At 35.3% G+C, this 115,343-nt stretch carries 88 protein-coding genes (2 of these 88 running past the window's edge); 26 read left to right on the forward strand and 62 right to left on the reverse strand.

Features of this window, described 5'->3' with window-relative positions:
- The 3 genes from IPI15_RS00470 to IPI15_RS00480 form a co-directional block, all read right to left on the reverse strand.
- Positions 1-83: the beginning of a HesB/IscA family protein gene (locus IPI15_RS00470; protein WP_287402400.1), read on the reverse strand. It extends 244 nt beyond the left edge of the window; only the first 83 of its 327 coding nucleotides appear in the window; its start codon is at positions 81-83; its stop codon lies beyond the left edge, outside the window.
- Positions 84-225: 142 nt separating this feature from the next.
- Entirely contained in the window at positions 226-645 is a 420-nt protein-coding gene (iscU, locus tag IPI15_RS00475) for a Fe-S cluster assembly scaffold IscU (protein ID WP_287402401.1), read from the reverse strand.
- 67 nt (positions 646-712) lie between these two features.
- Positions 713-1,933 carry an IscS subfamily cysteine desulfurase gene (locus IPI15_RS00480; RefSeq protein WP_287402403.1) on the reverse strand — a complete coding sequence of 407 codons (1,221 nt, stop codon included), beginning with the start codon at positions 1,931-1,933 and terminating at the stop codon, positions 713-715.
- Between the two features lie 115 nt (positions 1,934-2,048).
- Between IPI15_RS00480 and IPI15_RS00485 the strand changes: the two genes are divergently transcribed.
- Positions 2,049-3,017 carry a methylmalonyl-CoA mutase family protein gene (locus IPI15_RS00485; protein WP_287418777.1) on the forward strand — a complete coding sequence of 323 codons (969 nt, stop codon included), beginning with the start codon at positions 2,049-2,051 and terminating at the stop codon, positions 3,015-3,017.
- Positions 3,018-3,376: 359 nt separating this feature from the next.
- Here the strand turns inward: IPI15_RS00485 and IPI15_RS00490 are convergent, their stop codons facing one another.
- Both IPI15_RS00490 and IPI15_RS00495 read right to left on the reverse strand, forming a co-directional pair.
- Entirely contained in the window at positions 3,377-3,658 is a 282-nt protein-coding gene (locus IPI15_RS00490) for a GNAT family N-acetyltransferase (RefSeq protein ID WP_287402407.1), read from the reverse strand.
- Positions 3,659-4,614: 956 nt separating this feature from the next.
- Entirely contained in the window at positions 4,615-7,302 is a 2,688-nt protein-coding gene (locus tag IPI15_RS00495; RefSeq protein WP_287418779.1) for a putative LPS assembly protein LptD, read from the reverse strand.
- A gap of 173 nt (positions 7,303-7,475) precedes the next feature.
- Between IPI15_RS00495 and IPI15_RS00500 the strand changes: the two genes are divergently transcribed.
- On the forward strand, positions 7,476-8,897 hold the full coding sequence (locus IPI15_RS00500) for an N-acetylmuramoyl-L-alanine amidase family protein (protein ID WP_287418781.1): 1,422 nt from the start codon (positions 7,476-7,478) through the stop codon (positions 8,895-8,897).
- 314 nt (positions 8,898-9,211) lie between these two features.
- On the opposite strand, the gene IPI15_RS00505 is transcribed toward IPI15_RS00500, so the two are convergent.
- The 8 genes from IPI15_RS00505 to IPI15_RS00540 form a co-directional block, all read right to left on the reverse strand.
- Positions 9,212-10,135 carry a hypothetical protein gene (locus IPI15_RS00505; RefSeq protein WP_287418782.1) on the reverse strand — a complete coding sequence of 308 codons (924 nt, stop codon included), beginning with the start codon at positions 10,133-10,135 and terminating at the stop codon, positions 9,212-9,214.
- Positions 10,136-10,393: 258 nt separating this feature from the next.
- The gene (locus IPI15_RS00510) at positions 10,394-11,761 is read right to left on the reverse strand and encodes an ATP-binding protein (protein ID WP_287418783.1); all 1,368 of its coding nucleotides are present in this window, start codon (positions 11,759-11,761) and stop codon (positions 10,394-10,396) included.
- Positions 11,762-11,776: 15 nt separating this feature from the next.
- Positions 11,777-12,679, reverse strand: a complete 903-nt coding sequence (locus tag IPI15_RS00515) for an MPN domain-containing protein (protein ID WP_287418784.1) — start codon at positions 12,677-12,679, stop codon at positions 11,777-11,779.
- On the reverse strand, positions 12,663-14,393 hold the full coding sequence (locus IPI15_RS00520; RefSeq protein WP_287402417.1) for a hypothetical protein: 1,731 nt from the start codon (positions 14,391-14,393) through the stop codon (positions 12,663-12,665). Before IPI15_RS00520 ends, IPI15_RS00515 begins: the two co-directional genes overlap by 17 nt.
- A 36-nt stretch (positions 14,394-14,429) precedes the next feature.
- Positions 14,430-15,170, reverse strand: a complete 741-nt coding sequence (locus IPI15_RS00525) for a ubiquitin-conjugating enzyme E2 (protein ID WP_287402419.1) — start codon at positions 15,168-15,170, stop codon at positions 14,430-14,432.
- Between the two features lie 18 nt (positions 15,171-15,188).
- Positions 15,189-15,476 carry an EsaB/YukD family protein gene (locus IPI15_RS00530; RefSeq protein WP_287402421.1) on the reverse strand — a complete coding sequence of 96 codons (288 nt, stop codon included), beginning with the start codon at positions 15,474-15,476 and terminating at the stop codon, positions 15,189-15,191.
- Positions 15,477-15,482: 6 nt separating this feature from the next.
- Positions 15,483-16,682 (reverse strand): HesA/MoeB/ThiF family protein, encoded by a 1,200-nt coding sequence (locus IPI15_RS00535; protein ID WP_287418786.1) that lies wholly within the window; start codon positions 16,680-16,682, stop codon positions 15,483-15,485.
- A gap of 10 nt (positions 16,683-16,692) precedes the next feature.
- Entirely contained in the window at positions 16,693-16,992 is a 300-nt protein-coding gene (locus IPI15_RS00540; RefSeq protein WP_287402425.1) for a PAAR domain-containing protein, read from the reverse strand.
- A 265-nt stretch (positions 16,993-17,257) separates the two neighbouring features.
- On the opposite strand from IPI15_RS00540, the gene IPI15_RS00545 reads away from it, so the two are divergent.
- Both IPI15_RS00545 and IPI15_RS00550 read left to right on the forward strand, forming a co-directional pair.
- Positions 17,258-19,309 carry a hypothetical protein gene (locus tag IPI15_RS00545; RefSeq protein WP_287418787.1) on the forward strand — a complete coding sequence of 684 codons (2,052 nt, stop codon included), beginning with the start codon at positions 17,258-17,260 and terminating at the stop codon, positions 19,307-19,309.
- 117 nt (positions 19,310-19,426) lie between these two features.
- Positions 19,427-23,860, forward strand: a complete 4,434-nt coding sequence (locus IPI15_RS00550) for a T9SS type B sorting domain-containing protein (protein ID WP_287418788.1) — start codon at positions 19,427-19,429, stop codon at positions 23,858-23,860.
- A gap of 425 nt (positions 23,861-24,285) precedes the next feature.
- On the opposite strand, the gene IPI15_RS00555 is transcribed toward IPI15_RS00550, so the two are convergent.
- The 21 genes from IPI15_RS00555 to IPI15_RS00655 all read right to left on the reverse strand — a co-directional run bounded on the left by IPI15_RS00555 (position 24,286) and on the right by IPI15_RS00655 (position 51,542).
- A complete protein-coding gene (locus IPI15_RS00555; RefSeq protein ID WP_287418789.1) occupies positions 24,286-27,777 on the reverse strand; it encodes a contractile injection system tape measure protein in 3,492 nt (1,163 codons plus the stop codon).
- 1 nt (position 27,778) lies between these two features.
- Positions 27,779-30,064 carry a hypothetical protein gene (locus IPI15_RS00560; protein ID WP_287402430.1) on the reverse strand — a complete coding sequence of 762 codons (2,286 nt, stop codon included), beginning with the start codon at positions 30,062-30,064 and terminating at the stop codon, positions 27,779-27,781.
- A gap of 259 nt (positions 30,065-30,323) precedes the next feature.
- On the reverse strand, positions 30,324-30,494 hold the full coding sequence (locus IPI15_RS00565) for a hypothetical protein (RefSeq protein ID WP_287402431.1): 171 nt from the start codon (positions 30,492-30,494) through the stop codon (positions 30,324-30,326).
- A gap of 14 nt (positions 30,495-30,508) precedes the next feature.
- A complete protein-coding gene (locus IPI15_RS00570) occupies positions 30,509-31,414 on the reverse strand; it encodes a hypothetical protein (RefSeq protein ID WP_287402432.1) in 906 nt (301 codons plus the stop codon).
- A gap of 1 nt (position 31,415) precedes the next feature.
- Positions 31,416-35,348, reverse strand: coding sequence for a baseplate J/gp47 family protein (locus tag IPI15_RS00575; RefSeq protein WP_287418790.1), 3,933 nt, complete (start codon positions 35,346-35,348; stop codon positions 31,416-31,418).
- Positions 35,345-35,800, reverse strand: coding sequence for a GPW/gp25 family protein (locus IPI15_RS00580; RefSeq protein WP_287402436.1), 456 nt, complete (start codon positions 35,798-35,800; stop codon positions 35,345-35,347). Before IPI15_RS00580 ends, IPI15_RS00575 begins: the two co-directional genes overlap by 4 nt.
- A gap of 12 nt (positions 35,801-35,812) precedes the next feature.
- Positions 35,813-37,630: a type VI secretion system tip protein VgrG gene (gene vgrG, locus IPI15_RS00585; protein ID WP_287402438.1), complete on the reverse strand. Its 1,818-nt coding sequence runs from the start codon at positions 37,628-37,630 to the stop codon at positions 35,813-35,815.
- A 2-nt stretch (positions 37,631-37,632) separates the two neighbouring features.
- Positions 37,633-38,283, reverse strand: a complete 651-nt coding sequence (locus IPI15_RS00590; protein WP_287418792.1) for a CIS tube protein — start codon at positions 38,281-38,283, stop codon at positions 37,633-37,635.
- A 2-nt stretch (positions 38,284-38,285) separates the two neighbouring features.
- Entirely contained in the window at positions 38,286-38,459 is a 174-nt protein-coding gene (locus IPI15_RS00595; RefSeq protein WP_287402442.1) for a hypothetical protein, read from the reverse strand.
- 12 nt (positions 38,460-38,471) lie between these two features.
- Positions 38,472-38,978, reverse strand: coding sequence for a phage tail protein (locus tag IPI15_RS00600; protein WP_287402443.1), 507 nt, complete (start codon positions 38,976-38,978; stop codon positions 38,472-38,474).
- Between the two features lie 2 nt (positions 38,979-38,980).
- Positions 38,981-39,430, reverse strand: a complete 450-nt coding sequence (locus tag IPI15_RS00605; RefSeq protein ID WP_287402444.1) for a phage tail protein — start codon at positions 39,428-39,430, stop codon at positions 38,981-38,983.
- A 118-nt stretch (positions 39,431-39,548) separates the two neighbouring features.
- Positions 39,549-40,001, reverse strand: coding sequence for a phage tail protein (locus IPI15_RS00610; RefSeq protein WP_287402446.1), 453 nt, complete (start codon positions 39,999-40,001; stop codon positions 39,549-39,551).
- 41 nt (positions 40,002-40,042) lie between these two features.
- Positions 40,043-41,683: a phage tail sheath family protein gene (locus tag IPI15_RS00615; protein WP_287402448.1), complete on the reverse strand. Its 1,641-nt coding sequence runs from the start codon at positions 41,681-41,683 to the stop codon at positions 40,043-40,045.
- 283 nt (positions 41,684-41,966) lie between these two features.
- Positions 41,967-43,064: a hypothetical protein gene (locus IPI15_RS00620; RefSeq protein ID WP_287418794.1), complete on the reverse strand. Its 1,098-nt coding sequence runs from the start codon at positions 43,062-43,064 to the stop codon at positions 41,967-41,969.
- 244 nt (positions 43,065-43,308) lie between these two features.
- Positions 43,309-43,821 (reverse strand): Pvc16 family protein, encoded by a 513-nt coding sequence (locus tag IPI15_RS00625; protein ID WP_287402451.1) that lies wholly within the window; start codon positions 43,819-43,821, stop codon positions 43,309-43,311.
- Complete coding sequence (locus IPI15_RS00630) at positions 43,818-44,123, reverse strand: hypothetical protein (protein WP_287402453.1); 306 nt, start codon at positions 44,121-44,123, stop codon at positions 43,818-43,820. Before IPI15_RS00630 ends, IPI15_RS00625 begins: the two co-directional genes overlap by 4 nt.
- Entirely contained in the window at positions 44,123-45,706 is a 1,584-nt protein-coding gene (locus IPI15_RS00635; protein ID WP_287418795.1) for a hypothetical protein, read from the reverse strand. The genes IPI15_RS00630 and IPI15_RS00635 overlap by 1 nt, the downstream gene beginning before the upstream one ends.
- On the reverse strand, positions 45,706-47,229 hold the full coding sequence (locus tag IPI15_RS00640) for a hypothetical protein (RefSeq protein WP_287402457.1): 1,524 nt from the start codon (positions 47,227-47,229) through the stop codon (positions 45,706-45,708). Before IPI15_RS00640 ends, IPI15_RS00635 begins: the two co-directional genes overlap by 1 nt.
- A 1-nt stretch (position 47,230) precedes the next feature.
- Positions 47,231-49,507, reverse strand: coding sequence for an FHA domain-containing protein (locus tag IPI15_RS00645; protein WP_287402459.1), 2,277 nt, complete (start codon positions 49,505-49,507; stop codon positions 47,231-47,233).
- A gap of 151 nt (positions 49,508-49,658) precedes the next feature.
- Positions 49,659-50,585: an OmpA family protein gene (locus IPI15_RS00650; protein ID WP_287402460.1), complete on the reverse strand. Its 927-nt coding sequence runs from the start codon at positions 50,583-50,585 to the stop codon at positions 49,659-49,661.
- Complete coding sequence (locus IPI15_RS00655) at positions 50,586-51,542, reverse strand: tellurite resistance TerB family protein (RefSeq protein WP_287402462.1); 957 nt, start codon at positions 51,540-51,542, stop codon at positions 50,586-50,588.
- 46 nt (positions 51,543-51,588) lie between these two features.
- Between IPI15_RS00655 and IPI15_RS00660 the strand changes: the two genes are divergently transcribed.
- The 7 genes from IPI15_RS00660 to IPI15_RS00690 all read left to right on the forward strand — a co-directional run bounded on the left by IPI15_RS00660 (position 51,589) and on the right by IPI15_RS00690 (position 63,245).
- Positions 51,589-52,194 (forward strand): hypothetical protein, encoded by a 606-nt coding sequence (locus IPI15_RS00660; RefSeq protein WP_287402463.1) that lies wholly within the window; start codon positions 51,589-51,591, stop codon positions 52,192-52,194.
- Positions 52,195-52,348: 154 nt separating this feature from the next.
- Positions 52,349-53,671, forward strand: a complete 1,323-nt coding sequence (locus IPI15_RS00665) for a DUF7948 domain-containing protein (protein ID WP_287418797.1) — start codon at positions 52,349-52,351, stop codon at positions 53,669-53,671.
- On the forward strand, positions 53,665-57,648 hold the full coding sequence (locus tag IPI15_RS00670) for a T9SS type B sorting domain-containing protein (RefSeq protein WP_287418799.1): 3,984 nt from the start codon (positions 53,665-53,667) through the stop codon (positions 57,646-57,648). Before IPI15_RS00665 ends, IPI15_RS00670 begins: the two co-directional genes overlap by 7 nt.
- A 34-nt stretch (positions 57,649-57,682) precedes the next feature.
- The gene (locus tag IPI15_RS00675) at positions 57,683-58,678 is read left to right on the forward strand and encodes a PorP/SprF family type IX secretion system membrane protein (protein WP_287402466.1); all 996 of its coding nucleotides are present in this window, start codon (positions 57,683-57,685) and stop codon (positions 58,676-58,678) included.
- A 2-nt stretch (positions 58,679-58,680) separates the two neighbouring features.
- The gene (locus tag IPI15_RS00680; protein WP_287402467.1) at positions 58,681-58,905 is read left to right on the forward strand and encodes a hypothetical protein; all 225 of its coding nucleotides are present in this window, start codon (positions 58,681-58,683) and stop codon (positions 58,903-58,905) included.
- An 8-nt stretch (positions 58,906-58,913) separates the two neighbouring features.
- Positions 58,914-60,248 (forward strand): M23 family metallopeptidase, encoded by a 1,335-nt coding sequence (locus IPI15_RS00685; RefSeq protein ID WP_287402468.1) that lies wholly within the window; start codon positions 58,914-58,916, stop codon positions 60,246-60,248.
- A 3-nt stretch (positions 60,249-60,251) separates the two neighbouring features.
- Entirely contained in the window at positions 60,252-63,245 is a 2,994-nt protein-coding gene (locus IPI15_RS00690; RefSeq protein WP_287402469.1) for a hypothetical protein, read from the forward strand.
- Positions 63,246-63,774: 529 nt separating this feature from the next.
- Here IPI15_RS00690 and nth read toward each other — a convergent pair.
- From nth to rimO, 4 genes are read right to left on the reverse strand one after another with little or no spacing between them, the layout of a single operon-like run.
- A complete protein-coding gene (gene nth, locus IPI15_RS00695; RefSeq protein WP_287402470.1) occupies positions 63,775-64,410 on the reverse strand; it encodes an endonuclease III in 636 nt (211 codons plus the stop codon).
- A 10-nt stretch (positions 64,411-64,420) separates the two neighbouring features.
- On the reverse strand, positions 64,421-65,428 hold the full coding sequence (locus IPI15_RS00700; RefSeq protein WP_287402471.1) for an acyl-CoA reductase: 1,008 nt from the start codon (positions 65,426-65,428) through the stop codon (positions 64,421-64,423).
- A 58-nt stretch (positions 65,429-65,486) separates the two neighbouring features.
- Positions 65,487-65,906 (reverse strand): hypothetical protein, encoded by a 420-nt coding sequence (locus IPI15_RS00705; RefSeq protein WP_287402473.1) that lies wholly within the window; start codon positions 65,904-65,906, stop codon positions 65,487-65,489.
- 3 nt (positions 65,907-65,909) lie between these two features.
- Complete coding sequence (gene rimO, locus IPI15_RS00710) at positions 65,910-67,235, reverse strand: 30S ribosomal protein S12 methylthiotransferase RimO (protein ID WP_287418800.1); 1,326 nt, start codon at positions 67,233-67,235, stop codon at positions 65,910-65,912.
- 227 nt (positions 67,236-67,462) lie between these two features.
- Between rimO and IPI15_RS00715 the strand changes: the two genes are divergently transcribed.
- Entirely contained in the window at positions 67,463-68,131 is a 669-nt protein-coding gene (locus tag IPI15_RS00715) for a hypothetical protein (protein WP_287418802.1), read from the forward strand.
- Positions 68,132-68,399: 268 nt separating this feature from the next.
- The gene (locus IPI15_RS00720; protein ID WP_287418804.1) at positions 68,400-69,416 is read left to right on the forward strand and encodes a threonine aldolase family protein; all 1,017 of its coding nucleotides are present in this window, start codon (positions 68,400-68,402) and stop codon (positions 69,414-69,416) included.
- Positions 69,417-69,572: 156 nt separating this feature from the next.
- Here the strand turns inward: IPI15_RS00720 and IPI15_RS00725 are convergent, their stop codons facing one another.
- Both IPI15_RS00725 and IPI15_RS00730 read right to left on the reverse strand, forming a co-directional pair.
- Complete coding sequence (locus IPI15_RS00725) at positions 69,573-70,223, reverse strand: ABC transporter ATP-binding protein (protein ID WP_287418806.1); 651 nt, start codon at positions 70,221-70,223, stop codon at positions 69,573-69,575.
- 98 nt (positions 70,224-70,321) lie between these two features.
- The gene (locus IPI15_RS00730; protein WP_287402483.1) at positions 70,322-70,798 is read right to left on the reverse strand and encodes a hypothetical protein; all 477 of its coding nucleotides are present in this window, start codon (positions 70,796-70,798) and stop codon (positions 70,322-70,324) included.
- A 147-nt stretch (positions 70,799-70,945) separates the two neighbouring features.
- On the opposite strand from IPI15_RS00730, the gene IPI15_RS00735 reads away from it, so the two are divergent.
- The gene (locus IPI15_RS00735; protein ID WP_287402485.1) at positions 70,946-71,566 is read left to right on the forward strand and encodes an outer membrane beta-barrel protein; all 621 of its coding nucleotides are present in this window, start codon (positions 70,946-70,948) and stop codon (positions 71,564-71,566) included.
- Between the two features lie 72 nt (positions 71,567-71,638).
- Here IPI15_RS00735 and IPI15_RS00740 read toward each other — a convergent pair whose 3' ends face one another.
- Positions 71,639-74,605 (reverse strand): M16 family metallopeptidase, encoded by a 2,967-nt coding sequence (locus tag IPI15_RS00740; RefSeq protein WP_287402487.1) that lies wholly within the window; start codon positions 74,603-74,605, stop codon positions 71,639-71,641.
- 852 nt (positions 74,606-75,457) lie between these two features.
- Between IPI15_RS00740 and IPI15_RS00745 the strand changes: the two genes are divergently transcribed.
- Positions 75,458-75,919, forward strand: coding sequence for a hypothetical protein (locus IPI15_RS00745; RefSeq protein ID WP_287402489.1), 462 nt, complete (start codon positions 75,458-75,460; stop codon positions 75,917-75,919).
- 222 nt (positions 75,920-76,141) lie between these two features.
- On the opposite strand, the gene IPI15_RS00750 is transcribed toward IPI15_RS00745, so the two are convergent.
- The 4 genes from IPI15_RS00750 to IPI15_RS00765 all read right to left on the reverse strand — a co-directional run bounded on the left by IPI15_RS00750 (position 76,142) and on the right by IPI15_RS00765 (position 80,349).
- Positions 76,142-76,804 carry an ATP-binding cassette domain-containing protein gene (locus IPI15_RS00750; protein WP_287402491.1) on the reverse strand — a complete coding sequence of 221 codons (663 nt, stop codon included), beginning with the start codon at positions 76,802-76,804 and terminating at the stop codon, positions 76,142-76,144.
- Positions 76,805-77,175: 371 nt separating this feature from the next.
- Entirely contained in the window at positions 77,176-77,319 is a 144-nt protein-coding gene (locus IPI15_RS00755) for a hypothetical protein (protein ID WP_287402493.1), read from the reverse strand.
- Between the two features lie 39 nt (positions 77,320-77,358).
- On the reverse strand, positions 77,359-78,234 hold the full coding sequence (locus IPI15_RS00760) for a DUF72 domain-containing protein (RefSeq protein ID WP_287402494.1): 876 nt from the start codon (positions 78,232-78,234) through the stop codon (positions 77,359-77,361).
- A 3-nt stretch (positions 78,235-78,237) separates the two neighbouring features.
- Positions 78,238-80,349 carry a vWA domain-containing protein gene (locus IPI15_RS00765; protein WP_287418809.1) on the reverse strand — a complete coding sequence of 704 codons (2,112 nt, stop codon included), beginning with the start codon at positions 80,347-80,349 and terminating at the stop codon, positions 78,238-78,240.
- Positions 80,350-80,949: 600 nt separating this feature from the next.
- Between IPI15_RS00765 and IPI15_RS00770 the strand changes: the two genes are divergently transcribed.
- On the forward strand, positions 80,950-82,203 hold the full coding sequence (locus tag IPI15_RS00770) for an MFS transporter (RefSeq protein ID WP_287402498.1): 1,254 nt from the start codon (positions 80,950-80,952) through the stop codon (positions 82,201-82,203).
- Positions 82,204-82,533: 330 nt separating this feature from the next.
- On the opposite strand, the gene IPI15_RS00775 is transcribed toward IPI15_RS00770, so the two are convergent.
- Together IPI15_RS00775 and lepA are read right to left on the reverse strand one after the other, a co-directional pair.
- On the reverse strand, positions 82,534-83,166 hold the full coding sequence (locus tag IPI15_RS00775; protein WP_287418811.1) for a hypothetical protein: 633 nt from the start codon (positions 83,164-83,166) through the stop codon (positions 82,534-82,536).
- Positions 83,167-83,203: 37 nt separating this feature from the next.
- Positions 83,204-85,003 carry a translation elongation factor 4 gene (gene lepA, locus IPI15_RS00780; RefSeq protein WP_287402502.1) on the reverse strand — a complete coding sequence of 600 codons (1,800 nt, stop codon included), beginning with the start codon at positions 85,001-85,003 and terminating at the stop codon, positions 83,204-83,206.
- A gap of 199 nt (positions 85,004-85,202) precedes the next feature.
- On the opposite strand from lepA, the gene IPI15_RS00785 reads away from it, so the two are divergent.
- From IPI15_RS00785 to truA, 4 genes are all read left to right on the forward strand, one after another.
- Positions 85,203-86,708: a trigger factor gene (locus IPI15_RS00785; RefSeq protein ID WP_287418813.1), complete on the forward strand. Its 1,506-nt coding sequence runs from the start codon at positions 85,203-85,205 to the stop codon at positions 86,706-86,708.
- Between the two features lie 160 nt (positions 86,709-86,868).
- Entirely contained in the window at positions 86,869-87,573 is a 705-nt protein-coding gene (locus tag IPI15_RS00790; protein WP_287418814.1) for a ClpP family protease, read from the forward strand.
- A 72-nt stretch (positions 87,574-87,645) separates the two neighbouring features.
- Entirely contained in the window at positions 87,646-88,884 is a 1,239-nt protein-coding gene (clpX, locus tag IPI15_RS00795; RefSeq protein ID WP_287418817.1) for an ATP-dependent Clp protease ATP-binding subunit ClpX, read from the forward strand.
- On the forward strand, positions 88,885-89,616 hold the full coding sequence (gene truA / locus IPI15_RS00800; protein WP_287402509.1) for a tRNA pseudouridine(38-40) synthase TruA: 732 nt from the start codon (positions 88,885-88,887) through the stop codon (positions 89,614-89,616). It begins immediately after the preceding gene.
- Here the strand turns inward: truA and IPI15_RS00805 are convergent.
- The 6 genes from IPI15_RS00805 to IPI15_RS00830 all read right to left on the reverse strand — a co-directional run bounded on the left by IPI15_RS00805 (position 89,613) and on the right by IPI15_RS00830 (position 94,543).
- A complete protein-coding gene (locus tag IPI15_RS00805) occupies positions 89,613-89,882 on the reverse strand; it encodes a hypothetical protein (RefSeq protein WP_287418819.1) in 270 nt (89 codons plus the stop codon). The two genes, truA and IPI15_RS00805, sit on opposite strands and share 4 nt — an antisense overlap.
- A gap of 331 nt (positions 89,883-90,213) precedes the next feature.
- Complete coding sequence (locus tag IPI15_RS00810) at positions 90,214-90,579, reverse strand: hypothetical protein (protein ID WP_287418822.1); 366 nt, start codon at positions 90,577-90,579, stop codon at positions 90,214-90,216.
- Between the two features lie 33 nt (positions 90,580-90,612).
- On the reverse strand, positions 90,613-90,996 hold the full coding sequence (locus IPI15_RS00815) for a hypothetical protein (protein WP_287418824.1): 384 nt from the start codon (positions 90,994-90,996) through the stop codon (positions 90,613-90,615).
- A gap of 87 nt (positions 90,997-91,083) precedes the next feature.
- Positions 91,084-91,644, reverse strand: coding sequence for a hypothetical protein (locus IPI15_RS00820; protein WP_287418825.1), 561 nt, complete (start codon positions 91,642-91,644; stop codon positions 91,084-91,086).
- 88 nt (positions 91,645-91,732) lie between these two features.
- The gene (locus IPI15_RS00825) at positions 91,733-92,011 is read right to left on the reverse strand and encodes a hypothetical protein (RefSeq protein ID WP_287418827.1); all 279 of its coding nucleotides are present in this window, start codon (positions 92,009-92,011) and stop codon (positions 91,733-91,735) included.
- Between the two features lie 180 nt (positions 92,012-92,191).
- Complete coding sequence (locus tag IPI15_RS00830) at positions 92,192-94,543, reverse strand: leucine-rich repeat domain-containing protein (protein ID WP_287418828.1); 2,352 nt, start codon at positions 94,541-94,543, stop codon at positions 92,192-92,194.
- 308 nt (positions 94,544-94,851) lie between these two features.
- On the opposite strand from IPI15_RS00830, the gene IPI15_RS00835 reads away from it, so the two are divergent.
- The 4 genes from IPI15_RS00835 (at position 94,852) to IPI15_RS00850 (ending at position 103,450) form a co-directional block, all read left to right on the forward strand.
- On the forward strand, positions 94,852-95,448 hold the full coding sequence (locus IPI15_RS00835) for a hypothetical protein (RefSeq protein WP_287402538.1): 597 nt from the start codon (positions 94,852-94,854) through the stop codon (positions 95,446-95,448).
- Positions 95,449-95,690: 242 nt separating this feature from the next.
- Positions 95,691-96,956 (forward strand): LVIVD repeat-containing protein, encoded by a 1,266-nt coding sequence (locus IPI15_RS00840; protein ID WP_287402540.1) that lies wholly within the window; start codon positions 95,691-95,693, stop codon positions 96,954-96,956.
- On the forward strand, positions 96,956-97,738 hold the full coding sequence (locus IPI15_RS00845) for a hypothetical protein (protein ID WP_287402542.1): 783 nt from the start codon (positions 96,956-96,958) through the stop codon (positions 97,736-97,738). The genes IPI15_RS00840 and IPI15_RS00845 overlap by 1 nt, the downstream gene beginning before the upstream one ends.
- A gap of 339 nt (positions 97,739-98,077) precedes the next feature.
- The gene (locus IPI15_RS00850) at positions 98,078-103,450 is read left to right on the forward strand and encodes a T9SS type B sorting domain-containing protein (protein WP_287418829.1); all 5,373 of its coding nucleotides are present in this window, start codon (positions 98,078-98,080) and stop codon (positions 103,448-103,450) included.
- Between the two features lie 514 nt (positions 103,451-103,964).
- Here IPI15_RS00850 and rplT read toward each other — a convergent pair.
- The 6 genes from rplT to IPI15_RS00880 all read right to left on the reverse strand — a co-directional run bounded on the left by rplT (position 103,965) and on the right by IPI15_RS00880 (position 108,886).
- The gene (gene rplT / locus IPI15_RS00855; protein ID WP_287402544.1) at positions 103,965-104,309 is read right to left on the reverse strand and encodes a 50S ribosomal protein L20; all 345 of its coding nucleotides are present in this window, start codon (positions 104,307-104,309) and stop codon (positions 103,965-103,967) included.
- A gap of 103 nt (positions 104,310-104,412) precedes the next feature.
- On the reverse strand, positions 104,413-104,610 hold the full coding sequence (gene rpmI / locus IPI15_RS00860) for a 50S ribosomal protein L35 (RefSeq protein WP_287402545.1): 198 nt from the start codon (positions 104,608-104,610) through the stop codon (positions 104,413-104,415).
- 651 nt (positions 104,611-105,261) lie between these two features.
- Positions 105,262-105,852, reverse strand: coding sequence for a translation initiation factor IF-3 (infC, locus tag IPI15_RS00865; RefSeq protein WP_287402547.1), 591 nt, complete (start codon positions 105,850-105,852; stop codon positions 105,262-105,264).
- A 196-nt stretch (positions 105,853-106,048) separates the two neighbouring features.
- On the reverse strand, positions 106,049-107,647 hold the full coding sequence (locus tag IPI15_RS00870; RefSeq protein ID WP_287402549.1) for a T9SS type A sorting domain-containing protein: 1,599 nt from the start codon (positions 107,645-107,647) through the stop codon (positions 106,049-106,051).
- 121 nt (positions 107,648-107,768) lie between these two features.
- On the reverse strand, positions 107,769-108,377 hold the full coding sequence (locus IPI15_RS00875) for a GNAT family N-acetyltransferase (protein ID WP_287418831.1): 609 nt from the start codon (positions 108,375-108,377) through the stop codon (positions 107,769-107,771).
- A gap of 110 nt (positions 108,378-108,487) precedes the next feature.
- Complete coding sequence (locus IPI15_RS00880; RefSeq protein ID WP_287402552.1) at positions 108,488-108,886, reverse strand: nuclear transport factor 2 family protein; 399 nt, start codon at positions 108,884-108,886, stop codon at positions 108,488-108,490.
- A gap of 142 nt (positions 108,887-109,028) precedes the next feature.
- On the opposite strand from IPI15_RS00880, the gene IPI15_RS00885 reads away from it, so the two are divergent.
- Positions 109,029-110,360 (forward strand): serine hydrolase domain-containing protein, encoded by a 1,332-nt coding sequence (locus IPI15_RS00885; RefSeq protein WP_287418832.1) that lies wholly within the window; start codon positions 109,029-109,031, stop codon positions 110,358-110,360.
- Positions 110,361-110,487: 127 nt separating this feature from the next.
- Here the strand turns inward: IPI15_RS00885 and IPI15_RS00890 are convergent, their stop codons facing one another.
- Together IPI15_RS00890 and IPI15_RS00895 are read right to left on the reverse strand one after the other, a co-directional pair.
- Positions 110,488-110,811 carry a type II toxin-antitoxin system PemK/MazF family toxin gene (locus tag IPI15_RS00890; protein ID WP_287402556.1) on the reverse strand — a complete coding sequence of 108 codons (324 nt, stop codon included), beginning with the start codon at positions 110,809-110,811 and terminating at the stop codon, positions 110,488-110,490.
- Positions 110,802-111,047, reverse strand: coding sequence for an AbrB/MazE/SpoVT family DNA-binding domain-containing protein (locus IPI15_RS00895; RefSeq protein ID WP_287402558.1), 246 nt, complete (start codon positions 111,045-111,047; stop codon positions 110,802-110,804). Before IPI15_RS00895 ends, IPI15_RS00890 begins: the two co-directional genes overlap by 10 nt.
- Before the next feature lie 432 nt (positions 111,048-111,479).
- On the opposite strand from IPI15_RS00895, the gene ileS reads away from it, so the two are divergent.
- Entirely contained in the window at positions 111,480-114,821 is a 3,342-nt protein-coding gene (ileS, locus tag IPI15_RS00900) for an isoleucine--tRNA ligase (protein WP_287418833.1), read from the forward strand.
- 304 nt (positions 114,822-115,125) lie between these two features.
- On the opposite strand, the gene IPI15_RS00905 is transcribed toward ileS, so the two are convergent.
- Positions 115,126-115,343: the end of a zinc-dependent metalloprotease gene (locus IPI15_RS00905; RefSeq protein ID WP_287418835.1), read on the reverse strand. 2,734 nt of this gene lie beyond the right edge of the window; 218 of the gene's 2,952 nt are visible here — the last part of the coding sequence; its start codon lies beyond the right edge, outside the window; it ends in the stop codon at positions 115,126-115,128.

The following is a 115,343-nucleotide window of genomic DNA, read 5'->3' on the forward strand; positions in this document are numbered from 1 at the left end:
CGAATAAAATAATCATCAGCCATTGATTGGCTTGTTTTTATCTTATCAATCTGATTTCTGGCAAGGTCTGAGACGAATAACATTGGTTAATTGTGAATTATTAATTATTAATTATTATTCTGGTAATCCAAAATAATAATTGATTCTTCAAAGAATATTAAATGTCAGATAGTTGGATACTAATTGTTACACGAAAAATAACAATTAATAATTAACAACTAATAACTACTTCACCATTTCCTCTACAGTAGCTCCTGTAGTGATACCATTCTTCTTCTTATAATCAAGAATAGCACTTTTAATAGCATCTTCTGCCAAAACAGAACAGTGAATTTTAACCGGTGGTAAAGCCAATTCCTCAACGATGTCCATATTGTCAATACTCATTGCTTCGTCAATTGTTTTTCCTTTGATCCATTCTGTAACAAGCGAAGAAGAAGCGATAGCTGATCCACAACCGAATGTTTTAAACTTGGCATCAGAAATGACACCTGAGATCTCATCAACTTCGATCTGAAGTCTCATAACATCGCCACATTCGGGAGCGCCAACCAGGCCTGTACCTACATTTTTTTTATCTTTATCAAGCGTACCTACGTTTCTAGGATGAGTAAAATGCTCTAACACTTTTTCTGAATATGCCATAATATATGTTTTTTTAAAAGAGTATAGTTAAATTGAAAAAATTGGATAGTTTAGGAATATCTGCGAGTTAATGTTCGCTCCAGACAACACTATTCAGGTCTATACCTTCCTGATACATTTCCCAAATAGGACTTAAATCGCGCATATGTGATACACCTTTAGTAAGGGCTTCTACTGCGTAATCTATTTCTTCGTTTGTAGTAAATCTTCCAAGACTAAATCTTATTGAAGAATGTGCAAGATCATCCCCTAATCCAAGTGCAACCAACACATAAGAAGGCTCTAAAGAAGCCGAAGTACAGGCAGAGCCTGATGATACAGCGATCTCTTGATTAAAAGTCATCATGAGACCTTCTCCTTCTACATGTTTGAATGAAAGGTTAGTGACATGTGGCATTCTGCTGTCCACATTGCCATTGATATATACTTCTTCAAGGTTGGCCATCAATCTTTTTTGAAGGTCATCTCTCATAGCAGAAAGCCTTGCAGCTTCTGCTACCATTTCTTCTTTTGCTATCTTAGCGGCCTTGCCAAAACCAACTATAGCAGGAACATTCAAAGTTCCAGAGCGCATTCCACGCTCATGTCCACCACCATCTTGCTGGGCAGTAACTTTCACACGAGGATTCTTTCTGCATACATATAATGCGCCAACCCCTTTAGGTCCATACATTTTATGCCCGGTAAAAGCCATAAGATGTACACCCATTTCTTTAGGATTGACATCTATCTTTCCTACAGCCTGAGTGGCATCACTCATGAAGAGTATACCATGCTTCTTACAAATATCACCGATGGCTTTCATATCCTGAATGACACCTGTTTCATTGTTTGCCCACATTATACTGACAAGAATAGTTTCTGGCTTTATAGCCGCTTCCAGCGCTTCAAGGTCTACCATTCCATCACCTTTCACATCAAGGTAAGTGACTTGGCCACCCATTTTTTCTATTTTCTTACAGCTGTCCAGGATCGCTTTATGCTCAGTTTTAGCTGTGATAATATGATTGCCTTTAGACTGATACATCTCGAACACCCCTTTCAAACCTAGATTGTCTGATTCAGTCGCGCCTGATGTGAAAATTATTTCTTTAGGATCTACATGTATTAGATCAGCGATCTGCTCTCTAGCATAGTCTACAGCTTCTTCCGCTACCCATCCAAAAGGGTGGTTTCTACTTGCTGCATTACCGGGTTTTTCATAGAAATATGGCAACATAGCTTCTACGACTCTAGGATCGGTGGGTGTTGTGGAGTTATTATCCAGGTAGATTAACTTTCTGTTCATCGTTATTTTAATATAATCCAAATAAAAGTGATGCAAATATAACTACATTTAGAGGAGAATGTTTAATAATTCCTTTCTAAATAGTTCATACATTTACCTTTTTGATAAATAATCTATGGAAAATATTGATTTATTGAAGATCCCAACATATACTAATGAGGATTGGAAGAAAGCTTTTATAAAAGAAGTTGGTGTTGAATCATATGATGCGATGCTATTTGAAATCGATGGCATGAAGTTCTCTCCTTATTATAGTAGTGAGGATATTAAGGAATATATGGGCAGTTTGCCTAAATGCTATAATCAAATTCGGTTAGGTGAGGTTTTTGACTTGAGAAATGGTAAATTACCACTTCAAGAGATTCTATCTTCTTTGAAGCATGGATATGATGCCCCAATATTTTTATGTGATGGGACTTTAAGTTCGGATGAGCTTAGAGAAATTCATATGGATTTTATCCAACCAAGGTTTGAGCTTTATGAAGCTGAGTCAGAGGCAATGATCAATGCTCTTAAAGAACAATACGAAAATGTCACATGGAATATTGTTAGACATTACAATTCTTCAAATGATTCAACTTCCTCTCAAAATTTTATTTTTGAATTTGACACTGCCACTTCAATACTTGAGTTCTTGGCAGCGTTAAAATCTAAGCTTGACCAAATCTCAGCACTTAACCCTTCAGATGTTATAATAAGGATAAAATTGTCTGGTCAATTTGTCGAAGACCTGGTAAAGTCGCGTGCTATCAAAATATTTTGGTTGAATTATCTAAGTGCAAGATCTTTGGAAATTAGGTCCTTCTTGTGTGAAATAACATGGGATCTTACAGGTGATTATCCCAATGAAACACTTTTTCATACCAATAATGTGATTGTAGCAACTATGGCGCAAGCAGATCATATCGTTCTTGATTTGAAAAAGGAAAGTGAGAATAGTGCCCGGATACTAAGGAATTCGGTACATATTGCCTTAATAGAATCAAATTTGGGCAAAGAACAGGACCCTGTGGCCGGTAGTTATTTTATTGAATATGTGGCGAGTGCACTTGCTGAAAAAGCTTGGCAAGGGGAGGGAAAATAAAGGAAGAAAAATGAAAGATGAAAAAATATCTGTAGTTCATTACAGGGGAATAACTGATTGCCGATTGGCATTAGGAAGTTTTTTTAACACAAAGGTCATTTACTTCGAAACAATCAGTTTCTAAGATTTGATAAGGATTGCAAAGAATTAAGAACGATTCGAGAGATAGGATTATCATTCTCTTGCCAAATAAAATTACTACAAAAAGTTGCTTTTGACTTCAATTTATAAGAAAGGTCACGGAGGGATTTTATCTTCGACAAAATTTTTGCACAGATGGAACTCTCCCTAGATTATTGGACTGATAACTGACCACTGACCACTGACCACTGACCACTGACCACTGACACACTGAGCATTCATTTCAAAACATCCCTTATCGCCTCGATCTTTTCAAACATACTTTTGGCAAAGGAACAAACTGGGTTTATCTTTTTATTATTTTCTCTTGCAAATTCAACAGCTGCCATCAACAATTTTTTACCGACTCCTCTTCCTGAAAATGCTTCATTCACTTCCGTATGTTCGATGATGAAAATATCTTCTCCATCCCATTTATAAGTCATTGTGCCAGCTCCTGTGCCTGAATCATAGGCGTCAAATGAACCTTTAACTCCATTGTCATTTCTTTTGACTTCCATTTTATTGAATTTCTTTTATTCGAGAACATTACTTGGAATGATAAGTTTTGGGAGGGTGGTGATGGTTTGGGGGTATGAAGGAGAAGCATACCTTAAATGTAATATTGCAATATTACGATGAACCATACTCTTACAAAGGTTTGGTCAATTATTTGAGTGATTTTTTGGAATATTAATAGATTGGCGATTCACAAATATGTAGTATTAAATGTAATATTGCAATATTACGATGAACCTTACTCTTACAAAGGTTTGGTCAATTATTTGAGTGATTTTTAGGAATATTAATAGATTGGCGATTCACAAATATGTAGTATCAAATGTAATATTGCAATATTACGATGAACCTTACTCTTACAAAGTTTTGGTCAATTATTTGAGTGATTTTTAGGAATATTAATAGATTGGCGATTCACGAATATGTAGTATTAAATGTAATATTGCAATATTACGATGAACCTTACTCTTACAAAGGTTTGAGCAATTATTTGTATGATTTTTTGGAATATTAATAGAGTGGCGATTCACAAATATGTAGTATTAAATGTAATATTGCAATATTACGATGAACCTTACTCTTACAAAGGTTTGGTCAATTATTTGAGTGATTTTTTGGAATATTAATAGATTGGCGATTCACAAATATGTAGTATTAAATGTAATATTGCAATATTACGATGAACCATACTCTGGCAAGGGTTTGGTCAATTATTTGAGTGATTATTTGGAATATTAATAGATTGGCGATTCACAAATATGTAGTATTAAATGTAATATTGCAATATTACGATGAACCTTACTCTTACAAAGGTTTGAGCAATTATTTGAGTGATTTTTAGGAATATTAATAGATTGGCGATTCACAAATATGTAGTATCAAATGTAATATTGCAATATTACGATGAACCATACTCCCACCTTCTTTTCACCCTCATATTAAAAAAATCAATACATATCTAGAAACTGGTAAACACATCAGCACGATTCTTACTATTTGGTATCTTGATGAAGTCGAGCGTCCCCGGTTTGACACCGATAGTAAAGGAATAAGTACCTCTAACTGGTTGCCAGTTGAGACTCATCTGCCAACAGTGAAGGTCCCTGCTGAAACCAAGATCAGGATAGACAATACTTTTATTCTTAAAATCATACCCAAAATAGTTGAAATTGATTCCCCATTTCTCCGTTATTGCTATAGATCCTGAAAATGTAACTGAGTTGGTATTGAATCTAAATTTGTTTTTGCCGATCTCGTCTCGTGCTGCTACATTCAATGTGTGATTGATAGAAAAATTATCCAGTAAATCCCAAAAGGATTGATTGCTCAGATCTATTTTATTATTGTCTTTTCTGGTTGCGGCCTCACTTTCAGACAGATCACCTGCTAAGAATTTTCTGATCTTTTGGACCGTCATGGATGTATTAAGTGTAGCACTAAATATGACAAATCTTGCTATTTTCTTTTGTGAATTCCATAGGAACACATCAATTTTCTGATCTTTACTATTTCTGTCATAAAAGTCGAAACTACCATTCATAGATAAGGTGGACAAGCCTTTAAATAATCGAGTAGTAGCGTTATAGCTTAATGGGCTTAACTTGAGAGAATCCGCGACAAAATTGTAAAAGGTATTTATCCCAAAAGATTCAAAAATTTTAACTTTTCGCGCTACTGTATCTCGCCGACCCATGACCTTAGCTTCCAACGTGTTAGAAATATTAAAATTAAGCCCGAGCTGAGGTCCTGAATTAGGTGGACCTCCATAAATATATTCCTGGTATCTATTGTAAGAATTTCTTGATACATTGGGATTGTTAGAGACCTGGATAGAATCATAATAACTTTGATAATTGGGTGCAAATGCTAAAGCTACTGTTGGTCGTATCTGATGCCTTATGCCACGCAAAAAACCTTTTTTAAATTGCATCAAGCCAAATAATTGTGTATTGATACCGACGGATGCATTAAATGTTCTGTAGGCCCCAAATTTATTTAGGGTGTCTTTACTTGCTCGTCCATTGAATAAGAGCTTATCTTTAATAGTGAATGAATCTTTTTCGACATTAAAAAAAGTAGTGTCATCTACATAGATTTGGGTTGGGTCAAAACTTTGTTTGACTTCATTGAATCCCCACACTTCGCTATAGCTAAAGCTAGGACTAATATTGAAATACTTCATTACTTTATAAGAAGAGGTCACGTTGGCATTTTGACGCATTCCTTGCTTTGAGGACTTCAATGTCTGTGGTGTAAAGAGGATGGAATCCTTTGTCGCAAATCGATTTTTTAACTCTGCCGAATACGTAAAGCTGATCTGATCGTACCATTTTTCTTCTACTCTCTTAGGATTTTTAAAAGGAAAAATGGATTGTGTATTGAAGTTCAAGTTGGGAAGTTCAAGCGTAAAATCCCTTGTTACTAATTGCTGAGAATGGGACATTGCTGCACTGAAACTATAAGGTTTGCCACTAAAGATTCTGCTGTAAGTTATGTTAGAATATAAGTTGTTATTCAATGCGGAATTGGCATCATTATAGTTCAACGATTGAAATTTACTTTTACCGAACTGGATATCAGCATTCCCACTGAACTTATGGTATGGATTGGCTTTAGGGTCCTGATTGTGTTTTAAGGTAAGGCGATAAGCGGTTTCCCTAGTTTTACTATATCTGCGGTCACTGACAGCTTCACCATAATATGTGGAATATTCTAAAGACGCATTTCCATTAAATTTATATCTACGGTTATAATTTGCAGTTATTCCTACACGGTGAGATCCTCTTAAATAAATATCTCCTTGTAGAATAAGGTCCAATCTATCATTAATGGGGAAATAATAGCCGATATTCTTTAACCCATAACCCCACAAAGGAGAAAAATTATAGTCATTCGGGAATAGTATGCCTGTTTGTTTTGTCTTTTTCATTGGGAAAAAACCAAATGGCATGACGAGGGGAGTGGGAACACCACCTATTTTAACATATGCAGGACCAATTACTGCAACTCTGTCAGGAACTATCTTCATCTTAGATGCCAGAATGCCAAAGTGAGCTTCAGGATGATTACACGTCGTTATGAGGGCATCTTGCTGGTATATTACATCATCTGTATTTACACTATCAATTGGTCCGGCAATAACTTTAATTCTGGATCCATTGATGTAAAGGTCTGTCTGCTTCATCCTACCATCGTAGATGATGCCTTTTTTAGTTTTAAAATTAAAGGATAATTTATTGGCAACCACTTGTTCTCCATCGATTAGAATATCAGGCTTACCAATTGGTCTTCCTTTAGCATCTTTACCTACTTCAGCAGTAGCTATATTATTTTTTAGATCAATCTGTATATAGTGAGCCTTGATCTTATATTTTTGATAGAACACATAAGCATCTCCCCATAGTCTAAGTATTTGATTTTTGTTGTCTAGCTCTGTTGAATCCTTAGAACCATATTCCACCACATCATCCAAATCCTGCTTTGCAGCTATCTTAGCAATACCTCTTTGGGCAATAGGAACTGGTAATGAATCAGAGTTTGTTAAATTCCTCTTAAACAACTGAATATTAATACTATCTGTGCGATTTCCAGCATTATTTAAAGACAATGAATCGACCTGCGCAAAAATATTTACACAAAAACACATTAAAAAAAATAATAATATGGTAGATATATTGGTCAATTCAGATAATGGATATATATTTGTGATACATTTTTATAATCTATAATGAGTTGATTACTATTGCTATTTATAATATAAATAATTTTAATATATCGAACTTATTGAAACACAAAACTAAACAAAAAACCATATAGCGTATGACTTCCCTTCGAAATTCAATCAATACTGGATTTGTAATAGTTTCAGTTCTGACATTTTCTTTCATTTTTGCCGATAAGAGCTTTGCTACAGACATTAAAGAATGTAGTCATACCAACAATTGTAAGCATGACCATATAGTAACGAAAGGATTGACAGGATATGAAGTTGGGCGTGTGTTAAATTTTTCTAAAATAATAAACGAGGGGGTCTTAAACTCCATAATGAAGGAAGTACCTCAGAATGGAAGAGAATATAGATTAAGAACTATCGTACTGGATGCGGGCCATGGTGGAAAGGATGGTGGTTGCACCGGGACGGATTCTAAAGAAAAAAATCTGACACTAGAGTATGTGTTGAATTTAGGTGAGATGATCTCTGCCAAATATCCGGATATCAATGTCGTCTATACCAGAAAGAAAGATGAATTTATAGAATTATATGAGCGTGCTAACATAGCGAACAAAAATAAAGCAGATCTATTTATTAGTATTCACTGCAATTGGAATCCTAATACATCTCCATATGGCACGGAAACATACGTTTTAGGGTTGCACAGAGCCAAAGATAACCTTGAAGTTGCTAAACGAGAAAACTCATCCATTTACCTGGAGAATAACTACGAGAAAAACTATGATGGTTTTGATCCGAATTCACCTGAAGGAAATATCCTGTTTTCTATGTGCCAAAATGCGCACCTTGATCAAAGTATTTCATTAGCTGAAAAGATCGAAAAAGAATTTGCTGTCAAGTCTCAAAGAAAATCCAGGGGAGTCAGACAGGCTGGTTTCCTTGTGCTGAGAGCTACTTCCATGCCGGCTATTTTAGTTGAAACAGGTTTCCTCAGCAACAATGGAGAAGAAGATTACATGACTTCCAGTAAAGGCAAAAAGGAAATAGTGCAAAACATATTCCATGGATTTGAAAAATACAAGGCTTCAATTGAATTTTCTGCGGAAAGTCCTTTAGCTACTATAAAAACTGTGAAAAGTAAACCTCAATCTGATGCAAAGGATTTCGAAGATGAGCCTGAGATGGTGGCTCAAATAGTAAAAGACATTGAACCGGTGGATAGACAAAAAGTCCAGGTTAAGGAGCCGACTAAAAAGGTTACGCCAATGAAAGCTGAAGATTTCACAACTGGTAAAAATGGAGTTGAGATTTGCGTTCAATTAATTGTAACAAAGAATATTATTGACATGTCTGCATCTAAATGGTCTGAATTCAAAAATATTATTGCCCGTAATGAAAGTGATTTATTGAAATATCAGGTGATCTGCTCATCGCTGGATGAAGCGGGAGAAGTAAAGACCCAGGCTAGGGAAATAGGATTTCCTGAAGCATTTATTTGTGCTTATCGCAATGGACAAAGAATCAGTCTGGAAGATCTGAATGAGGAAGGGAAGATGGGGAGCAGGTGAGAAGTTCAGAATTGAAAATTGAAAATGGAAAATTGAAAATGACTCGAAGAATGGGCGGTAGTGTGTTTTGGTAGAATTGCTCCTTGTCGTTATTGATCTTTTGATCAAACAGCTTTCTCAATTCGATAGGGGAAAAGGACCTTTCGGGCCTCAAAATGTTTGATAAATATTGGTTCAATAGGAACTCTGCATATCATATTAGACTTTTTGATTACTGATTACTGATTACTGATTACTGATTACTGATTACTGATTACTGATTACTGACTACTAATTACTGATTACTGATTACTGATTACTGACCACTGATGATATTACTTCACAGTTACCGCAAGACTTTGTATGTAAAGCGAAGATTCATTGCTATCATCCAGAACAAATAAGATCATTTTTTTTGGATTTTTGCTGGAATTCTGAAAGGAAGTGATTTTTTTGTTACAATAATATATTTTAGCTATAGTTCCGGAATTGCTAATTCCAAAGGTATTTTTATTAACTGCAGCGTCTACAGGTGTATATTTAATTTTTTTATTTACCGGTAATTTATTTGTGGCTTTCTTAGATTTTACCACGATGTTTATTTCTTCTTTACTTTTTGGTTTATTTAGTTGGATCAAATGAAAATCTTTTAAACTGTCCAATATGCCAGTTTCCAAGGATATATTTGATGTAAAATTATCAAAATCAACTGAGTCGACCAATGCAATTCCTAAATTAATCTCGTTGGCGGCCTCAAAATTTAGTTGAGGTATCATATTTATCTCGATCGCCCAATTATTGGAAAATAATTTCTGATTTAATGGACAATATGCAATATTTGGCTCCAACTTGATCCAGTTTCCTTTTTGATTTTCCAATTGCACCAATTCCACTGTTTGATTAAAATAATTGCTGGTTTCCTCCTGTGATTTTATATCATTTGCTTTGAAACTATAATTGATTTTATCAAAGGGTTTAAAATCATATTTTTCCTGAACTCCTGAAGGACTGGTTCCCGTTGATGACGAACTAGTTGTTTTTGAGGAACTACTTGTTTTCTTGTCAGGTGTCTTCTTGCCACTATTTTTGATTTCTTTCTCAGCATCATTAAGTGTTTTATCGATACTCCGATTTATTCCAGAATCCACCTTTCGCTGAACTTTTTTAGCAGTTTTCTCACCCAGTTTTATGATATCTTGAGAACTACCATTATTGTAAATAAAAGTTATTAGGGTAAGAATAATTATTGATTTTATCATTGTATTTTTTATTTAAGTTAGAAGATAGAAGTTAAAAATTAGAAGTTAGAAGTTAAAATGAGCCTCCGTTAGTTAACTGACCTTATAGTATTTTTTTTACCAAATACTGATAACCAATTATTAGCTATTGGCTTTTAGCTTTTGGCCATTGGCTCTATTCTGTTAAAAATTTTAATTTAGTTTATTACTGATTACTGACTACTGATTAATGACTACTGACTGCACCCATCACCCATCACCCATCACCATCACCCATCATCACAGTGTCTTACCTTCTTTAAATAGTTCTTTTTGAATTCCTAAAATTATATCATCATAGTAAACTACCTGTTCCTTCCTGGCCAAGCTTTGCAAGGCGCAGTATCTTAGCACATTGATTATGGACCCTCCAGCCAATTCATACGACTGAGCTATTTTTCTAAGATTGACTTCCTCATCCAGCTTTAGTGCATGAAACATTATTTTCCATAATTGCAATCTTTGTTCAAGCTTTGGCATAGGAAAATATATCATCGATTGAAACCTTCGGCTAAAAGCTTCATCCATGTTAGTTTTAAGGTTTGTAGCAAGGATTATAACACCAGAATATTCTTCCATTCTTTGCAGTAAGTAGGCGATCTCCTGATTGGCATAGCGATCTTTAGAATCAGAAGTACTAGTTCGTTTTCCAAATAGGGCATCAGCCTCATCAAAGAATAATATCCAATTTTTATTTTCTCCTTGATCGAAGATGCGCGCAAGGTTTTTTTCAGTCTCTCCAATATATTTAGAAACTACCTTTGAAAGGTCAATCCTATACACTGTGAGTCCGGTATACCGTCCTATTAGGCTAGCTGTCAATGTTTTTCCGGTTCCTGGAGGGCCGTAAAATAGTGATCTATAACCAGGTTTTATAAATTTTGCCAAACCAGGATTGTTCATGATCTCCAATTCTAGTTTGATCCAACTTTCTATCTCTGTGACCTGCTGTATTGTTGTTTCTTCAAGAATCAAATCATTCCAGGATAATTTAGTTTCAAGTTTTGATGCCGGAAATTCTGATGAAAAGGCAGGATCATAAACTTTATCTTCTGTTAGTAAGGATAAATATTCTCTGCTTATGACTAATTTTCCACTTAATTGGGGCTCGGCTGAATTATCCTTCTCTAAAGTTATTATTTTATGTTTTTGAAAATAATGATCACCGGCAAAATACTGTATCAGATTAAATCGATGCATCAGATCATTCAATGACAATATAAAAATTGTAGTTTCCCCTGTTGGCAGAAAGCCATTGTGGGTGGTCCCTTTCAAACCACCGAATTCGGTAAAAGACCTGGCATAAGTGCTATTTTTTAAAAAAAAGCAATCTAACAACTGTGGACATACATGAGGTGCCATAGCAATCAGTAGAATGATTCTTTCATCTATATTAAAATTATAATATTTAATGAATTCAGCGTAAGTAGATTCGTCATTTGTGAGATCTATTGCATTGATTTCGGAAGTAGGATCAGTTGCTTGAAAGTAACTATTCATCTGAGAATTTATAAATTTTGAAACCCAGTTGAATTCTCTACTCAATGTTACTGCATTAGAATGACCTTGTGAACTCTGTTTTTTATGTATTAATTCAAAACTTTTCATTTCTTGCACACACTTTTAACTAATTGCATCGATAATAGCCTTCCAAGAATACCAGGCAGGTCTGTTATCTATGCTGTTGTTCATGATTCCGCTTGTCTTCTGGGTGAAAAAACCTGTATCCAGCTGGCTTGATAAACTATCAATCTCCATGGCGATCTGGTATGATTCTCTGAAAAATCCCATTTGAATAGTAAGATCAGGTATAGATAGGAATAATCCATGACCCGGATGTGTATGGAACCACCCAACCACAGAGAGAGCAGGATGAGTATCGGCGGCATCCCCCAACTCTTTTACCAAACTATCTGTACAAAATTCCAAAGTGTATAGATTTGGATTAACACTTTCAATAGCTATAAACTCCTCTAATGTAATTCTGAAACTAGATGGTCTTTCCTCATTAAATCTACCAAGTAATATTCCACCAATTTCCGGAATCATATTCGCTTCAAACTGTATTTGCTCCAGGTTTTCTTTTTTCAAATAGGCATCAAGACGATTGCAGCATTCTACACTCATATATATATCACTTAACACACTGTTCTGCCATAATTCAGACATATCAAAATTTAAAAATGCACTTGAATTGATCAAATTATTAAAAAATTCAACAGATACACCTTTGAGATTTTCAGGGGTAGATTTTTTCTTTATATTAATTTTGGGACGCTGATTTTCCTTGTGAACGTCTGGAATTTCATAATTACTTTTCTTTTTCAATATGGTTATGTTGGACTCAGTTATCGGGTGTGCTACAGACTTTTTGATTTGAGCAATGTTGGACTGAATTTTCTTTTTATTAATTCTTTTGATAATAAAATATATTATGAACAACATGACAATAGAGGCTATAATCAATGTAAGAAAATCAGATATTTTTAATATTTCTAGCATCATGATCTTATTCGTATTCGTCAAAAATCGTCTTCTTGTTACTCCTCCTTATATACAACCTTATAACTCCAATAGTCAAAAACAGGACTCCAACCGCAAGAATTGAAAAGTAAATAGTTCTGTTATTTGAATTTTCAAAAACCAAACCGGAGAGAACTACTGCTTGTCCATTGTCGTTGTTTTTTACAAGTAGATCATACTGTCCTGAAAGGTCACTTAGTGAATCTGTTGAAATTATATATTCATTTTTTGAATTGGTATTAATTTCTTCATATGATCTTTCAATATAGCCGACATCAATATTTTTAAATTCAAGTACATAAGGTGGGATGCCACCTTCTATGATTAATGCTATTAAATCCTTTAATTGCTTCATCGAAGCTCGGATTGTCCTATCTATTTTTATTTTTCTCTCTCGATTATTTGAATCTTTGATGATCAAGTATGCTTCGCTGTTATATATATCAAAATTAGCTACGATCACACCTTTAGCTTTTAGTTGAGTGCTATCTATTGTAATGTCTTGATTGGGATCGAAGACAGTGATGCTTGGCCGGTCATAATTCATTATCTGAATGACCATTCCGGTATCAGTAAGATTGATTAGATAATACAAGTCCGATTTTTTTTCAATCGTATTTGCTATTGTATTTTTTAGGGGGTTGGTTTTATTATTTTTAATAAATTCTGAAAGTTTGTATTTATTTCCCTCTGCTATCAATTTTTTAACTTCATCATATTTTTTATCTTCCTGAAGGATCTTTTTATCTTTTGTTAATTTTGCTGAATACTTGCCATTAGGGAAAGCTTTCAGATAAAGATCTATTTCTGCTAATGAATTTCTTTTCAATGCTTTATTGTATAATATTTCTTCTTGTTTTCGCTCTAATACTCTTAATTTTTCTTTGAATTCGCTGTCCGGAAACTTCTCATTATACTTTCTCAATTCGTCTAAGTCATCTTTGTTTAGTTTGGTCCAAGCTACAAAAGCAGGATTGTTCTTGTTTGAATCATAGATTACTTGTTGGGCTTTTAGGTCATTTTGAAGTTCATTTAGTCTTTTGCTCTTTGGAAATAATTCCTGAAATTTGTTGACTGAATTTCTATAATTAACAATATTGTTTTTATTGGAAATTGCTATTTTATAGTAGAACAGTTCTTTTTGAACCAGGATTTTTTGAGCTTCAACAACAAGAGGAGATCCTGAATTCTGAACTATAAATTTCTGAAGTGTTTTAACTCCCATTTTCTGTAAATCAGTATTATTTTCTGCTTTTGCTGTTTCTGGTATATTGATTTGTGGGTCGAACCTAATCATTCCTGCCATCGCCTCTTTTTTATGTATTCCTCCCGGAAAGTTGGAAACATAATTTCTTAAGCTAAGACTGTCATTTTTATCTGTTTTTGACCATGCTTTTTGGTCAAGAAGATTTAATCTCTGTCTAGCTATTCGCGCTTTTTTTTGATTTGGGTATTTTGTGATTGCATCCCTGATTATTTGTGGGTCATTGGTGGTCAGAGCTTTTTCATAAATCGCATCAGCATATATATTTTTAAGCTCGTCTCTGTATGTTATTGCTAATCTTTTACGTTCGCTATTAGGATATTGTTTAATATATGAATTCAGTAAGATTATCTTTTTTTCATTGCTCCCTGAGAAAGTTTCTATTTGCATCCACGACTTATCTTCCTGAGACATTTGTCCATAGGCTGGTTTCGAATAGCAAATAAATGCCATTAGGAATATTATTATACAGGGAAGCGATTTCAAAGATTATTTCTTTTTGAATTTTATTTTTTTGTCATTCTCCTGGCTATCTTCATCGTTCTCTTCAGAAGATTTCTCAAGGTTTTTGGAGAAGGACATTTTGAATTTTTTATCATGTGCTGTATTTTCTGAATCTTGTACTATTTCGGCAGGTTTTTCTTCTTTCAATTCAGCGGCAACATGTCTGGATAGATCTACATCATCGGAGTATATTTCCTTCCATTTGTTCACGATATTATTAGGCTCAGCGTATTCTTTTATCCATTTGGCCACAAGGCTATCTTCAGGAAATGGTGGTGTGTTTTCTGCATGATAGTTTTTAAATTGAAGGATTTCGGCTATCCTGAATACTAACTGTGTCAGATCATAACCCTTTCCATATTCTTTGGTATTACCACATATTCGACCCTTGAACTTCCCCTCCCATTTGATATTGGGGTGCCATATTTCTGTTTTCATGTAAATTCTTGGTGATTCCATGGGGTATTTTAATGGAAGGTGGAGCTCTACAATATGATGATCTCCATATTTCGGTGATTGGTCATCATTGATGCCTGTGATGCTTTTTAGATAAAAATGAATATAATAGGTGTCAGGAATTTTCAATGGGCCCCTTACGTCAGTTACCTCAATTTTTATCAGGTCTGACTCTATTTCTTGCAATAGCAAATGTTCTTTTGCCAATCTTCTATACAGGAAATTCTTTTCAAATATTGGGTCTTTGAAATTATACGAAACGTTTGACATGTCGTCTTGATTTAATAATTAGTGAATACCGGCCACCAACTTAGGTGTTACATAAATGATTGTTCCATCTTGAATACCTGAATCTAAAAGAGTTTTATCCTCATTTATCTTCACATTATTCATTTTTGAAATCAATTCATAAATATAGGGATTGCCCTCAGGGTCATTTTTTGGAGTCAATCCATTCGAAATTAATTCTGAAATTATTTCTTTGCCAGTAGTGGTGACGTCAAGTTCTACGTCAACTTCTTCTCCTTTTGGTAGGATCCTGATTATAATATTTATTTCATTCGATTTTTTTGCCATGACGGTTTAATTATTTAATAATGTATATTTAGATAGATCTTTGCTTAATTCAATGTGTAAAATATCATCTTTTGTTTCAATATCGACTATGGCTAGAGGTGGGATGCCAATCTGATGAAGGGTATAATTATCTAAATTTGAATCATTTTCAATTGATGCTACACTCTTCGTAATCATAAAATCTTCACTGATTTGTGTCCTGAACTTATTCAAAAATTCATCATTGAGCCCAGCTTTGGTGATCACTACATCGTAACTTTTTTCAGTACTTTTCGAAGTTAATTCTAGCACTAATTCTGTGTCAAGAAGTAATTTGAATGACTGTCGAACTTGATCGCTAACTTCTTTAAAAAAGTCCTTAAGCGTCATATCATTGCTTAATTTGTTGTTTTCAAGTATTGGATCCAAGAGCATATGACTCTCACATTCTTCATTCCTATCTCCCCCTTCTACCCACATAGCGATGTTATTCATTCCTTCGTAATAGAATTTCCTGTGATATTCAATCTGTTTTGTATTGCCATGAATTATTTTAATAGCTTCCTGAACTTGCATAGCGCCGATGATGGAGGAGGAGATAGGTGTTGTGGGGATCTTTCCGAACTTAATATTTCTGCTTGCTACATCCGGGCATCCTAGTCTAAATCTAATATTTTTCCATTCTGTTTCACTGAGATTACATTCATAACAGTTCTTATTCAATTGATTAACTGTCATTGTTCCTGCAAGATTTTCAATTGCCCCATCTATCCATGGTTTGTTAACTTTTGAGCAGAATCTATTTAGATAGAGCCTTGCGATCCGGTTATCAAGACACCCTATAATAACATCACATCTTCTAATCAATCCCAGGCCTAATTGGTATGTAATATCTGCATTTATAGCTATTACTTTGATGTTGGGGTTTATCTCCATCATCCTATCAGCAGCGATTTGAGCTTTACTTTTATGTTTATTTGCGTCGTCAGCCCTGAATAGTATTGATCTGTTGAGATTTGACATTTCAATCGTATCAAAATCGACAATTATGACTTTGCCGACATTCATTAGTGTTAGATTCTTCAGTACCTCATTGCCTAAAGCACCTGCGCCTACGACCAGCACCACACCATTTTTAACTGAATCCGCATCCCACCAGGACATTAACTGAAAGGTTGAATCCCATGCTTCACCTGATTGTATAGAAAGTTTTTTGTTTTTTGCCACGCTTTATATTTTAACCCATTGAGGATGGTGAGGCAGTAATTATAAAACCTCCATGAGCAGTCATGTCGCCAAATCTGGCAGCTGGCCGCCCTCTGATTAAGCTCTTGAAGGAACCTGTAGCTATGGTATTAATTGATAAATTACAATAACACATATCCCCAACGCATGCTGCAGGTAAGCCATTGATAGTAGCCATGAAGGCGCCAGGACCTATGATTGGACCTCCTACATGAGGAACCAATCCTACAAAAGGGACCGGAGTAAAGAGCGGGCAAATAGTCATATCACTGACTCTGGCATTTGGCGGCATATAATTTATTATGATTGTTGTTTGTACAATTTATCTTAGAAATTAGTGTTCTAATCATTTATTATGTTACCCGTCGAAAAGAATAAGCTAAGCATTTGATTCATAAGTTCTAAATTTTTCAGAAGGGCATATCTATATTTAATTTCTCAATTTTGCGATTTAGGTTACTTCGATGTTTTCAAAAGGTAACATTTAACGAGCTAAGGACACAAAAAGATGATATATATTTGACCTCAATTATGGGGACTAATTCCTATGTGATAAAATGACCTTTTTAAAAAAGAAATTTGCAGAGGCGGAAGAATTACTTTTAAAAGTACGTGAAAAACAATTTGTTTTTTTCGTAGCTCCTCACTCCGATGATGCTCGGGAATTCATTGAATATTTTTATTCAGGATTACTTCAGACAAAAAAATGGCACATCAGCGATAACAATAAATGGAAAGTCATTGAATTTGATTTAAAAGATGATGTTTACATTGAGACCATTGAAAAGATCCTAGAAAAAAATAATTTTACTGATATGAGAGTCAGTCTGGATTTTGAATCGACAATGATTCAAAATCTAAGGCAACAAAAGACTTCTCTAAACAAACTGTATAGGTCGTTTCAATATGCTTTTAAATTTAATTATCTTTTTTGTATTTTTTTGGAGGAATTAAATGAAGATATTTTTTACGAAAAGATACGTGACATAAGTTTGATATTCGAGACCGCTGTCAGGCGCAAAGTGGAGCCATTATATTGTATTCTATCTCTTAGTGATGCACAGTTTCAATTACTTCAGAAAAAACCTGAATTGGTTTCCATTGCTTACTTTGATGATTCTGTTTTTCAACTTCCAGTTTTAAATTTTGAGGATATTGGCGCTTCACTCAATGAATATCCGCTGTTTAGAAATAGTAAGGAAGATGTCAAAAATGACTTAATTGAGGATATTGCTCATTCAGGCAATATTTTACTCCAATTAAAGAATGCCATTAGGAAAATAAGTGTGGGAATTATGCCTGTTCGTGAAGTCGTTCACAAACCACTTCAAATAAAAAAGGAAGCGGCACTTAAAATTAACTTAAAAGACAAAGACGAGGATCCTATTCTTGAGAAAAACAACGAGTCAACCATTATACAAAAGAGTATTATTGCCCTTAAACTGGATAAATTATTCGAAGGTATAGGTACAAGATTCCAAAGAGATAACTTCAAAAAAATATTATTATACGCTTTTCATATTTCTGAAGACAAAAGTTTATATCACAATGACTTAAATGGCACGGAATTGACTGCCGCATTGAGGATCAGTGAAAAGGATATATTGAATGCAATTCATCCTTTTATTCAAAATAAATACATTTCCTATGATCCTGATGCCCAAAGTGAAATCAGATATTTAAATCCCGATGCTTTTTATCAATGGCCTTTTTTGGTGGAATTGATTACTCAGAATCAAATTCTAACTCTTTTGTTTGATAAGATTACAGAATTGATTTTAATGTCCTCATTAGAAAATACCAGTGCAAATTTAGCATCAGAAGAATGGTCATTAATTGATTCTGGAGATTTGGATTTTTATTTGGGATTTAATATTAATAATTATCCCGGGCTTACCGAAAATATTAAGTTACTGTTGGAATTGAAACCTCCTATTGTTGAGAATAGTGAGGAAGAAAAAATGCAAATCCCCAAAATTAAGTTTGGTGCTGATAATAAAAAAATATCGTTTAATTTAGAAAATGTTGATAAGAAAAATTTAATTGATTCATTAAAGAATGAAGATATTCCATCCGAAATAAATCAACCTTCAGACTCATTACTAAACGATGAGAATATTAATCATCCGGAAGATAATTTGTACGATGATTCTTCATCAGTTGATGTAATTTTAAAAGATGAACTCCTTATTTCTGAGCAATTGGATGTAATCGAGCATGAAGAAATTACTGATGTAGATCTTGTAGAACTAGAGGATATCTCAGAGGAAATTGACATTCATAATTTGGAAGTAAATAGTGAAACTGACGCAATTGCGTTCAATTTTGCCACAAGAGATGAACCTATTTTAGTCGAATCGACAGATGAAATAAGTAGCCTTGGAGAAAATGATACATACCTTGAAGACTCAGATCAAATGAGTTCTTTAGAAAACATCAAAGAGAATTCTAAACGTGTTGAAGCACAAAATGCGGATAAAGAAACCTCATCAGTAGATCCTGCTCCTGCCGGATCTTTTAAAATTAAACCAATGGCTATAAGGCCACAGGATGAAACAAATAACGAACCTCCACCTCGCACTAAACTTACGTTTAAAAAGAAAGAATAACCTAAAAATTACTCCCTGATTATTATATATAGGATATAATATTTTATTTGGATGAATGTTTTTGTGGAACTTTTAAATAATATAGGACACAGACATTAATCTATAATGTTGTCGAATATGAAATATTGTTGTTCTTTTTTTTCTGTTCTTCTATTTCTTATTATCGGGTATTCAACAGCCGCCCAAACCTTTACGGTGACAGAAGCTTTTGACTATGATGATGGCTCTGCGCCATATTGCCTTCGGGAAGCTATTAGGCTGGTTAATGAATCTCCATCAAATACTCAAAAAATCATCAATTTCGCACTAACTGATGACGGTCTGCCTACAGATAATATGATATTTCAATATGACTTGCCACACATTCTTAATAATAATGTAACCATTAATGGATATAACTCAACAACTGATTCGAAGATTAGACTTTTGGGAAATAAAGAAATAAGTGACAAATGTATTTCATTTGGGCCTGACAATTCAATGCCAAACTCCAACTTGAATAACTCAATAAATAATGTCATTTTTGATAAATTTTTAATTCCTTTAAGGTTTCAAGGTTCAACAAACTTTCTTGCAACGGAATGTGAGTTTTATTGTACATCAATGTTTCTTAGTGGTGGCAATACTATGATTGAATGCAGACAATCCAATACTGGTCAATTAGATAATAATCTTATACTACCTCAGTATTTTGGAAGTAAACCAGATAATGTAACCAATACCAAAGGTATAGCACTTTATAATGATTGTTCGCTAATTCAAATTAATAATAATCAGATACATCAATGCGATCAGGGAATCGAACTGTTCAGCGCAAGTTCAATTAATATAACTTCCAATATAACGCGGTTTATAAATGGACAAATATCAAGATTTGGTAATCTATATTTTTGTATAGTTGGAAATTCTATGAATATTTCGTTTGGAGGTGCAGGCAACGAAAATCTTATTTACGGCCTTAGTGAAACTCAATACTATGATGTGGGAATAAGCTGTGATAATGTGAGTAATATTCTTGTTTATGAGAATTCTTTCGACTGTTTGACTGTCCCGATTCAGAATAGTGATGCATCTATGACGATTGATTACGTATATAGCAATGCTGCTGGTGGTTCAGGCGTGCCTGGCGAGGTCGTCTATATATACCAATCAGGTACTTTTAGTTCTGACTTTAATAATCCCAGATGTAATATTTGTACTAATGGATATTTATTTATCGGAACAGCTGAAGTTAACGATAAGGGCTACTGGTGTCTCAATTATCCCACAAGTTTAACGCTTATTCCTGATGACTATATTACCGGCTATTCAATAATGCCCCCTATTGGTAATAATCAAGGCAACACTTCGGATTTTGTTACTGGTTGCCATAATGCCAATGATCAATGCCCAACTCTTGATATTTCTATAAATAATACATTAGAAAGCTGTATCCAAATGTGTTATGATGCAACAGTGCTTCAAAACGGAGTTCCTGTTAGTAATTCAGAGAATATTAGTTATCAATGGTTTCTTCCTGGTTCTGGTGAAGAATATACCCCTGAAGTCTGTGTATTAAATGAAGGAACATTGACCCTAAGAGTTACCTATAAATGTTGCAGTTACCAATTGGATGAGATAGTGGAATTCCCAAATATCAACTTAACTGTTACACCTGTTAATGCGGATTGTAATAATAATTTTGGAAGTGCAAGTGTCTCCGTCAGTTCCGGCCAATCTCCTTTTGTATTCACTATTAATACGATTCCTCCACAAACATCAGGATCCATATTTCAGAATAATTATAACTTTACCAATATACCTGTAGGAGATTATATTGCAACTGTTCAAGATGCAAACAATTGCAGTACGACAATGAGTTTTACTATTGAAGGTAGTTCAAGTTTAATGCTGGCGCTCTTTAAAACCGATGCCACCTGTAACCAAAATAATGGAAGTGCTTCAGCAGTCGTAACGGGTGGTGCCCCTCCCATCACCTTTTTATGGGAAACAGGAGCCTCTACAGAAACAATTACAAATTTACAACCAGGCACATATAGCATTACAGTCACAGATATTAATCAATGCATAGCGATTGATTCTATCACGATCAATGCATCTGATGGGCCTGCAATCATCATAACAAAAATGGATGCCACTTGCGGAAATAGTGACGGAAGTGCCTCGGTTCAGATCACTGGTGGCATGTCTCCCTACGATATATTATGGTCAAACGGCGAGATTACCTCTACCATCAATGGTCTGGCGCAAGGAATTTATTCTGTTACTGTAACTGACAATAATAATTGTGTGGTCACAGGTGATGTCACCATTAATTCCGAGAATGGACCGACATTGAACATAACAAAAACTGATGCTAGCTGTGATCTGACTAATGGTACAGCAACCATAACTATTGATGGTGGTGCAACTCCTTACATTATTGATTGGTCCAATGGAGAAAATACTTTAAGTATTCAAGGATTAATTCCGGGTCTATATTCAGTTACGGTCACTGATGCTGCCGGGTGTCAGGCTAGTGAAATGATCACTATAAATTCAGTTCCAGGACCTAATGTTACAATTGATGTCACAGATGCAAATTGTGGTCAAAATGATGGAAGTGCAACAGCGGTGGTCTCTTCAGGTTTACCACCTTTCACATATCTTTGGAGTAATGGCTCACTAGATTCATCAATCACAGGTGTTATAGCAGGACAATATACTGTGACTGTAACTGATGCAAATGATTGCATTGATATTGAAACAGCGACGATCAATTCTGCCGGAGGCCCTTTGGTTGAAATTACAAAAACCGACGCAAACTGCGGACAAAGTAATGGAAGTGCAATATCTAATGTGACATTAGGAGCCATTCCATATAAATATCTCTGGAGTAATGGCTCTATGGATTCATCAATTTCAAGTGTTATAGCCGGCGAATACACAGTGACCGTCACCGATGCAAATGGTTGTGTTGTAATTGCAACAACAACGATCAATTCTACAGGAGGTCCATCGGTTGAAATAACTATAATAAATGCTATTTGTGGACAAAGCAATGGCAGTGCTGCAGCTATCGTGACTTTAGGAGCGGAACCTTACAAGTTTATTTGGAGCAATGGATCTATTGATTCGGCCATTAGCGGACTCATGGCCGGCCAATATACCTTAACTGTTACCGATGCAAATAATTGTATTGAAATTGCAACAGCAACGATCAATTCTATAGGAGGTCCTTCAGTAGAAATAACTAAAAATGATGCAATTTGCGGTTCAGCTTCGGGTACGGCCTCTGCATCAATTTCAGGAGGATTAGATCCATATGTTATCCTTTGGAGTAATGGAGCTACCACTGCAGAAATAAGTAACCTTTTACCAGGTAATTATCAAATTACTGTGACTGATTTTCAAGGATGTATTACAATAAAATCAGTAGAAATAATTTCCATTGGTAACACACTTACTGCCCAATCAATTGTAACATCTACCAGTTGCGGAATTGATAATGGCACTGTGCTTCTAACAATTTCGGGAGGTGTATCTCCCTTCCAATTCACTATCAATGGACCATCAGGACCACTTCAGAATAATGAGGTCAATTCGTCATCATTATTTGAAACTTTGACATCAGGGTCTTATTCTTACTTAATATTGGACGGAAATGGCTGTTCTACATCAGGAACATTTATATTAGGGAATAGTCAATCAGTTGATTTTGTGATAAGTCAACAAGGGTTTCAGTGCGCGCAAAAGTCTGGAACATTAACCATTTCAGCGCAGTCTGGAACAGCGCCTTTCAGTTTTACGATTAACAATATAGGTCAAAATAATACGGGAATTTTTACCGGTCTTATTCCGGGACAATACAATATAAGGATGACTGATGCTCAAGGTTGCTCGAAAGATAGTGCTTTCACGACGAATGCTGCATCGAATATAGTGGCGGTAGATGATACAATAAAATTTGATTTTTATTCCAATCCGGTTATCATTGATGTAGTATCAAATGATCAATTAAATGGAGAAACAAGTGTTATTTTGAATTCCGTTAGTCAGGACGTTTTTAATGGTGCAGGATTATTTATTGGTACGTTGCTTAAGAGCAATAATGAAAATTCTATGGAATTCTATTTCCATGGAGACTACGATCCAATTACGAAAAAATATACTTTAAATTATCCATTGGAATCGGAAAGGATGGATTATGTCATCTGCTTGGCATCCTGTCCGGAAGCTTGTGATACGGGTACTATCTTGATGATCAATGATGCAACATGCATAGATAATAATGGAGATTATGTAAATACCTTTACACCAAATGGAGATGGACAAAATGATGTCTTAATATTGCCACAATTTCCAAAATGCAAGATCGGGCACTCTGACTTCAAAGTATTTAACAGATGGGGAGCACCAGTCCTTAGCAAGGCAAATTATGATAATAATTGGGATGGGAAAAACGACAATGGTGAGGAATTACCTGGCGGAACTTATTATTATGTGCTGAATCTGAAAACCACGGATGGCAAGTCATTTGTTATCAAGAATTTTGTGGAATTGATTAGATGATGTTTGGGTTCGATGTTTGATGTTTGGGGTTTGATGGATGATTTCAAATGACAGATTTTACCAAAAGGTTTAGAAATGATGGGTGGATTGCTCACTTAATTTGGTATTCCAATTAGGTTTCTCGATTGTCTTGAATACGGATTTAGTTTCCTCGCATGAATTAAAGTAATAAACTTAAGTTTCGGATGTTAAGAAATAAAGGTAGATGGCTGATGTTAGATGTTAAATGGAGGTTAGTCAATTGATCCATATTTTTTCTTTAAAAGGTTCAATAGAAAAAATATCCATGTGATTGATGGAAAGCTATCTAAAATCTACCCCGCCTTGCTTGGCGGACAAGCTTCCAACATCTAACATTTTATTAAAATTTAAAAAAAATCTTCAAAAAGAAAAATTATACTACCGAAACTTAAGTAATAAATACATCACTCCCACTCCGTAAACAAAAATTCCTTCATCCAAGGCAGCTTCATCGTACCAATAGTCCAAGGGATTCGTGATAATAATAGATCATAAGGTTTTTTGGCGACGACAAGTTTATATGCGCCATCAAAACTCAATGAGCCATCTCTGATCAGGAAGTTGTACCGCAGACCGTCAGGACTCGTGCTCTTCAGTGCAGACCACTGCTGGCAAATATTTTCCAAAAGAGAGTCGCAAGTATCTCTTTCTTTCTTTGTTAACTTAATGGAGAAATCATAAATGAAATTCTTGGGAACATTACACAAGACATTATTGAGCGAAAGATGATATTCTTTGACATCAAGTGTCCCATAACTCAAATAATTCAATATAAAGACCGCTCTATTCAAGCAATAATTATCCTTGAATTCTTTCTTTTCATTTAAAAGGTCTAGTCGTTGAAACAACATGGAAATAAAAGGGCCGCAAATCACCAAACCTGCATTGCTTACCAAAAATGTTTCGTGCTCTTTGGCTTCTCCCATAGGTATATTCGTAGGGCTATATTCACTGCGGCTTTCGGTCGGATCAACACGCTTTTCATCAACTGTCAAAGATTGAATGAATAATTCAAAAATTGAGAAGGCCGACTGATAATAAATAGTTTCATTGCCCTCAAAATGTGATGGAACTCGTTCTTTTTGAAAATATATCTTCAGAATTGAAGCAAGTATGGATCTAATCGGAATGTTTTTCTGCTTACTCAACTGAATAATGATTTGCTTCAAATTGTTATCAAAAGAAGACTTCGAGTTATAATAGGGTGATATTTTAAATAATTCTGATATGCCAATTGAATTCAATAACTCGTCAGATTGGGCTGTATTGATTGATTTGCCATGAATTATTATTAAATCATTGAATTTATCCCGGAGTTTTTGAAAAAGCAGTTCATCATAATGCTGTTCATCCTTGATTCTCTTACCAATACTCAACTCAATTACTTTGTTAAATTCAATTTGTTTGTGATAAATTTCCTGTAGTTCACTTAGTTTTTCCTGTATTGTCAATTCAGAATTATCCGAAGATGTGTTATTTTTTAAAAATAGAATTTCATCCAGTAGAATTATGTGAGCCTCACTCAATAGAGTATGCCATTCGCTTTTCAACTTATATTCGTTGATCTTCTTGCCGGGGATTACTTCATTTAATTTTACCAGATGTTCCGGTAAACTAAACTCTTTGACATATTGAATTGCCCGGTCGAATTCATTGAATGATTGCTTATAAATTTTAGAAAGTAATTTTATAATTTTACCAATAGTTTCAGGATTGACCCCGGATTTTACCCTTATATCATTTATTTCATTTACTGCATCGAGAAAATTCCTGTAAACTACCTGAATAGAGGCATCCAGTAATTGAGTCCTGTCCAAATATTTTTCTGGTGCCTCATCTATTGATTTTGACGCACTTCCTACTTGAGGTTGCGCCGTTTTAATAGACAATGTTTCTTGTACATCTTTTGAATATGTTCCCTCGAATTCAGATTTAAATAATCTGAAAATAAAATAGGCCCATTCATATTTTTGGTTGGCGTCTTTTGTCTGAAGCGCTCTAAAATAGAAAGTTCTTATGTCTTCGGGCAAATTGTAGTGATCTATCTGCCCCAGACTCAGGTATGTTTTTTTAAGGCTTTCAAAACTTAATTTTTCTGATTCTATTGAGATATTCTTCTTGTATTCCGGGATGAAATATTTTATAAAAAATTCAAGATCCACCTTCAAATTCAAACCTAAAGTTTGATTCTGTCGCGTGAATAAAAGTTGAGGATCTTCTAATGTTTTTTGTGCTACATCACTTATATTTACACTTTGTTCTTCTAACAATGCCCATACAAGATCAATTTCATCTTTTTCACTAAATAGATCCTTTAGATCCTTCCGAATATTTTTTTCGCTTTCCTTTTCTTTTTGGGCTGATTTAATAATAAAAAGTGCAAATAATTGTTTGACCGTTACACTCGTTTTAATTGTAAGTTGAGCAATCATTAAAAATTCGGTGATTTCACTTTTGTAGCTATTAAACCCCTTATTTATTAAACTTAATATATGTGGGCTTACAAGTTCAATCTTTTGAAGTAATCCTTTAAACTTTACGAATAAATGCTGAAAAATATCCAATTTATGGCTGGTCTCTTCATCCAGAACATTCAGTAAGGCAAATCTTGTTTCAAAATCAAAATGACTATTCAAAGATTTAATTAATTGGGGAATAAATGATATCTCACTAAATATAGATACTATTTCAGATCTGATATCGCGTTTATTTCTAACTAAAAGTAATTTTAATGCTTCTTTAAAAAGGTTTTGTACTTCGGGTTCAGTGGAAATCCAATAAGGATATGACCCTTGTACAATAATATATTTAAAAGTATTGATTAGATAATTGATGTAATCTTCAGTGAACTCAGCTGAGTCTTCTTGGTCTGATATATCGGAAATTACTTCAAAGTAACGGAGCTTGTCTAATACCTCTTTACTTTTAATAGAATCTTTGTTGCTACTTTTTTCAGAAATTAACAAATCAGCGGCGGTAGACAAATAGTTTTGTATGTTGGAAATCATTTTTATAAAAGGATTGCTTTCATTTGAATCAACGAGCAACTTAAATTCAGACATTGCAATCATGCCAATTTCGCTTGACAATTCTTTTTTTAGGTGGTAGGATTTTATAATTTCTTCCAACTTATATAGTTCATTGTTTACATTGTACGATTTGTTTTCGTGGATGAAAATTAATGAATTGAAAAGTATTATTTTCTCAGCAAATGCGCTTTTTATTGGAAACAATTGAAACATGGTACTTTCAAATCGCTCAAAAGTATCCAGACTCAGTCCAATTTTTTTCGCATAAAATTTTATTAGTAATCTAATTTGTCTTAAAGAAAAAAAGTTTATTATTCTATAAAGGATGCTTTTATCTATTTTTATATGAAATGATAATTGATCGACTAAATAGAACTGTTCCTTTTCAATTATATTTATTATTTGTTGCTGTAAGTCTTCATGGCTTAAATCTGATAGAGATGTGATAGCGCCTGTTTTAAAGAATTGCAATAAGTTTTCAATAAAGTAAGTCGAAACGGCTAATTCTCTATAAGATACCCCTTGTTCATTAATATTCGCATTTGAATCCGAGTTATTATCGTAGTTGATATCAGAAACTACTTTCGACTCCTGGTTGAATTCATGTTTGATCAAATTACTTTCAATTTGCTGCAGAATTTGCTGCTTTAGGGTGTTTCTGGGTTGATCTGCGCTTTCGAGTAATATATTCAGCGTCATCTGATCATAGATAGTCACATAATCGCTGTTGCTATGGGCATCAAAAAGTTTTTCTAAATCAATTTCCATCTCCCCGTCCAAGAGAGCTGTCAACGCATTATTTATTTCATAACCATCATTCAGATCGTCAACCTGTATCGTTGCATCTATCTTTCTGATATGGTGCATGTTAGATGGTTTGTAAAGAATTTAAGAAATCTATTAATTTCTTTTTTGATGATTCTGTAGATGTTTTATTTTCTGATGTTTTGAGTTCTCTATTTAATTTTTCAAATTTTTGCATTTCTCCAAAATTCAAAAAGTGGATTTTGAATTTTATATGAATAGGGGTGTGTGCTTGAACCAGGTTTTTAAAATTGTTATGAAATGAAGATTGTTGAAATCGGTAAGGCCAGTCAGGAAGGATGATGGTGCAGATATTGCTAAAAGGATCCATGGAGGATAATCCCTCTTTGTCGGGTCTCAACAAAATATTTTCAATTAAGTGAAAGTATTCACTATATTGATTTATTTTCATACCATTTTCTTTTATCTCCTCCATTACCTTCTCACATTCAGAATAACGATTTGAATCTGTGATTTTTATTTTCTTTACTTCTCCCCAATAAAAATATAGACAGTATTTTCCTTTTTCATTCTCGATACCATAATTGTTTTCATTTATGATATTTGAAAATAATAGTTTTAATTCGTCATTATCTTTTACTTCAAATTTTAATGTATGTTTAGTTTTTGTATTTATTCCAAGAGTAAACATAGTCGTGTCGCGCTCTTCTAAGTTTTCAATACCCAAGAGTATCAGCATTTTAATATGAAATGCTGAAAGTGTTGAACTTAGATTATTGTCTGATATCGAACTCTTGGTTCTTTGCATACTTAATGTCGCATAATTTTGCAGGTATTTGCTTTTAAGCCTGATTTCCTTGAGATGCCTTATTAGTGGGTCATTTGATTGTTCAATTATATCTCCAGAGTATATATTTTGTGGAAACTCTTCTCCAAATCGCGCGCAAAGGTGATTTATAAACTCATTTCTACGTTTATATTTATTGTCGAAATTATCACTAATTGCTTGTATTGAATTTCCAAATTCCATTATTCCTTCTTTCGATACTTTATCAAACTCAGGTATGTATTCAGGATATTTTGTAAAGTAAGTAGATTCATCTGTCCTTATTAATGAAAATAACTTATCGACATTAGACAATTGAGCCAGATAATTCTGCATGATTTGTTCAAAGAAAGAAAGGTAAGCCTTTAATTGTAGGCTACTTGTCTTGAACTTGGCTGATTTTGATACGAGGCCATAAGAAGATATGCCGTAGATCTTAGGAAATTGATTTTGAATACTATAAAGATAATTTATATCGCCCAAAGCTATATTGGACGATAGGTCAGGAGTGAGATAATCTTCAAGACTTTTTTTACTAAATATTTTTCTGGTCTTGTAAGTTGATCTATAAATGTATTCTTGAGTTTCCTTATTGATTCGCAATAAATTATTTTCTTTATACAAGCTGAATTTGGAACCATTATAATCGAATGATGGAAAATATTTATTCCCTATTTTAATATGGTCTGATTCAATAGGCTTTCCATCTACTAATATTTCAATGGATTCAATCTTATCGATATACTTTGAAGAAGCAATTGTATATAGTAATTTAGATTTATATAAATTGGTAATATTTTCTATACCGGAATCTTCAATGGAAGCATCTTTGATCCTTCCATTGTCCAGAAGTGGTCCTGAAAGAATGTCTTCTATTCTACCTCCTTTTTGAATATCTGAAAGATAACTTTCGAACTCTACTGGTCGTTCTATTTCTAAATATAATATCTGTCTAAGTTCAGCTTGAATTTCTTCAGGAAGCATATTCCCTTTAACCCTAGCTGATAAATTGATACTAATATTAACGGCATCCATTACAATTACCGATGAAAGATCCTCTCCCATATTTTTTATTGAGAGGTAATACTTACTAATGTTTTGAACTAAATTTTTTTTATCAATGTCAGATTTTGGCTTGACTAAGATATTAATCAATCCTTTATAGCGAGCTCCGTCTTCTGCAAATGGTACCGGCTCCACCCAAACATTATCCACGTAATTTATAAATTTATCCAGGATGGATTTTCTATAATCTGAAATTGTCACAGGCAGGGTGGGAAATACATCAAGTGCGCTGTAAAGTGCATATTCTTCGGGGTTAAAATTTAATTTTTGTGAATTAAAAATAATTCTAAATATATCCAGTTCAGATTTTAATCCCAATTCTGTTATTGCAAGACAAAGTAATTCAAGTGCAGTGATACCCGGATCATGGATGTTATAATCTGTCCATATATGACTTGAATATTTTTGACATTCATCGATATAATCCCGCACTAATGCATCATAATCCGTTGAATCGGAGTATTTAGGAAATTTTTTTATTGTGAATGTTTTTTGCAATTTTATTTTGTTTGTCGTTTGTTATTTGAAGTTTTTTTTAACTATTACCCATTACCCATTACCCATCATTTATTTATTATTTTCCATCATAATGTCACCCTTTCATGTTTTTGATTAATACGATAGATAAATTTCATTTGCAGTGCTTTCCCCCGTTTACTCATCACGCGATTACTGATTACTAATTACCCATTACCCATTACCTGATCACCCATTGCCCATTGTTCATTATTCATTATTCATCATTCATCATTCATTACTAGTTGTCCACACTTGATTTAGGATCTCGCATTGTTTTGTGTTCCTGAAAGACAATTTGTTCATTTATATTACCAATAAGATCAAAAACATCTTTGAAAGGTTTTTCAAACAGGACATCCAGAATAAGTTTTATCTCGTCCGGGGTAAGTTTTAGTTGGTATTCTTTCATCACTATGATTTAAATTATTTTGGTTTGATACTGATGGTTCTTTTAGGTACAGTTGTTGTCGTTAATGGAGTATTTACTTCCACTTCTTTATTTTCTGGACTAGCAGCCTTGCCGTATGTAGTGCTGTATATATTAGAAACATTCAAGTCAATTCCAGTTTCATACTGCTTGTCCCAAATCTTCGCAAGGCGATAATAAACGTAGGGGGTTTCTAAACCCGGCATCCCTTGCCTGGTCCTTGATTTCATTTCCAACTTGTATTTTAAATCTTGGTCTGTGCTGCTCGCCTCATCTTTCGTCCATCTGAATAATATTTTATTTAGCCATCTTCCCCAGAGCCAACTGCTTGCTGCATCTACAGAACGCACTTTGTTTTTATTACCTTTTTTTTCAGACATCAATAAGATGCCATAAGTTAATGCATATCTTTCTTCTGTTCCGTTTATGATGTGCGCTAATGCTTCAAACCCAATGGTTCCACTGAGGTTGTTCAATAGTGTATGCCATTCCCCATCTGCGGGTACTTTTCCAACGGCAAAGCTTCCAACTCGTCCGGTTGAGCTCACCAAGCCGTCTACGTCGAGCTGGAATGATGGATCTACTTTGCCAATTCCTACACATCCATTGTCGACGATACTAAGCAAGGTTTTATCATTGGCAGCAATATTAAGTGAATTGTGTTTTTGTTCAGTTTGCCCAAGACTAATATCCCACAAAGAGGATTTGTTTTTAATTTTTTCGTAGAAACTAATCAGTTTTTTATTTCCTCCTTTTGACTCTAATTTTAAGCCATTTATATCGTCAATATCAATTCCATCACTTAGGATATTGATTGTCGATTGCACAAAGTCCTGAAGATCAGGATCATTGAATCTTTGAATTAAATTCTCCCTATATAATTGTTGTGCCGTTCGTTCCATATTATAATTCTAATGTAAATGGGTTAAAGGGTTTATTGTCAACTTTTTTATTATCGGTTCTAGGAGCATCTGATCTTTTTAATTGAATTATTTTTGTCTTTTTTAGGATGTTGTATTCATTTTTAAATCGCACGGGAGCCTGCACTTTTACAGGTTCTTCTTCATATTCGTCTTCAATGATACTAATGATGTGGTCCTGATCAGGTATGAATGTAGCCCAAGGTTTGGTAGGCTTTAGAATGTGCATAAAGTCATGACTATCAGCGCTATCAATCATATGATACTGATATCCATCCTCGATAATCTGAATGATAGAAAAACGCGTAATAAAAGTGACAAAATCTAGTGACTTTAAAAAATCTTTTAAAGCATCTACATGAATCTCTTTATTAAATTCCAAAGCATTAGATTGGTCAATAAACCAAGGACAAATAAAATTGGCGATTTCTTTTTTCAATTTAGCAATGTCATAACCTTCATTTCCTCTGTCTGCAAACTTTATATCGCATTGAATGCGTAAATATTCAAATTCAGGATTCCTCACTTTTATGGAGACAAATGGTGACATCTTATCGCCAAGGTATTTTTTAATTTGTTCCAATTTTCTAAAGTTGGCAATTGTGATGTGTTCTTTCAGGTATTTCAGTTTCCTGGGGACAATTACAATAATTACCTTATTAGAATTAAATTCATCCATTTCTGAACGGTAATTGATCTCGTAGGATTTTTTTTCTTCCTCCAGGTCGAGATATTCATATACCCTTTCTCCGGTTTCGCCTAAACCAGAAATACATTTTACTTGCTCGATATCATCATATTTATTTAAGATGATCCTTTCAACATCCCATGCTGTCCATCCACGATTCTTGTGTCGAATCCTTTCGCTTACCCGGGTATAGAATTCAATAAATGTTTCTTCAGCTTTTCCTCCAAAACTTTCAAACGGTTGATTCACTTTAGTAACTCCTTGAATTTTATTATCCAGAGAAATAATGGAGTGTGGCGGAAATGCTTCATTTAGTACTGAAGGGTCAGACTGATCTATCCACTTTGTGAGTGTAGCATTTGGAAATATAGCTATCGTATGATTCAATAATTGAATGTCACCGGAAGCACAGATCCTTATCCAAAACTTGCCTCCTTCCATGACATGGGATAGATGAGAGATATCTGCAGGAATCTTGATCTGTATCACTCCTGTCCGAGTGAAAGTATCTGTCTCGTCCCGGAGAATATATTCGCCCGGCAACTGTCGCCATACATTATTGTAAGTTAAGTATTGCCATTTTATTACGGGAAGTGTATACTGATCTTTATCTTGATAATATACAGGAGTCATCTGAAATAATAGGGAAACGATCTCTGTTTTTTTGCATTTTTCAAGACCTAAAATTAAATAGCCATCTTCTTCATATTGTGGGAGTAAAAACGGCAACTGATCCTGATATTTCAAATTTGGATAAATTTTTTCATAACCAAAAGGATGAATGTGATTTACCTCCTGAAACGTTTCATTCTCTTGAGTTAAATCAATAGTATCTTTGGCGGTATATTTTACAAATATATTGCTGATCAATGGCACCTCAGGCATGGAAGGAAAATAAATATCCGGTTCATTTTCATTCTCATCAGTCACGAGTGCTTTATTGATAAGCCGTGCATTTTTCAGCATGTGTTTCGACAGAATTTCCTGATATCTTTTTTGACCAAATCCATCCTCCGGCGTTTCGAGGATAATTTTTAAATAGCCTGAATTCGTCTTGGAATTAAATTCATTTTGATATTCAAGGTAATCATTTGTTTTATATCCCAAATTCTTCAAATCTTCATGATTCAAATGATAATGTGTATATAAATATTCATCTTTCAATTTATCACTTCCTATACGCTCAATAGTTTGAAAAAGCGGCCTTATGAATGGCTCTAATTTGAATTCACCATCTGATAAATTACCAATCCGAACATTAAAATCATCATATTTGATATTGTAATCTTCGTATTTTTGATTAAATAGACCGGGGGTCTTTGGTAAGTCGAACCATTCAATTTCAATATCAAGTTCTGCGATATTCTTCTTAAATATTTCCTGGCTTCCTAACAAAAAATATGAATTTTTACCTGGAGTTGGTCCGAAAGGAAAGAACGGTTGGGCACTATCTATTAGCCCAAACTCATTATAAATAGATAGATTTCGAATATTTTCCACCTTGGCGTCAATGACAACGTCTTGAAGGATAAGCTTTTGTAGAAATGAATATAAATATGGCTCTCTGTCATTATTTAGTAAAATGACCATTGTCGGCTGAACAGTTGATACAAATTTCCCATAATGTAAGCGTTCATCATATGGAATGATAGCAGGAGCGGTAGGGTCTAATGAAAAAGAGAAGCAAAGATGTCCGGGATTCCATTCCTCTTCATGATCCTGGAATATCTTTATCGTCTGAGGATCCACTTTATACCAGCCTTTAAGACTGCTTAAGTAAATAGTAATATTCCGTTTTTTTCCTTTAGAGCTGAATATTTTGAAGAAAATATCCATCATACTGCTCTTTACCTTTTCTTTTGAGGATATGTCTTTAAATAATTTCACCAAATCTCTTGTGGACTTTTCTGTAAAATTAAGCCTGACTGAGACATTTCGTTTTCCTTCATTAAGAAATAGAACAGGGGAAGATATCGAGAAACCAAGATTGGCATCGATCATATTTCTAAGGTTTGGCTCTTTATCCATTTGATCTTCACCGAAAGTCGGCCAGGAAGCTAATTTATCCGGGTTAAAAGGAGCTCCCATCCCGTCTTGAGAATTAGCCACAGGAGCCATAAATGACTCGGTAATTAACGCATATTTATTGGTAATTGTCTCTCTGTAACCTTTATCAAAATACAGAGATTTTACATCAGAGATACAGCAATGACCGACATTTACCGGATATAAAGTTTCAAATCTATGTGGTATGCCGTCTTTGTCTAATGATGCCAGTAAAACTGTTTTTTCTTCAATCAGCTTATTATCCACATATGGTGAGATTTCAAAATTGACATAAGCATATGGAGCAACATGTTTTTGACGCTCCTGTTTCAGAAAATCCACATAATAGATATGCAGAAATTTTTCTGGAATTTTATTAATAGAGTTTTGTAGTTTTTTATATTGGTCTAAGAACCCATATAATAATCCTATATGCGGCTGGTGATCATTTTTTTCCTCAAGCGATCTGCGAAGAAAAGGCATTAAGTTTTCTTTTACTGAAATAGTTGTTTCAGTAAGTTTATTGTAAAGGATTCTCAATCTAATGTAAATTGAATCTAATTCAGAAGGAATTTCTGACGAATCTATCTTTATATTTTTATTACTTTCAAGGATTTTATGCGCTGCTTCAAATTCTATTTTGAGTTTCTCGGTGAATGGAACAGTACCTCTAAGTATTGTGACGAATTCCTGAATATATCCTGTTACAGCTTGTTCATAGTATGCTTCCACATCATAATATGAATATTTTTCTAAATCTCCATTTTTGTATTGAATTTTCAATAATTTATTCCTGAGTTCCTCAAAATCTGACAATTGAAAGTAGATGATATTGATCATAATTTTAAGATGATCAAATTTTTTCGCCAGATCAGTAGTTGAATTAAAATTTTTTATAGATTCATTGAAATTAAATTGAGCCGTTGAAAGATCTTTAGAAATAAAGCTCGAAATAACTGCTGAAATATTGGCATTGAAAAATGGTTGCCAATCTGCATCAGAATTTCCTTCTTTATCATGAAATCTAAGTAGTCTTGAATATTCCTGAAGGATTGCTATTAATTCTTCTTTTTTCCTATCATCAATGGCAATGTCCAAAGGATTGGTTTTATTAATCAATCTCGTACTTTGCGTAGTACCTATGAATTTGGTATCACCATATGTATTGTCCCTCTCTATCATATGGTATCTTCAGGTAAGCTTGTACCTTCATTTTTATAAAATGGGAATACAATATTGTGTCGTGTATTGGTTGCTCTGACTCTATAAATGATTTCTATTCTAACTAAACCTTCAATATAGTTAGTGATATCTGTATTTACTTCAAGAACATCGACCCTTGGTTCAAATTCGTCTATGGCAGCGGTGACCATATCTCTGACATTGTATTCTAGGCTTGTGCTAATTGGCTCAAATAACATGTTAAACAGGTCACATCCGTAGCGAAGTTGTGTAACTCTTTCTCCAGGGCTAACAGCGAATAGTATCTGCAAACTTTCAGAAATATCTTTAAAATCAGAAACCATTTCAGTACTTCCATCAGCAATACTGAAGAGAGGCGGAAATGCCCATCCTGTGCCAAGAAAAGATAGTTTTTCACTATTGTTTTTAATTGTTATATTTTCTAGCGCCATTTTATTATGAATTTAGCCAATAACTACGGCCATACCTGTTAGTGTCGCAACCATCTGTCCAGATACCGTAGCTGTGGGTGCAGACATAACTGCTGAAATATTACCGGTGACATTTGTAATAGAACCTTTGACATTGGTAGGTCCTATGGAGCTAATATCGACGTTTGTGGTGCCTGATATTGATACTCCCAACTTGCCAGAGATATCTATTTTGCCATTAGAATCGATACTGATACCAGAAGCTCCCATCTCCATTTTATTTCCAAATGGATCTTCCATGGTTATTTTCTGTCCGGAATCGTCCATGCAGAAAGTTCTTCCTCCAGGTGTTTCTAATGTAATGGATTTGTCAGATTCATCATATGTAAGTTTTAATTTCGATCTGGAGACAAAACCCTTAATGTTATTGCTGTCTTTATGTCCATATGGTGATTCATGACTGGCGCTATAAACTGAACCAAGAATGATAGGATATCTTGAGTCAGCATTTAAAAAGCCGACAATTACTTCATCGTCTATCTCCGGAACATAGTAAGTGCCATGACTATTCGAAGCATGCATGGTCGAAAGCCTTGCCCAAACGCCATCTGACGATTCAGTTACTACAGGAATGTCCAATTTGATACGAAATGAACCTTCAGGATCATTTTCCAACTGCTTTACCTTCCCGATATAGAGCCCTTCCATAGCAGGTAACTGGCCGGTGGTGGAAGGATTGATGATGTCGTGCCTGGAATCAATGTACCAGTCTTTTTCCCAGCCAAGAAAGATCTCTGCAATCCAACTTCCACTTTGAATTACATGATTGACCTCCCGGATATATGCTTTTCCATCGAACCATCTTCCAAGACCTTTTAATTCAACAATCGTGTTTGGTTTGAATTTTTCTGTTCCGTTGCAGGTCATTGAGCCAGTGGTTCTAGACATTTTTGCTCTTTGAAATTGAGCTGTCGCCCATTCCTCCAAATCCGTTTCAGGTAAGTTTCCGGTACTTTGCAATAGAAATTCTTTTTTATTGAATTTATCTGCAAGTAATGAATGTTCTATCAGCCCTGAATTGCCTTGTAGATTTACATTTACGTTTCTGTTTGTAGCTTCTTTGAGCTGCTGTTCATCTGGATTCCATGAAATTGTTTTTACTTTTTTTAATTGAAATCCACCATCTATTTCAAGTTCTGATTTCATTATATCAGTGCCATAAGTAAGTAGATGAATTGGAGCTGAATCAAAATCAGGTTTTTTAATTTTAATTTTGTCGTCTTCTGTTAAAAGTATAAGTCCATTAATTTCAAGTCTTGATATAATAAAATCCCAGTCGCAACAACCGTATTGAATAACTTGTGGATGTTTGATCTTGGTAGTTTCGACATCTTTATCAATCCCATATTCACCAATAATTTCAGAAAAAATTTCATTATCTTTTTTATCAGTAAAGTATTTGTTATGCCTGCCCACGGTTAAATAATGTGCTTTATTGACACAATAACAAGTTACTTCAGAATGTCCGCCAGGCTTTATTGAAACTCCAACTTTGAGCACAACACCTTCAAAGATCTTTGCCATATTTTTTTGGTGGTATCCTGCATTTATAATGATTGCCTTTCCGGGAGTTACTACATCTTTATTTTGGAGTTCAAAATCCACCATACTAGGGTCTCCATCCAAAAAAGCAAATTCTGCAGTAGTAATTTTATTGATCTTTCTGTGAACATTAATAGACTGAACTATATACTGATCTCTAAGAATCTCACCGTCAACAATGACCTCAAATGATAATAGATCGACCTCTCTTATTAAAGGCGACTTTGGAGTTACTAATTGGCCGGCCATAATTATATTCTTTCTAAAGGTGGAAATAGCAATTGAGTACCTGCAGATATTTTTCTGAAATTAATTATTTCATTAAATTTAGCTATCTGGACTGCTTGGTTTGGGTTGGAATAAATTTCTTCACAATAAGTAAATATATTGTCACTCTCTTTGAAATACCTTAAATGTGTCATATCGGGTGATGACATCTTGCGGCTTTCTGCATCTGCGGGTAAGACGAATTCATCAAAGGTGAGTGTGACTTTTGCTCGCAGCGCCGTGCCATCAGTTTTAAATAAAACATAATCGATATTACAACTCTTAAGGTGGCATTTGAAATTAATCGATCCGTATTTAATTTTAAGGTAATGTGGTTTATGAATTGAATCTACATAATTATAAATTGCCTCTCCAAGCTTCTTTATTTCATCCTTAATAACTACTTGTTTCCCGGTAACACCGGTAGCATCTATTACAAAAACGAAGTTAAGTTTACTATCATCATAACCTTCAAACTTTGTAACCCTTTTATTTGTATTAGGGTTATCTATTTTGAATTTTAATCCATATGAGATAGTGATTTTTTCAGGTACTAGATCTATGCTGTAACCGAGTGCTCCGTCACCACTCATTCTTGCGTCGGTATAGGTCCGTATTTCAAGTGCTGTGGCCATAATTATCTGCTACTATTAATTTTTTCTTTTTTGATTATTGTAGTCATAAAATCCTGCTTAATAATTTCATCATGGTTTCGCAATAATTTCGCCACCAGATTTTCAATTTCCCGAAGGGTAACACTTTTATCTGTCACCTGTATATTTACTTTTAATTCTTTAATTTCAATTGGCATAAAATTTTAGTTTTAGAAATTCATTTTAGCAGATTGATATGCAAATTCAATTGTTTCTATTGCAACTGTATTTTCTTTAGCACTATAATTGGAAATAAGCCACTTGACAGGATATGCACCAACTATATCCCAGCTCATTAATTTTTCACCTTGAGGGTCTTCAAGAATTACGTTTATATTTTTAAGGACAATTGGTGTATCAAAATTACCATCTTTGTGCAGTATATCATTAAGCCAAGTTGTATAAAACTCGTTGTTTTGACTTACAGCTCCTGCAACTATTTTCGTATTAAAAGCTCTTTTCAATACTAAATTACCGTGTTTTACTCTTAATGGCAGTTTGTAAACATTGTTATTTCTACCGCCAACAATTACGTCTTCGGTAGTAAGTTCCGCTTGTAAGCCACTGGCTTCTGTAAACGTAAGATTTGGAAATCCATCTATTGTAACAGAATAATGAAAGGACCGTGGAATGAAATTAACCTTATTGAATGAAGTCTGATTATTATACGATGCCATATTTATGTTGTTAATATTTCTTCATAAGAGAATTCCATAGTCTCAATTGCAATTGCATTTTCTGTAGATTTCAAATCCGTTCCAGTAAATTTAATAGGGCAAGCTTGTTTTATATTCCAATCCATGACAAGGGCGCCACTTTCAGAAAGTAGTTCTACTAGAATGTCAAATTTATTTGTCTCGTCAGTAAATGTATTTAAGTATACAGGATCGAATAACGTTCTCAGTGCTTTATCACCATCGAAAATTCCTTTTTTTAAAATAAGGTTACTTGTTTTTAGCAAGCCTGTTAATTTCATTGTATGAATTTCTTTGCCTCCTACACGATATTCAATGATGGGTGATTCAGCTTGTAACCCTGTAGCTTCTTGAAAGCTAAATACTTCACCAGCGATAGTCACCCGGAATTGATATTTTGCAACCGGCCATTTTCGTTCTTCAGTTTTTGCCATAATTCAGATGCTAGATGCTAGCCACTAGATGCTAGACAATATATACGAAAGGATAAATTAGTAATTAAATTAGAAAAAATAGCCCTGAATAATTTTCAAAATTCAGGGCCGATCTAGTTTAAAGTTCAGTTTTGATCTCTTCGTAAGCAAATTCGATCGTCTCTATAGAGACTTCATTTGCTGTTGATTTAAGGTCCGTTCCGCTGAATTTGACAGGGAAAGCTCTGGATATGTTCCAAGTCATTACAGTGGAGGCTGTTTCATCCAATAACTCTACAATGATGTCAATTCTGTCATCCTGAGTATAGTAGGTTTTATCGTAGATCTTATTGAAGATATCCAGCAATCTGCTGTCTGTTTCAAATACTCCTTTTTTAAGTACTAGATTACTTGTCTTGACGAGACCTGCTTGCTTTATCACATGAAAAGCTTCACTGTCTCCATTCCTGTATTCTATTGGTGTCGTCTCAGCTTGTAAGCCAGATGCTTCCTGAAAGCTTATCTGCTCACCGTCTATCGTTACACGAAAATGATATTTTGCAACCGGCCATTGGTTTTCGAAATCTGCCATTGTTTATTTATTTTAATTTTTTTACTAAATAATTGATTGAATTAAACACCCATTGGTTCAGTGACGAAACCACCTGTTTCCTGTAGTTTTTGCTCGAATGTAATTTCTATAAATTCCGCAGGTCTGCTTACTGCAACTCTTACCAAAACTCTGAGTAACCCTTCCAAGATATCTTGAGGTGTCATCGTAATGCCGAGTCCTACATGAACTTCGAAAGCATCACCTGTGGTGTTGCCGACCAAGGCACCACTTCTCCAAGCCAGCGTAAGGAAGTTTTCTATAGAGGTTCTGATTTTAACCCAAGTCTGAGCTGTGTTAGGGTCAAATACATAATTTTCAACTGCACTTTTGATTGATTGCTCTAGCATGATCATAGTGCGCCGTACGTTGATATATCTCCAGTCCTGACTGTTTCCATCTAGTGTTCTGGCTCCCCATACCAATATGCCTTTTCCGATAAATGTACGGATGGCATTGATTGCTTTTCCATTGATTGGAAGGTTCAAGTCTTCTTGGTTTTCTGCAGTTATAGGAATTGTAGGAGAAGTAACGCCATACATTGAAATGTTAGCCGGAGCCTTATGAACACCTGTGGTGTTGTCTACTAATGTGTAGATTCCTGCCATAGCTGCTGCTGCTGGAAGTATGTTTATCGCTTCTTTAATAGAATTGAGAATTGTTTTGTAGAGTGGACTGATTGTTCTCAGCGTGTTATCCAATACAAGTGTATCCGCAGAGTTATCTTTAAGTTTGTCGATTTCGAATTTAGCGGCTTCGAACAATCTGATAGAGCGCTCATCATAGTTCTTAAGGTTTCTACTGGCAGGAGTTGTTACTTTTTTTACTTTGTCGTCCGGCTTGGCTTTTTCGTCCGGAGCGCCTTCCGGTGCTTCTGCAACATCCTCAAATGCTGTCGCTATTTGTAGATAATTTTGTTCAGCTTCAGCAGTTAATATTTTAATTAATTCTGGAGTATTGCTGACGTTTTTATAAGATATTTCGGAACTTGTAACTATAGTTGTATTTAACCATGGGTAGTAAGCTGCGCCAAAATTTAAAAAGTTATTTCCAACGCCTTCTCTGAAAGTAGTAATAACATCCACTTTGTCAAATGACCTCTTTTGATCACCGTCGTATACATCGAAAATACCGAAACGTGATTTCATCGTGTACCCACAATGCTTTAATACATCCTGATAAAATGACATACATTCCGCTTTAGGAAGTAAAGTCGCATCTGGAGAGCATATCAACGTTGGTTCTTGCTCTGTTAAAAGTGTATTAAGCCCACTGTTATTTTCATTATCATTCAGATCACGATAGTTGACGCCCCCTGTATAATCACCTACAGAAACGATGTAGCAGGTACCGCCACCGTTCGCATAGAATAATCTCATACTGTTGTACAATAGGTATTGTGTTGGTTTGTCTACCCGGAGATCAAATTCCAGATTCCCTTTTGCTTTGAGGTTAAATTGAATTCGGGGTGCTCCACCAAAGAATGTCACAAATTCTGACATGGAAGAAACCCTTGTCGGCATGTTTCGGAGTGAAGAATTGCCGTTCAATGCTTTTTCTGTATAACCAATAAATGCAGGAACAGCCGTTGGCACGGCAACTACTGAATTGGTAAAGGCGTTTCTCTCCTTGATATAAACACCCGGCGTTGCATATTGCATCATAAGTTAAAAGGTTTATAGTTTATTATAATTAAGTTTTATTTATACTAGAATGGTATAATTTCTAATTTCTGACTTCTAATTTGTAATTAATATTATTTTTTACGAAACATCCATCTAACATTTATCTTTGTCCACCCCCTTGGCCCCCTCCAAAGGGGGACATATTTTCTGTTGGAGAAAATGTACTTCGTAGGTTTATTCTAATTTCTGACTTCTAATTTCTAATTTCTGATTTCTAACTTCAAATTTCTGACCACTGACCACTGACCACTGACTACTAATTTCATATATACACATACATCAAAGAATATGTCATTCCTGACTTTCTGTCAATGCGCTGTACATTTTTGAATGTAGGAATCGGCATTCTTATAGAAGACTGATTCCATTTTTTTGCATTATTTATTTTCATTTTCAAAATCTCATGATTGAAAGTATTTATCCTTAATGGCTTTAATTCTTTAAATGTCGCATGTATACATTTTACCCCATTGACCAATTCAGTTCTCACTAAAGGCAACAATTGAATTTTTTCTCCATTCATATCGAAGGAGACTTCATTGATATCGTAAATATTTTTTTCTTCTGATCTTGAGATTAAAATATATTGCCAATGTGTAGTTTTAGTATCAAAAGATATCTGCATGTTTTGAGTCTCGAATTTCTTTCCATCCCAAATTGTCTTTGATTTACCTGGTGGATTAAAAAATATTTCCACTGCGATATTTAATTGTTTTTTGTTAGTGACATAAAAACGATTAAACTCTTTGCCATTTATTTTAATTATACATGCTCCCTGATTGCTTTTCGTAAAATCACAATTAAGAAATGTTGTTTTATTGTCAACATTTTGTAATTCAAATTTTACATGCTCTAATCTTTGTAACATGGCATCAAAAAAGGTTACCTCCTCAGTACTTATTTTTTCAGAAACTTTAAAAGAGCATAAAGGAGTCATCAATTCTAGTGTTTCTAAAGCCTCTGGATCAATGTATTCTTTGTCGTTCAAAGAAGTAAAGCTGTCATCGATTGGGAACTGCTTGATATTGTTGATATAGCTGATTTTCAATCTATTAGCCAGGTATTCTGTGTTGCTTACCAATAAAAAATCTTTATTGTTGATTAGCCCTTCCAGATTTATTTTATTCGTGGGGTTTTTTAAAGTCAAAGCCATCGATTCTGACTGAAGGTCATTCATAAATATGGCATAAGTATCATTGTGTTTTCTGAATACACAATTAATTCGTTTAAGAAAGTCAACAGTTACTTCACCAGGTTCAAAATCTATAAGATCCACCACCTTCACGTTGGGCGCTCTATGTCTAAGCTTCAATGCAATCCATCTGGACCATTTACTTAAATATGAATTTGGTGCTATCATTTATTAAGTTTGGAGTTTGTTGTTTGGAGTTTGTTTGAATTTATTTTTTTATGAAAATTAATAGATTAAAATGGTTTCTGGTTATGATGACACACCCCGCCTGTCGGCACCCCCACCTATTCACGTGGGCAAGCCTCTGTTAGAGGGGAAGCACAGATTATTCGGTACTTATCATTTATCATTTATCATTTATCATTTATCATTTATCATTCATCATTTATCATTTACAATTCATCATTTATAATTAAATAGTAATTCCTGTAATTGGTGGTATTTCTTCTCTTATTCTGCCTTCATCCATATTTAATGTCCTGAATTTAAATAATACATGAGGTACAATTTTGGCTCCCAGGCATGTCCACAAGTTGCTTAATTCTCTGAAGTCTATGTGAAATAACTCCGCTTTAATGGTATTATCGTCAATCATAAATTGTGGATTTCCCTGAAAAAAACCGATAACACCTGAAAGGAATTTCAAGGACTCGGCATAATCAGTAAAATAAGAACTGAAAAGCATATATAAATTAATATGCAAAGGCATATCAGTACGAATCATTCCTCCTCCAAAATTCAGATTAGATCCGTCTCTTTCAATATTAAGTAAGGTGACCACAATTTTATTGTCCTCTCTTATGGCAATACTTCCGTCCTGATTGATTAGGTTCGAAATGATGACGACATCTTCGTAAGAACCAAATTTGGATTCGAGATAATCTTTAAGTTCACCTGCTATAATTGGAATTACTTCATGGATCATTTATTTGTTTTTGTTGTTTTTGAAGCTGCTATAAGTACTTCTTTTCTGTTACATAAAATGTTATTGATCAGATTGGCAATTGTTCGGGTAAACAATACTCCAAGAAAAACTGCACCAAATCCTACAAGAAAAACTACCCATTCTTTGTTATTCACCCTTGGAAAGACCATTAAATAAAAGAAAATTGAAAATAGCAGAGCAGTGCCCACAGCTATAAATAATTTCCTCAAAGTAATCCCGGGTAGAAGGAATATAATTACCGGGATAATTACCTTATTGTATAACTTCTTAAAAAGTCCCATTATTTTCTAAATAAACTGATTAACTTGGATAAATAAACTCTTGCAAGGATCATAATTATTAATATTCCCAGAATACCTAGCCCTACATAAACTCCGACTGTATTTCTTGGTATTATATTTAAGCAAAATAAAAAGCCAAATGTCGCAATCAACCATCCCCCAAGTGTATGAAGTAAATATTTCTTATATTTCGCAAGGATGTTCCGTGCTTGCCAAAATTTAATTACGGAATATGGAAATCCAAATGACAGAAACCCAAGAAGCGTCCCGAAGAAATACCAAATCAATTTATCAGGGATCCTTCCAAAGACATCTGCTATAGCTTTCCAATATTTAGTACCTTTTTCGATATTATTGTACCCAATGCCATGTAAACTAATTCCTAAAATGCCGAGAGACTTCAGCCGGTCGTACTTGAAAAGCCTTATGTGTTCATCATCATAGTGAAATTCGTTCCCATTTTTGAACTTAAATTTGGTCATACTGGAATCAGTCTCATTCGCAGATTCTTTGACAAATGATCTATCGGCCATTTTATTCATATTGTCGTAGGAAACGATTGGATTCATGCGATCAAAAACCAATTTATCAATAGTTGAATCCCTTTTTAGATTGAGGCCTAGGTAGGCAAATTCTACTATCAATTTTGAAAGTGGAATTCCAAGTTTTTGTAAAGAATCTACATCAAACTTTAAAAAATTATAATTTCCCTTTACGAACCACTGCAATTGTTCGTCATTGATTTCTTCGAGGTCACGACTATAATTTTTGTAGATCACCAAATCAAACATTGGTATGATTCTTTTAAGTAATTCATTTCCTACATAATAGAAATTATTTTCTTCGTGTATTATTGGAAGCTTTATACCAAGTTTAGCTCCTTCAGAACCCGGAAACAATTTCTTCTTAATCTTTTCAATGAACGTCTTAAAGTTTTGAATATCCTCGGGAGAAGTTAGTTGCGCCGGGATATTTTGAATATCAAGAATGAGTCCGAATTGACTTTCTTCAATTTTATATTTTTTTATGATATCTCTGCGAAATATTCTGATTCTGTCGATCAAAGTATCCTGGACATTATGATTATTAGTTAGGAATCCATAGTAAATAGCTTGGTTAGAGAAACCTCCACCTACGTCTCCATAACTTGAAACTTGAAAATAAAGATCGATATCTCTATTTTGTTGGATCAAATATTGGTAAATATTAACACTATCTCCACTTTTACTAGCTTCCTGTCTGGAGCTAATCCAATCAAGTTCTTCCTTATTTCTTGGGTTACCAGTTAATAAATTGAGATCATAATTTCCAATAATAGATCCCGTAAGCAAGTTGTAATAGAAATTTTCATAAGAGTTTTTCTTTAAAAGCCATAGCGGTTCATCAGCGATCACTTTATATTGTGGACGTAAAATATAATCTGCCGGATCGTCGCTTCCATTCTTCATGTTACTAAGTCCCTTTGCAGCCTTCTTGGTATTTCCGCGATTGAAAAGACTACTTAACCCTTGACTAAAAATAGTTTCAGTCACTAAACTAGAGCAACATATCAACAATGTAATATATAGTTTGCGATATTTCATTATTGTATTTGTGGAAGTGTGTATGTCTCGAAAATAGCATAAATACTCACCGGGCTTTGCTTATTATGATTGCAACTACATAAAAAAACCGGACTATTATTGGTGATGGATTTAAATCCGAATAACTGACCTGTATTGCCTGACAATCCATTAGTCATTGATGCATAATTAAGGCCGCTCTCAAAAAGTAATTTGTTTGAATTATCGACCAGGGCAATCTCAACATTGTCTATACTTCCATCATCTAAAGGAATTGGAAATGGGCGAGTTTCAAGGTTAGTGGCTTGATCGTGTATTCCTTTTTGGTAAAATATTCCATTCGAATATTCAGAAAGAGGAGTTGGATTATTTATCGGATCATTCAATTTTAATTCCTGCGTAATTAGTCTATATATTCTATAATGCTCTGAGGATATACCAATCCAATAACCAAAAAACTGAGAATCGCTTTCATTAATATATGGAACAGGTGTACATTTTCTTTTCTCATTGACCGTGAAGTCAAATTGATTCAATAAGTTTTGGATGATAGGTGGTTGTATTTTTGGTAATAACATTACTTTTTGGTCTGAACGCATCACGTCTTTCATTCCTTCCACCATTTGTTTTAGAGATTCCTGACTATCTTTTCGAGCTTGTTCAAGTTGTGCATTCATCTCTGCTATTGAAAGAGGCTTTTCACTAGTTTTTGGAAATTCTCCACCTCCACCTCCTCCACCTGCGCTGGCGGGTTTAGACGAAAGTGGATTGCCTGTCGCATCGTTTTGTTTTGTCTCAGAAATAAAAGTTTTTACTTCACAAAATTGACTCAAATTTGCTTTTTTATCTTTCTTGCCTAACGACATTATCTTATCAATTACTCCTTTCGATTTTAAATTTTTCGGATCCAAATACATGAAAACATCCAACTGAAGAGGCTCTGTAATTGCTTGCTGAAAGCCCTTATCCATGGTGGATTTTATTTGAAATTGAGGAACTTCGACCGTTATCCCATTTGCATTTTTACCTTCACCGACAAGTGCAGTAATTGTATTTTTTGAAACAGGATAGCTGATGCATAATTTATTATCAAGACCCTTGGAAGGAGGTTCTAAAAGTGTTGATTTTACGGTGATTGGTGGTTTATCTCCCAGCCACTTACCTGAAATCTTTTCTAGAGTAACATTGTAAAATTGATCTTTTTTATTTTGAGTATTGACTTCAAGTATATAATCCCCATTAGCAGAAATATTCAAGTTTGGCAGTCTGTCTCCTATCTTGCCTGTTCGAATAATTTCTAAACTTGGTATTTTTTTTATCGTAAAATCAACATTTTTATCAATTACTACATTTCCATTCCTATCTCTGAAAGTAAGTTTTAAAACATCATCATTTTTTAAAGCCAATAAGACTTTAGCTGATTCTGCCTTTGAAAGTCCAAGGTTCTTTATTTCAATTTTTGAAGTTTTGGGCGCCTGAAAAGATGTTGAAATAAATCCTGAAAGCAGTAATATCAAATATTTTGGGATTAACCTTAACCGCATATTATGTATATTTTATATTGAATTGCATCAAAGTCGAACTATGCCTGCCGAGTTGAATTACATCCTTGTCCTTTAGTAAGTGTCGCGAACCTTTACTTAGATACTCTTTATTAATAATTATCTCTGCATGGCTAGTGAGCACGACACCTTCATTAGTAAGGTTGATAGAAGCGTGCGATTCTTCCGCTCCGGGATCTGTCCATTTAATAAAAATTACGTTTTTAGGTGAAGAACCAATAGTAACTGTAGCTCTGGAATTAAGAATCTTACTGATCGGAATCACCCGTCCACTCACTTGATCCGGAGATTGCAAGGTCAGTTCATATTCCTCTAATTTGTTGAGAACGTTCGTGACAATATATCCGGTAAGCCCACCCAGAATTATCAGTCTGAGAATATTAATAAACTCAATAAACAATTGCCGATTACTCGAAAAATCTTTATAACCAATATTGGTTAATTCAGAACTTAAATGATAGATAAAAAATGACAATAAAACTCCGGCACTTGTAGCAATGATCGATCTCTTAAAATGAATGGATGGACTCGAAATTGATAATGCCAATGATAAAATTATTGCAAAAAACGTCCAACCTATAAACCCACTTAGAAATGGATTAATCTGAAATTTGAAAGTTAACGCATTTATAAGACCAAAAATGAATGCATTTATTATACCACACAAGATTATTTTACTAATACTTATAGCTAGATGTGGCCTAATGATACTAGAGAAATAGTCAGCCATTATTAATGCTGCTCCTAGCCCAAGGCCAATACCAAAGCCAATACTTGTCTGATGAACTATATTTTCTTTAAAATAATATAAATCAGTATTCGGATTGACAGTGCTGTCATAAAGACCTACGAATATTCCGCCAAAATTTATTGAGGATAGCAAAGGAATGATGAGCAGTGTCAGCATCCAAGCGATGAAACCTCCGCATGTCCCGTAAAAAAGCCAGTTGAATTTTTTCATATTGCCTGACTGCGAAAAAAACTTATAATTAATATCTGATTTTCCGCACCCATCGCATCCCAGATAATCCATACATTCCGGATAAGATGGACATTGATTCCCAAGACCTTTCCAAATATAATAGGGTACTATTTCTTTACATCTGGTGACGACCAGGCTACCTTTCTCAATTGGTTCATTAGTCATCGTATCCAATTTTACGATGTTATTGATTGGAAAATAGGGGGATACATATTTTTTGACAAATCTTTTTTCTTCCAAAAAAGGATACAAGATGCTTAATACAAAAAATACGGTTAGAAGAAATAGTATTCCAAAGAAAATACATGAGAGCCAGAATATCCAATCTTTACTTAGTTCTTTTATATTAAGCGGATAATCACTACTGCCAAAAGAATAGGAAATGGTATCCTTTAATCCAGTCCCTTTCCAAAGGAGGTTTAATATTCGGGGTTCCCCCTTGTAATTAGGTTTTCGCGTATCAAGTGTGAGCGCATATTTAAAATTGAAATTTGAAATTAAGACTCTCTGGAAAATCCTGTGAAACCTGGTTAAATTTGGATCTGTAATAATTGTATCATAGGGACATGGGGTCTTTAGAATATAATTTTTCAAATAAGCAGGAATTTCTATTTCTTCCATCAAATAAGGAACAATTACAGGCGCTGCATTTCCAACATATTTTTTTGTATTGGAGGGCATGACTTTATCAATGGTGGCGTCACTGTTGCCTATATTGTCTGAATTTATAAAGTATAGATAACATGCGTTTTCAAAACAATTTCCTTCCTCGGTATGGAGTTGATTGATATTTAATAAATAGGGACTACTCACAAAATTGCGGATCGAGGCAGTATCAACAGCTTTTTTACCTTTAAGTATTTTGTAAAAATTGAGACTATCAGAGATCAGAATTGGAGTAAAATATCCGCTTATTTTCTTTTTATTAATATTATTAATTTGCTCGTTGACTCTTCTAAAAATAGCTGTTTGGTCAGAAGTGCCGTAGCTGACATGCATAATTATATTGTGCGTATCTGGGATTTGCCTAATATCTGTGATTTTTAATGCATTGTTATAGCCAAAAAATGTTTCATTTACTTCAAAATCCAGTGCACTGCTTAAATAACTTTTGTCTTTTAGGAATCGTGTGAAATTTAATTCCAATCTTCCTTTTTTATCTTTTGGCAGATAAATGGAATCTATGCGCAGAAACGATTGCCCGGGGCGCTGCGAAATGGCATTCCGACCAAATGTGACAGACAGTAAAATTATAAACAGAGCTAACTTCTTCATCATAGCGTTGTCAAATTCTCTTTTTACGCATTTTTATAAATGAATCTGTCTTTAAATTGAATTTGATGCGGGCGATATAGTACCCAGCCATAAATCCCAGCAGTGTGGTGCCCAAAAGCATGATTAATAATTCGAAAAATGTTCTCATATAATATTATTTAATGATTTTTTGAATTTGTAGATCGACCCTTCGGTTTTTAGCTTTCCCTTCAGATGTATTGTTGTCATATCGCGGATCTTTTTCTCCTTTCGATTCGCATTTTGTGTAGATTATACCAAGATCTTTTATTTGGAGTTCAACGAATTTGGCGCGGCCCATTCCCAGTTCCAGATTTTTCTCATCACTTCCGTCATCATTTGTATTTCCTACGATATTTAAAACAAAATTGTCTTTTCCTTTTACAAAATTGACCACATCAATTAGGTATTGCTTGAGTGAATCAGATACCAGCATCGTCGAGAAATTTTGTGAAAAATAAATTGGTTGTACGATAGCCAATAAGCGACTTTCTTCCGGAGCACTCACGATGTGATAATCTTGTATACTCAAATCGTAAGCATTAAATATCATTTCGTGGTATACATCCAGATCAAAAGAATCAATCGATGCTGAGCCAATGATGATGCGCTCCGGATCGTATTGAAGTGAATCAATAAAATAACTTTTTAATTGCTGAGCTCGCTTATAACCCAGGTCACCAAGTTTTTCTTCATTCAATTCGATTTGCTCATAATTTCCGATGATCCTTAATTGCTTATTTGGATGGGAGGTCAGATATTGTTTGATGATTTTAAAATCAATTTTAAAACTATCGGGGCAGTAAAATTGCGGTTGACTCGATTCCCACATGCACCTGATATTACCTTTCAGTTGATAGGAGAAATTTAAGTCTTTCAGAATAGTAGGCTCCGGTTCGAGTGAATGCACCCGGCATTTATTTAAAGCGAATTGCAAGGTATTGTCTTTAGGAGCGTCATTCCTGTCTGCGACAAAGAAAAAATAGTACAATGAACAAAGGATGATCCATGCGACATAGATCACGATCAACTTTTGAATATAGGGCAGACGCAAATAATACATTTAGCGGATGTTTGATTTCAGATTAATCAATACCATTTCCGCCTCATCATTGGGAATATTTATCTGTGATGCGATCTCGAAAACATCGGATCTTGAAGTGTTCTCATCGATGCAAGCACTCAGTGTTTCTAATTTGGCTTCCTTTTCTATTTGTTTTAATTGTGAGATATTCATACCCATCTGTTGGCCGTATTCATGTATAATTGACATTTCACTTTCATGGGGCTGAAAGTCAGCATAACTCATGAGAAAGGCACATTTAAGAATTTGTTGTTTTGCATTCATTGACAGCGATTTGATCTCCATGGGAGAAATGAAATCCATTTGCCTTATTTTATCTGCATTGCCCAATTCTTTTGGGATAATTGATTTTAATAGATCTTCTTCTTCAGAAGTTAATTTACCATCTGCATCACATATTTCTACAAGCAATCTCGCCAGAACTTCCTTTTCCAATCTGTTTAAACCGGATTCATTTGATTTTTCAGGTGGGGTATTTTGTCTGGATTGCTTTTCTTCTTTAGGGAGAATGGAAATTTTTTGTCTATCAGGAAGACTTGGTGCCCATGTGCCGCTTTGCTCATCATACATATATTTGGAAGAGACCTTGTCAAATGCCTTAACCACGGCTTCATGAATATCATCTTCATCCGGTTCATTGTGATTGGAGACATTGCTTGGGACGGTTGCTCTGACGATAATAGAGCCTGTTCTGCCGAGCATTCCGCCACCTAGTAACTGAAATATAGATCGGGAGGCAGTGGACCTCGCCCTATTTACGAGTTGCCTCTTGACAGTATTTCCGACCTTACCCATGACGGAATTATCTCTGGGGATGGTCGCTGAAGAGTCAATCGTTTCGCCATCGGCATGCAAAAAAGTACACCGTACCTGCGAACCATTGACTTCTACATCCTGTATCAAAGCCTCGATAGATTCATAAGTTGTTTCAGTCATCTTTTAATTCATTAAGTTTGCAATAAGTACAATCTGTAAAAAGCACATGAAGCTCTTAATTTCCAATTATTTAGCCGCCATTGGTGGACTATCGCACATTAAAAACCTCAGAAGCCACTCTTTATGGTGTTCCATCACGGCAAAAGGTATCCATCAACAATGGAAAGAATCATATAATTATGAAAGTGGGGAATTTCAGATTGTCATAGAAAATGATGGCGCCCCATTCATGACCACTGAAGGAAATAGAGCTGAAGCAGTCCGAAGAACCAACCAAGAATCACAAAAAATAAGTGTTGAAGAACTGGCAACCATCCATAGCACAATCATGTTAGTTCCGGAGGTTTTATTTCTGGAGGAAGCATACATCAATTCCATCGCTGATATCAGTTTAGAAATTATTGGCGAAGAGAAAATATTAAAGTTCAGTAGATCACCTTACTTATACACCTACATCTTCAATGTTGCTGATGGATTAAAAAAGGAAATTCATCTGAGTGATATGTCTGACAGCAATATCGCTTTGACGATCAAGTACAAGGACTGGCGTTATGTCGATGGGCTGCTGTATCCTTTTGTGCAGGAGATGGTGAGTGTGCATCAGGAGTCGGTAAGGCGGGTGGAATACTTAAAGATTGATACTATTATTTAAATTTGTCAATTCTTCTTTTGTGAAAATAATTGGAAACTAATATTCCCCCCCTTAGGCACCATTTTTCCCCTTCTCACACTAAGTTTCATACAACATTGCGGAACGTTGTGCATCACTGCGTAATATTGTAAACTCTACTCTGAAACTTTTAAAAATGAAGAAGATATCATTTTTGCTACCCACCTTATTTTTTTTAAATTTTGGGATGGCCATCAGGACGTCCTCTGGTGGAGTAAATCCTCTACCCGCCATTGATCAAATCCTCACCTTCACTGAAAATAAAGGACAATTAACTGATCTTAAAGGAAATCTGCGACCTGACATCTTATTCTGTTCTATGCAAAAAGGCATGAATATTTACATTAAGAATAATTCAATTATATATTTATTCCAGGAGCGTGTCGGCAGCAAACTGTTGCCTATGGGTCAAAATTCATTGACCGAAAATAATACCGGCCAATTACACACCTACCGCATTGAAATGAAACTATCGGGCAGCAATCCAAATGCTCTGGTGGAAGTAGAAGGTGAACAAGCCGGCGTGACGAATTTTTATTTACCACATTGCCCGCAGGGTATTCTTGGCGTTAAAAGTTATAATAAAATCACGATCAAGGAGGTGTATCCGGGTATTGATTGGGTCGTCTATGTGAAAGATCAAAAGGCCATAGAATATGACTTTGTAGTGAGACCCGGGGCAAATATTGACAATATTAAGATAAAATATGATGGAGCTATAGACCTGAAAATAGCCGAAGATGGAAGTCTAAAAATCAAATCTCCGCTTGGAGAGGTAAGCGAATCTGCCCCTAATTCTTTCACCCAAGATGGAGTATCTATAAAAAGTGGTTTCAATTTGAATACTAATATTCTTTCATTTGAAATAGAAAAATATAATCTGAACCAAAGCCTCACTATTGATCCAACTATTGTATGGCAATTGGACTATGGAGATTCAGGGACGGACGCAACTTCTTGTAAAGTGGATTTGAGTGGTAACTTTTATCTAGCCGGTAATACAGCTAGCTCCACCGGCATTGCATCCGGAGGCTTCGACAATACTTTTAATGGAGGCTATGATGCATTTGTCGCTAAATTCAATAGCGCCGGAACAAGAATTTGGGGCACCTATTATGGTGGAGGTGGCGATGAATTTGTCAAAGGAATTGCAATAGATCCTTCAAATAATGTATTGATCTGTGGTTCGACGACAAGTGACGCTGGGATTGCATCCGGTGGTTGGGACAATGTTTTCGGCTCAGGCACGACCGATGGATTTATTGTAAAATTTAATACTTCCGGGGCAAGGATATGGGCGACTTATTATGGTGGAACAAATGGTGACGAAGTTGCAGATATTACAACCAATGCTTCCGGAGATATATACTTTGCTGGAACGACTGGTTCGACTGCAAGCATATCTACTCCAGGAAGCTTTCAACCGGTTAGGTCTGAATTATTAGATGGTTTTTGGTAAAATTTAATAGTGCAGGAAGTAGGATCTGGGGAACATATTATGGTGGTAATGAGATCGACGTTTGTTATTCAATCGCAGAGGATACTGATGGGAATGTATTTATCGGAGGCAGTACAAGGAGTGGAAATGGTATCGCAAGTCCCGGCGCATGGGATACGGGATATAATGGAGGCACTGACGGATTCCTGGCGAAATTTAACGCTAGCGGAGGTAGAATTTGGGGCACCTATTATGGAGGCATAGACGTAGACTATTTCACAGAGATAACTACAGATAGCAACAATAATCTTGTGGGAGTAGGTACAACTACCAGCATAAGTAATATTGCATCCGGAGGATTTGATAATAGCAATGGAGGTGGTTATGATGCATTTGTAGTTAAGTTTAACAACAATGGAACAAGAATTTGGGGCACGTATTTTGGAGGTGTAGGGTTTGAAGAAGGATATAGCATAGAATGTGACCCAAATAATAACATATATGCAGGAGGTTATGCAGAATCTAGTGGGCTAAGTTATCAAGGATTTCAAAATACTAATAATGGAGGGGATGCATTCTTAGTTAAGTTTAACAGTGGAGGTTCCAGAATATGGTCTAGCTATTATGGAATCAGTAACGTGATAGAGCAACTTGTAGGCATATCTTGTCTGAATTCAGATATACTTTATTTCTGTGGCTATAACGCTTTTTCCATTGGATTGGAAGGAGAAGAAGATAACAGGAGCATTCAGTTAGGAAAAGGTTTTTTAGCGAAAATAGACATCTGCAATATCATCCCTACCAATATTAGCGCAACGATTTGTTCAGGTCAGACATATAACTTCAATGGACAGCAACTCACTTTGAGTGGTAATTATAGCACAAGTTATGTCGCTTTTTCAGGGTGTGACAGCCTTGTCAATTTGACACTGAATGTTATCAATGTTATTGTGACCACTTCTTCTACGCCTGCGCGCTGTGATCACCCTACCGGAACTGCGACTGCAATGGGTTCAGGTGGAGGACCTCCGTATAGCTATCAATGGAGTAATGGGGGATTGACAGGGACAATATCCAATTTGGTTTCTGGAAGTTATACCGTGACTGTTACTGACATAAACAATTGTAAAAAAATTGAAACTGTCGTAGTTCAAAATATAATTGGAATCTCTACAATTAATCTGAATTTTACTCCAACGACTTGCGGCCTCAATAACGGTACTGCAAGTGCTATAGGGATAGGAGGTACAGCACCTTTGGAATATTCATGGAGTAATTTTTCTAATAATTCTAATTTAGTGGACCTTCCGGGAGGTCCTTACTCAGTTACGATTACAGATGATAACGAATGTACTTATGATACTTCTTTTTTTATTGCATTTTCGCTTGAATTAACTTCGAATTTTGATACTTTATCCCCTCTTTGTGGACAAAATAATGGAGCTATATCTATCAATGTCCAGAATGGAATTGGTCCATACATCTTCGAATTGATCGGTCCTGTCCACATTGTTTCAAATTCATTAGATGAAGATAACTATACTTTCGATAACCTTCCCGCCGGTAATTATTTTTACCGAGTCACGGATTCAATTGGCTGTATTGTTGAAAATATAGTAACACTTATTAATGATAGTGGGCTATCAGGAACCTCATCCTCGTTACCGGTAATTTGTAATGTGAATGGATCGATAACTGTTAATATTCAAGGAGGCAGTCCTCCCTATATTTATTCGATCGATGGTCCAGTACAAGCAACTTCACTTCCTATTAATGATTTGACTTTTACTTTTAATGCTATCCCTCAAGGTAATTATCAAGTTATAGTTCTTGATGTTAATCAATGTTTATTTTTATCAAATATTGGTGTTTCATTTGAGAATAATCTATCGAGTAATGAGATTATAGTACCAACGCATTGCGGAAAAGCTGCTGGAAGTATCGAAATTTCTGTTACTACAGGCCATTCACCATATACGTATTCAATTATTGGGCCTGTTCAAATGAGCAGTCCGATTACACCAATGAATACTTTTGTTTTTAATAATTTACTTCCAGGCAACTACACCTATAACATCATTGATGGCTCAGGCTGCATCATTACAAAAGATTTTATTATTGAGAACTTACCCGGAGTTAATCTCAACTCTGAATTCGTCCAAAGTGATTGTGGGCAATTAAATGGGTCGATTACACTCACAGCGCTGCAAGGCATTCCTCCATATGTATTTACTTTATCAGGTCAAGCCGCCCAGACTTCCGGAAGTGTAAATAATTCGATTTTTACATTTTCTGGTCTTGGCGCTGGAAGCTACTCCGCCTCCGTATCTGATATGACAGGTTGCTTATCTGCATTGGAAATAATTATTACTGACAAAAATGGTGTCAGTGGAGTTACAAATGTTACGGGATCAAATTGTAATTCTCCTGATGGTGTTCTGAATGTCAAAGCAGTTGGAGGCATAGCGCCATTTGTCTATGAATTGTCGGGAGTTACAACAGCATCATCTGGCAGTATCCAAGAGAATAACTACATTTTTTCAGGATTGTTATCTGGAATATATGAAATTAAAATAACGGATTCCATGGGTTGTATTTATATAGAAATGGATACCATTTTATCATTAAATACACTATTAATCACAGCAACAGCCTCGCCATCAGAATGTGTTAGTGCAACCGGAGCTATTTTGATTGAATCAAATGGTGGCAGTCTTCCGATTGTATATGAATTATTAGGGGCAACAATTATTTCCAGCGGAACGGTAAATTCTACTTCATTCAATTTTGAAAAATTATTGGCCGGGCCATATGATATCAAAGTGACTGACTCAAAAGGATGTGTTGCTGAATTGCAAGTAAATGTTGAAAATCAAAGTGGATTTAAGTCTGAAATGACAGTAATTTCAACAAGGTGTGGCGATTCAAATGGAAAAATAACATTAGCTTCCATTGATGGGATGGCACCTTTTTCATATTCTATTACCGGTCCAGTGACTTCTTCTATAAATGGAATTCAAAATACCCTATTCACTTTTGAGAACCTACCGGCTGGTGAATACACTTACAATATAGTGGATGGACAAAATTGCAATATCATGGGTTTAGCTACAGTGAATAATAGCACTAGAATAAGTTTTGAAGCAAGTCTTTCTGGGTTTAGTTGTGGTGGTGGAAATGGCACAATTACTATAAATAATGTGGTAGGAAGTCGGCCTTTTAGTTATAAGTTAAATGATGGCCAAGCTACTATGGACTCTGTTTTTTTAGGTTTAATTTCTAATACAAATTACCTTTTGGAAGTATTGGATGCAAATGGATGCAGAAGAGACAGTACTATTCTGACTACTGCGGATATTAGTTTTAAAGCAGTGACAGACACTGTTTACTTTGATTATTATTCAAATCCTGTAATATTCAATGTAATAGAAAATGACGAATTGAATGGTATAAATAATTTTGAAGTTAACCCGGTTAATAAGCAAGTATTTAATAGTAAACTCGAACCAATAGGTACAATCATCAATGCATTGGGAGTCAGTGGAGAATTTGAATTTTACTATCATGGAAATTACAATAGCATAACAAAAAAATATGAATTGTTTTATCCAATGGACAAAGAATTAATCTACTATCTATTGTGCACAGAGGAGTGCCCGGGAGCATGCGATACGGGCACTATAGTATTATTGAGTAAATATGAATGTATAGACAATAACAAGGATTATGTAAATACATTCACACCGAATGGAGACGGTCAAAATGATGTGTTGGTGCTTCCTCAATTTCCTGAATGTTCAGTTCAGGCATCAGAATTTAAAGTTTTTAACAGGTGGGGCAAGGCCGTATTTAATTCAAAAAATTATGCAAATAATTGGGATGGAAAAAATGATCAGGGTACTGATTTGCCTGAAGGTACTTATTATTATGTGCTGCAATTAAAAACCAAGAATGGTAAAACTCATGTAATTAAAAATTTTGTAGAATTGATAAGATGATAAATATTATTCAATTACCAATAAATTAATTTTTATGAAATATAAATTAACAAAGTTATGGCAAGGATTCATGATAATAATGCTTATCATGATTGGATCACAATCTATATTTGCGCAGCAGCTTCCACTTTTCACTCAATACCGTGAAGTTCAAGGCTTGATCAACCCTGCCTCTGTCAATCATGATTACTTTCTGGAACATTATAATGTGAGTGCAGGTGCCACATATCGCAGTCAATGGAACGATATCGCAGGTCATCCGGTGACAAGTGCTGTAAGAGCTGAATATATCATTGTACCGGAGAAAACAACCTTTAGCTTGTTGACCGGTGCATATTATTTGTCAGATAAGGCCGGCCTTACAAACAAACAAAGTGCTTACTTAAGACTGGGAACTATCTATTCTCAAAATCCTGCAAATAGCGGTATTGGAATAGGAATGAACTTAGGAATGGTCTGGAACTCATTTAATTTTGGGGGAGTTAAACTGTCTGACCCTTTTGATATCTCTATTGATGGTGTCGACAGAACGAGTTATGTAGATGTGGGTGTCGGAGCGTATTATTACAAAACAATCAGACAAGGTGCTCTTAAGGGAGATCAGTTATATGCCGGCATTTCTGTTCCCCAGATAATGAATCAATCTTATGTGGTTAAAAATGGAGAGCAGTCGTTTACCATCAAGAGGATTCCTCACATATATGCGCATGCAGGCTACTATAAAACATTGTCTGAAAAAATGTATCTTTCAGGAAGTTTGTGGTATAAATACGCCAAGGGATCCAAATCGGTCATCGATTTTAATGCCAGAATGTATATGTTTGATAAGTTATGGGTAGGAGCAGGAATTTCAACAATTGGAATGATTCATATCGAAGCTGGAACCATATTGGGTAAATATTTTAATTTTAATAATTTTAATATGAAGATCGGATATGCAGCGGATCTAAATACAGGAGAACTTGCTCAAAATCTAGGAATAAGTCACGAAATAAATTTTGTATTTTTCTTTGACACTGAAAATAAATAAACATGGGAAATGAATTAGAACCAATTAATACGCATAGTCAGGCAGGTGAACCTGAAGAAGAAGAAATGATAGAGGGAGCTCAGAGTCAGCCACCACAATTCAAGTTGACAGCTAAAATGCATAATACCAATTCTTCTCCTTATGAAAATAGTGGAATAAATGATGTTGGTAATAGATTTGCATTTGGTAAATCAGCAGATTCAATGGATGAGAAAAACATTTCCTGATCAATGAAATGAGCATTGATAGAAGAAAATTAATTATTAAACCAAAACCGGGTAAAAAAAAGGGTCAACCTCTCTTCTTGTCCCGGAAATTGTTATATATCTTTTTTGGAGCAATAGCTTTTTTGGTATTTACATTTATTATTATTAATTTATTCCAAACGAAAGAAGGGTTGACTTCAAATAGTCTTAAAGTCAATAAAACTGAAGATAAGATTAGTGAGGAAACAATAGTCCCTAATGTTTATCAAGTGGATTTGAAGAATTTCATGGTTAAGTTAATTCTATTGGAAGAGAAAATGAAAATCGGAGATATACTCGATTCAGTGCAGATTCATGCAACTAAAAAAGCAGCTATCAAGCGCATTATTGATGAAGACAAAATTTATCCGGATGGAACAAAAGTCCTACTGCTATCCGAAAAGAATTATCCTGATATTCCGGTTTATATAATTATTGAAAGTGATCCAAAAGACTATGAGATTATCTCAATTAAGGAAACAATTCCAAGAATTTCAAAGTATCCGAGGCAATTATCTGTCATATTAAAAAAGAAAAGGATTCTCATTGGTAAAGATGCTATAAAATCTTTCATTGACCAATCGCATGAGGATTTACTCTCGAAGGTAGAAAATGTGCTTGCATGGAAAATCGACATGAATAGAATAGATTCTGGGAACATTATTAAAGTTGCCTATGAAGAGCTTTATTTTAAAAAAGCGTTCATGGGTATAGGTAAATTATTAGCTCTGGAATGGATCCATCGGGATACAATTTTTAAAGCATATCTTATCCCAGGCAAATTTGATGAAACTGGTAAAGAAGTCTATTGTACCGCCGAGGGTTTGCCCTTGAAGGAATCATTCAGAAAATCACCTGTCAACTATGGAAGAATTTCTTCACGGTTCAGCCCACGAAGATTTCATCCTAAACTCAAATATTTCAAAGCACATAAAGGGACAGATTTTGCAGCTCCAGAAGGAAGTCCTCTTTTTGCAATTGGTGATGGAAAAATCACTGTCGCATCGTTCACTTCTAATAACGGAAACTTCATTAAAATTCAACACGATAAGATTTATACTACTCAATATCTTCACTTATCAAAATTTAAAAAAGGTATCCATGCAGGAATGGCTGTAAGGCAAGGGGATGTGATAGGATACGTAGGGCAGACAGGACTGGCCACTGGGCCCCATGTTTGCCTTAGGTTGTGGAAAAATAATGAACAAGTTGATTTTCTGAAAGAAAAGTTTCCTCTTTCAGCTCATATCCAACCATTCGAAATTGAATTATTCAGGAATGTCAGAGAGTATTATTCAAATTATTTACAAAGTTTAAATAATTAAGTTGTGCGATTTACTATAACCATATTATTAGTGCTAATTATTTCTAAGATCCAAGCACAGTTTGATCCGGGGGACTATGCCTGGAAAATATTGAACAACGAAAGAAAGAGTCAAAATATACTCAAATTGGCAGAAATAGTTAATGGTGATCTGATTGGCGTTGGATATTCTACACATCGTTCTGAGGGAAGAAAAGATATTTATTTCACCAAAATTAGTAAAAACGGCCAGATACTCAAGGCTGCTTCTGTAGGTGGAAGAAACGATGAAGAAGCACATTCAGTAGTTTATACACCAACTGGAAGAACTTTGGTTTGTGGATTTTCAGATTCCAAAAATGCAAGGCAAGGAGTAATTTTGGAGATAAATAAGGATTATAGTACGAAGCTTTTTTATCTGGATGAAACTCGAAATAATTCTGAGTATAATGATATTATTTACGATAAGGACGAAAATTTTTATGTATGTGGAACTTCCAGTAAGAAGATGTTTGTGTCTAAGTTTAATGGGGAAGGTAAACTAATCAAAAATTATGAATTCAGTAGTGAAGGAGAATCCAGTGGCAAGGCTTTATGTTACACAAAGGATGGAAATATAGTTGTGACGGGTTCAACCGAAAATAGAAAGGCATTTAATAAGGCAGTTGTATTGATCGTAAAACTTAATTCTGACCTGAAAGAACTAGCTGTTTGGAATTATGGTCAAGATGATTGTTATATCGGAAATGATATAATTGAATTGCCGACAGGTGCGTTTGCTATAGCAGCAACAGGTTTTCGAAATAGAATGAATGCCCCTGCCATAGCTTATCTCTCAGCTAATGGTATTCAATTGTATGGCCAAACATTTGCAACGTTCATTGAAGGAGGAGGAACAGGCTTGGCCATAACGCCATGTGGCGATTTAGTTCTTACTGGCATTGGGTCAGATGTCAGGGGAGCTAAAAGAACTTCCTCATTCGCGGTGAGAGTGAATCCCGGCAATCAGGGATCATTGGTTTGGAGGAAACCTTATTTTTTCGGGGGTGATTTTACAGATGAATGTAATACTGCATATTGTACTTCTGATGGAAATGTTGTCCTCGCAGGTTTCACAAGTAATATTGTTAACCAGGATTATTATTTGTATGCGCTGAAACCTTCTGAAAGGGACATTGAGTCAATGACTATTCTAAAAAAAGTAAAAATTCTTGAAATCTCAAGACCGGATTTATATCGAAATGATGTAGGTAATATCGAAATAACTTTAAAGAATGAATCGGGCCAGGATATAACAAATTTTAAGTTGAAAATTGAAGAATTAAATATCAATAGTCTGAATATTAGAATTCCGGATTTGTTATTAGTTGATAAAATCAAGGAAGGGGAGACAAAGAAAATAAATCTTCCTGTGAGTATTTTTGATAATTATAAGGAGAATGATCTTCAGTTAAAATGTACTGTAGTAAGTGCTAGTAACATTAATTATAGTTCCATGAATATTACCACTCAAATAGTGGGAACAAGAAGTCCCATACTTACATTTGAGGCAAATGAAAATACTGTAGACTTAAAAAATCGTCAAAAAATTAGTATCCCTATTGAAATTAAAAATTTAGGAAACTCAACAGCAACACTTAATAATCTGAATTTTAGTTTTAATGAGAATGTGTATTTGTCAAAAGACTTTGAAGTGCCAACAAATGTCGTATTAAAGAGCGGAGAAGGGCTTAAAATTGTTTTAAATTGTTATGTAGATTCTCTTTTTAGAAATGAATTAATTGTAATTAATATTAAAATTGGTGAAACATCAGGTTTAAGAGTTCAGGATCAGGAAATTAAATATCATAATGTCAGACGATCATTTAGTGTTGTGAATATGAGTGAGCTTATAGATGATTCGAAAGTCGTGACACTGGAACAGAAAGATATTGATATAGTTTTTCCAAATTTGCAATCGATTATTTATTTGACCGATAGAAGATCTTACAAAGTAGATATTCATGGTGTAACAGATCTTCAGTTGCTGACATCAAAATATAGCTTTTTAATAAATGAAAAAAAAATACCTACAGACTCTATAATTACAAATTTGAACGATGGTAATTTTATAATTAATGTACCATTAATTTACGGAAATAATGAATTAGCTTTTCAGGATAATTCAGATAAGTCAATAAAGATCCTTAGTAAGATAAATGTCCAAAAGAGTGATGTCAATTATTACATATATGTAATAGGTACAGATATCAAAGATGAAGAGGGGAATCCGGTATTGAAATTCGGTTTAAAAGATGTCAATGATTTCAACAATAAGATTAAGAGTTTAGGTCTAAACGAAAAAAATAAGGTGAATATAACTTTATATAATACTTACACGACTACTACCGCGGTTAATATAAATGGATTATTCGAGTCGATTTTAAAAAAGAAGAATCAATTTAGGCCCAATGATGTTATCATCATTTATTGGGTAGCGCAGGGTTTTGCCGCAGCAGATGGAAATATCTTGGTCAAAGGCTCTGATCTTTTTAGCGATAAAAAAAGGAAATTTTCTCCTGAATTGTATAGTAATCACCTGACAAAATATTTTATACCTTATTATCTTGACCCACTTCCGTGTAAGAAGATTCTGATGCTGGATATATTCAATAAAGAAGAGCTGACCGATGCTAAAGAAAAAGAAGTACAGGACTATGATTTGGTAGATAAAACGGTGAAAGCTATAAAGACTTTTAATAATTTTGACTATGTACTTTCCGGAGATCTTGGGCAAAAAAGTTATGAATTAGAGAATCTGAAAAATGGCGCTTTTACATATTCTGTATTACAAGCTTTGGAAAACAATAAAGCGGATATCAATAAAGATAATGCCATTGAACTATCAGAATTTTTTGCAAATATATCTGAAACGATTCCTGAATTAATTGTAAAAAATCGCAAAGAAAAGTATTGGAAGCAAAATCCTTTACATCTGAAATCTAAGCCCGAAGAGGATGTGGTGATTTTTTATAGGTGAAAGTGTGATCAGGTGATAGGGTGATCGGGTGATAGGGTGATAGGGTGATCAGGTGATCGGGTGATAGGGTGATAGGGTGATAGGGTGATAGGGTGATCAGGTGATCGGATAAGATATGTTATTTGACGTGATATGTGTTATGTGACGGGTTATGTGTGATAATAAAGTAATAGCAAATATAACACCATTCCAATTTTTAATTTTCAAATATGATAGCGGATAATATTTAATATTGAGCAATAAATAAATAATTATAAATGACAAATGATGTGCGGTAAATTATATATACTAAACGGAAATGGGTCTGACCATTTAATTAATTTCATAACAAACTGCAAATTATTCTTAACCCACTATCAAACAGCAAACTGCAAACCCCAAGCATCTAATAAGCAAATTTAAATAATAGACATTTCTATTTCAAATCAGTATAGTTTAATTGATATCCACATACATCGATAGTAAACGGAACGCCATTCTAATTTCTAATTTCTAACTTCTAATTTTTTTGATAACAAATAACAATTAATCACTTCCCATACTTCTTACAAATCGGACAAAGTTCCTTATCGTGCGGTCTTGCTTTGCAATATTCTCTGCCATAATAAATGATCTGGAGATGTAGCTTATTCCAACTTTCTTCGGGGAATAATTTTTTTAAATCTTTTTCTGTTTGTTCCACCGATTTTCCAGAGGATAACCCCCATCGTTGTGCAAGCCGGTGAATGTGTGTATCTACAGGAAATGCCGGCACTCCAAAACCCTGACTCATCACTACTGACGCAGTTTTATGTCCTACAGCAGGAAGTGATTCAAGTGCTTCAAAACCAAAAGGCACTTCACCATTATATTTTTCTAGGATAATCTGAGAAAGACCATAAATACCTTTTGATTTCATGGGGGATAAGCCACATGGCCTAATGATGTCCTGAATGGCTTCTTGCCCCAACTTGATCATGTCAACAGGGTTGTCAGCCTGTGCGAATAAAATAGGAGTGACCTGATTGACACGAATATCGGTGCATTGTGCTGATAAAAGGACGGCAATTAGAAGCGTATATTTGTCTTTATGGTCAAGCGGAATTGGAACTTCAGGGTAAAATGCCTCCAATATTTGCCTTATATCATTTGCTTTTTGTTGTTTTTTTGAAATTACTTTTGGCATAGCTTACCAATTATAAATTTAACAGAAACTGCATAGTATCCACATTGTCAGCATAGTCCATCAGGCTAGGGTGCTGAGTTTCACCAGGTGAAGTGACTTTTAAATTAGCAAGAGGCCTTTCACTTACAATGCATTGAATGTCATCAAGGGTTTGAGTAAGAGAATCTATTAATGAGTCTTTATAATCATAGAATTCAAAATGAATACAAGAGATCCTGCTGAAAAGCGATTTGTCCTCAATTAAAATAAGGCTATTATCTGTATAGAATGGAATTTTATTGAGCAAGTAAAGGGAAAGGTTGTAGTCAAAATTGTTCTTGTACTTATTGAAATTAATATTGTCTTGTTGGGTTTCCCACACAGCCAGTAGTTTCTTTACATCATATCCAACTGGAAGATATATTTTAGAAACATTTCTGCAACCTAGACCGAAATAAGCATGAATATCATTTCCTATTTTTAAAATAACTTCATCCGATTCTGTCCCATCAAGGACAGCTACACTGGTTCGATTCTTTCTGATGATGTGCGGTACATGTTTAAAATAGTTTTCAAAATAAATAGAAGAATTATTGCTACCCGTTGCTATCACTGCATCATAGTCCTTTAACCTTTCAATAATTTGAGTTTTATTTTCTGATTCCGAGTCGATTTCATTCAATTTATTCATCAAAGCAGGAAACAAGATATTATCTTTATCTGAACATTTTACCAGCGCTATATTTCCTGACATAAAAACAGAAAGCCAGTCAGCGAATCCTACTAAGGGCAAATTACCTGCCATGATCAAACCAATTTTCTTAGGATTTTCTGTAGCATTTAAATTATAATTTCCTATCCAGTTTTCTAATTTTTCAGCATCAAGCATTTCGTTAGTGATGGCTTCGATAGACTGTTCTATATTTTTTCTGATAAACCATGCATTGTGATCGCAGGCATTTTCAATGACACTATTCCAATGATCAGTGTCTTCAAGCAGTGATTTTTTTAAGAAGGATAAAGCGTGTATTTTTTTCAAGTGAGGAGGTTAGAAAGTGAGAATGTTTAAGAGAATAATTTCAACTAACAATTATCTATCATTTATTTGGCCTTTGCGCATATTCTACGATTTTCCGCATACTTACTGCAATGCTCATAAATACTAGGGAGACGAATACAATCACTTTAAGGATCTTTGTATAGTAATCGATCTCGCTCCAGTTGCGACTTGTGATCAACATTCCTATAAGAGTCAATCCGATGGCAGTAATTATTATTCCGAACAAAGTATGATTCCATGCCTGAACAAGTGATTTTGCCAAAAGCATCATGACAGCGCAATAGATACTATATAACAAAATACCGGTGGAGGCAATAATAAAGGTAGTTTGCTCATCTTGCGCATTTATCCAGTAAAAGTTAATTGTCATCACCAGACCAAAAGATATAATAACGACAGCTGACCAAGCTAAAGGATGGTTTTGATTGAACAAATAATCATATACTTTGCGAACCATGCTTTAATTAGGATTTAATTCTATGACATTGCCTATTAGATCATATTCAGTAGCATCTTCGATCAGCACATCAACAAAACCGCCTATAGAGCAATAGTTCGATGAGGCATCGATAATGACTTCATTATCGACTTCTGCAGAATCAAATTCTGTTCTTCCATAGTAGAAACCACTTTCTTTTTTATCGATCAAAACTTTATAAATTTTACCAATTTTGGCATGGTTTAGTTCCAAACTTATCTCCTGCTGGATCTCCATAAGGCGCTGAGCCCTTTCTGCCTTTATTTCATCCGGGATGTTATCTTCTGATAGAAAAGCACTTGTATCCTCTTCATGAGAGTATTGGAAAACACCTAATCTTTCAAATCTCATCTCTTTTACGAAGTCGCAAAGTACTTCAAAATCTTCCTCCGTTTCACCTGGAAATCCGACTAGGAATGTTGTCCTAATTGCTATTCCAGGTACTTTGGCGCGAATGTCATGTATTAATTGCCTTGTTTGAGCAAGAGTGATCTGGCGTTTCATGGCCAATAAAATAGGATCAGCTGCATGTTGCAATGGAATATCCAGGTAATTACAAACTTTTGGTAGTTCCAGCATGGCATCCATTATTTCCATCGGGAATTTGCTTGGATAGGCGTATTGCAGACGAATCCACTCAATGCCATCTATGGAATTTAATGCTCTGAGAAGCTCCGGAAGTGCTCTTTTTTTATAAATGTCAAGACCGTAATAAGTCAATTCCTGGGCAATTAGTATCAATTCTTTGACACCATATTTGGCGAAATTAGTTGCTTCTTTTACAAGATCCTCAATGGTCTTAGATACGTGTCCACCTCTCATGAGTGGAATCGCACAGAAGGAACATGTGCGATTGCATCCTTCAGATATCTTAAGATATGCAAAATGTGAGGGTGTGGTAAGAACCCGTTCGCCAACAAGTTCATATTTATAGTCTGCTTCGAGTGTTTTTAATAATCTTGGCAATTCAAGTGTACCGAAAAAAGCATCCACTTCAGGTATTTCTTCTTCCAGATTGTCTTTATAACGCTGGGATAAACAGCCTGTGACGTATAGTTTTTCTATGCCGCCTTTTGATTTTACTTGTGCATATTTGAGTATGGTATTAATAGATTCCTCCTTGGCAAGGTCGATGAAACCACATGTATTTATGATGACAATACCTGTATCTTTTGCCACTGTATCATGTGCAACTTCATATTCATTACCTTTAAGTTGCGTGATCAGATCTTCAGAATCTACGAGATTCTTAGAACAACCTAGCGTGATGACACTGACTTTATTCGCCTTTAACGTTTTTGTTTTCAATAAGAAATAATTTAAAAAAAAATGAATCGGTAGCTCAAAAAAGAGACTGCCTGAAATATAATTTACCTAATTTCATTGAATCAGTGTAAATTTGAAATGCAAAGATAACGCTTCTTGCAGATGTTGGTTCATCCTGAGGTAAATTGGGATATTATTTGAAATGTTTATCAGAATTGGCAACATGAAGTGTGGTTCTGCGTTCACATATTAATCAAAAAATTTGTTTTATGAGTTTTCGTCCTTTGAATATTTTCACCCTCGTTTTTTTAATCTCTTGCTTCAGTTATAGTGCAAATGCGCAGTTTGGCATATCGATCAAGCACGCTTTTGATTATGAAGACATACCAAGTGCTGTCCCTAATCAAACTAATGAGCGGTCATTACAACACGGTGGTGTAATCGCTATGGATTACCGGGTTAAGATCGTTGACTATGGTGTTAATTTTGGTCCGGAAATTTTTGCCAAAATGATCAGAGCAAAAGGAATTCCTGTAAATGACGTTGGTGGTATCGAACTTGGAAAGGTAAAGGAAATCAGAAGTTTTGGTATAAATATCCCAGTGACCATGTATGTCTTCCATTTCAATCAATGCGATGAATGTCCTAGTTTTAAAAGAAAAAATTTCCTTAAAGATAATTTCTTTATTCAGCCTGTCATAGGATATGAGATACGCAACTGGACAACTGATCCCGGAGCCATCGCTGAAGACATCATTGAACATTTCATCGTTGGTGGAATAGGTGCTGGAGTTAACATTATGGCTGGAAAAATCATAAGAATTGCACCAATAGTTCAGTACAAAAGGAATTTTTCATTAACGGAAAATGCTCTTTACAAGACGAAATTGCAACCTTCTATTTTGGAGGTGGGAGTTAGAGTGGGATGGGGAAGGTGATTTTAAGGAAGAATGAAGAATGAAGAATGAAAAATGTGAGTGGGCGGTAGTTCTTGTTGATTGGGTTTAGCGATTATTTGTTTAGAGAGTTTGATTTTTTTTGGATGGACTGTGAATAATAAATGATATTGTTTGCATTTAATCAAAAATGAGGAAGTCAAAGACTCCCCCTTGGCCCCTCAAAAGGGGGAAATCTGCTCAATAATATTTTTCAGTGTCTCATAATAGTAACAATTAATAATCAACAACTAACAATTAACAATTATTCATGATCAATCTAATAAGTGATACAGTAACGAAGCCAAGCCGTGAAATGCTCGAATATATGATGAGCGCAGAACTTGGAGATGACGTATTTGGGGAAGATCCGACTGTCAATGCGCTTCAGGAAAAAGTGGCTAAGATGTTCGGTATGGAAGACGCATTGTTTTGTCCATCAGGGACAATGACCAATCAGATCGCGATTAAAGTGCATACTAGGCCATTGGACGAAATGATCTGTGATCAATGGTCGCATGTCTATCAATACGAAGTGGGTGGATATGCATTTCATAGCGGCATAGCAGTCAATCCACTCATCGGTAAATATGGTAAAATCACTGCATCACAAATTGAAGAAGCAATAAAGCCGGAAGAGGATTGGTTGCCAAGAACTACTCTAGTAGTTTTAGAAAACTCAACTAATAAAGGAGGAGGCAATTATTATACGCTGGATGAGATAAAGCCAATTCAAGACTTATGTGATGAAAGGGGATTGGCACTGCATCTAGATGGTGCCCGCTTAATGAATGTCCTGGTGGAAACTGGAGAAAGTACACAAGATGTTGGAAGCTATTTTGATTCAATATCGCTTTGCCTTTCTAAAGGCTTGGGTACACCGGGTGGTTCTATATTAATTGGAAGAAAAGATTTTATCAAAGAAGCCAGACGAGTTCGTAAAGTCATGGGTGGCGGTATGCGTCAGACTGGGATTCTTGCAGCAGCAGCAATATATGCATTGGATAATAATATTCAACAATTGAAAGTAGATAATGACAGGGCAAAGATTCTGGGACAATTCCTTGCTAAGCAGTCATTTGTAAAGGAAGTTCTACCGGTCCGGACCAATATTTTGATTTTCGAATTGGCAAATGGAAGGACATCTTCAGATTTCATTACTCAATTGAAATCAAAAGGAATAAATGCGGCACCGTTTGGAGCGCACAGTGTAAGATTTGTGTTGCACAGGGATATTACAGATGGTATGATAGGGGAGGTGATGAACTTAATGAAAGATGAAAAATGAAAGATGAAAAATCAATGATTATCGGATGAACATGCCTACTTTAACTTTTTATAAATATTGCGGTGCTCTGAACCGGAAGGAAGGGTAAATCTTCAGCGCAACGAAATATGTAGATTATTACAATATGCTATGATTAATGATTCGGCATTCTAAATTTCAAATAATTTCACCTCCCGCCATTTCAATAACCCGATCACATCGGTTTGCTAAGAGGGGGTTGTGTGTGACAAGAATAAAAGTGAGGTTGAGATCTGCACGAAATTTAAGAATAAGTTCATGCAATTCATGTGCTGACTTTTCATCCAGATTACCTGTAGGTTCATCAGCGAGGATTAGTTTAGGTTCGTTGATAAGTGCACGTGCGAATGCGATACGTTGCTGTTCACCACCGGATAATTCTTTCGGTTTGTGTGTGAGTCGATGAGAAAGTCCAAGATAGTCGAGTAATTCTTTTGCACGATTTTCAGTAGAGATCTTAGGCTTATTTTGTATGAAGGCAGGAATACACACATTTTCAAGTGCATTAAATTCGGGTAGTAAATGGTGAAACTGGAATATAAACCCCAAAGATTTATTTCTAAAATCTGATAATTTATTACTTGATAATTTGCTCAGGTCTTGACCTTCGAATAATACATTTCCCATATCAGGTTTCTCCAAAGTACCAACTATGTGCAGCAAAGTGCTTTTCCCGGCACCACTTTTTCCAACGATGGCCACCACCTCTCCTTGTTTCACATTGAAAGAGACATCATTCAATACCTGAACGTCACCAAAAGATTTGAATATATTGCTTGCCTGAATCATGATGCCAAAGTAAGGAAAAATTGCAAAAGTGTAATAGTTGAAAGTATTATAGTATTATAGTGGATAGTATTATAGTTTTATAGTGCTGCAGTTAATATTTAGTTTTGAGTAGGTGTTTCAGTTTGTTCTTCAGTTACTTCTTCAGTAGTGGTGGAAACTTCATTTACAAATTCGCCTGCTGCATTGAATGTCAGCATAAAGTCAGGTATTACTATATGGTAACTAATCGCACCAGCAGTATCTTTCAACTTGGATGCTATTTGGATTTTTTCATTGTCATGATTTTTCTTGATATAGTATCCAATACTGAAGGGTAGATCATCTTTGGTGACTTGGATCTCTGAATTAAGGATGCGACCTTTTTCAGTAAAAGTCGCGTTACCTTTTTTCCCAAATACTTCAAATTGGACGACATACTGGCTATCTATAAATTCCCAGCTTTCTTTTTTCGAATTGGGAAAGTGCTTTGTAAGTCCGTTTAATACCTTTGGTGGAACATCTTTTGCCTTGATCTTTTGGCTATACATTTGAGTTGAAGCAATGAAGCATATAATTAACAAAATTATCCGGTGCATAAATTCAATTTTAATTTATTAGAACGATGTAAAACTATGACAATTGTGACTCACATTAAAAATTTTATTTTGCATTGAATAATTATAATGTAAATACATGTTTTATGTATACATATTTAGTATATTTGAATATAAAAATTAATTAATATGAAACACATTAAGCATTTATTAGTTCTTTCACTTATGTTCGTCTCCACCCTTGCTATCAGCCAAAATGGATCAATCTATATTGGTGGAGCTGCAGGGTTCAATGCCCATAGTGTAAAAGACTCTGATACCAAAAGTTCGGATTGGACTTTTTCTCCTGAAGTGGGTACGTGGTTGTCTGATAACTTACAGGTCGGTATCGGGCTGAAATTGAGTGGTACAAAGGATGATTATAAATCAGGTCTTAATTATACTGTAACATCTTCAAGGACAGGTGCAACTTTGTATGGTAGATATTTTTTCAAACCAGGTGCTCCTTTTAGACCTTTCATCGGGTTAAATATTGATGCACTCCCGGGTAAGGTCAAAACAGATTTTACAGGTGGCACTGGTACTGATTCTGTAACGAAAACTTTTGATTTCGGGGTAAATTTAAATGCGGGCTTTGGATATGCTATCTCTCCAAAATGGATGGTAGTAGGTTCTTTTGCCGCTTTAGGATTTAACTCACATTCTGTGAAAGCAGATGGTGCTTCAGAAAAATCTGTTTCTTCAGATTTCGGCTTGAATATAAATACTCTGGGTAATAGATTTACGATCGGCTTTTATTATACTCTTTGAAAATAAGTGATAAGTGATAAGTGATAAGTGGTGAGAAATCACACATCACTTATCACACATCACCTATATTTTTTAAGGCTTCGCTGGCGTAAAATCCTTCTCATCATATCCGAAGATATCCTTCAAAGTCAAGACCCTCACATTACCGTATTTCATAAGATCAGTAGGTTTAATCTTGTCTTTACTACCCATCACTCCAATGTTCCAGTTTTGGCCTTTGAAATTAGCTGCATGGAATGCTTTCACATCTGCAAGTGTCATACCGGCAATATTTTTGTAAATATCTTTTCTGATATCGTAGTTTAGTCCTTTGTCCTGAGCCGTTTCATAAGCGAAGAGAATACCTTCCTTATTGATTCTTTGAGTCTGAATACTCGTTTGAATAGATTTTTTACTAATATCCCACAGTTTTTCTGTTTCGGGCATTTTATCCAAAAGATTAAGCACAGCTCCCATTGCATCATTCATTTTGTCTGCCTGAGTACCAACATAGAAAGTCGCTGTAAAAGGTTTGTCCTTTTTGGAAGGAACACCGAAATTACTGTAAGTAGAATATGCCAAAGCTCTTGACTCACGGATGTCCTGGAAGACTACTGATTGCATTCCACCGCCATAATATTCATTGAAAGCACTAGCTGCTGTTTCCAACTTTGGATCATACATTTCAGCATTTCTTTTGAAATTAATATCTGCCTGGACCATATCATAGTCTACGAAATAAACAGTATTTTCAAATGATTTTACCGGAGTAAAATTCTTAGCTTTTGGCGCTGGAGATAGGGTAGGAGCCGTTTTATGATTCGTTTTTAAGGTGGTAGCAAGCTTGTCCATGGGTCTTGCACCACAATACATTACCTTGTGCTCTATTTTGTTGTTTCCTTTAATGATGGCAATCAATTCTTCCGGAGTTGTTTTTTTCAACTGAGCATTCGTAAGGCCACTATTAAATGGATTTACAGCACCATATTTAAGGTAATTTTGCATTCCACCATAAAGGATCACTTCTTTATTGATGAGGTTGTCTTGTCTGGATTTTAGCATATTATTTACCAATTTGTCAAGCGCTCCTTTATCGGCTTTCGGATTATTTAACAGGTCTTCAACCAGCATAATTCCTTTATCAAAATTCTCCTCGAGACCGCTCAATGAAATACTCATGTCTTCTTCAGTGACATTTACACTCCAGTTCAAACCAAGATTATACATTTCTTTATTGAATTGCTCATTAGTCTTAGTTGTAGTTCCGATGTAATTGAGGTAGTCCATAGCTAACTCCAGTTTAGGATTTGAATTGGTACCAAAGTCATATTTGTAGTAAACTGAAAATAATTGATTTATCGTATTTGGCACGTACAATAGCTGAATGCCTTTCTTCAAACTGCTTTTCTGGATATCTTTATCGAAGTCTAAAAACCTTGGTTGAATCTCCTTTGTATTCGTGGCAAACATTGTTTTCAGATAATCGGACTGATCATCTCTGTTCACTTCTACCGGATGAATTTCAGGTTTTTGGACCTTTTCAGACTTATCATTGTCACCTGTCCTTTTGTAGATGACCGTATAATTATTCTGGAAGTATTTAGCAGAGAAGCGCATAATATCTTCTTTGGTAATAGTTGACATGGTCTGTAAGTCATTCAAATATGTAGCCCAAGGTTTGCCCAAAACAAAGGCATCATGGAGTAAGAATGCAGTATTGGTGCACTTCTCCATCTGCTGGATACGTTGGATCTTCAGATTATTTACGGTACCTTGAATAATGGATGGATCGAAATCTCCTGATTTTAATTTTTTTATTTCATCTAAAAAGAGGTTTTTAACCTGATCAAGAGTCTGTCCATCCTGTGGTTTTCCTTGCAACCAACAGATTCCGTGGTCTTTCAATAGATAGGTAAATGCGTAACCTTCCAATATTTTTTGATCGATAATAAGGTCTTTATCAATGAGTCCACTCTTTCCATTATATAGAATAGCTGAGACTAATTCAGCTATAACGGATTCTTTATCAAGTGCATTTGGAAATTTATATCCAATAGCTACTTTTTCTTCATCAGGGCTATAAACAGTGATTTTAGTCACTGTATCCACTTCATCTTCATCTTGATATGTAAATGCAGGAGCTGTCTTAGCAGGCATATTCCCGAAATATTTATCAATAAGGACGATCGTCTCATCCGGATCCAAATCACCCGATAGAATGATGGCCATATTGCCTGCTACATAATATTTATCGTAATATTTTCTGATTTCTAATAGAGAAGGATTCTTTAAGTGCTCAATGGTACCGATGGTCGTCTGAGTACCGTATGGGTGTTTTTTAAAAAGAGAGGCGAACATAGACTCAAAGATCTTATTATCTCCATTGTCCAATGAGATGTTTTTCTCTTCGTATACGGCTTCCAACTCAGTGTGAAATAATCTTAAGACAGGATTTCTGAATCTTTCCTGTTGGATTTGGAGGAATTTATCCAGGTTATTTGCCGGAAAACTCTCCATATAAGTTGTGTTCTCAAAGCTGGTGAAGGCATTGGTCATCTTGCTTCCAACATCTGCCATCATCTTGTCATATTCGTTGGCTATGGCGTATTTGGAAGCGACATTGGAGATGCTGTCGATCTCGTGATATATTTTCTTACGCTGAACTTCGTCTGTCGTACGACCATATTTTTCATAAAGGGCATCAATTTTGTCTAACTCTACTTTTTCCTTACCATAGTCTTTAGTACCGAACTTATCTGTTCCTTTGAAAAGCATGTGTTCAAGGTAGTGAGCGAGGCCGGTATGGTCTGCGGGGTCATTTTTAGAACCAGCTTTTGTGGTGATTAAAGCCATGACCTGTGGTTCCAGATGGTTTTCTGAAAGGATAACAGTTAACCCATTATTCAAAGTATAAAATCTAGACTTAGCCGGATCACCAAATATTTCTGTGTATTTATATTTTTTGTCAAGCGAGGTCTTCTCGAATACCATGAAAGGTTTTTCCTGAGCCAGTAAGGCTGTAGAAAGCAGGAGGGAAAACAGTAAGAATTTTAAGCGCATTTTTATATTTATTTGTAAGATAACGAATTACGTTTGAGTAAAATTATATATATGAAATATATTATTTTGAAGAGACAAATATACAGAAATGGTGGTTTAGTTGGGTCTTAATGGGATGTGAATGGGAGATGAATGGTATTCTGAATGGTTTTTGTCTGAATCACGGATTAGTTTGATTACTCGGATTACACGGACTATGATGCTACTTCGGTGGAATCCTTTAATCCGTTGAATCCATGATTCTGAACGTTATTTGTCTGAATCACGCTTGCCTGCCAACAAAGGCAGGGATTAGTTTGATTGCACGGATAACACGGATTATGATGCTAACTCGGTGGAATACTTTAATCCGTTGAATCAGTGATTCTGAATGTTATTGTTTGAATCACGCTTGCCTGCCAACAAAGGCAGGGATTAGTTTGATTGCACGGATTACACGGACTATGATGCTAACTCGGTGGAATCCTTTAATCCTTAAAATCCGTGATTCTGAATGTTATTTGTCTGAATCACGCTTGCCTGCCAACAAAGGCAGGGATTTATTTGATTTCTCGGATGACACATTATGATGCTAACTCGGTGGAATCCTTTAATCCTTAAAATCCGTGATTCTGAATTTTTATTTGTCTGAATCACGCTTGCCTGCCAACAAAGGCAGGGATTAGTTTGATTGCACGGATGGCAGGGATTATTGGAGCAGCATTTCAGTGGAATCCTATAATCCGTTGAATCAGTGATTCCAAATATTTTTGTCTGAATCACGCAGATGACACGGATTATTGGTATTGTATATAATACATAAAGTTATTAAAAACCGTTTATCTATTTTTAGTGAGATTTAAAATTCAAATTATGAGATTAATTATTTTTTCTTTTGTTTTCACAGGCATCCTGTGTTTCGCTAATTGTAATAAAAATGATGGAGACTTAGTGCCAATAAATCAAGCTACAATGTTTAATTGTCACAATAAGCAGCAGTGGAATGAAACTTCAGTGGCGAATGCATTGATTGGAAAATGGAAGTGGATTTATTCTGAAAGTTATTGGGCACCAGAAAACGGCAAGAGTACAGAATCCAGAAACATTATTTTAGAATTATTCAGTGATTCAACTATGACCTTGACAGAGGATGGAACATTAAATGGTGGGGCAAAATGGATCGTAGGAATATCAGATGTTGATACTTATGGGATAGGACTTGATACTGCAATTACCGGACTTGTACGCGGTAGAATATTTTTCTGTGGGAATCTCCTTGAGTTTAATGATAGTTATATAGATGGATCTGATAATTATTTTAGAAGGATAGAGTAGGGAATAGCTAGTAAGACATTTTTATTCTGAGTTGGTAAACTTTGTAATTTACTTGAGCTTGGCCTTTACCCTTCGAAGCATTGGGACTTTCTTAAGTACAGGAGATCATTAAAAGGAACACAATTCTTAATAGAATAAAATATCAAAAATTAAATTCCATGATATTCACAGCAGTGAATTAATAAACATTTTTAAAAATTACGCTAGTAGAAAATTTAGTACTCAATCAATCCAATTCAGATATCCCAATTCAACTAATTCTTTCTCATCCTTCAATTTAATGCAACGACCATCTTTTAGAAGATACAAATCATCATATAAATCGAGAATATATCTGAACATGTGGTCGCTGATGATGAAACCCTTTTTCTTTTTTTCAGAAAGGATAAGTTGAATGAAAATTTCCACATTTATTGGCATAAGGTGTGAAAATGGTTCATCAAGGATAGAGAAGCTTGATTTTGCCATGATGACAATGTAGGTCTCAATTATTCTTGCCTGACCCCCGGATAGCAATCGGAATCTATGATGGATCAACGGTTCAAAATCGGGAAAAAGGCTAAAGAAATGCTTGAGATCAAGTTCAAAGTGTTGAAATACTGATTCTACTGTCAATCTGCCTGGAATAAAATTAAATTGTGGCAGATATGCAATGTCAGGAAATTTATTATTCAGACCTTTTAGTTTTTTACCATCGATCCTGACAGAAATGTTTTGTGGTTCCAAATCACTGAAGGCGCATCTGAAAAGACTGGATTTGCCACTTCCGTTTCTTCCCAAAAGTGCAGTGATCTTACCCGTCTCTGCATGCAGATAAATGTCGTTTAAGATATTACGCGTGCCGAAATTTAGAGTTAGGCTGTCAATTTCAAGCAAGTGATTCATTGTATTTTTATGATCAGCATGATAAAAAGGATGAATAAGGCCATGTCTGCAACGAAAGCAAAAGTCCATAGCCTAAATTTGCCAAAGCCCAAATTTTTATAGTAATAAAGTTCGTTTGACCGCTGAGTATTTACAAAATAATATACCAGGCCTTGAGTTATAAGTTTGAAATAAAATAAGAATTTGAATGCAGCAATACCATTCAAATAAATTAAATACCAGCTTAGTATGGAAATAAAAATGCAAAATGGGGCAAACCCAAAATAGAACAATAGATGTAGACGGAGTGATCTCAAATTTGTTGGATTTTATTCTGAAATTAATTATTGCTGGTTAACAAAATAATTGATTATTTAAATTTTGGAAAAAAATCAGAATTTAATCCTTACGATCTTGCCATCTTTCATCACTACAATTTCACCTTTGATCTTTTTTTTGTGTTCAATTAGTTTATCATGGACTAATTCCATTGCCTCTACTACTTTGGTTAATATGGCGGTCCTTTTATATGACATCAGTATAGCTTAACTCACCAAAGATAACAATAAAATTTTTCAAAACAACCCTTTTTCTACCACAGGTACCTTAAGCTTCCTACCCGTCTTCTCCATCCATTTTTCTGCAAAATAATCACACAATCTATGTGGTGTGAGATTCTGCGGAGTGTGGATGAAAAAGTACAATACTTCAACACCATTTTTTTGCCAATTCAACAACCTTTCAATCCAATCATCTATTCTTTCCAAATCACTTTCATCATCATTGCCCACGAAACGAACTCCCATGAATGGTGCGGTGATGTGACCATGACTCACTTCCCTACGTCCCGCCACATCTGTGATCATCCAATTGATACCTGATTTAGCCATTAATTCAGCGACATCCTCTGTAACTGAAGGCTCAAAAAAGCTTTCGTGTCGCAATTCTATTGAAAGTGGAATTCCGGGTCGCCATGCCTGAATGAATTTGACCAAATTGTCCATCTTTTTTGTGGAAAAACTCTGTGGCATCTGCATAAATATCAGCCCAAGTTTTTCTTTAAAAATCGTCATTCTATGCAGAAAATCAGGTAAGATAGAGCTTCCCATGCCTATATTAGAACTCTGACTGATGCCCACAAACATCTTGGGACAGAATACAAAATCGGGGGTTGTATTATTGTACCATCGTTCCATCAATGCTTCCGGTGGCACCTGATAATAAGTAGTATTAAATTCTATGGTAGCAAATTGCTCGCTATAAAGCCTTGCAAAATCTTCCGTTTTGCTTTTGGGTGGATAGATATTTCCTTTCCATTTTGTCATACTCCATCCTGTAGCACCGAGTAGGATATCTAAATGATTATTGCCCTTATTTTTAAAATAAAATTTATCCTCAGAAGGAAGGGCAAAGTCAACATCCGTTATATCTTCAAGTTTACCGAAATCCATGGATCAATATTTACCCATATATCTTCTAATAAACCATTCTGCAGCGAGCAGAAGCGCTAATAATCCAAAGATCCATTTCAGATTTATCAATGGATCAGTCTTTTTATTGGTAGAGATGACCGGCTTTATTGCCTCATTATATTTGATTTTTTCCACGAGCTGATCCAATTGATTTTCATACAAAGTCAACCCACCCGATTGGGCAGAAAGCTGTCTCATCAATCCAAAATCAGCCACCAGGTCAAACATTTCTTTGCCAATGACTCTGACATTGAAATTACCGGTGTAAGTAAGTTCTTTTCCTTGATATTTGACTCGTGCAGTATAATTGTAAGAACCGCTGTTCAGTTGGCCAATATCAAGTTTATATCCGTGTTCCGTTCTGTCCAGAGCGTATTTGAATTCTTTTTTATCAATTCCCGTCAAAGTCATATTGACTTCAGGTTCGTTAACCAGTTCATAGTTTTCATTGTACAATTCACCTGAAAATACGATGTTGTCACTCTCTTCGTAATTGGTCTCATCCGAACGTACTTTAAACTTCCGTTTGTCTTCTCTCGTAGCCAGATAACGCATTGTATTTGAAACAATATCATTGAAGACCGGAGTCCTTCCTGTTCTGGCAGATTCGCTCATCTTCCATCTCCAAAGTCCTTCACCTGCGATGACGCCAACTTTTTGTCCGTCCATCATACCGATACTCCAAAGTGGGTATTTAGTTTCTACTCGCCCGATCTTCTGATACATAAGGACATTCGCACCGGGACCGGAGATGAAATTGCCAAATGGGATCTGCAATGGGGGAAAAGTAGGAAGTGCAGTTTTCCATTCATCTTTCACTGAAAAAATTGGAAAATTGCTCTGTACAATACCATAAACATCATTCATATTCGCCTGACCGGGACTCACCTGCATGACATTCTGAAGTTGGTTAAATCTGCTAAGGTTGCTCTGCCCTCCAAGAATAAAAAGGGTGGAAATCTTTCTGTTTTCGATGGTTTTCCAAAGATTTTCAAAAGCGGAGGAAAATTGGTTGATCGTCGGTACCTGATATAAGATGAGCAGATCGCACTTCTCATGTATCTTCACTGTTTGGTTGAGATAGGAGATCTTGAGATCATAATTTTTGTTCTCATCGATGACGTATTTCAATGCAGATATATCCGGATGTGGTGCAGAAGCCACAATGTCAATATTCAACTTACTGTCCAGAATATCGATGAAAAACTCTTTCGAATTGTTATCAAAAGTAGCTTCACCAGGTAGTTGAGAGACATTGATAACATACTTTTGGAGTCCTGCTTTATTAAGTGGTATGGCGAATTCCAAAGTTTGGAAGAAATTGGAATTAGCAATATTAATTGTCTTGGATTGCAACTGTTGATTGGAAGTGCCGTTGACCTGATTTACAGATACTGTGGCAGATTTTCCTTGAAGATTGAAAGCCTGAATATCGATTTGGACCTTGCTGATATCGCCCATAAATCCGATCTCATTATGGATCGTATTTCTAATAGTCAGGTCCTTAGCCGGAGTTGTATCACCTATAGCCACTGAATAAATGGGCGCTTTGATACGCGAAGCTTCAAACAATGGGCTAGGGCCGGTATTGAAAATGCCATCACTCAAAAGTACAACAGCACCAAGAGTGGAGTAGGAGGACGATTCATTGATGTTTTCGAAAAACTGATTGATGTTGGTCGCCTTTTTATCAAATTTATCGGTAACTTCATTTTTGAGATCATTGCCTATTGAAAGCACAGAAACATTGTAATCGCCTGATAGGGCATCTTTAATTTCTGCAATTTTTTTTGTGATTTGAGCCTGTCTGTTTTTCAATGCAAAGCCAACGGATTGAGATTGATCCACACCAATGACGATGGAAGGTTTTTGTTCGGTATAGGAAATGTGTTTCAGAATTGGAGAACAAAGTAAAAAGCAAATAATGGCAACTGCCAGAGCTCTTAATGTGAATAGTAGGTATTTGGCATATTTAGCCCATGGGTGATCAAATGCCGTTTTGTTGTAAAGTAAAGTCGCAAATGCAAGGCCTACCAACAGACATAGTGCTGTGTACCACCAGGGAAAAGGCAAAGAAAGATGTGCATCTACCATGAAAATTATTGTCGATTGAAACGCCAAATGTAGGATTTATATTTTGGAAAATAAACCTAAGATGTAAATGGCGTTTAGTTTTTAGTTAACGATAATAAATGCTTGTTTAGCATAAAATGTTTAATATATAAGATTAAACTATTGAAGTGTTGGAAGTTAGTTCGGATGTCAATTGGCTTTGGAGCTAAGATGTTCCAAAAATGGTGTGTCATCATAACCGTTCTACAAAATAGAGGAACGGTTGCCAACGGTTGCCAACCGTTGTACTCATATCTAATTGGTATAGAGTAGTATACGAAGAGGCTCGTTAACGAAAAGCCAATATTTTCTATCAATTTTAGTCAAGACTACTGGTATAACTTGTTCTAATAAGTGGGGTTTTGAATTTGTCTCAGGAACGGTTGCCAACGGTTGCCAACCGTTGTGCTCATATATAATTGATATACAATTATATACGAAGGTCTTCGTTCACGTAAAGACTTATTTCCCTTACTTTTAATTTGATTAATCACCATATTAAGCCTCCAGACACCCAATCTCTTTAATCTTTTAAAAAAAAATTTCATGCAATAATTTACTTTTGCCTCTTCAATATTTTCCATGAAACCAATACATAGAAGGGTCGGTCAAATATTCATCGATTCTTACGCAGGCATCCAGCGTGAGGTTTGGTGGCTGTCACTGATCATGCTCATTAATAGATCAGGGTCTATGGTTTTTCCTTTTATGAGTATCTATCTTACTCATCATCTAATGTATAGCAATATTCAGGCAGGATGGATACTTTCTTCTTTTGGTTTGGGATCTATGTGCGGAGCACTGATGGGTGGTTGGTTGTCCGATAAATATGGAAATTTCAAAGTGCAGTTTGCAAGTCTTGTACTTGGTGGTTGTGGATGGTTAATGTTATCTCATGTCACAGATTATTATTCGCTGATGATATTGGTCTTTTGTCAAAGCACTGTATCTGATGCATTTAGACCAGCCAATGGGAGTTCTATCACAATGTTTACCACACCACAGAGCAGGACTCAATCATTTTCCCTTAATCGGATGGCTATGAATATGGGTTATACCGTCGGGCCTGCTATCGGAGGTGTTTTTGCCACTATTTCCTATACATGGCTGTTCTATGCTGACGGAGTGACCTGCATTTTGGCGGCCTTTGTTTTTTTATTTTTGTTTAGAAGATATTTTAATATCCACAAAAAAAATGTAGTGGACGAGCTACTAGATGAGCAAATGTCAGACAATATTAGCCCTTTGAAAGACGGATTATTTATGGCGTTTATTGCTTGCGTTATTTTCTTTGCAGGAGTATTTTTTCAATTATTATTTACCCTTCCTGTCTATTACAAAGACGTTTATAAAATGTCTGAATTTGGAGTTGGTGCTTTAATGGCCTCCAACGGCCTGATCGTTTTTATCATGGAAATGACTTTTGTTTACTTAGTGGGAAAAAGAGCCAAACATACCTCACTCATTTTGATGGGAATACTCACTGTAGGCTTATCTTTCATCATGCTCAATTGGGTGCATAGTCTATATTGGTTGATACTCGGCATGGTGGTTATAAGTATTGGAGAGATCATGGCAATGCCTTTCATGCAAACTTTTGTGGCTAATCGTGCGGCCAAGAAAAGCCTTGGTAAATACATGGCCTGGTATTCTTTTGCTTATTCTGCTTCGATGATAGTATCACCCGTGTTAGGTATGTGGACGATCAAAGAATATGGATTCGAAGTATTGTGGGAAGCTTGTATGGTGATTTCAATATTTACCTCTGTTGGTTTGTTCTTTATTTTCAGATTAAATGATAAAGTGAGTAATAGTCAGCATGCTATCGCTATTTAAAAAACTTTCATACGATTATAATGCAATGAAAGAAAGTGAGCTAAATGTTTAAATATTCACACAAAAAAGGGAGAAGTTTGGTTAAACAAATTTCTCCCTTTTTCTATAATAAGCTCAAGGTGCTTACGTGAATTTAATAATGTATTTCAATATTTTATATATATCAAAAAGTCATTTAAATTATAGAATCATATAAATTAACATAATTGTTTGCTTTCATAGAAATTAACCATCGGAGTTCTATTCTAATTTCTGAAATCTAACTTCTAACTTGAAATCAAATAATAGCAATTCTTTAATTATTTATTTCTATACCTATGCTTGAATTCTTTATTTCACTACGCCATCTGATACTGCAATCGTATCTTTTCCTTCATATTTATAAGTCAAAACCCAATCTTTTCCTGAATCTTTCTTCTGATTTAATTTATTCAAATCATATTTGGGAAACGATCGGTAAATGTTTCCGTCTGCAACAAAAAATGAATCACGACCGAAATAATTTGTAATATATGGTTGTTTTAAAAAGGGAGATACATAAATGTGTTTGATAGTGCCATTATCATTGATTACACCATATAAATTGCCAATTCCGGTTGGATCTTCTGTTTTCGTATAAAAGATAAAATCCTCTTCACCATCTCCGTTTATATCATGCATAAACTGCTGAGTTACTCTTCCATCTGCTTTGAAATCTTTGTTTTCAAGTAGCTTTCCGTCTTTTCTGACTTTTATTTGTGCTGAACCATCGACCATACCGCCTCTGAAGGTAAGTTCGAACTCGACACCTTTGTTGTTTTTCATAGTATCCTGAAAGGCTACATTCCTAACCTTGCCGTTGTAACTGGTGTAGGCTTCTTCATGACTTGAAACTTCCTTACCATCGACAGATTTAGTTGTTTCATTTTTGCAGGAGCTAAAAGAGAGTAATAAACTTGCCAGCACTAATGTTAAATATTTCATTTTTTGAGTTTTAGATTAAGTTATTATTTATCTGAGTTTAGTCATTAAGTTTTAAGACTTCGAGGAATGCTTTCTGAGGTACCTCTACATTTCCAATCTGACGCATCTTCTTCTTTCCTTCTTTTTGTTTTTCGAGCAACTTACGCTTACGGGAGATATCACCACCATAACACTTGGCTGTTACATCCTTTCTCATCGCTGAAATAGTCTCTCTCGCAATGATTTTTGCTCCTACTGCAGCTTGAATAGCTATTACGAATTGTTGTCTAGGGAGCAGATCTTTAAGTTTTGAACAGATCTTTCGACCCAATTCTTCTGCCTTACTTCTGTGTACCAGCGCGGAAAGTGCATCTACATTATCGCCATTTAATTTGATATCTAGCCTTACTAATTCTGATCTTCTATAATCTAATGGGTGGTAATCAAAAGAAGCATAACCTCTTGAAATTGATTTTAATCTATCATAAAAATCAAAAACGATCTCTGCAAGTGGCATTTCGAAAGACAACTCGACACGACTAGTAGTAAGGTAAGTTTGCTTTGTGAGAAAACCTCTTTTGTCGAGACATAGCGACATAATTGCCCCGATATATTCAGGCTTGGTAATTACCTGAGCATGAATATATGGCTCCTCTACACGATCTAGTACATTGGGTTCCGGAAGATCATTTGGTGTATTGATGATGACCAAATCATTAGGCTTGCCGGCCATATATGAATGATACATAACGTTAGGAACTGTAGTAATTACCTCTTGATCAAATTCTCTGGAAAGTCTTTCCTGTATGATATCAAGGTGCAACATTCCGAGGAAGCCACAACGGAATCCAAAACCAAGCGCCACAGAACTCTCCGGCTCGAATGTAAGAGAAGCATCATTCAATTGCAGTTTTTCAAGACTATCTCTTAAATCTTCAAAATCATCATTGTCAATCGGGTATATACCAGCGAAAACCATTGGTTTTACCTCTTCAAAACCTTTTATTTCCGGTGTGTCAGGGAATTTTGTGAGGACTACTGTGTCACCAACTTTTATTTCTTTTGAAACTTTAATGCCCGTGATCAAGTAACCTACATCTCCTGCTCTCAACTCAGGTTTATCTTGCAGTGTCATCTGAAGCACTCCTACTTCATCAGCTTGGTAATCTTTCTGAGTATGAAAGAAACGGACTTTATCACCTTTTTTGATGATGCCGTTAAATATCCTAAAATAAACGATTACACCTCGAAATGAATTAAATACTGAGTCAAAAATAAGTGCTTGTAATGGAGCATCCACTTTTCCTTTAGGGTGAGGTATACGCGCTTCGACAGCATCTAAAAGTTCTTTTATTCCAATACCTGTTTTCCCGCTTGACAGAATTATGTCTTCCCGCTTACATCCTATAAGATCGATAATCTGGTCTGATACTTCGTCGATCATAGCACTGTCCATATCCACTTTATTCAAAACAGGTATGATTTCAAGGTCATGATCGATGGCCATGAAAAGATTTGAAATCGTCTGTGCCTGAATTCCCTGACTTGCATCTACAAGGAGAAGAGCACCTTCGCAAGCCGCAATTGACCGGGAAACTTCATAAGAAAAATCCACATGACCAGGTGTGTCGATCATGTTATAGGTATACCTGTTGCCATTCTCATGATTATAATACATTTGAATAGCATGACTCTTAATAGTGATACCACGTTCTCTTTCGAGGTCCATATCATCAAGCGCCTGGTGCTTCATGTCGCGTTCAGCAATGGTCTTGGTATATTCAAGTAGTCTGTCTGACAATGTGCTCTTGCCATGATCAATATGCGCAATAACACAAAAATTTCTAATCAGTTCCATGCCGCAAATGTAAGGAATGTTATGAATTATAATAGATGTAAAATGAAGTAGCTCCAATAACTCATAAATAAATTGTAAGAATAATCTTACCTTTGCACCTCGAAAGAAAGAAGAAAGTCGTTTTTTCTTTGTAAAAGCTTTATCCACAAGCTTTTAACAGCATAATTACTTTCATTTTATAAAATCTTAATCTCATTATATGATTATCAATCCGGTAGAAAAATCAAAATATTTGCTTCAATTGGATGTTGTCCTGGAAGCTAGTGAAATCAATAATCTATTCAAGAAGGAGCTGAATAAAACAGCTAAGACTTCTAAAATGAAAGGTTTCCGCCCGGGAAAAACTCCTACTAACCTCGTTAAGAATCTTTACGGTACTCAGATGATGGTCGAACTAGTCAATAAAAACTTAGTTAGCCAAGTGTATGAATATCTTGACAAAGAAGGGATTAAGACTTTTAGCAATTTTGTTTTCGATACCGAAGATTTCAATTATAAATTTACTCCTAACGATATTCAAGACTTTTCCGCGAGTCTGCTTGTTGTAAAGGAACCTGCAGTAGAATTGGACTCAATTGATTGGAAAGGTAATCTTCAATATTACCTTCCGGAAGCACAACCTGAAAAATTGGATGAGCAGATTGATTCTATTAGAATGGATATCGGGGGACTTCAGGAAAGCGAAGAAGCCATAGGTGCCGATAGTTCTATCACTGTTTCTATTATTGAACAGGAAGAAGGTGCAGACAAATCGGAAGGCCTTACTTCTACTTTCAGCTACGTGGTAAATGCAATAGCGAATGAAACATTGCGTGAAAGTATTATTGGACAATCTAAAGGGCATTCCTTTGATCTGAACATAATGGATCTTACAGACAATGAATATACGCTTGAAAAGCAAGTGCTTAAGTTGGAAGGTGATGCTAAGATAGATTCAGTCGGTAAAGAATACAAAGCAACGATCGATAAAGTTGAGAAAAAATTTCTTGCAGAAATCGATGAAGATTTCTTCACAAAAATTGACCCGAATGGCACAGTTAAAACTGTTGAAGACCTGACGAAGATCCTGACAGAGAATTATTACAACACTTACAGAAACAATTCAGACGTTTTATTTTTCAATGACTTCAAAGACTTTTTGTTAGCGCAATTCGATCTTGATCTTGATGATAATTATTATAAAAAATTCTTCAAGCAGATCGCCGGCATGGACGATCACTCTCTTGAATTCCATCTTGATCGATATAAAGATGACTACAAGTGGTCTTGGGTAAAAGGTTACCTGGATGAAGAATATGGCATCGAAGTAAAAGATGAAGAAATTACTCGTGCTTTAATCGCAGAGATCAATAGTTATTTTGGAGGTGTCAATCTTCCTGAACACATGTATAAGAAGTTCCTGGACGATGCTTACAAAAATCCTAAAATGGTGGAACGTAAGAAAGATCAGATCTATATGTCACACCTGGTTGACTTCATGAAACAAAATAATGAAATCGAAGAGACCTTCATTACGATTGCCGATTATGAAGCAAAAGTAGAGGCCCTCAATGACAAACTTGTTAAAAAGGCAGAAGAGGAAAATAATCACGATCATGGTCACCATGAGCACAATGAAGCACACGAACATAATCATGGGCATGATCTTGTAGAAGATGGTGGAGATGATGAGGATCCATTGTTGTCGGAAGAAACAGTGAAATAATTGTTATTTATTAATTGTTAATTATTACTTTGCTCAAGACAAGACTGTAATTTTAGACATTCTAGTCTCTATTTTCTAGTATCTAGTGTCTGTTGCCTAAACTTTTTTGTCTACTTTTTATTTTATCCTTTGAATTAACTTACATAAACAAACAGTAATTATGTTTTCACAAGATGAATTTAGAAAATACGCTATTAAGCATTTAAATATGAATAGTATGCACCTGGACAAATACATGAAAGTCTCGGTACCAAATATAAATGGCTTTACACCTGCAGTGATTGAGGAAAGACAAATGAACGTGGTAAGTATGGACGTTTTCTCCAGACTTATGATGGACAGGATCATTTTCATGGGTGTCCCGGTGAATGACTATGTAGCCAATGTGATCCAGGCTCAATTATTGTTTTTGGAAAGTACAGACCCTAAGCGCGACATCCAGATGTTTATCAATAGCCCTGGAGGTTCTGTGATCAATGGTCTTGGTATCTATGACACTATGCAATACGTGACACCGGATGTAGCTACTATCTGTACAGGTCTGGCAGCTTCTATGGGAGCAGTATTACTTGCAGCCGGAACAAAAGGCAAAAGGACTTGTTTATATCACAGCAGGGTCATGATTCATCAGCCATTAGGCGGAATGGAAGGTCAGGTGTCTGATATGGAGATCTCATACAAACTTATTAAGCAAATGCAGAAGGAATTATATGATATCCTTGCGCACCACACCGGCAAAGATTACGAAACAATCGAAAGAGATTGTGACAGGGACAACTGGATGACTGCTTCAGATGCTAAAGCATACGGTCTAGTTGATGAAGTACTAGATAAGGCGAATCCTTTGAAGTTTAAAAAGGAATAATATAAAAACCAAAGATTTCGAGGACAGAAAGTAAATTTTGTCCTCGTTATATTTTTTATCAAAAAATTAATAATGGCTAAAAATAAAGATTCACACAGGTGTTCATTTTGTGGTAAAGACAAAAATGATGCCATACTTTTAATCGAGGGACTGGATGGTCATATCTGTGAATCATGTGTTGAAAAAGCTTATGACATCATCGAGCAAGAGATTTTCGACAGATCAACTAAAGAGGTAGATAGTCCTAAAGATTCTTTGAAGAAAACTCCTCGTGAGATCAAAGAATATCTTGACAACTACATAATTGGACAGGATCAAGCTAAGAAAACACTTGCAGTAGCTGTCCATAACCACTACAAAAGGCTGAATCAGAACGATAAGGATGTTGAGATAGAAAAATCAAATATTATTTTCGTCGGACCAACAGGTACAGGTAAAACTTTACTTGCCAAGAGTATAGCAAAAATGCTCAATGTGCCTTTCGCTATTGTAGATGCGACTGTTTTTACTGAAGCTGGTTATGTAGGTGAAGATGTCGAGTCTATCCTTACGAGATTGCTTCAAGTGTGCGATTATGATGTAAGAATGGCCGAAAAAGGCATCGTTTATATTGATGAAATAGATAAGATAGCTCGTAAAAGTGATAATCCTTCACTTACCAGAGACGTTTCAGGTGAGGGTGTTCAGCAATCATTGTTGAAAATGTTAGAAGGAACCGATGTCAATGTACCGCCTCAAGGAGGTCGTAAGCATCCTGAGCAAAAACTAATTAAAGTCAATACTACAAATATATTATTTATCTGTGGAGGTTCATTTGATGGACTTGATAAATTGATCGCCAGAAGATTAAACACTCAGGTGATTGGTTATAGCCATGAAGCCAAAGACAAAGTAGATCAGAGCAACCTGTATCAATACGCTCTCCACCAGGATCTTAAGCATTTCGGTTTAATACCGGAATTGTTAGGAAGGTTGCCAGTGATGACATATTTGGATCCTTTGGACGTAGATATGTTGAAGATGATTCTTGTACAACCCAAAAATGCTATCATCAAGCAGTTTATCAAATTGTTTGAATATGAGAAAATTGAATTGATAGTAGAAGATGATGCATTGGAATTTATTGCCGAAACAGCTTTGACATACAAATTGGGCGCTCGTGGACTAAGATCCATTTGTGAAGCGATTTTCATGGATGACATGTATGAATTACCATCCCAAAAGGAAGTTAAAAAAGTTGTTGTTGATTTGGAATATGCCAAATCTAAGCTTGCAGGTTCCAGAATTGAAGCTAGTCTTAAAGTAGCGTAAATGCGTTATTTGGTCTATTGTAGTTATGATGGCACCAGATATGTAGGTTGGCAGAAGCAAACCAAAGGTATAAGTGTCCAATCCTCTGTCGAAGAGGCATTGGGCATTTTTTTTCAGCAAAAGATTGATATTGTGGGCTGTGGAAGGACAGATGCAGGAGTTCATGGGAGGCATTATGGCTTTCATTTTGAGGCTGAAACTGATTTTGACGAGCAGCAATTTATATATAAAATCAATAAGTTACTACCGGATGATATATCTATTAATGAGATTACTAAAGTAGCAGACAATTTCCATGCACGTTTTTCGGCAGTTTCAAGATCATATATTTATAGAATACATACTTTTAAAGATCCATTCAGGAATCAATACAGCTGGTATAAGCAAAATTTCTATGGTGCGACTTTAGAGCAATTAAATGAAGTTGCACGAATCATCTCATCTTTGAGGGACTTTGCATCATTTTCGAAAACAGGTTCGGACAATACCAATAATATTTGTCGCATGATGCGCTGTGAATGGCAATTGAATGATGGTCAATATGAATTGCACATTGAAGCGAATCGTTTTCTCAGAGGTATGGTTAGATTGACTGTAGGTGCTTGCATTAATGTAGTAGAAGGCAAAATAAAACCTGAAGAGCTTCAGTCTTATGCGCAGCAAGGTTTGCGCTTACCTCATGCATTGTCTGTGCCCTCGTGCGGTCTGACTTTTGAAGGGGTTAAGTTTTAATTAGACTTCGGTAGAGATCTGTAAAGCTTTTTGTATGCTTTTTTATCTAAATCTACAGGAATAAACATCAATGTTAAACAGGTTTCTTTTCCTTCTTCCTCCAACATAATTAATTTGGTTTTTTTCTTATAACTTGACAAGTATTCATTCCCGGCTAAATGTCGGAAGCCTGATTTTGCAGATGAATTGTATAATTTTACTATTTTTTCTGCACAACGACCACAGCTCATAGATTCCTCTTGATAGATTACTTTTGAATTTGGCATAATTTTATTGCGTTTTTGTTAGCCCCCATTATTGTCTATTTTCCCCCGTTTGTCTCCTTTCAAGTCAACAAATTCCGGGTTCCTTTATGATTGTCTTAATTAATTCTGATGCCAGTTTCTTCTGGTTAAAAAACTGTTGGAGCAAGGTGCTTCGCACACCTCCAATGTTTTTAAAATGTTTATTGCTTTATAATAATAAGGATTATTTTCAGAAGCTATTTTGAAAAATCGACTCAAATGTTCTCTTGTTGAAACAAAATTTTCAACTGAGAAACGGGGGTAGGGTGTTGGGCTACAATTCTTTGTTTTAATTTTAAGTAAGTCTCTAAAATCAACTTTGATCAACCAGTCCACAATCTTCATTCCTCAAAAGTAACGGACCATTTATTACATTTGCGATTAACTCTACGTCTTCCAAATCATCCAGAGAATACATTCTAAAAATCCCTTTGTCACATGACAAAAATAGGCTTCCATCTGAAGCAATTTCAATTCCATTCAATTTGAGTCCTGTATTAGCTATTAGTACAGGTTTTTCATTAAGAGCTAATAAATAAATCGCACCATTGAAATTTGTGGCTAAAGCATAGCCACTTTGAGAATAACATATATCAGTAATTGGAACTTCAGAATTGTAAATTTCAATTACATTAATTCCACAAACACAGACAGAGGGAGTCGCACCCCAAATACACAACCTAGATTTCCCCCAAGTTAATAGACCAAGCCTTCAAAAGTTCTTTAAAATTGTATCAATATCTACAATCTTATCTAGTCTGTAAAGTCCGGAATTCCTCCCATTGTAAAGAGTAGAATACACTGTTTTGTTTTCCTTACAAAGATATACCCCAGTTACGTAGAAGTCTTTAATTTTCAATATCCAGCTGTCCCATCCAGCTAAACATACTCCATTTTCTAGAGGTACAGCTATAAAATCATTATCACAGTGAGATTTATGAAGTGTTGGAAAAATGTTTGCTGGATATTTGTACGTATAGAATGTAGTAAATTTATTTAGTAATGGTTTATATATTTCTTTATCCTGTGCATCTAAGATTTCAAATTTAAAACATGAAATAATCAAGAATGAATAGGTTACTATTTTTTTTATCATTTGGTTTTATTTTAATGCTCATTTATTGCATTGCCCATGATAAGCCATTAGCACTTCCTGCAGGCATGAAAGATTTTGCCCAATTTGCTACTCTAAATGAATTGTAATGGGATCCAAGGAATTAGGATCAATTGACCAAACTTTAATAGCTTCTGGAAAAACTTTATTTACAACAAAATCATATATGTTTAATGGCTCTTCAAGTTGACTTTCCAGTTTATCAACTATAGTAAGATCTACACCAAAAATATGCTCAAATGCAATTTTTGCGCTATTATATGCAATTTTACCTATAGAAATGTTCGGTAAATCAACAATTGAGTTGTAGTTCTGCCCTAAAATGTTGTTCGAAATAGATGATAATCTATTTGAACTAAAAGATTGGTCTCTTGTAAATTGAATGGATCTTTCATTAATGTTACTTCCTAATTCTCCCAAATTTGGCCCGTAAAAACCTTTATCTGGGTTTGAAAAGTCCCTATTACTAAAATTTGTAACATCCTTTTTCGAATCTGGCAACTCGATCTTAACAGATTTCCATTCCTGAGACATCATTTCATCTGCATACTTTTGAGCGTTTTTAAAATTTTCTTTTTGATTTGTAAGATTATTTTGCTGATTTTGATAATTAGTTAAGTTGCCTTCCAATTTGTTGTTAAAATTTCCCAATCGTTGATAATCATCCTGTTTAACTTCTCCTGCACTTGAGGTTTCATTTTTTTCATTATTTTCCCCATCAGTATTTTCCTGTACATTCCTTTTGGATTTCCGCCCGAAGTTTTGGTAATAATTCTCTTATTGTCGTTTTAGTCTTTTCATCAACTTCATTGCAATTTAAAGAACACATTGCTAATTTTTCAGTTAATTTAGCATATTCACAAGAATTTTTGGCTGCTGATGCAGCTTCCATTTCTGTTTGGTATCTTTCTTGACATCCGCAAAGATATTGTGCCTCTAATTGAGTTAAGCAACTTACTGAAATAATTATAAAAGTAAAATGATAAAAGTATTTCATTGTTTACATGTATTTAATTGATTTGAAAATAATTATTTCTCATTACTTTAAACTTCTCAGATTTAAAATAAATTTGGTAACTTTTAAAGATCACATTCTTAAGAATTTTGTGTTATTTCAATTGATTTAATCTATTTTCAAAATATTTAAGATCATTAATAATTGGTGTAACTAAGGATATTAATTTCTTTTGTTCTTCTTTTTTAACTTCAGCGCGCTCTTTTCTAGCTGGCCTTGTGCAATTAATCCAAATATTTCTCCTGTAGCAGCGCCGATTCCAGATCCCCCGGTTAATTCGTCTAAACCTCCCAAATCTGCTGCAGCACCTAAATCTTTTATTGTTTTTTGATTGTTATAGCGACTATCAGCATCTTGATTTAATCCATCAAATTCTCTTTCAAGTTGAGGGAAAATACTTTTTATTCTATCTCGAGCTTGGCCGTTCATCTCCAGTGCCATTGCACAACTATTTCTTATATAAATTAGTCCATCTTTGTCTTTAGCATTGCAATTACAAGTTTTTACATAGTTCTTGTATGCACTTGATTGTCGATAGTAATTAATCGGATCTACATAATAAATACTACTAATATTTCTAATATAATCTAATGGATTTTCATATTTGTTGTAAATTTCTGCTATTTCATACATGCTTCTTAATGAATTTGTCGAACCAGTTAAATTATAACTATTGGCTTCCGGTTCAAGAATATATTTGGCTATGGATAGATCACCTCTCTCTTTGAAAAACATTGCCAACTCGTATGTACTTTCTAGATTGTTTGTTTTATATTCTTCATAATTCTTCTTTAGTTTTACAATCTGGTTTAAATCAATTGGTTTAGACTTTTCAGCATTAGCTCCAATTGTATTAGAATAAATTAATTCTGTATTTGGCAAAGTTAATCGTAAACGAAGTACTTCATAAATCGGTACCGGGTTATTTAGAAAAGTAAATTTCTTTAGTGAAATAATTGTTGACAAATCTTCAGGAAAAATAGCAACTTTATTATCACTTAAGTCAAGTTCACTAAGGTTTGGAAATTTGTTAATTAGGTCTGGAAAAGTTTCTAAGTTACAAGCGAATAGGGTTAAGCTTTTTAATTTTCTAAAATTTTGAATGTTTTCTGGGATTACTCCAGAATAATTAAGTAATCGAAAATCTTCTAGTTTCTTTAAATTTGTAATATCATAAAAATTTAATTCCTTAATTTTGGGAAATCTTAATTCTAATACCTTAATACCATTTATTTGAAATATTTCTTTTGGTATTACAGTAATTTCATCACTTCCTATCATTAATGATTCTAATTTTGGAAGATTAGAAACATCAAATTTAAAATTTGGAGAAATTGAGAGTTTTTTAATAGATAAAAATTTAAGATTTGGTAGTTTGAACAAATTTGGACTTATAATAGTAACCTTTGAATTAATTTCAAGTTTTTCCAAATTACTTAAAAGTAAAATTTCATTTGGTATTATACTAATTTTTGTGTCAAGAAGGACTAAGGTTTTAAGCTTTTTATGTGAGGTGATTATTTTTGATATTTTAGTAATTGGGCAATTATTGATTACTATTGACTCGAGTGAATCTGATCCAATTATTGGAGCTTTTACCAACGGAATTTTATAGAATTCTACACTTTTTAACCTCTTGAAATTTGATAAATCAATAGCCTTGTAGCCACAATCGAAAATACTCAAGGTTGTTAGCTTTTTATCAACTTTTGATCCAAATTGTTTGCTTTTACCTAAGCTAAGAACTTTTTCATCTACGAGGCATTTATTTAGTGTCAAACTTTGAATACGATTAAATGTGTTATAAAGACTAAATAAGTCTTTATTTGATTTAATTTCAGCGTCCCATATTAAAAACTGTATTATATTTGGAAATTCGTTTCTTATTTTAGTTTTGTTAGAATATGCTCTACCTACTTTATCATTTTCTATTTCTATATTTAAGTCATTATAAGAATACCATTTAAGATAATCTAGATTTTCTTTATCAATTTCTTCGTTTGATTTAATAAATAATTTCAATAAAAGTCCTCTTACTTCAGAAGCATAACTAGAATTAGGATATTTATCTATAAATTTCTTATAACTATTAATTGAGTTTTCTGACTTTGTATTATTAAAACTAGCCATTAATTCATTTTGATAAATCAAACTAATACTTTCTTTATTGGCTTCTCTAGCAATTAATGCAATGTCTACTCCTCTTTCGTTTAATTGAACTTCTTTATAATAAAGACTTGATTGGACTTTTTTTAATATTATATTGGCATCAATATATTTTTTATCAATTGCAGAAATGATAATTTTTCTTATATCAAGTTCAAATAATAAGCTGTCCCCAATTTCTTTCAGATTTTCTGCCTGCTGGATATGATAGACAATTTTGCCTGTTTCGCCGTGCTTAAGTGCAAGGTCAATATTTGAAAGTTCGTACTTAAAGGAATTTTCTGCATTCTGAGAAAAGCTTGTAATAGAACTACATATTAAAAGTATTAAGATGATGTATACTTTCATAAGGTGAGACTTAAATGATTTATGTTGAATAGATCTGATGTATATTATACAAATATAAACATTCTTAACATAATGTTAATAAAAAAGCAAGTTTCCTATTATTTTTTTTCTTCTGATCTGAACATGTTATTTGAAGTTTTTTATTGATCCATTTTCAAGCTAATTGGGAATTATTGCTTTAGCGTGTTTGTTTAAAAATTTAAAATACAAAAAAGTAAAAACATTGACCTATGTAATATCATCGGTATAACGTACATTTATCACAAAATTATAATCTTATTAATTAATAATAAACAATTAAAAAAAGTATGAAAAAGTTATCAATTTGTTTGACAGTGGCTTTCTTGGTGATTTTCAACCTGGTAGGTAATTGCCAAAAAGTCAACCTTGACGGAGATCTAGAATTCCTTAAAAGCGAAAATAAAATTGCTCTTGAATACAAGTACGATAAAATGGGCGTTGGTAAATTCAAAAATGGTGATGAATATATGGCAAAGAAGACAAGTGAATATAATGAGAAGGAAGCTGGAAAAGGCGATAAATGGGCATTATCATGGGTTGCTGACCGATCAGAAAGATACGAACCAAAATTTGAGGAGTTATTGAACCAAAATTGTAAATTGATAAATTTTGACCAGAACAATAAGTCGAATTACACAATGATCGTTGAGACTACTTTTACTGAACCAGGCTATAATATTGGTGTCATGAGTAAAGTCGCTTCTATCAACTTGAAAATTACATTTGTTGATAAGGCTGGGAAAAAATTGGCGATTATGACCATTGAGAAGGTTCCGGGACGTGATGCGATGGGTTTTGATTATGATACCGGAGTAAGGATCGAAGAGGCATATGCGAAAGCAGGTAAATCAGTTGGTAAGTTTATCGATAAAAAAATCAATTAAACTCGACTTGAAAGCCTTAATAAAGGCGATCAAATGAATTATAAAAGCAGCATGGAAAATTTTCCATGCTGCTTTTTTTTTGAGTAAAAATATAAGAAATGGAAGATTTTTCTATTACAAATAATTCAAAATACCTCAGGAATCAATTTCGTTGTCATTTCTCAAAATGGTTAGAAGTATTTTGCATCTCATTCCAACCCTGATGAATCCTCCCTCGTCATTAAAGTATTAAAACAGAATATATGAAAAAGCTATTGTTTTTACTTGCCTTCTCTGCTACATTATTTACCTCATGCCTAAAAGATACATGCGATGAGGTCAACGTTTACACAATGTATGAACCGGTTTACAAAAACCTGGATGAAATAAGAAGTGTAAGTGCCGATGCACCACAGGAATTGATTAATCCCGGACAAATCTATATTTATAAGAATTATCTGTTTATCAACGAATTCAGAAAAGGCATTCATATATTTGACAATTCAAACCCATCCAAACCAATCAATCTTGCATTTTATTCAATCCCCGGCAATGCTCAGTTGTCCATCAAAGATGATCTACTTTATGTTAATAATTTTCTTGATTTATTGACCATTAATATCGCAGATCCATTGAATATTAAAGTGGTCGATGTGGAAGAATTTATTTTTATGGATTCTTACAGGGATAATTTCGGAATGTATGATACTGCTCAAGCCAAACTTATTGTCGATTATGTCCCCACCAAGATTACCGAAAAAGTGGAATGTGGCCAGAATTATTATAGCTATTATTATAAAAATGGAGCAGAAATATTTATTGATGTAGCTTCTTCAGGTGTCCTCAATGACGCATTCGGGGCTCCAAGCAATGTTGGAATTGGTGGATCAACAGCTAAATTTACAATAGTAGGAAATGCCTTGTATACCTTAAAATATAGTGATTTACTAACTTTCGATATTTCCGCAGGACTCCCTGTTTACTCAAATACTTTGAAAATGAAAGTAAATCCTGAGACGCTTTTTCCTTTTCATGAAAATCTCCTTGTAGGTGGTGCGAATGGCATGACGATTGTGAATATTGATAATCCTCTTGCCCCTGTTGAAAAGGGGTCAATCCAACATATTAAATCTTGTGACCCAGTGGTAGCATCAGGCAATACCGCTTATGTAACATTGTGGAATGGCTCTGAATGCGGAAATGGTAGAAACGAACTTCAGGTCATTGATATTTCACAGCTGGATAATCCTGTTCTATTAAATGCCATCCCAATGAATAGTCCAAGGGGTCTCTCTATCAGTGATGGAAGATTGATCGTTTGCGAAGAGTCATTTGGGGCTAAATTATTTGATGTTTCAGACAGGACAAAAGCTCCTCTTGAAATAAAGTCTTATCCAGATATTATTTCACAGGATGTAATATGGGTTGGGTCAAACCTCATATTTATAGGAAGCAAAGGTATCATTCAATATAGGATGGAAGGCAATGAACTTAAGCTTTTATCAGTCATAGCGGTCAAACAAGGGTGATGAAAAAAACTTTATTTGGTCTATTCTTTCTTATGGTATTGACAGCATCATTGCATGCACAGCGGGAGGCCCCAATGGTTATGGACTATGTTTATATGAAGGATGGCTCTATTTTAATTGGGAAAGTGACTTTCGATACAGAACAATATACATTGACACTTGAGGATGGTCAGCAATTGCAATTAGAAAAGTCTGAGGTAAAAAAAATTATTCAAAAAGTAGTTGGTGATAATAGATCAAATTCTTTGTCTTTAGAAAACAAGAGAAAATTCGGCCTTGTCCATCAATTTGGGCTAACGGTGATCACTCCGAGTAGTCAGGCAACTTATAATAATTTTTATTTTACTGACTATTCTTCTGGTGGATTTCAGTTGGATTATGCACTTCATAAGTATATTAATCAATACTTTTCAGCCGGTATCAAGCTCGGTATACAAAAAGCTTTTATCTTAGATCAGAATGAACTGAAGATTAATGTGCCGGTAGCAGTTTCGATGACCAATTATTTTTTTACTGGATTCCCATCATTTTTTATAGATAATACACTAGGATATAATCATTTTAAGTACGGCAACATAAATGAATATGGCCTTAGTAAAGGAGGGTTTTACTATACACCAAGTATAGGCCTGCGGATCCCTACAAGTGCCGGTTTTAATATTCATATCGGAGTGGGAGTTAATTTTCAAAAAATTGAACAAAAATTTAGCAACGAATGGAATTCCAGTCATAAAAAGCTTGAATTAAGGAGGTATATATTTTCTGCAGCTATTCAATTTTAATGCTTAATTGTGATTGAAGAGAAATACAGTTAATTTAGTTAAATATTCACTAATTGGTAATTATTTGTCTGTTATGGTGTTTGCTTAGAGGTTAAAAAAGACAGATCTTACTGAAAGTCCAAGCATAAATTTCTCAATAATTAAAAACTATGTTGTAATAAATAATGAGTAAAAATACTGTAAACACTCATTTTTAAACTTCAAATAATAACGTAAAATAGAAAAAGACAACAACGTAACTTTGTATATATACCGATTATTTTTAATATTGATCCGTAAATATTTAGTACTTTTGCCATATTAAGACTCAACCTCTTTTAACATGCACAGTTAATTAGTATGAGGTATATCCTACTTTTTTTATTTTCTTTTATATTCTTTTCCTGGGACATCCATGCCCAATGCGGATTTGTAGGTAATGAATTAATTCCTGACGCAAGTACCACCCAGATCTCATTAGGTATCAATGGTGCAATTAGTAATAATCTATCTACACCCGGACAAGGTATATGTAAGATAAATATAAGTTTCCGACATTCTCATGTAGGAGATCTTTCGATCAAGCTGCATAGCCCATCCGGCCAAGTAATTACGCTTATTGGCAATGTCGGTAATAGTGCGAATACGACAGGAAGCCTATGGGATGTGCATTTTATTCCAACTGGTGGTCCACCGATGCCGGATATTGGTATTCTACCGATATGGTCCAATACCTCCAACTGGCAAGCAAATAGTAATTATTCCGGTACATATTTCCCTGTAGCAGGAAATAATCTTGGACAAATCAATTCGGGGACAGTCAATGGTTTGTGGACTATTGAACTCATTGATGGATCCAGTCTTGATGTCGGAGAACTATTATCTTTTTCAATAGAGTTTTGCGAGCCTGCTGGCATTAATTGTTCTTCCTGTTATAAAAAAGCGGGAGTTTTACCCACTCAAGATATCACAGCTTGTGCAGGAAGTCCTGAATTGAATACCAATATCAACCCAACTTTCCCTAATGGGTCCAATGGGCCTAACACTTCATATAAGTTCATCGTGTCCTCTTCAAATGATAAGATTATAGCACTATTAGATGCTATTAACTTGCAATCATTTCCAAAAGGAGATTATACCGTTTGTGGATTTGCCTATGATAGCAATAATTCCAACTTGCTTCCAAAGGCAGATTCTACAGAATCTTTTACAACCTTTAAAAATCTTTATTATAACGGCACACCTCAGTTGTGCGGTGATCTTACTGAAACATGTTTGAGTTTTCATATTCTGGAAAGTAGTCCACTTCAGGAATTTACAAAATATATATGTGGCGCCGGGCCTATAATAATTGAAGGGCAAAGTATTACTGCTGCCGGTGTCTACAACTTTAATTACTCAAATCAATATGGATGTGATAGTAGTTTGTCATATGATGTTTTACCTATCACTTTTAATCCTGTTTTAACTGTTTCAAATGTCTTGACTTGTGTGAATAATTCTGCTACAATTCACACTAATAGTGTAGACTTTCCGATTGATTCTTATTATTCTTGGATTTCTTCCAGTGGTGTGATAAGCAGTGGGATCAATGTTGATTCATTGCTCGTAAGTACTCCCGGTATTTATTTTCTAGCCTTGGAAAAAGACAATTGCAGAGACACAATTTCTATAAATGTCAAGTCTGATATCACCCTTCCACAAATCACAATGACTTCGACCCAACTGAGTTGTGCTATGCCCATTCGCACCATCAGCGTAGTTTCAAATCCATTGAATGTGACAATTCAATGGTCAGGTCCTAATGGATATAGTTCTACACAAGCAGTCACTACAGTCATGTTCCCGGGAATTTATAATGTTAAAGTTACCAAGACGGATGGATGCAGTATAACTGGTCAGATTGAGGTAACTGGTGACTTCGAACCACCAGCCTTTGATTTTATTTATCCGTTGAAGACATGTGCTAATGAAACTGCAACAATTAGTATCACAACAACAGCTGCTATTACTCAATATAGTTGGACTTTGCCAGATGGCACTAACGCCAATACGTCTGCGATCACTACAGCACAGAATGGCTGGACATATTTGACTGTCACTGGATCAAATGGTTGTAAATATACGGACAGTCTAAATATTGGGTTTCTATATCAAAATCCAATTCTGGCTGTGCGAGATACTTTTATTAATTGTACCACTCCTCAACTACGCCTTCCTGTAACTGCTCAAAATCTTAATTTTACTATTATTTGGAACGGACCAGGTGGCTTTACATCTACTGAGGTATCACCTCTGGTTTCAGTAGGAGGAACTTATACTGCGGTCGCTGCAGAGCCTAATGGTTGTAGCTCTGACGTGACGATCGTCATCACGGAAGACTTTATAAAACCGAAGCTTACTATTCCACCCGCAAGTTTTGGATGTATGCAGAATAATCTTGTGCTTAACACCACACCAATTCCAATGAATGTGGTATATAACTGGACTGGACCTAAAAATTATACATCGAACTTAGAAGATCCAACAATAAATGAAACGGGTTGGTATTATGTCACAGTTACTGGTAAAAATGGATGCACCAAATCTGACAGCATCCTTGTCGGATTAAGCCCTCAGAATCCCAACATCATGGTGCAGGACGATTCATTGACATGTACAAAAGATTCGGCTCAACTATTCGTAAAAATCCTCAGCCCGGCGAACGGTGTCGTAAGTTGGACAGGGCCAGGTGGATTCTCCTCTAATATCCCCGCACCATTTGTGGATGTTCCTGGGAAATACTGGGTGAAGGTGATCAATCCGACAACTGGTTGTTTTACTAATAAATCTGTGATAATCACAGATCTGACAACGGCTCCGGTTATAGTTTTATATCAGGATAGTCTGAATTGTAATAGGAATCAGGCAAGATTTGGTTTCATTCCGGATCCTTTGATTGCGGATTATTACTGGATTCTTCCCAATAGTGACACGATAAGGAATAAAACTGAATTGTTTTCAGCCACTGTTGATATCTTCAGATTGGTAGTGATTAATTTATACGGTTGCAGGATAGACACCTTTATTCATATAGCTGTAGATGCAAGTAAGCCCGTCATCAACATCAATGATCAGTTCATCTCTTGCGCGAGCCCTTTTGTTACTTTGCAAGTCAGTGCTTCCAAGCCAATTGTAAATATATTGTGGACATTTCCAGATGGAAGTCAAAGTATGGCATTAAATCCTATAACCTCGCAGTACGGAATTTATAAGGTTAGGATTAGTGGGGCAAATGGATGCGCTGATTCGGCTACAATGCGGGTTTTACCTGATACAATTTCTCCCGATGTAAAAGTATTTGGTGGGACTTATACTTGTAAGCAGAAGTTTTTTACTCTTGGATTTAATAGCAGTTTAATGGGATCGATCGAATGGTCAGGTCCTGATAATTTTATTTCAAATGACCCATCACCACAAGTTAATGTTTCAGGTAATTATGTATTGACTATTACTTCGATAAATGGATGTATCGGTAGGGATTCCTCAATTGTAACATTATCTGATAAATTGCCGGACTTGGCTCTTAAGGATGATAGCATCACTTGTAAGCAGAATCCATTGGTCATAAAACCTTTAACAAATGCGTTAGATCCAAATTTTAATTGGATAACTCCTTCTGGCGGCACTTCAACGGAAGATAGTTTGATCGTCTCTCAACCCGGCATTTATACACTCACTTTAACCGATGCCTTTGAATGTATTCTTTACGATACAGCCTTTATAAGTATAGATACTTTGCGACCTGTTTCCATTATTCTCGATAATTATTTCCTGGATTGTAATAATGATTCATTGATGCTTAAGGCAAGTGATTCTATTTTTTATTCTTTTGAATGGTTCAATGAAATTGGTTCCACCATTGGTAATGATTCGCTACAATTGATCACAGATGCAGGTTTGTATACATTGAAATTGACGGGTCTCAATGGGTGTGCTAATATCACCCCTTTTAATATTATAACTGACTATCAAAAGCCTGATCTTGAAGCTATAGGTGGCGAATTGAATTGTGATTATACCAAAATTGAGCTCGTGGCGAATAGCAACACTCCTGGTGTTCAATTTGAGTGGAATATTAATGGGGTAGTGGTGCCCAATAGGACACATATTGTAGATCAAGTCGGACAATATATGATTAAGGTGACTGGCGCTAATGGCTGTATTTCAGATTCTTTAGTCCGCGTCGATTCCAATTACATCATTCCTGAATTGGTCACAACAGATGGTTCATTATCCTGTGATTCCAGTAATTATTTACTTGCAGCAAATACTTCAAGCATTGGCAGCACTTTTGGATGGTTTGGTCCGGATAACTTCTTTTCAGACAAACAATTTACATATGCAAATCAAGTTGGTACCTATTATATTTTCCTAAAAGGTGCTAATGGTTGTCTGAATGTGGATACGATCGAAATAGATGATGACCCGCCACATCCTCAGTTTAGTTTATTTGCAGATTCTATCACTTGTTTTAGCCCTTTTGTTCCCATAGGTATCATTTATACAGATTCATTGGAGAAATATGAATGGACTGGACCACAGGGGTTTACAAGTATGCTATCAAATGTATCAGCAAGCAACGGCGGACTTTACTATTTGACAGCTTATGGAGATAATGGCTGTGAGACTAGAGATTCAATAAATGTTATTGAGGATAATTCTCCTCCGGAAGCCTTATTCACTGCTACAGATTCAATCGTGTGCAAACATAGAGTCATCGAGCTATTTGGCAATGTTCCACCGATAGGGGATAATTATACCTATTCATGGAATACAAACGGTGGCCAAATTATTTCAAGTAAAATCGATACAAATGTGACCATAAAGAATCCGGGACTTTACTCACTGACCACTTTTAATCTCAGAAATGGCTGCAGCTTTGCATATAGTGAAGATATAGAAGAGAAACCAAATCGTATCGATGAGATATTGGTTGATATTAAGAATACCTCTTGCAAAGAACTTAGCAATGGCATTATTACAGTAGATTCTGTTCCTTTTTCTATCGGGAGTTTAAAATATAGCATCATAGCTGGTTTTTATGGGGACTACAATTACTTCAATAGGCTTTCCGCAGGTGAATATACTATTGGAGTGATAGATGAATATGGATGTACTTTTGAGCAAAGTTTCACTATGGGTGTTGAAGACCCTATTTCTGTGGATCTTGGACCTGATACGATTATTACTTTGGGGCAGAAAGTATTGATCAAGCCTGAATTTATAGTTGATTCATCAGATATAATTAAAGTGGTTTGGGTCAACGCCCCTTCAGACTGCGGTGAATGCCTTGAATTTATTGATGGCCCCTTGAAGACAACGACTTACAAAATTATTATTTACAATTCTGATGGCTGTATCGACGAAGATGAAAAGCAGGTATTTGTAAATGCGGATGACCATCTTTTTGTGCCGAATATATTCTCTCCCAATGGAGATGGCGTAAACGATATTTTGCAGATAAGTGTAAACGAATCTGTCAAACTTATCAACTCCATCAAGATCTTCGACCGATGGGGCAATAATGTTTACAGTGCTAATGGATTAGAACCACTTCCGATCCTTGATACATGGGATGGAACTATGAGAGGACAGAAAATGAATCCTGCTGTTTTCGTTTATCTTGTAGAATATGAATTAGTGACAGGGGAGAGGCTGGTAAAAAAAGGGAGTGTGACTATAGTTAGATAGTAAAATATTATTAGAGTATAACAGGAGATTGTAGGGATAACGCTTGCCCTTGTCCTTCAGGTAGAATATAAGTAGACAGTATAATAGTATTAGAGTGAATATTATTGGAGTATGACAACCGTTAACGATAATTTATCATCTTCGCGTTCAATAGCCCTTGGTTTTAACCAAGGAATTTAATTTTTTAAAAAGGGGTATTATAATGAAAGTATAAAAAGCCCTGAAAGGGCGACATATTTTAACCCGGGTCGTAGGCCCGGGATTTCCATCCGAATCAAAAATCCAATAAATGACGATAATCTACCCTCTCCCCGTTCAATAGCCCATAGTTTTAACCACGGTAATAATAATGGATTTCAGCCACCAAAAGCCCTGAAAGGGCGACTTCCCATAACCCAGGTCAAAGGCCTGGGATTCCCACCTGATTCGAAGATTCAGATAAAATCGAAGATTCAGCCATAAAAAAAGCCACATCTCCCGACATGGCTTCCTTAAATATCTTGAAAAGTATTATTTACTTAACGCTAGCTACGACTGCTTTGAACACATCTGCGTGATTCATTGCTAAATCTGCAAGAACTTTTCTGTTAAGTCCTACATTGTTAGTAGACAGTGCGTTGATCAAACGAGAGTAAGACATTCCTTCCATACGTGCAGCAGCGTTGATACGCGCTATCCATAATCTTCTGAATGCTCTTTTCTTGTTTCTACGGTCACGGAATGCATAACCGTTAGCCTTGTCAACTGCATTTTTAGCAACTGTAAGGACTTTTGATCTTGCTCCAAAGAAACCTCTGGCAGCTTTTAATACTTTTTTTCTTCTTTTTCTGGACGCTACTGCGTTTACCGATCTAGGCATAATAATTAGGTTTTAGTACGATACAGAGTTTAATTTTATTAAATCTTTGTCCTGTATCCTCGTTAAAAAAAATGGTTGTCTTAATAAGTCGTAATTGTACGTCTTATTGGATACAAAGCAAAGCTTTTACTCTCTTTACATCAGCTTTACTTACCAACGTACTGTCACGTAGCGCAAGTTTAGCTTTCTTAGATTTGTTTCTCATCATGTGAGAAGTCTTTGCTTGAAATCTTTTTACTTTCCCCGAACCTGTAAGCTTGAAACGCTTCTTAGCACTGGAATGTGTCTTCATCTTAGGCATAATGTCTATGCGTATTTAGTATGGTTAAACAATTAGGGTGCAAAGGTAAATAAAATACTTACATGAGGAAGTAAATTGGTAAAAAATTAAAAATTAGCTAGCTATCGCTGATTATCAATGTTTTAAGGCAGTGTTCAGTGGTCAGTGTTCAGTGGTCAGTGGTCAGTGTTCAGTAATCAGTGGTTAGTGGTCAGTAATGGGTAATATGGAAAACAAGTTTATTTCTGAAACGCCCCTTCTCACCTCTTCACATTCTCACCTTCTCACTTTTTCCATAAGTAATGGGTAATGAGTAATGTGTAATGTGTAATGTGTAATGAGTAATATGGAACGCAAGTATAATTCGGGAACGCCCCTTCTAATTTCCCTTCGCTTCAGTAAATGGAGCCGCTCGCTGTCGCCGTTCCTTTTTCACCTTCTCTCTTTTTCCATAAGTAATGAGTAATGAGTAATATCGAACGCAAGTATATTACTGTAATAAATCCTGTCAATAACTTACATCCAGTCTGAAGCAAGCCTATGGCCAAAGAATAATATTCCTCAAAATATAAAAGCCAAATTTCACGATCAAAGTGGAGTATCTTTCAGCGAACAAACTACCATATTTATACTAACAAGCCAATAGCCAATAGCTAACAGCCAAAAGCCATCCTACGCCGGCTTCAACTTCCCCTTCCTCGGAGACAACATCACACCCATTCTCTTACCTTCTAATTTAGGTAAAGATTCTGCTGTGCCAATGTCTTCAAGTTCCTTTAAGAATCGAAGTAAAAGTAGTTCACCTCTGTCCTGAAATACGATGCTACGACCTCTGAATTGTACATAAGCTCTCACTTTAGCGCCTTCTTCCAGGAAGTTGCGTGCATGTTTCACTTTGAATTCAAAGTCATGATCATCGGTGTTAGGACCGAAACGGATCTCTTTGATGACAGTTTTGACAGTCTTAGCTTTAAGTTCTCTGTCTTTTTTCTTCTTGTTGTAAAGAAATTTTTGGTAGTCGATGATCTTAACTACCGGAGGATGGGCATTTGGAGAGATCTCAACCAGATCTAAACCTGCTTTCTGAGCCCAATCCAATAATAATCCTGTAGAATAAATGCCGGCTTCAACTGCGTTTCCTGCAACTTCGCTGACGGTATCAAATTCGTCTCCAATAAGTCGAACTTCGGGTACTCTGATTAGTTCGTTAATTCTGAATAAAGCCTTTTCAGGGGCTCTTTCTTGTCTTTCTCTTTTAGCCAAATGTAATTATGTATTTATGAAATAATGTAAAAATATAGAATGCTTTTATTAGAATCCTATGCGACCATAACCACATTGTTGCGATATAGGTTCATTTTCGTGCCAAAAGTAATTGTTTTTTATGAATCTGCTGCTTGATTTTTATTTTTTAAAAAGCAAACATGAAAGTATACTCAATATTTTAGGAAATATTGAATTAAAGTTTAATGAATTTGGCGCCGGTTATTCCATTAGTTGTAACTAGCTTGCAGAAATAAACACCTTTGTCTAGATTCGTTGTATCTATGTCTAATTGATAAGAACCGGATTTGTACGGTTGTGATGGAAAAATGTTTTTAATAGATTTTCCATCTGCACTTAAAAGATACAAAGAAATTACTCCATCACTAAATAGTTGATACTTTAGAAAACAATTATTTGTTACAACGTTTGGGACAATTTCAAGTTTATTTTTTAAATCACTGTTCTGATCATAGGAGCTAAAAGTATCTATCAATAATCTACACAAGAATGAATTAGACACACCGGTTGAATAAGAACGACCAAAACTCAAAATTCTTCCTTTTGAATCCTGACTTTCATTGTTGATAAAACTATTCGCATTTTGAAAATTTTCTGAAAAGTATAAATCACCATTATTCATTACGATTTTAGCTCCTGTATTATTGATTAAAGTATGTATAATATTGGAACTTGTAAAATTGACAATATTCAAAGCATTAATGATAAGGGTATTGTCATTAATTTCTTTAATTGAGTATGGAGTTAAATTTCCGGCATTATCAGGTAAATATTCGATACTACCTTTATTTCCAAAATTTTGATCTGTCGTGCCATCAATATTAAATCCACGTACGATCATCTTATTCTTATACATTTTTATAGAAGAAACATAGTAGGAAGTCTGACCGGAAATTATTAATTTGTTTCGCTTGGTTAAAATGAGTGCACTCCCTGCTTCAAAACTACCGATATCAATGACTTTAAACCCTTGATTATTGAACGAATTATCAACCTCCCCTAAATTATTTAACTTATATAAGATAAAATCGTGTTCACTAAATTTATTGTGTGCTTTAGTAAGCAAAAATAAGTTATTTGCTCCATCAAGAACGGCATCATCAAAATTCAATTTTACATATGGAGTCGGAGGCGATACGAGTATTGACCCATTGTTTCCGTAGGAAGTATCCAAATTTCCATTTGAGTTTAAACATTGTAATTTTATGTTGGATTCATCACTTCCATCGGTTCTTATTATTAATAATTTCCCTGCTCCATAGGACAATATTTTAGTTGAAAAGCTGCTTAGTTGAGAAGAATCTACAAAATATCCATCTGTTCCAAACGATTCATCTATCATTCCTTCAGGGCTTATTTTTATGATTGCAAAATAGGTTTTGTTTTCAGGGAAACCAATAACTCCGGAAAGAAACATTTCGCTGTTTTCTGTTGTTAACGAGGAGTTTATGGTAAAGAAGTTTGCTGGTAATAATTTTTGAAGTTGGCCATTTTGTCCAAAATTTTGGATGGCGTGTCCATCCTTATCCAGTTTATGAATAATGATATAACTTTTCTCCTCCTCCTCATATGTACCAAATGTAAAAATATCTCCTTCTGAATTTTCCTGCAGTATGCTAATCTGACTGCCGCCATCATCAAGCAACAATTTTCCACTTTCAGCGAAGCTTTCATCATAACTTATCTGTTGGGCAAAATTGAAGGAAGGAATTACTGTAAAAAAAAATAAAATGCCTAATCTATTGATGTAAGTGTAAGGATTAATTTTAATCATAAATTTGGTAATTAAAGATTTTTTTGAAAGTTACAACGAAGTTTTGTTATAGGTATTAATATTTCTCTTCTTTAACTAAATTAGGAAGAGATTCACTAGCCAATTTTACGGATTCATAAAGCTATAGATTATCAAGAGTTGCTCTCATCCAATACATCATTGGTTTTTTAGTCGGCTTTTCTTTTCCCATATCCAGCCATTCGAATTCACTTACCAATCCCTTCTCCGGGGCATATCCTCTGTGCAACCAGAATTTATCATTCGGTCTATAGCCATCAGGTTTCTTCGGATGGTCATCAGGACGTTGCACAGCACAAAAGCAAGTAAACTTATAATTTCCAAAACTTAATGCATGTTTTTCTCTTTCATCGAAGAATCGATGTCCAAGACCTAGGCCCCGATAAGGTTTTAGCAAAATGCTTTCTCCAAAATAAAAGACCTCATCCAACTTGTAACCTGAATTGATAAATGGTTCGATGACTTCTTTTGATTCATCAATTAGTGGAATGCACGTCGTGGCGCCCACCATTTTTCCTCCATCATAAACTGAAAATATCATAGAATCGGCACTTCGACTATATGTCCTGAGGTATTCCTTTTCATATTCCAAACTACCTTCGTACAAATAAGGATAATCCCGAAATACCTCAATTCTTAATGCCGCCAACTCTTCAAATAAAGATGAAGTATCGGCGCCAATTCTTTTAATGTAAGTCAATGAGTCTGTCATTCCCACAACAATTTATACTTAAAAATCAAATGCATTTTCTTCCTCAACATCAAACCCCTTCAAACCCCAAACCCCAAACCCCAAAATCAAACATCAAACATCAAACCCCCTCACGAAACTAATTCAATCCATTCCTGCAGATTATAATACGTCGTCACTTTAATGATCTTTTCGTTTTCAACTTCCAAAAATGCTGCTGCCGGTAACACGTATTTCTGTCCATGAGCCACAGGAAAACCTTCATCGCCTATTTTATAAATACCACTGACCGTAAATTGTGCAGCGACTTTTGAGACGTCCTCTGCAGTATAAAAAGTCATTTCGCTGAGTTGCTCTTCGTAAGCAGTATCCATACTTTGAAGAAATTCGGTAAACAATACCTTTCCTGCACGCAGCTTGCCTTCATTGGGAAAATGCTGAATATCATCTGATACGAGATCCAGCATACCTTGCCAGTTTTGGGAGTTGAAGTGGTTGTAGTATTGTTTGACGATGTCAAGATTGGTCATTTTATATTGTTTTTGTGATGGGTAAATATATTTAAAAAATTCAGTTTTGAGAATAACAATAATTCAAATATTTCTATAGTAAATAATAATGAAATTTAAACCTTTTCTAGAATTCATCGTCTTTCAATTGTAAATAAAACTTATGAAGCAACTTAACATAATTTCTCTTTTCCAACTTTGTATCACCTTCAATCTTTCCTCTCAATCCACCTACTTCCCACCCACCACAGGTAACAACTGGGAGACCACCGATCCTGCCAGCCTTGGTTGGTGTACCGACCAGATCCCAAACTTATACAACTATCTTGAAACCTCAAATTCAAAAGGTTTTCTGGTGCTCAAAGATAGCAAGATCGTCATCGAAAAATATTTCGGGACCTTTACTCAAGACTCCTCCTGGTACTGGGCTTCCGCCGGAAAATCGCTTACAGCATTTCTGATCGGTCAGGCACAACAACAAGGTCTATTAAATATCGAAGATCGTGCATCCAAATACTTAGGCGAAGGCTGGACATCAATGACTGCTGAACAAGAAGAAAAAATCCTGATCCGTCATATGCTGACCATGACTACAGGTATCGATGATAATGTACCTGACCAGTTTTGCGATGAACCACAATGTCTTCAATACAAAGCAGAACCCGGCACCAGGTGGGCCTATCACACCGGAGTTTATGGCTTACTTATTGATGTCATAGAGGCAGTCACCGGAAAAAATGTAAATCAATTTATAAATCAATATACTGCCAATCCCATTGGTATGAAAGGAATCTGGGCTTCTACAGGTAGTGGTGAATTGTATTTTACCAATGTGCGTTCCATGGCAAGATTTGGACTTCTTACACTAAATAATGGGGTTTGGGATAGTAATAATCTGCTCAACGATCCGAATTATTTCTATCAAATGATCAGCACATCCCAGGAACTCAATAAATCCTACGGTTACCTATGGTGGCTCAATGGAAAGTCTTCCTTTAAGCTTCCCGGTTTTCAGATTGATTTTCCGGGGTCTATCATACCAAATGCCCCTGATGACATGCAGATGGCATTGGGTAAAAATGGTCAGATCATCTGCGTCATACCTTCTCAAAATATAGTAATGGTAAGGATGGGCCTTCCGCCGGATGGCTCCGGAGCGTTAGTGACTCCGGCATATTTGAGGGAGATTTGGACTGAATTGAATAAGGTGATTTGTAATACATCTTCAAAAAACGAAGAAGCGCAAGTTGCTTCCATTTCCTTGTTCCCAAATCCCGTAGTCAACGCTTTGACAATAAAAATCGGTCAAAATGATTTTCAAAAAGGTGCAATTGTTGAAATTACAAATGTTGCAGGGCAGAAAGTAATCTCCAAAGTATTGACGGATGCTAGGTCTATGATAAATACTTCAGAATTAATAACCGGTGTTTATTTTGCGACGGTTAAAGATGAGAAGGGAATTGTTTTTGGGGAAACTAAGTTTGTTAAAGAATAAATTCTTGTGACACCGCGACGTAGTTAAAACTACGCCGAACGACGTGGGCAAAAATAATACGGTACTGTAGGGACAGGTCGCGACCTGTCCCTACAGTACCGTTTTATTTTTGATAATGAACAGATCTTCAGTCAACATAAGTTTCTTTTAATACCTGCTTGACGCTTAATATTTCTTTTTCAGAAATACTATTGAAAAGGTTGATGATTCTCACTCGGTCAATTGTTCTGATCTGATCAAGAGCGATTTGTCCTTTTGCATTTTTATTTTTTACTTCAACTCTTGTCGGATATTTTTTTTGAACATTGGTGATAGGTGCGATTACGATCGTGTTTAAATATTTATTCATTACATCCGGAGAAATAATGACACACGGTCTGGTCTTTTTGATTTCACTGCCTAAAGTTGGTTCAAGGTTTACTATGGCAATATGGTATTGTTTTAACTCCATTCACTCATATCTTCATCTTCAAAAACGTCATTTAAAAGTAATTGATCATCACTGTTCTCATGCATTTTTTTGAAAGCATCCTCCCAACCTTTACGTGGCTCTATTTTGGGTTTAAGAATAATAAAATCTTCTTCCAGTATTAGCTCAACTTTATCTGTGATATTATATTTTTCAAGCAACGTTTTCGACAACCTTATACCTTTCGAATTTCCAATAGGAATCACTGAAATATCCATGTTTTTTAGCATTTGTGTGATTACAAAGTTATTACATTGTTTTGATATTTTAAATATTTTCCAAGTAAAATTGATAAATATCAAGAGGTAGCAATGGCTTTTATTGATTCAAGATCGATTATCAAAGTCAAAAAAAAGGTTGAACTGCAATGACAAGTCGCGACCTGTCCCGACAGTTCAATCTTTTTTGATAGTCTTAATTTTTAAAATACAGATGATTTTATTTGCTGGAATTCTGCCAAAAGCGACACCCCGCCTATCGCCACCCCTCTGCCAGAGGGGAAGTTCTAACTTTGATCCGTTAATCAAACAAACACTCATAGTTTGCAATTCACAATTCACTTCTCACTTTTCACCTTCTCACTTTCTCACCTTCTCACTTGTTTGAAAATATTATCTTTGCACCTTATTTCTAGAATTTACACATATTCCATGGCATACAAAGAACATAAGTCGCTGGATCTGACAGCGATAGATAAAGACATACTGAATTTCTGGCAGCAACAAAACATCTTCGAACGCAGTATTTCAGAGCGTGAAGGAGCGAAACCATTCGTATTTTATGAAGGTCCACCTTCTGCCAACGGACAACCAGGCATCCACCACGTCATGGGTCGGACTGTGAAAGATATTTTCTGTAGATATCACACCATGCTCGGTGAGAAAGTGGAGCGTAAAGGTGGTTGGGATACACATGGTCTTCCGATAGAATTGAATGTGGAAAAAGAACTCGGTATCACAAAAGATGACATCGGAAAGTCCATCAGCATAGAAGATTACAATGCCAAATGCCGCGAGACGGTCATGAAATTCAAAGATAGATGGGACGACATCACGCAGCGCATGGGTTATTGGGTCGATCTGGACAATCCGTATATCACTTTTGACAATAATTATATCGAGACGGTTTGGTATTTGCTTCAGATGCTCTATACTAAAGATTATTTATACAAAGGATATAGTATCCAGCCATATTCTCCGGCTGCAGGAACAGGTCTGAGTACACATGAATTGAACTTGCCGGGAGCATATAAGGAGGTGAGAGATACGACGGTCGCAGCACTTTTCAAAGTCATCCATGATGACAATGCGGCATCATTATTCGATAGCCCTGAAGAGGACGTTCGATTTGCAGCATGGACCACTACACCATGGACACTTCCTTCCAATACAGCATTAGCGGTAGGTCCTAACATTGAATATGTAAAAATCAAATCTTTCAATCCATATACTGCTGAGCCTCAGAGCATGATCCTTGCTAAAGATCTGGTCAATAACTGGTTTAAAGCGGAAGGTCTCGGTGCAGAAATGACTTACAATGCTTCTGACAAGGTCGTACCATATCAGATCGTGGCTGAATATAAAGGAAAAGATCTTGCCTTTATCAAATATGAGCAATTATTGCCATATGTTCAACCGGAAGAAGGAGATGCATTCAGGGTAATCGTTGGTGATTTTGTGACGACTTCTGACGGTACGGGTATCGTACACATTGCGCCATCATTCGGTGCAGATGACAGAAGAGTGGCCATGGCAAACGGAATTGGTAGTTTAACGCTTGTGGATCGTCAAGGTAAATTTGTAGATGAAGTTGGGCCTTTCGGTGGACGTTATGTCAAAGATTACAAAAATGAAGGAGCAGATTTTAAAGATGTCGATGTAGATATCGCCATCCTTTTGAAGAATGAAAATAAGGCACTCAATGTGCAGAAATTTGTCCACAATTATCCACACTGTTGGCGTACAGACAAACCGATCTTGTATTATCCGCTTGATTCATGGTTTGTCAGAGCTTCTGCTGCGAAAGAACGGATGGTAGAATTGAATAAAACGATCAACTGGAAACCGGAACATACCGGCACCGGAAGATTTGGAGTTTGGCTGGAAAATGTGCTTGACTGGAACCTTTCCAGATCCAGATATTGGGGTATTCCATTGCCGATCTGGAGGACAGAAGATGGCGCGGAAGAGGTCATCATCGGTTCAAAAGAGGAACTACTTAAAAAAGCAAATGCAGCTTACAAAGCAGGTTTTTACACACCAACTGAAAAAGAAGGCACCATATTCAAAGTCAACTCTAATAACGAATTGGAGTATCGTGATGGATTTGATCTGCATAGACCATATATTGATGAGGTGATTTTGTTGAGTCAAAAGGGGCATCCAATGAAAAGGGAGTCTGACCTTATTGACGTTTGGTTTGACAGTGGCGCTATGCCTTATGCTCAGTGGCATTTTCCATTTAATAACCTGGAGAAATTCAAAGCGAATTTTCCTGCTGATTTCATCGCTGAAGGGGTAGATCAGACCAGGGGTTGGTTTTATACCTTGCATGCCATCGCCACAATGTGTTTCGATAGTGTAGCTTTTAAAAATGTAGTTTCTAATGGCTTAGTACTGGATAAGGAAGGCTTGAAAATGTCCAAGTCGAAAGGAAATGTCGTCGATCCATTTGTAACTCTGGACCAATATGGTGTCGATGCAACCCGCTGGTACATGATCACGAATGCACAACCATGGGACAATCTTAAGTTTGACCTTTCCGGTATCGATGAAGTAAGACGTAAATTCTTCGGAACGCTTTACAATACTTATTCATTCTTCGCATTGTACGCCAACATTGATAACTTTACTTTTTCAGAAAAATACATTCCGCTTGAAAATCGCACGGAGATCGATCGATGGATCATTTCCAAGTTGAACTCCCTGGTAAAAGAAGTAGGGGAGAGCCTTACGGATTATGAACCGACGAATGCTGGTCGTAAGATCGAACAATTTGTGGATGAAAACCTGAGTAATTGGTATGTCCGTCTTTGCAGAAGAAGATTCTGGAAGGGTGAATATTCAGAGGATAAGATCGCAGCTTATCAGACATTGTATGAGTGCATGTCTACCATCTCAAAATTGATCGCGCCGATCGCTCCATTCTTCTCTGATTGGTTGTTCAAACAATTAAATGAAGGATCTAATCTTGAAAGTTGTGATTCTGTCCATCTGGCATTATTTCCTGTGGCTAAGGATGAAGCTATTGATGTAAATCTGGAGAAGCGCATGGAATATGCGCAGCGCATCAGTTCACTGGCATTGTCACTACGTAAGAAAGAGAAGATCCGTGTGAGACAACCACTACAGAAGTTGATCGTCCCTGCCTTGAGTCAGGACTTCAAAGACAAGGTAGAAGCAGTGCAGGATCTTATCCTTTCAGAGATCAATGTCAAGGAAGTGATCGTGACAGTAGATACGGATGGTTTGATTAAAAAAGGTGCCAAAGCTAATTTCCAGACTTTAGGGAGAAAGTTGGGCAAGCAAATGAAACTTGCTCAGGAAGTCATATCGAATATGACGCAAGAAGACATTTCTCACCTTGAAAAAACAAATGTTTTCGTTTTAAATACTCCTGATGGCGATTTTGAGCTAAATCAGGAAGACATCATTATTACTTCGGAAGATATACCGGGCTGGTTGGTCGCGTCAGACAACGAGATCACTGTGGCATTAGACATCGCCATTACACCGGAATTGCAATCAGAAGGTGTGGCAAGAGAATTGGTCAACAGGATACAGAACATCCGCAAGTCATCAGATTTTGTGATCACAGACAGGATAAATATTGTGATCGAGTCAATAGAAATGACTGAAGCTGCTGTAACAAGTTATAAAGAATATATTGCCAATGAGGTATTGGCGGATTCGATCGCTTTGGGGAACAATGATGGAGAAATTATAGAATTGTATGAAGGGGTTGAGATTAAGATCAAGATTACGAAAGCCTGATTATAATTCTAATGAATAAAAATGGCCTTGTCCTCAATCAGAAAACAAGGCCATTTTATTTAAGGCTCAACTTGCGGCTCGAATATAACCAAGGATTGAACACTATGTGAATCTATGTGCCTATGTGTTTCAATTTTTTTTAAAAAATAGGCATATAGTTGTTTCGAAAAAAGGATAACATGAATAATTTTTAATTTCAAATAGAATTTGATCTGTACTTGAATTTCAAAAAAACCTTGTGTCGACAACAACACAAGGTTTTTTTATTAAAACTATTTTAATGTAATTTCTCTCTAAAAGATTATTAGATCTTGATAAATTTATACAATTGATTATCCTCACCCGTATTCAATTGAAGTACATATACACCATTTTTAAGTGAGGAAATATCCAGGCTTACTTCAGTTCCATTTCCTTTATTCGCTTTTATAAAATATTCCTTTCCTGTAAGATCAAAGATCTGAATATTCTTAATTACAGCCTTCTCAGAATTAGTTTTTACATGCAATTCAGTTGAGGCAG

Origin of the sequence: Candidatus Brachybacter algidus (assembly GCF_016707225.1) — a bacterium.
GTDB classification, from domain to species: domain Bacteria; phylum Bacteroidota; class Bacteroidia; order Chitinophagales; family Saprospiraceae; genus Parvibacillus; species Parvibacillus algidus.

Excerpts from the sequence above, each read along its gene's own strand:
- iscU (WP_287402401.1), bottom strand. The coding sequence starts at position 645 with ATGGCATATTCAGAAAAAGTGTTAGAGCATTTTACTCATCCTAGAAAC.
- IPI15_RS00480 (WP_287402403.1), bottom strand. The coding sequence starts at position 1,933 with ATGAACAGAAAGTTAATCTACCTGGATAATAACTCCACAACACCCACC.
- IPI15_RS00485 (WP_287418777.1), top strand. The coding sequence starts at position 2,049 with ATGGAAAATATTGATTTATTGAAGATCCCAACATATACTAATGAGGAT.
- IPI15_RS00490 (WP_287402407.1), bottom strand. The coding sequence starts at position 3,658 with ATGGAAGTCAAAAGAAATGACAATGGAGTTAAAGGTTCATTTGACGCC.
- IPI15_RS00495 (WP_287418779.1), bottom strand. The coding sequence starts at position 7,302 with ATGTGTTTTTGTGTAAATATTTTTGCGCAGGTCGATTCATTGTCTTTA.
- IPI15_RS00500 (WP_287418781.1), top strand. The coding sequence starts at position 7,476 with ATGACTTCCCTTCGAAATTCAATCAATACTGGATTTGTAATAGTTTCA.
- IPI15_RS00505 (WP_287418782.1), bottom strand. The coding sequence starts at position 10,135 with ATGATAAAATCAATAATTATTCTTACCCTAATAACTTTTATTTACAAT.
- IPI15_RS00510 (WP_287418783.1), bottom strand. The coding sequence starts at position 11,761 with ATGAAAAGTTTTGAATTAATACATAAAAAACAGAGTTCACAAGGTCAT.
- IPI15_RS00520 (WP_287402417.1), bottom strand. The coding sequence starts at position 14,393 with ATGGCATTTATTTGCTATTCGAAACCAGCCTATGGACAAATGTCTCAG.
- IPI15_RS00525 (WP_287402419.1), bottom strand. The coding sequence starts at position 15,170 with ATGTCAAACGTTTCGTATAATTTCAAAGACCCAATATTTGAAAAGAAT.
- IPI15_RS00530 (WP_287402421.1), bottom strand. The coding sequence starts at position 15,476 with ATGGCAAAAAAATCGAATGAAATAAATATTATAATCAGGATCCTACCA.
- IPI15_RS00540 (WP_287402425.1), bottom strand. The coding sequence starts at position 16,992 with ATGCCGCCAAATGCCAGAGTCAGTGATATGACTATTTGCCCGCTCTTT.
- IPI15_RS00545 (WP_287418787.1), top strand. The coding sequence starts at position 17,258 with ATGACCTTTTTAAAAAAGAAATTTGCAGAGGCGGAAGAATTACTTTTA.
- IPI15_RS00550 (WP_287418788.1), top strand. The coding sequence starts at position 19,427 with ATGAAATATTGTTGTTCTTTTTTTTCTGTTCTTCTATTTCTTATTATC.
- IPI15_RS00555 (WP_287418789.1), bottom strand. The coding sequence starts at position 27,777 with ATGCACCATATCAGAAAGATAGATGCAACGATACAGGTTGACGATCTG.
- IPI15_RS00565 (WP_287402431.1), bottom strand. The coding sequence starts at position 30,494 with ATGAAAGAATACCAACTAAAACTTACCCCGGACGAGATAAAACTTATT.
- IPI15_RS00570 (WP_287402432.1), bottom strand. The coding sequence starts at position 31,414 with ATGGAACGAACGGCACAACAATTATATAGGGAGAATTTAATTCAAAGA.
- IPI15_RS00575 (WP_287418790.1), bottom strand. The coding sequence starts at position 35,348 with ATGATAGAGAGGGACAATACATATGGTGATACCAAATTCATAGGTACT.
- IPI15_RS00580 (WP_287402436.1), bottom strand. The coding sequence starts at position 35,800 with ATGGCGCTAGAAAATATAACAATTAAAAACAATAGTGAAAAACTATCT.
- vgrG (WP_287402438.1), bottom strand. The coding sequence starts at position 37,630 with ATGGCCGGCCAATTAGTAACTCCAAAGTCGCCTTTAATAAGAGAGGTC.
- IPI15_RS00590 (WP_287418792.1), bottom strand. The coding sequence starts at position 38,283 with ATGGCCACAGCACTTGAAATACGGACCTATACCGACGCAAGAATGAGT.
- IPI15_RS00595 (WP_287402442.1), bottom strand. The coding sequence starts at position 38,459 with ATGCCAATTGAAATTAAAGAATTAAAAGTAAATATACAGGTGACAGAT.
- IPI15_RS00600 (WP_287402443.1), bottom strand. The coding sequence starts at position 38,978 with ATGGCATCGTATAATAATCAGACTTCATTCAATAAGGTTAATTTCATT.
- IPI15_RS00605 (WP_287402444.1), bottom strand. The coding sequence starts at position 39,430 with ATGGCAAAAACTGAAGAACGAAAATGGCCGGTTGCAAAATATCAATTC.
- IPI15_RS00610 (WP_287402446.1), bottom strand. The coding sequence starts at position 40,001 with ATGGCAGATTTCGAAAACCAATGGCCGGTTGCAAAATATCATTTTCGT.
- IPI15_RS00615 (WP_287402448.1), bottom strand. The coding sequence starts at position 41,683 with ATGATGCAATATGCAACGCCGGGTGTTTATATCAAGGAGAGAAACGCC.
- IPI15_RS00620 (WP_287418794.1), bottom strand. The coding sequence starts at position 43,064 with ATGATAGCACCAAATTCATATTTAAGTAAATGGTCCAGATGGATTGCA.
- IPI15_RS00625 (WP_287402451.1), bottom strand. The coding sequence starts at position 43,821 with ATGATCCATGAAGTAATTCCAATTATAGCAGGTGAACTTAAAGATTAT.
- IPI15_RS00630 (WP_287402453.1), bottom strand. The coding sequence starts at position 44,123 with ATGGGACTTTTTAAGAAGTTATACAATAAGGTAATTATCCCGGTAATT.
- IPI15_RS00635 (WP_287418795.1), bottom strand. The coding sequence starts at position 45,706 with ATGAAATATCGCAAACTATATATTACATTGTTGATATGTTGCTCTAGT.
- IPI15_RS00640 (WP_287402457.1), bottom strand. The coding sequence starts at position 47,229 with ATGCGGTTAAGGTTAATCCCAAAATATTTGATATTACTGCTTTCAGGA.
- IPI15_RS00645 (WP_287402459.1), bottom strand. The coding sequence starts at position 49,507 with ATGATGAAGAAGTTAGCTCTGTTTATAATTTTACTGTCTGTCACATTT.
- IPI15_RS00650 (WP_287402460.1), bottom strand. The coding sequence starts at position 50,585 with ATGTATTATTTGCGTCTGCCCTATATTCAAAAGTTGATCGTGATCTAT.
- IPI15_RS00655 (WP_287402462.1), bottom strand. The coding sequence starts at position 51,542 with ATGACTGAAACAACTTATGAATCTATCGAGGCTTTGATACAGGATGTA.
- IPI15_RS00660 (WP_287402463.1), top strand. The coding sequence starts at position 51,589 with ATGAAGCTCTTAATTTCCAATTATTTAGCCGCCATTGGTGGACTATCG.
- IPI15_RS00665 (WP_287418797.1), top strand. The coding sequence starts at position 52,349 with ATGAAGAAGATATCATTTTTGCTACCCACCTTATTTTTTTTAAATTTT.
- IPI15_RS00675 (WP_287402466.1), top strand. The coding sequence starts at position 57,683 with ATGAAATATAAATTAACAAAGTTATGGCAAGGATTCATGATAATAATG.
- IPI15_RS00680 (WP_287402467.1), top strand. The coding sequence starts at position 58,681 with ATGGGAAATGAATTAGAACCAATTAATACGCATAGTCAGGCAGGTGAA.
- IPI15_RS00685 (WP_287402468.1), top strand. The coding sequence starts at position 58,914 with ATGAGCATTGATAGAAGAAAATTAATTATTAAACCAAAACCGGGTAAA.
- nth (WP_287402470.1), bottom strand. The coding sequence starts at position 64,410 with ATGCCAAAAGTAATTTCAAAAAAACAACAAAAAGCAAATGATATAAGG.
- IPI15_RS00705 (WP_287402473.1), bottom strand. The coding sequence starts at position 65,906 with ATGGTTCGCAAAGTATATGATTATTTGTTCAATCAAAACCATCCTTTA.
- IPI15_RS00715 (WP_287418802.1), top strand. The coding sequence starts at position 67,463 with ATGAGTTTTCGTCCTTTGAATATTTTCACCCTCGTTTTTTTAATCTCT.
- IPI15_RS00720 (WP_287418804.1), top strand. The coding sequence starts at position 68,400 with ATGATCAATCTAATAAGTGATACAGTAACGAAGCCAAGCCGTGAAATG.
- IPI15_RS00725 (WP_287418806.1), bottom strand. The coding sequence starts at position 70,223 with ATGATTCAGGCAAGCAATATATTCAAATCTTTTGGTGACGTTCAGGTA.
- IPI15_RS00730 (WP_287402483.1), bottom strand. The coding sequence starts at position 70,798 with ATGCACCGGATAATTTTGTTAATTATATGCTTCATTGCTTCAACTCAA.
- IPI15_RS00735 (WP_287402485.1), top strand. The coding sequence starts at position 70,946 with ATGAAACACATTAAGCATTTATTAGTTCTTTCACTTATGTTCGTCTCC.
- IPI15_RS00740 (WP_287402487.1), bottom strand. The coding sequence starts at position 74,605 with ATGCGCTTAAAATTCTTACTGTTTTCCCTCCTGCTTTCTACAGCCTTA.
- IPI15_RS00745 (WP_287402489.1), top strand. The coding sequence starts at position 75,458 with ATGAGATTAATTATTTTTTCTTTTGTTTTCACAGGCATCCTGTGTTTC.
- IPI15_RS00750 (WP_287402491.1), bottom strand. The coding sequence starts at position 76,804 with ATGAATCACTTGCTTGAAATTGACAGCCTAACTCTAAATTTCGGCACG.
- IPI15_RS00755 (WP_287402493.1), bottom strand. The coding sequence starts at position 77,319 with ATGTCATATAAAAGGACCGCCATATTAACCAAAGTAGTAGAGGCAATG.
- IPI15_RS00760 (WP_287402494.1), bottom strand. The coding sequence starts at position 78,234 with ATGGATTTCGGTAAACTTGAAGATATAACGGATGTTGACTTTGCCCTT.
- IPI15_RS00765 (WP_287418809.1), bottom strand. The coding sequence starts at position 80,349 with ATGGTAGATGCACATCTTTCTTTGCCTTTTCCCTGGTGGTACACAGCA.
- IPI15_RS00770 (WP_287402498.1), top strand. The coding sequence starts at position 80,950 with ATGAAACCAATACATAGAAGGGTCGGTCAAATATTCATCGATTCTTAC.
- IPI15_RS00775 (WP_287418811.1), bottom strand. The coding sequence starts at position 83,166 with ATGAAATATTTAACATTAGTGCTGGCAAGTTTATTACTCTCTTTTAGC.
- lepA (WP_287402502.1), bottom strand. The coding sequence starts at position 85,003 with ATGGAACTGATTAGAAATTTTTGTGTTATTGCGCATATTGATCATGGC.
- IPI15_RS00785 (WP_287418813.1), top strand. The coding sequence starts at position 85,203 with ATGATTATCAATCCGGTAGAAAAATCAAAATATTTGCTTCAATTGGAT.
- IPI15_RS00790 (WP_287418814.1), top strand. The coding sequence starts at position 86,869 with ATGTTTTCACAAGATGAATTTAGAAAATACGCTATTAAGCATTTAAAT.
- clpX (WP_287418817.1), top strand. The coding sequence starts at position 87,646 with ATGGCTAAAAATAAAGATTCACACAGGTGTTCATTTTGTGGTAAAGAC.
- truA (WP_287402509.1), top strand. The coding sequence starts at position 88,885 with ATGCGTTATTTGGTCTATTGTAGTTATGATGGCACCAGATATGTAGGT.
- IPI15_RS00805 (WP_287418819.1), bottom strand. The coding sequence starts at position 89,882 with ATGCCAAATTCAAAAGTAATCTATCAAGAGGAATCTATGAGCTGTGGT.
- IPI15_RS00815 (WP_287418824.1), bottom strand. The coding sequence starts at position 90,996 with ATGATAAAAAAAATAGTAACCTATTCATTCTTGATTATTTCATGTTTT.
- IPI15_RS00825 (WP_287418827.1), bottom strand. The coding sequence starts at position 92,011 with ATGAAATACTTTTATCATTTTACTTTTATAATTATTTCAGTAAGTTGC.
- IPI15_RS00830 (WP_287418828.1), bottom strand. The coding sequence starts at position 94,543 with ATGAAAGTATACATCATCTTAATACTTTTAATATGTAGTTCTATTACA.
- IPI15_RS00835 (WP_287402538.1), top strand. The coding sequence starts at position 94,852 with ATGAAAAAGTTATCAATTTGTTTGACAGTGGCTTTCTTGGTGATTTTC.
- IPI15_RS00840 (WP_287402540.1), top strand. The coding sequence starts at position 95,691 with ATGAAAAAGCTATTGTTTTTACTTGCCTTCTCTGCTACATTATTTACC.
- IPI15_RS00845 (WP_287402542.1), top strand. The coding sequence starts at position 96,956 with ATGAAAAAAACTTTATTTGGTCTATTCTTTCTTATGGTATTGACAGCA.
- IPI15_RS00850 (WP_287418829.1), top strand. The coding sequence starts at position 98,078 with ATGAGGTATATCCTACTTTTTTTATTTTCTTTTATATTCTTTTCCTGG.
- rplT (WP_287402544.1), bottom strand. The coding sequence starts at position 104,309 with ATGCCTAGATCGGTAAACGCAGTAGCGTCCAGAAAAAGAAGAAAAAAA.
- rpmI (WP_287402545.1), bottom strand. The coding sequence starts at position 104,610 with ATGCCTAAGATGAAGACACATTCCAGTGCTAAGAAGCGTTTCAAGCTT.
- IPI15_RS00870 (WP_287402549.1), bottom strand. The coding sequence starts at position 107,647 with ATGATTAAAATTAATCCTTACACTTACATCAATAGATTAGGCATTTTA.
- IPI15_RS00875 (WP_287418831.1), bottom strand. The coding sequence starts at position 108,377 with ATGACAGACTCATTGACTTACATTAAAAGAATTGGCGCCGATACTTCA.
- IPI15_RS00880 (WP_287402552.1), bottom strand. The coding sequence starts at position 108,886 with ATGACCAATCTTGACATCGTCAAACAATACTACAACCACTTCAACTCC.
- IPI15_RS00885 (WP_287418832.1), top strand. The coding sequence starts at position 109,029 with ATGAAGCAACTTAACATAATTTCTCTTTTCCAACTTTGTATCACCTTC.
- IPI15_RS00890 (WP_287402556.1), bottom strand. The coding sequence starts at position 110,811 with ATGGAGTTAAAACAATACCATATTGCCATAGTAAACCTTGAACCAACT.
- IPI15_RS00895 (WP_287402558.1), bottom strand. The coding sequence starts at position 111,047 with ATGGATATTTCAGTGATTCCTATTGGAAATTCGAAAGGTATAAGGTTG.
- ileS (WP_287418833.1), top strand. The coding sequence starts at position 111,480 with ATGGCATACAAAGAACATAAGTCGCTGGATCTGACAGCGATAGATAAA.